The sequence below is a fragment of the Streptomyces sp. NPDC048001 genome (assembly GCF_043203115.1).
Taxonomy (GTDB): Bacteria; Actinomycetota; Actinomycetes; order Streptomycetales; family Streptomycetaceae; genus Streptomyces; species Streptomyces sanyensis.
In genome coordinates this window covers 1-115,343 of sequence record NZ_JBIDBN010000010.1, presented here as the reverse complement: position 1 = coordinate 115,343, position 115,343 = coordinate 1, and the positions used below count along the sequence as shown (strand labels likewise).

Below are 115,343 nucleotides of genomic sequence, written 5' to 3'. Positions count from 1 at the left end.
AGGAGATCGCGATCGCCGAGCGGACCTTCGCCCTGAAGCAGGCGGAGATCAAGGCGGAGACGGACGAGGCGGCGGCCCGGGCCGCCGCGGCCGGGCCGCTCGCCGAGGCGGACCGCCGCCAGGAGATCCTCAGCCAGCAGGAGAAGGTGGCGGTACGGCAGGCCGCCCTGACCGACCGCGAGCTCGACACCAAGATCCGCAAGCCCGCGGACGCCGCCCGCTACCAGGCGGAGCAGGAGGCGGAGGCGCGCAGGGTCGCGCAGGTCAAGGAGGCCGAGGCGGACGCCCAGCGTTCCCGGTTGACGGGTGAGGGCGAGAAGGACCACCGTGCCGCGCTCGCCGACGCCGTGCGCATCGAGGGCGAGGCGCACGCCGCCGCGATCGCCGCACGGGGATCGGCCGAGGCCGAGGCCATGCGCAAGAAGGCGGACGCCTTCGCCCAGTACGGCGACGCCGCCGTGCTGCAGATGCTGGTGGAGGTGCTTCCGCAGGTGGTCGCCAAGGCGGCGGAGCCGCTGACGGCCGTGGACAAGATGACGGTGATCTCCACCGACGGCGCGGGCAAGCTGCCGCGCGCCGTGGCCGACAACGTCGCCCAGGGCCTGGAGCTGCTGGGCTCCACCACCGGTGTGGACCTGGCGGAACTCCTTCAGGGCATCACCCGCAGGGCATCGGAGCACCCCTCCCCGGCGGGCGGGCCGACCGCAGCGGCGGGTGGTGCGCCGGAGGCGGACGGCGTGATCGAGGTCCGGGACGACACCTCCTCCTGACACGGGGCCGCCACCGCGAGCGGTGGCGCCGGGCGGGCCGTCCGGGGCGGTCCGCCCGGCGCGGCGGTGTGGAGGGGCGTGCGGGGGAGGGCGCCGCGGTGCCGGGGCAAGCGGTGGCGGGGGATGCGGTGCCGGGGCGTGTCAGTGGCATGGGCATGCTGAATGCCTGGGTCCCGGCCCGGGCGAGCGCCCCCCGCCCCGCGAGCATGCGTCCCGCGGCGGCCTCCCTCCGGCGCGGGGGTGACCGGGCCGCCGCTCCTGTGAAACGATCATGCGCGCCGTGGCCGGTGGCCCCGGCCGCGGCGCGACCCGGCACCCCGTCGACCCGAGCCGGTCCCGGTGCGCCCTCGCGAGTCCGGCACCACGCACCACCGGCACCACCACGCACCACGGACCACGCACCACGGGACGCGGGCCACCGGGCGCGAACCCGGTCCGCGTGCCCGCAGTACCCGCACGGTGGCGCCGGTGACGGCCCCGTCGCCGCCCACCGACCGGCCGTCGTGACACCGCCCCAGGGGGAGCAGGCATGATCAGATCCGCACGCCCGCAGCCGCACGCGGACGGAGTCCCGGTCGAGCACATGATCGTCTGCGGCGACGACGGCCTCGCGCACCGGCTCGCCGACGAACTGCGCGACGTGTACCAGGAGTCCGTCACCCTGGTCGTCCCCGAACCGCGCAGCGTCGGCGGGCTCGGACCGGACCCGTCCGGGACGCGCCGCTCGGCGCGGCTGCTGGGGCGCTTCGGGGCGGCCGTCACGCGGTCCGCATCCGATCCGCGGGTGGTCGTCGGCCCGGCCGCGCCCCCGGACGGCGACGCCGTCCCGGACACCATCGGCCGCGGGCTGGTGCCTCCCGTGCGCGAACTGACCGCCGCCGACCCCTCCGAGGCGGTGCTCCACGAGGCGGGCGTGGACGCCGCCGCCGCGCTCGCCCTCGTCTACGAGGACGACGAGACCAACATCCGTGCCGCGCTCGCCGCCCGGCGGCTCAATCCCGGTCTGCGGCTGGTGGTCCGGCTCTACAACCGCAAGCTCGGCCAGCATCTGGAGGAGCTGCTCGACCAGGCCGCCCTCGTCGCCCGCCCGGGCATGGACCCGGCCTCGCTCGACGCGTCCACGACCGTGCTTTCCGACGCGGACACGACCGCTCCCTCGCTCGCGGCCACCGCCGTCACGGGCACCGGCAAGGTGGTCCGGGCGGACGGTCTGCTGCTGCGCGCCGTGGAGCGTCCCCCGGCCGGGGACGGAGAGCCGCCCGCGGACCGGGGCATCGCCACGCTCGCCCTGCTCTCGTCCACCACCACCGACCCGGCGGGCGAGGAGGGCTCGGACCGCAGCGGCGGCCGGGCGCCCGACCTGCTCCCCGACGAGGAGACCGTGCGCGCCTCCCAGGGGCGCGGCACGGTGGTGCTGGAGACCGTCACGCGCCAGGACCCGGTGCGCCCGCCGCGGCGCAGGGCGGGCCGCTGGGCACCGCTGAGCGCCTTCTTCTCCGCCCGTCTGCGCTGGGCGCTGGCGGGGGTGCTGACCGCGGTGGTGGTGCTCACGCTGGTGGCCTGGGCGCTCGACGACGAGCCGCTGGTCCACGCCGTCTATCTGACGCTGCTGGACCTGATCGCGATCGGGGACCCGGCGCACGGCGAGGACGTCACCCGGCAGCTGCTCCAACTCCTCACCAGCCTGGTCGGGTTGGCGCTGCTACCGCTGCTGGTGGCGGGCGTCCTGGAGGCGCTGGGCACCTTCCGCGGCGCGAACGCCACCCTGCGTCCCCTGCGGGGGCTGTCCGGGCACGTAGTCCTGCTGGGACTGGGCAAGATCGGCACCAGGGTCCTCGCCAGTCTGCGGGAGCTGGGCATCCCGGTGGTGTGCATCGAGGAGGACCCGGAGGCGCGGGGCATCCCGCTGGCCCGCAGCCTGCGGGTCCCGGTGGTCATGGGCGACGTCACCCAGGAGGGGGTCCTGGAGACCGCCAAGGTGCACCGGGCGCGCGCCCTGCTCGCGCTCACCAGCGAGGACACCACCAACCTGGAGGCGGCCCTGTACGCCCGGTCCGTCAAGCCCGACCTGCGGGTCGCCCTGCGGCTCTACGACGACGACTTCGCCACGGCCGTCTACCGGACCCTGCGGGCCGCCCACCCGGAGGCGCTGACCCGCAGCAGGAGCGTGTCCCACCTCGCCGCGCCGGCGTTCGCCGGGGCGATGATGGGGCGCCAGATCCTGGGCGCGATCCCGGTGGAGCGACGGGTGCTGCTCTTCGCGGCGGTGCCCGTGGCGGGCAATCCGCAGTTCGAGGGCCGCACCGTCGGCGAGGCCTTCCGGCCCGGCGTCTGGCGCGTCCTGGCCCTGGACACGGCCGACCCGGGCGCCCGCCGCCCCGACCTGGCGACGGCGCGCCGCGCGGGCGACGGGCCCCGCCTGCTGTGGGACCTCCACCCGGGTCAGGTGCTGCGGCCCGAGGACCGCGTCGTCATCGCGGCCACCCGGCGCGGGGTGGCCGAGCTGCTGGGGCGCCGCACCCGCACCCGGACGCACCTCTGACCGAGCGGTGCCGTACCGCGGGAGCCCCTGGTCGCGGGCGGTCGCACCGTCCGGGGCCGGGCCCGCGCGGCCACCGGTCCGCGCTGGCCGGGGACCGCCTTGACCGGTGCCGGGGCCGCGCATAGCGTCGCCGAGTACCGAGTACCGAGCGAGTGCGGGGAGAGACGGCCGATGGCCCGTGCCGAGAGCGCCGAGCAGGTGGCCGCCCGGCTCACCGCCCCCGGCGCGCCCTTCGCCGTCGTACGGGCCGAGGACGGCACCCCCTGCTACGCCTCGGGGCCGCGGACCCTGCGGGAGTTCGCGGAGACCACCTGGGCCTACGCGGACCGGCCGTTCCTGATCTCGGAGAGCGGCACCCTCGGCTACGGGGACTTCTTCGCCGCGGCGAGCGCCCTCGCGCGCCGGTTCGCGGACGACTACGGGCTGGCCCCGGGCGACCGGGCCGCGATCGTGATGCGCAACCACCCGGAGTGGCAGGTCGCCTTCTGGGCCGCCCAGCTCGCCGGACTGGTCGCCGTGCCGCTCAACGCCTGGTGGACACCGACCGAGCTGGCGTACGCGCTGGACGACTGCACACCGCGCGTCCTGCTCGTCGACGGCGAGCGGCTGCCCGCGGTGGAGTCCTGGCGGAAGCGCAGCGGTGCCCGCTGCCTCGTCGTCCACGCCTCCGCCGACGCGCTGCCGGAGGGGGTGGAGCGCTACGAGGACCTCGGCGCGCCCGATCCGTCCGCGGCGCCCCCGGACGTGGACGTACCGCCCGAGGCGGACGCCACGATCTTCTACACCTCGGGGACCACGGGCCGTCCCAGGGGCGCGGTGGCGACCCACCTCGCCCAGGCGGGGGCCGCCGTGCACCCCCGCTTCCACGCGGCCGCCTCCGCCCTCGGCCGGGGCCTGCTCCCGGGGCAGGGCGCCGACCCGGTCGCGCTGATGACCTTCCCGTTCTTCCATGTGGCCGCCTTCACCACGGTCTACGCCATGATGGGCACCGGCGGTGCGGTGGTGCTGATGCGCAAGTGGGACGCCGAGGGCGCGCTCGAACTCATCGCCCGGCACCGGGTCACCCACTACTCGGGGGTGCCGACGACCGCCGTGCAGCTGCTGGAGGCCGCCGAGCGGACGGGCGCGGACCTCGCGACGGTCACCAACCTCGGCACCGGCGGCGCCCCGCCCCCGCCCGGCCTGGTCGCCCGGCTCACCGCGGCGTACGGCCGCCGGATCGAACCGCGCAACGGGTACGGGCTCACCGAGACCAGCGGAGGCGTGCTCGCCGCCTTCGGCGACGCCTACCGGGAGGACCCCGCCTGCGTGGGCCTGCCCGCCCCGGCGATCGACGTGCGCATCGCCGGGCCGGGAGGAGCGGCGGTGCCCGCGGGGCAGGCGGGCGAGCTGTGGCTGCGGGGGCAGGGGGTCGTCCGCGGGTACTGGCACGACGAGCGGGCGACCGCCGAGGCCTTCCGCGAGGGCTGGTTCATGACGGGGGACGTCGCGGTGCTCACCGAGGGGGGCGTGCGGATCGTCGACCGGGTCAAGGACGTGATCCTGCGCGGGGGCGAGAACGTGTACTGCGGGGAGGTCGAGCGGGAACTGCTCGGGCACCCGGACGTCGCCGAGTGCGCCGTGCTCGGTGTGCCGCACGCGCACCTGGGCGAGGAGGTCGCGGCCGTCGTCCGGCTGCGACCCGGCGCGACCGCCGGGCCCGCGGAGCTGAGGCGGCACGCGGCCCGCGCCCTCGCCGCCTACAAGGTGCCGGCCCGGGTGGTGCTGGCGGACGGGCCGCTGCCGCGCAACGCGACCGGCAAGGTCCTCAAGCGGAGGCTGCGCGGGGAGCTGCACCCGGAGGGGCCCCGGCCCGGTGCGCCCGGTGCGGATGCCGGGGAGGGCGGTCCCGGCGGGGCGGACGTCACGAGCGGGTGACCCGCACCCGGTAGGCGTCCCCGTCCTCCTCCGCGACGACGGAGATGGACAGGCCGTGCCTCCTGTCGCCGAAGCTCTGGCCCGGGCGGTAGGTGGCGTCGGACAACTCGGCGTGCACATTGGGGCTGCGGGTGCAGCCGCCGCTGCCGCGCGCGCTGTCCGCGACCGCGATGGGCCCCTGCCCGGTGTCGACGCCGGAGGCGACCCGGTAGATCAGCACGCCGGGACGGCACACGGCCTCGTCGTTGCCCGCGCGCGTGCGGACCTCGATCGCGTAGCCGGAGTCCTCGGTCAGCGGGACGATCGCGAGCTTGGGGCCGCCCGGTTCGGCGAGCGGGGTGAGCAGGTACTCGACGGTGCCCGGTGCGGAAGCGCAGCGGACCTGCTCGTTGTCCAGCCAGCCCAGCTTCCACTTGTGCCAGCCCAGGAAGTCGTTGTTGGCGCCCCAGTCCTCCGACATGATGTCCCAGTGGCCGACGGCGCCGCCGCCCTCCGCCGTGTAGAGGTCGGGAAGGCCGAAGACATGGCCGTTCTCGTGCGGCAGCACTCGGTAGCCGGTCTCCTCGTAGGAGCCCGAGCCGTCGTCCTGGCGGCTGTAGACGAACGAGGTGTTGGCCAGCGGCACCCCGTCCGCGTGCGGTGCCTCGTCGTTGCCGGAGAAGGTCACGGACAGCACGGTGTCCAGGGCCGACGGGCCCGCGTTGGGGGTGACGAGCACGTTGACGAGGTCGTAGGCGGCGAAGTCCACCACCGGGTCGGCGACCTCGACCAGGTCCTCGACGAGCTCCCGGTAGCCCGGCTCGTAGGGGGATCCGCGTTCTATCCCGTACGCGGTGAAGGGCTTCGGCATCCGCAGCCACTCGTCCACCGGGGCGTGCGGGCGGTAGTCCAGCCGTCCGTAGGAGCTGGTGGTGAACCACTCGGAGGTCTGGGGAAAGAACTCGGCGAGCCGGTCGAGCGCCGGGCCCTCGCCCTCGGCGTCGGGAAAGTCGATCATCAGGTTGAGCGCGCTGACCTCGCCGGTGGAAGGGGTGTAGCCGGGCGGGGTGGGCATCCCCTCCGACATCTGGACCCCGAGCACCGCCGGAAGACGGCAGGGACCGAGCCCCGGTGCGTCGGGGGCGGCCACCGGCCCCGAGGCGGGGGAGGGGGCGGGCAGGGTGGCGCTCGCCGTCGTGAGCGCCGCGAGCCCGAACGCGGCGGTCGCGGCGGCCGCGCCGAAGCGTCTGCTCCGCAGGGACCTGCGGCCGCTCCCCGCGCGTATCCGCTGGTGAGGCTGCTGCATGCGCGCACCTTCGGCTCCGCGGCAGCAGGCCGGCCCTCGCTGCGCTCTGCGGTCAGCCTGCGCTCGGCGGGGTGCGGGCCGCTCGCCGGAATGGGCTGTTCGAGGGGTCTTTCCGCAGGTGGGATTGGTCGGCCGCCGAGGCGGTGCGCCGGGTGACACAGGTCACACCGCGGGCGGGAAATATCCGGGGACCCATTCCCCGTTTGGCATGGTGCCCGCCGAAACGGGGAGGGCATCCCCGCTTCGTCGAGGGCGCCCCTCCCGGGCAGGCCGCGCCCGGCTCCCGGGCGGCGACCGAGGCAGTACCGCACCGAACCGCACACGATGGACCCGTGAACCGGCCGAGGGCCGCAGGACGGGGCGCCCGCGCCCCGACCGGGTCGGCAGCCCGACCGGAAGGACAGTGAGAACATGAGCGCCGCAGCCGCCGAGGCGTCCCGCAGCACCCGCACCCCGCGCCCGAGGGCTGACGCCCTGCGCAACCGCGAGCGGATCGTCTCGGCCGCCCGGGAGATGTTCGTCGAGCACGGGCCCCAGGTCCCGCTCGACGAGATCGCCCGGCGCGCCGGCGTCGGCAACGCCACGCTCTACCGCCACTTCCCCGAGCGGAGCGACCTCGTGCGCGAGGTCGTCGTCTCGGTGATGTCCCGCACCACCGAGCAGGCCGGATCCGCGGCCGCCTCGGAGGCGGACCCCTTCGCCGCCCTGCGGCGCTTCGTGCACGCCGCCGCCGACGAGCGCATCGGCGCCCTGTGCCCGATGCTCTCCGGCGCCTTCGACGCCGACCACCCGGATCTGCATGCCGGGCGCGGGGAGCTGGAGGCCGCCGTGCAGGGGCTGGTGGAGCGGGCGCAGCAGGCCGGCAGGATGCGGTCCGACGTCGCGGTCGGCGACCTGATGGTGGCGCTCTCGCAGCTCACCCGCCCGCTGCCCGGTACCGCCTGCCCGAACATGGACCGCTTCGTCCACCGCCATCTGCAGCTCTTCGTGGACGGGCTGGAGGCACCGGCCCGCTCCGAGCTCCCGGGGTCCGCCGCGACCCTCGGCGACCTGCGGAGCGAGCCGTGAGCGACCGCCCGGGCCGCCGCGGGCCGGACCGTACGGGACCCGGCCGCCGGCTTCCGGCCGTGCGCGCTCTCCCGACCGCCCCGCCCCGGCCCGGGGCGCCCCGCGCCGTGGCCTGACGCCCGCCGGACCACCCGGCACCCGCCCCGCCCGCTCCCGCTCCCGCTCCCGTTCCTGTTCCCCTTCCCGCTCCCGCTTTCGTCTCCCGTTTTTCTCCCGAGTGACCTTTCACGTTCCCTAGGTGGCCAGATCATGCCGAAAAGCCCTGATACATCCCTCCCCGACCCGAGCCGTTGGAGGGCTCTGGTGTTCATCGCCCTGGCCCAGCTGATGGTGGTGCTGGACGCGACGATCGTGAACATCGCCCTCCCCACCGCCCAGCAGGACCTGGGGATCTCCGACGGCAACCGGCAGTGGGTCATCACCGCCTACGCGCTGGCCTTCGGCGGGCTGCTGCTCTTCGGCGGCCGGATCGCCGACCTGTGGGGGCGCAAGCGCACCTTCGTGGTGGGCCTGCTCGGCTTCGCCGCGGCCTCCGCGCTCGGCGGCGCGGCGACGGGCCAGGCGATGATGCTCGGTGCCCGCGCCCTGCAGGGCGTGTTCGGCGCACTGCTGGCGCCCGCCGCGCTGTCGCTGCTGGCCGTCATGTTCACCGACGCCAAGGAGCGGGCCAAGGCCTTCGGCATCTACGGCGCCATCGCGGGCGGCGGCGGAGCCGTCGGCCTGATCCTCGGCGGCGTCCTCACCGAGTACCTCGACTGGCGCTGGACCTTCTTCGTGAACATCCCCTTCGCGATCGCCGCCGCCGCCGGTGCGTACTTCGTGATCCGTGAGCCCGCGGGCGCGCGGAACCGCTCCCCGCTCGACATCCCGGGCGTGGTCCTGTCCACGCTGGGTCTGGTCGCGCTGGTCTACGGCTTCACCCGCGCCGAGTCCGCGGGCTGGTCGGACGGTCTGACGGTGGGCATGTTCGTCGCCTCGGCCGTCCTGCTGCTGGCGTTCGTGGCCACCGAGGCGAAGGTCTCCTCGCCGCTGCTGCCGCTGCGCGTGCTGACCGAGCGCAACCGCGGTGGGGTCTACCTCTCGCTGGGCCTGGCGGTGATCGCCATGTTCGGGCTGTTCCTCTTCCTGACCTTCTACCTCCAGGTCGTGAAGGACTACTCGCCGGTCATGACCGGATTCGCCTTCCTGCCGATGATCGCGGGCATGATCACGGGCTCGACGCAGATCGGTGCCCGGCTGATGACCCGGGTCGCACCCCGCCTGCTGATGGCCCCCGGCTTCACCGTCGCCGCGCTCGGCATGCTGATGCTCACCCAGCTGGACGTGGACAGCTCCTACGCGGGGCTCATCCTCCCCGCGCAGCTGCTCCTCGGCCTGGGCATGGGTACCGCCTTCATGCCGGCGATGTCGTTGGCGACGCACGGGGTCGACCCGGCCGACGCCGGTGTGGCCTCGGCCATGGTCAACACCTCGCAGCAGGTGGGCGGAGCGATCGGCACGGCGCTGCTGAACACGATCGCCGCCTCCGCCACCACCTCCTACATCGCCTCGCACGCCGCCGCCGCGAGCGACGCCCGGCTGCTCCAGCTCCAGGGCATGGTCCACGGATTCTCGTCCGCCATCTGGTGGGCGGTCGGCATCCTGGTCCTCGCGGCTGCGATCGCCGGGACGCTCGTCAACACCGGTCGCCCCGGGGCGGGCCGGACCGTCGCCGGCGGCGGAGCCGGCGACGGCGCCGGGGACGAGGTGCCGGTTCCGGTCGTCGCGCACTGAGCGGGGCGGCCCGAACACCCTCACACCGCCGAGGGCCCGGTCCGGAGGGGCATGCGCTCCTTCGGGTCCGGGCCCTCGGCCGTCCTGCGGCCCTTCCTCGGCCAGCCTCCGCGCCCGCCCCGGCCCGCGTCCGGCCCCGCCCGCCTCCACGTCCGGCGGGGCGACCCGGTGCGGGGGAGGGGCGGCGGAGTCGCGCGGGGCGTCCGGCGTGCGGCGGCGGTGGAGTGGCCGACGGGGGTGAATCCCCGGCCGCGCAGTGGGCAGCCTCAGCAACCAGAGGGCGGCGGGAGCCGTCTTCAGGGGAGAGGGGCGCCCGCGGACGATGTGGTCCGGGGCTCGATGCGGCCCCCGTGACGGCGCCGGAGGTGTGACGGCGGTCTCACCCGGCGTGGCGGCCGGTGCGGTGCCGGGAGCCGCCGATCGGCGCCCGTGAGGGGCTGACCTGCACGTCCGCGGCCCGGTGCGATATCGGGCGCGCCCGATCGGGCGCACAGGGTACTGCATGATCGCGGAAATCCATGTACCGCATGGGAATTCTGTCCTGATTCCAGTCGTTGTTTCCATCGGATGCAGGGCACCCGGGAGGGTGTCGCGACCTACTCAGCAAGGGAGCTCGCATGGCAACCCGTGCCGTCGCCCGTCGGCAGTCCGAGTCCGCAGGGACCGACCGGGCAGGCAGCGCTCGCGCCGTGAGCGGGGAGATCGCCGACCGCGACCTGGTCGGCATGTACCTCGACGAGATCGCGCGCACGCCGCTGCTCGACGCAGCCAAGGAGGTCGAGCTGTCCCAGACCATCGAGGCGGGCGTCTACGCCCGCCAGATCCTCGACGGCGAGGCCGAGACCGCGAGTGAGGCGTCCAGGGAGGAGCTGGAGGCGCTCGCGGAGGCCGGTGAGCGGGCCAAGGACGTCTTCATCCGGTCCAATCTCCGCCTGGTGGTCGCCGTCGCCCGGCGCTACCCGCGCAGCGGGCTGCCGCTGCTCGACCTGATCCAGGAGGGGAACGCGGGCCTGGTGCGCGCCGTGGAGAAGTTCGACTACGCCAAGGGCTTCAAGTTCTCCACCTATGCCACGTGGTGGATCCGCCAGGCGATCACCCGGTCGATAGCGGACCAGTCCCGCACGATCCGCCTCCCCGTCCACCTGGTCGAGGAGCTGGGCCGCATCCGGCGCGTACAGCGCGAGTTCAACCGTGAGCACGGCAGGGAGCCGGAGGCGGCGGAGATGGCCGAGGAGCTGGGGTCCACCCCCGAGCGCGTCACCGACGTCCTCGACTGGGCCCGCGACCCGGTCAGCCTCAACATGTCCGTGGACGACGCGGGCGAGACCCAGTTCGGCGACCTGCTGGAGGACACCTCCGCCGTCTCGCCGGAGCAGTCGGTGCTCACCCTGCTGCGCAGCGAGGAACTCGACGACCTGATCGACAAGCTGGACCACCGCACGGCCTCCATCATCCGGATGCGGTACGGCATCGAGGACGGACGGGAGCGCACGCTCACCGAGGTCGGCAAGGAGCACGGCCTCACCCGCGAGAGGATCCGCCAGATCGAGAAGCACGCCCTGCTGGAACTGAAGAAGATGGCCCGGGACACAGGGTTCGACGCCGCGGCCTGACCTCGCGGCCGGGTGCCGTGCCCACGGCGCCGGGCGGTCCCCGGGGCACCGGCGCCCCGCCTCTCCCGGCCCGTGTCCCCCGAGCGGTCCCGCCTTCCGCGAGCGTCCCCGCCCCCCCCCGAGCGGCCCGTCCGGCGCGGGCAGCGGTCCGCGTCTCCTGCGCCGGCGGGGGGCGCGGTGCGCCGGAAGACGGCCCGGCAGCGGGCGGCGCGGACCGCCTCCCGGCGGACCCGGCGTCAGCCGCCCCCGGAAGCGGCCCGCGACAGGCGCGCGGACATCTCCCTCATGTGCGCGGTCAGCTCCGGTGGGCCGTGGACGGTGAACTCGCAGTCCACCAGGGCGAGCCGCAGGGCCAGCCACTCCACGGTGTCCGTCGAGCGGCAGCGCAGACGGCACCGGTCACCGCCGAGGGCCGTAAGGGGGCCCAGGTGCCCGGGGAGCCGGGACGCCACCCGGGACGCCGGGGCGTCGAAGACGACGTCCAGCTCCCGTTCCCGATGCCTGCGCGACATGGTGTGGTTCAGCAGTTCCACCGCATCGCCCACCGGAGCGTCCCGCGGGGTGAAGCGCGCCCCCGTGGCGAACGGTTCCGTCACCCGGTCCACCCGGAAGGTGCGCCACGCCTCCCGCTGGAGGTCGTAGGCGACCAGGTACCAGCGGTGTCCCGTGGACACCAGGCGATACGGCTCCACCTGCCGGCGCGTCTGCGCCCCGTCCCCCGCCCGGTAGGCGAAGCGCAGCCGCTCGCGATTCGTGACCGCGCCTGCCGTCACCGTCAGGGTGCTGGGGTCGATCCGCGGGCCGTCGCCTCGGGTGAGCGCCAGGGTCGCCTCCTGGAGCACGCTCACCCGGTGCCGCAGCCGGGAGGGCAGCACCTGCTCCAGCTTGGCCAGCGCGCGGACCGCCGCCTCCTCGATTCCCTCGATGGCGTGGCCCGCCCCGGCGCGCAGGCCCACGGCGATGGCCACCGCCTCCTCGTCGTCCAGGAGGAGGGGCGGCATCGCCGCGCCGGCGACCAGCCGGTAGCCGCCCTCGGCGCCCTTGCTCGCCTCCACCGGGTAGCCGAGCGCGCGCAGGCGGTCGATGTCCCGGCGGATGGTGCGCGGGCTGACCGCCAGCCGTTCGGCGAGCTCGCTGCCGGGCCACTCGCGGGGCGTCTGGAGCAGTGAGAGCAGGTGCAGGAGCCGAGCCGGTGTGTCCGCCATGCGCTCCAGGATGCGGCACAACTAGGACATGATCAGACCTACACGGCCAGGAGACTTCCGGCATGAGTTCACAGCAGCCCGCCGTCACGGGGACGGCATCGGACCGCCGGAGATGGATCGCGCTCGCCATCGTCATGACCGCCGCGTTCATGGACCTGGTCGACGCCACCATCGTCAACATCGCCATTCCGAGCATCGAGCGGGACCTGGGGGCCTCGTTCGGCGCGATCCAGTGGATCACCGCCGGATACGCCCTCGCCTTCGCCGCCGGCCTGATCACCGGTGGGCGCCTCGGTGACATCTACGGGCGCAAGCGGCTGTTCCTGATCGGCATCACCGTGTTCACCCTGTCGTCCGCACTCTGCGGGCTCGCCCCGGACTCCGGGACGCTGGTCGCCGCGCGGCTGATACAGGGCGTCTCGGCCGCACTGATGGTGCCGCAGGTGCTCGCCATCGTCCATGTCACCTTCCCGGCGCACGAACGCGGCAAGGTCTTCGGCCTGTTCGGTGCCGTCGTCGGTCTCGGGGCGGTCTCGGGACCGCTGCTGGGCGCCCTGCTGACGCAGTGGGACCTCTTCGGTCTCGGCTGGCGGCCGATCTTCCTGATCAACCTGCCCGTCGGTGTCGCGGGCATCGTTCTGGGACGCCGCTTCATCAGCGAGTCCCGGGCGCCGAAGGCCCTGCGGCTCGACCTCGTCGGCGTCGCCCTCGTGACGCTCGCGCTGCTGATGCTCATCTACCCCCTCACCCGGGGCCGGGAGCTGGACTGGCCGCTCTGGGGGCATCTCTGCATGGCGGGCAGCGTGCCGGTGTTCGCACTGTTCGCCGTCTACGAGCGGTACAAGGCCCGCAGGGACGGCTCCCCGCTGGTCGAGCTGTCGCTGTTCCGGGTGAAGAGCTTCGCCGCCGGTATCGCCGTGCAGCTGACCTTCGGCGTGGCCCTGGGCATCTACTTCCTGGTCTGGACGCTGTACATGCAGTACGGGCTGGGGTGGACACCGTTGCGGGCGGGACTGACCGGGGTGCCGTTCTCCCTCGCGGTGTCGGTGGCGGCGGGTGTCTCGGTCCAGATGCTGGTGCCGCGCTACGGACGGAAGGTGCTCCAGGCGGGAGCCCTGACGATGGCCGTGGGAGTGCTGCTCTACCTCTGGGAGGCCGACCGCTACGGCATGGCCGTCCAGTCCTGGCAGATGGCGCTGCCTCTGGTCGTGATGGGCACCGGCATGGGACTGATCGTCGCCCCGCTGACGGACGCGGTGCTCTCCGAAGTCCCCAGGGAGCATGCCGGGTCGGCGTCCGGTCTGGTCAACACGACCGCCCAGATGGGCAACGCGCTCGGACTCGGCCTGGTCTCGGTGGTCTTCTTCACAAGGGTCGACGAGCGGGCGGCGCCGTCGGGCTTGCGTGCCTCCTACCTGGAGGGCTTCCAGCACTCCCTGTGGTGGGTGGTCGCGGTGCTCGGTGTCATCTTCGTGGTGATGTTCGCGCTCCCGGCCCGGAACGGGCACCGCCCGGAGACAGAGGGCGCGAAGACGACCCCGGGAGCGGGTGCGGGCGCCGGGACGACGGGGGACGGGAGCCCGGCGCGCCCGGACGCGGCGGAGGACACCGCCGAACCGGAACCGACACTCGTCGGCTGACCGCTCCGGCCGCTGCCGACCGTCCCGCGGTGTGGCCCCCCCGCCCCGCCGGGCGGGCCCACCCCCCGGGGTGGCGTCCACCCCCGTGCGCAGGGGCCCCCGGCCGAGGCCGCCTCGGGGGCGGGCCCCCCCCCCCCCCCCCCGCCCCCGCCCCGCCCCGCCCCGCCCCCCCCCCCCCCCCCCCGGGGGGGGGGGCCCCCCCCCGCCCCGCGGGCCCCCCCCCACCGCCAGGGGTGGCGTCCTCCCCGGTGCGCAGGGGCCCACGGCCGAGTCGGCAGCACCGGGACGGTCACGCACGGGTCAGCGGACCCGTGCGCGCAGCTCCATCGCCTGCCGTGCCGCCCCCTCCCGCTCGTAGACCTCGCACATGTGGCGGCCGTCCGGCGTCGCCGTGTGCTCGATCTCCCAGAGGCTGGTCTCCGTGCCGTCCAGCAGCAGGAACGCATGCTCGTAGAGGGTGAACCCCGCGTCTTTGCCGCCCACGCGGTACTGGCGCCCGAAGACCTGGGTGATGTGGTGGGCGAAGGCGGACCGCAGGCGCCGAGCGGTCTGCTCACCGGGCCGGTCACGGTTCTCCGCGCGGCGCAGCACACGCCGGGCGTGATCCGCCGAATCATCGAGGACGTACACCGGAGGGAGAGGCTCCGGCGCTGGTGCCATCAGCGAGGCGAGGAGCTCCAACCCGGTGTCGAGGTCCGGGGAGAGACCGTCGTCGAAGGAGCCCGGCCTGTTCTCGGCGAAGCCCGGGAAGCCCGCCGGAAGCCGGGACGCGGCAAGGCGGGCCTCGGTCTCCTCCTCGTAGAGCTCGCGCTGCTCCGCCCCCTCCGCGCCGGGTGCGCCCGTGGTGTGCACGAGCTCCCAGAGGGTCAGCGGGCTGCCGTCGGCGAGGAGGTAGGTGTGGCGGTACAGCGAGCGGTGGAGCCGCGCCGTGTGGTGCGAGGAGTGCAGCGAACTGTCGTGGGCCAGGGCGGAATCGAGCCGCTCGACCGTCGCATCGGGCAGGTCGAAGGAGTTGAGCGCCCGGCCGAGGAGCCGTGCGATCTGTGTCCCGGTCGTCTCGTGCAGATCGATGGGATCGTTCAAGAGGGTCTCCAGGCCGTCGCCACACGTCACTTGCTGGTTGCTAAACGTAGCGCTTGGGTCGGACAGCGCGGTCAAGGTTCGGGTAAAACGACGGGCGGGTGGTGGTGAGTTCCCGGGCCTGGCCCGCCGAATGCCCCGGGCCCGCTGCCGCACGCCCCGCTCAGCCGCGACCGCCCCCCGTCCGCGGGTCGCGCCGCTCCGCCGTCCGGGGCAGCCGGCGGGCCCCGAGCGCCCGGCACGCCGGACGGGAGCGCGCCGGGCCGTGCGCCGCCCCCGACCGGGGCCGCGGAGGGCGGCCGGGCATCGTCAACCGTCGCGCAGCGACCCGTACAACTCGGTGTACGAGGGGAACCAGCCCCCCGGCCCGTCCACGGTCTCCGCGGCCCGCACCGCGCGGACGATCGCCTCCGTCACGGTGTCCGCCCCCGCGGCGAGGATGCCGTTCAGGGCCAGCGGGTCGGTGCGGTCCAGTGGTCTGTCACCCGTGGCCAGGGCGAACACGGTGTCGCCGTCGTGCAGCAGGTGCACGGGGCGCACCGCCCGGGCGATGCCGTCGTGCGAGGTGCCGGCGAGCTTGTGCGCCTGGGCCCGCGTCAGTTCGGCGTCGGTGGCGACGACGGCCAGGGTGGTGTTCAGGGGCGGGGGGCCTTGCCGCGCCTCCGCCTCGGCCAGCTTTTCCCGGGCCGCCGCGTGCACCGCCGCCGGGGGAATCACGGGACCGTCCAGGACGTAGTCGCCGTACAGCGCGCCCGTCCGCGGGTCGATGACCGAGCCCACCGCGTTGACCACCACCAGCGCGGCCACCGTGACGCCCGAGTCGAGGACCCGTGAGGCGGTGCCGACGCCTCCCTTGAGGGAGCCGGCCACCGCGCCCGTGCCCGCCCCGACCGCACCCTCCGCCACGGGAGCGCACTCGGCGCTGCGCGCAGCGGCCTCCACCGCCTCGCGGCCCGTGGCGGGCGTGGGCCTGGCGCGCCAGTCGCCCCCGCGGCCCAGGTCGAACACGCAGGCAGCCGGCACGACGGGGACGACCTGGGAGGGCTCCGGGCCGACCCGCACGCCGCGCCCGTGCTCCTCCAGCCAGGCCATCACCCCGGCTGCCGACTCCAGGCCGTAGGCACTGCCTCCCGTCAGGACGACCGCCTCCACGCGCTGCACCAGATTGCGCGGGTCCAGAGCATCCGTCTCCCGTGTGCCCGGTCCACCGCCGCGGATGTCCACGGCGGCGACCGCGCCGCCCTCGGGGGCGAGGACCACCGTGGTGCCGCTGAGAGCGCCACGACCGCCGACCCGGGCATGGCCGACCCTCAGCCCGCGCACCGCGGTCAGCCCTCGTGCCGCCTCCTCCCGCTCGCCGCTGTGCGGAGCGGAGACCGGACCCGTACCGTCGTCGACACCCATGACGCCCACGGTAGTTGACGGGCCTGCCACGCCCGGCTCGTCCGGACCCGCGTGCCGCCCGGCGGCTCGGGCGGGGTGGCAGTGGCGGGTGCGGACCCGCGGCCGGAGAGGCGGGGAAGGGCCCGTGGTCCGGTGGGCCCGCGGGGGAGGGCCGGGGAAGGGCCCGCGTTCCCGTGGTGGCGGGGTGTCGTGGCGGTGGGCCGGACGCCGCTGCCGCTCCGAGCCGCGCCCCGAGGGGTACGCCCGCTCCAAGGCGCCCGCCACGGCCGGTCCCGCCCGTACAACGCCAGGCGCCGACGGTGCCTCGCGCTGTAGGGGCATGATCGCGGGCGCGGAGCCGGGAGCAGGGCTGCGCGTCGGGCGGGCTCCGCCCACGGCTCCCGCGGTGTGGCCGATCCGACCGTGTACCGGCCGGTCCCGCGTGCCCGATCCGCCGTACCCTGGAGAGATGAGCACCGCCCCCGCCCCCGGATCGCGAGTTGCGAAGCAGCCGGGTCCCCAGAATCCCGCGCTTGTCTTCGACGATCCGCTCGACCAGCAGTCCGCGGACGATACGGACCGAGGGTGGGGTGAGCGGCCTCCTCCCGGGGGTGGCAGCGCCGCCGAGCTGGCGCGCTTCCTGGACGAGAAGCCACCGCACCACATCTGAGGCGTCCCCGCCCGGCCTCCGGGACCGGACAGGGGCCTCGCGCCCCGGGCGGGTGTCAGCCCCGGTTCTCGCCGGTGCCGGGCCCGGACGGCCCGTCGGCGCCGCCGGAGCGCTGCGCGACCAGCGCGTCCCTGATCTCCTTGAGCACCTCCAGCTCCGAGACCTCGATGACCTCCTGCGTACCTGCCTTCGCCTTGCGCTGCGCCTCGCGGCGGGCCAGGTACTTGGCCATCGGCAGGACCATCAGGAAGTAGACGACCGCTGCGGTGATCAGGAACTGGAGCGTGGCGCCGATGACCGAGCCCCAGGCGATCTCGATGCCGTCCACCTCGCCGTCGACGACCTCGCAGGTCCCCTTGATGCACGAGGTGTAGGAGTCGAGGTCCTGGGTGCCGAACGCTCCGACGAGCGGATTGATCACGCCCTTCACCACGGCGTTCACGATGTTGGTGAAGGCCGCACCGATCACGACGGCGACGGCGAGGTCGATCACGTTGCCGCGCATCAGGAAGGCCTTGAAGCCTGCGAGCAGACTCGGCTTGCTCTCGCTCACGAATGAGCCTCATTTCACAAGTGCGTTGGAGGGGGACCGGGGGGAAACCTACGGCAGCCCCGGCCCTCCCTGTCCAATCAGCCCATGCGATCGTGTGACCTGACGATACGTCAGTGCGAGGATTCCGCCTGCACGCTGTCAGCACACCGCCACCACCAGTGGTGCGGAGGCCCCGGCGCCTGCGAGGGCCTGCGCGACCTTCCTGGACACCGACAGGACCACCAGCGCGCCCTCGCCGGAGGAGCCCTCGCCCGCGAGTGCGGGCACCCGGTCCACCCGCACGCACGAGGCGACGACCTCGGCCCTCGCGTCCGGACCGCCGGAGGAGCCGGGGGCGGCGATCACATCGACGAGATCGCCGGGGCGCAGCAGCCGTACCGCCGCCGCGTCGGCGATCCTGACCGGTGCGGAGACGAGTTCCCCGCCGGGCTGCCGCCCCTCGGCGGGTGCCGCGGCCAGTGCCGCCGCGGCGGGGACGTCCCGGGCGAGCCGCCCACCCGGATCGTCCGCCCGCCCCACCGCGGAGGCCGCCAGCGCCGCGGCAGTGACGGCGAGGCCGGCCGCGGCGGCCCTGCGCTGCCTGCCCACCGCCCTGCGCAGCCGTCGTGCACCTGCCCGGACGCGTACGGGTGGGAACGGCGGTACGCCGCCGGGGCGGGGCACGGTCGTGGCGTGCGGTCCGCAGCCGGCAGGCGGGGCTGCCTCCGCCCGCTCCGCGGCCGCGGGCCGGCAGGGGGCACCGCCCGGACCCCGCCGGGCCGCAGCGGTGGCCCTCCTCGGGTCCGGGGGCCCGGACGGATCCGGCTCCTCTGCCGCCCGGCCCCCGGGGCGGGCGGCCAGCCCGGGCGGGGAGGGCGGCGGAGCCGGCACGGGCCGTGCACGGCCGGAGGCCGCGAGGGCTCCTGAGGTGCCGCCCGCGTCGCGGGGAACGGGGTCGGAGGCGTCGTGCGGAGGAACGGAGCTGTGCCGAGGGTGGACGGGGAACGCCATGGCGGACCGCCTTCGTGAACGCCGGACCGGGCCCGCTGCCCGTGTCCTGGTGCACCCACGATCGCGTCCTCCGCCCGGATCCGCCGGGGCCTGTGGACAGGCCTCGGACTGTGGACAACCCGGTCACCGCCACGGGTGACTACGGCAGGGCGAAGCCGGGGTCCATACCCGCCAGGGCGTCGCGGCAGAGGCAGTCGCGCTCCTCGTTCGCCGGGAGTTCGCCCACGGCGTCGAACAGCACGTCGCGCAGCCGGTCCACGTTCGAGGCGAACACCTTGAGGACCTCCTCGTGGGAGACCCCCTCGCCTGCCTCGGCACCCGCGTCCAGGTCCGTGACCAGGGTCAGGGACGTGTAGCAGAGCTCCAGTTCACGGGCGAGCATCGCCTCGGGGTGCCCGGTCATGCCGACCACCGACCAGCCCATCGCCGCGTGCCAGCGGGACTCCGCACGGGTGGAGAAGCGGGGGCCCTCCACCACGACGAGGGTTCCGCCGTCCACGGGTTCCCACAGCCGTCCCCGGGCCGCCGCCAGCGCGGCCTTGCGGCCCCTCGGGCAGTAGGGATCGGCGGGCGAGACGTGGACGACGTTCGGCAGTTCCCCCGACGGCAGGGGCAGTCCGTCGAAGTAGGTCTGCGCGCGCGACTTCGTGCGGTCGACGAACTGGTCGGGCACCAGCAGCGTGCCCGGCCCGTACTCCGGGCGCAGGCCGCCCACCGCACACGGCCCCAGCACCTGCCGCACTCCCACGGAGCGCAGTGCCCACAGGTTGGCGCGGTAGTTGATGCGGTGGGGCGGCAGATGGTGGCCGCGCCCGTGGCGCGGCAGGAACGCCACCTTCCGGCCGCCGATCTCGCCGAGGAAGAGGGAGTCGCTCGGAGGCCCGTAGGGGGTGTCGACCCGGACCTCGGTGACGTCGTCCAGGAAGGAGTAGAAGCCCGAGCCGCCGATCACCCCGATCTCCGCGCCGGGGGAGCGGTGGCCGGTGTCTGCGTTCGCGTTGGTCGCCATGGCACGAAACAGTATCCGGCGGTCCGGAAACGGCGGACCCCGCCGTGGCCGGGGCCGCGACGGGGGTGTGGAGAGTGCCGATGGCGCGGTGCGCCGCTGCCGGCCGCAGTACGCGGACTGCGGTGAAGCCCGCAGCTCGGCCCCGGCCCTCGGTGTGTCCGGCGCCTGGTGGGCGGTGCGGTCGGTCAGGCGGCGGAGCCGGCGGAACTCGCGCTCCCGGAGGCCGAGGAGGCGGAGGCGGCGGGAGCCGGTGTGGACGCCTTGGCCTCCGGCGTCTTGCTCTCGGCGGGCTTCGACGCCGCGGGAGAGCTGCTCGACGAGGCGCCACGGCTGTCGTTGCGGTAGAAGCCGGAGCCCTTGAAGACGATGCCGACCGCGGAGAACACCTTCTTGAGACGTCCGTCGCAGCTCGGGCACACGGTCAGGGCGTCGTCGGTGAACTTCTGCACCGCCTCGAGGCCCTCGCCGCATTCGGTGCACTGGTACTGGTAGGTCGGCACTGTCTTCCTCCTGGCACTCTCACTCGATGAGTGCTAACGACGGTCCATAGTGACGTATTCCGCGGAATCAGTCCACCGTCACCGCGGCTCGGTGACCGATGCCACGTGCCGCGACCCGTCCGCCGGCCGGGGGCGAGAGCCGGGAGCGCAGCGCCATCAGGGTCACCAGCGCGAGCGCGGTCCCGGCGAGCGGCACGACGAACCCGGCGCTCGATCCGTAGCCGTCGGCGAGCCGTCCGGCCGCCGTCACACCGGCGGCCTGGCCGAGGGCCACGGCCCCCGTCAGCCAGGTGAAGGCCTCGGTGCGCGCCGTCGCCGGGACCAGCGAGTCCACCAGGGTGTAGCCCGTGATCAGCGTCGGTGCGATGCACAGGCCGACCACCAGGCCGAGCGCCCCGAGCAGCGCCGCGGACTGGGCCGTCCACAGCAGCGAGGCGGCCGCCGTCAGCAGGGCGTAGCCGACGAGCAGGCGCCGCCGCGGCCCGACCTTCCACGCGATGGTGCCGATGGCGACGCCCGCCAGCATGTTCCCGGCGGCGAACAGGCCGTAGAGGAGGCCGTTCACACCCGGCTGCCCGATCTCCTCGCTGAAGGCGGTCAGGGACACCTGCATGCCGCCGAAGACGGAGCCGATGCCCAGGAACGCGACGGCGAGCACACGTACACCCGGCACCGACAGGGCGGAGGTCCGCCCGCGCCCCGTCCCGGCGGGGCGGCCGTGGGCGGGCTGGGTGCCGCGTCGGGCGGCGAACAGCAGACCGCCCACGAGGGTCAGGCCGGCCTCGGCGACGAGCCCGGCGGCCGGGTGGACGCCCGTGCACAGGGCGGTCGCCAGGACCGGCCCGACGACGAAGGTGAACTCGTCCGTCACGGACTCGAAGGCCGCGGCGGTCTGGAGCAGCGGGGAGCCCTGGAGGCGGGCGGCCCAGCGGGCACGCACCATCGGGCCCACCTGGGGAACCGACGCGCCGGTGGGGACGGCGGCCGCGAACAGGGCCCACAGGGGTGCGCCCGACAGGGCGAGCACCACCAGGGCGGATCCGGCGAGGGCGTGGACGATCACACCGGGCACGAGGACGGCCCGCTGGCCGAAGCGGTCCGCCAGCTTCCCGCTCTGGGGGGCGAACAGGGCCATCGAGACACCGGTGACCGCGGCGACGGCGCCGGCCTGGCCGTAGGAGCCGGTGGTGTCCTGGACCAGCAGCACGATGCCGATGGTCAGCATCGCGAAGGGCAGCCTGGCGGCGAACCCGGGGAGGAGGAACGTCCAGGCTCCGGGGGTGCGGAGGAGTTGCCCGTAGCCGGAGCGCTTGTCGGCGACCGTGGACGCCACGGCCCTAGCCTTTCTGCCGCCTGGTAGCGCTCACCGGGGTGCCGGGAGGTGCCGAGAGCTGTCCTCTTGCGCGGAACTGCGGTAGATACCGGGGCCCGCTGCGAGGGGACTCCGCGGCCGCCATACGGTCGCGCCAGCTCTGCGTCAGGCAGAGTTGGTCGATCAGTGTGCCTTCAGGGTACAGGGTTCTCGCCGTACCCACCTGGGAAACGGTGGAGATCAACCCTCCCGACCCTGTGATTTCCGCGGCATCGGCTCCCGGTTCGTGACTCTCGGTCGCCTCGTGCGGACCCCGGGTCGCGCGAGGCGGGCGACCCGGGCGGATGCGACCCCACAGGGCGGTACACCTAGCGCCCGGCGGTTCCCAGCCAGTAGGCGAGCTTCCCGCCCTGCGAGACCGCCCGCAGCCGCCGCTCGGCCTCGTCCCGCACCGGGTCGGTCGCCACGACCAGCAGTTCGTCGCCCTGCCGCAGCGCCGTCGTGGGGAGGGGGACGAAGCTCGCCCCGTCGCGTACGACGAGGGTGACCGCGGACCCCGGCGGCAGCCGCAGCTCCCCCACCTCGACGCCGTGCATCCTCGACTTCTCGGGGACCGACACCGAGAGCAGGTGCCCCCGCAGCCGCTCCAGCGGCGCCGACTCGACGCCGAGGTCCGCGGCCTCGGCCGGGTCGCCGAGGTGGAGGGCCCTCGCCAGCCAGGGCAGTGTCGGACCCTGGATCAGGGTGTAGACGACGACCAGCACGAAGACGATGTTGAAGATCCGGTGGCTGTCCGGGACGCCGGAGACCATGGGGATGGTGGCCAGGATGATGGGGACCGCGCCGCGGAGGCCGGCCCAGGACATCAGGGCCTGCTCCTGCCACGGCATCCGGAACGGCAGCAGGCTGACCAGCACGCTCAGCGGCCGCGCCACCACGGTGAGCACCAGGCCCACCACGACGGCCGGCCAGAAGTCGTCCACCAGCTCGTGCGGGGTGACGAGGAGCCCGAGCAGGACGAACATCCCGATCTGGGCGATCCAGCCGAGGCCCTCGGCGAAGCCGCGGTTGGCCGGGGCGTGGGGGAGCCGGGAGTTCCCCAGGACCACCGACGCCAGGTAGACCGCCAGGAAGCCACTGCCGTGGACCATGGCGCCGGCGGCGTAGGCGACCACGGCGATGGCCATCACGGCGATCGGGTACAGGCCGGAGGCGGGGAGTGCGACGCGGCGGAGCGCGTAGGCCCCCAGCCATCCGGTGGCGAGGCCGACCGCGGCACCGATCGCGAGTTCCAGGGCGATGTCCGCGAGGAGCAGGTACCAGGCGTCGACGGGGCCCGAGGTGGAGAACGCGACGACGAGGATGACGACGGGGGCGTCGTTGAAGCCCGACTCCGCCTCCAGGACGCCGGTCACCCGGGACGGCAGCGGCACCTTCCGCAGGACGGAGAAGACGGCCGCCGCGTCGGTCGAGGAGACCACCGCGCCGATGATCAGGGCCTGCTTCCACTCCAGGCCGACGAGGAGGTGGGCGGCTGTGGCCGTGACCGCCACGCTCACCGCGATGCCGACGGTCGCCAGGGCGGCCGCCGCGGGCAGTGCGGGCCTGATCTCCTTCCACTTCGTGCCCAGGCCGCCTTCGGCCAGGATCACCACCAGCGCGGCATAGCCGATCACCTGCGTCAGCTCGGCATCGTCGAACTGCAGGTCGAACAGGCCGTCCTGGCCCATGGCGACCCCGATCCCGAGGTACAGCAGCAGGCTGGGGAGCCCGCTTCGCGAGGAGATCCGCACCGCCACGACGGCGACGAGCAGGACGAGCGAGCAGACGAGCAGGAGCTCGTTGAGCTGGTGGACAGTCAGCGGCCGATCCTTCCCCTCGCGCCCGGTGCAGGGGGCGGTGGTACCGCCGGGCGCACTTCGTTACCTTACCTAATCTTTAACGCTTTCTTGACAGTAAGACGATCCGATCATCAGGGGACGAACGGTGCCGTGTGGATACCGCGTCCGGGCCGGTCGGGTGCTGCGCCTAGAGTTGCCTCAGCACTTCCAGGACCACCCTGCCCCTCGAAGGACAGCGATGCCCGCCAACACAACAGCCTCTTCCCCCAAGAAGAAGAAGGGGCGACGTGCCCGACTGCTCGTGCTCGTCCTGGTGCTGGCGCTCGTCGCGGGTGTCGGGTACGGCGCCTACTGGAGCGTCGGCACGGTCCGCGCCTCCTTCCCCCAGACCACCGGATCGCTGGAGGTCGAGGGCCTCGACGGCACGGTGGAGGTGAAGAGAGACGCCTACGGCATCCCGCAGATCTACGCCGACAGCGACGAGGACCTGTTCCGTGCCCAGGGGTTCGTCCAGGCCCAGGACCGCTTCTGGGAGATGGACGTCCGGCGCCATCTGACCGCGGGCCGGCTGTCCGAGATGTTCGGTTCGGCGCAGATCGAGACCGATGCCTTCCTGCGAACCCTGGGCTGGCGCGACGTCGCCCAGGAGGAGTACGACACCCGGCTCTCGCCCGAGACCAAGAAGTACCTCCAGGCCTACGCCGACGGCGTCAACGCCTATATCGAGGGCCGCTCCGCCGACGAGCTGTCCGTGGAGTACGCGGCGCTGTCCTTCGCCAACGACTACGCGCCGGAGCCGTGGACACCGGTGGACTCGGTCGCCTGGCTGAAGGCGATGGCCTGGGACCTGCGCGGCAACATGCAGGACGAGATCGACCGTTCGCTGCTGACGAGCCGCCTCGGCGCGGACCAGATCCGCGACCTGTACCCGGACTACCCGTACGACCGGAACAAGCCGATCGTCCAGGAGGGCGGGATCGACCCGGCAACCGGCGCCTACGACCCGGAGGCCGAGCCCTCGGCCGAGGGTGCGGGAAGCGGCGGCGGTTCGGGTGAGGGCGAGGGTGCGGGAGGCGGCGGCGGTTCGGGTGAGGCCGACGGCGCTCCGGGTACCGGCACCCCCGCGGGAGCGGCGGCGGGCTTCACCACCCAGCTCGGGGCCCTGGCGGACACCCTCGACGACATCCCGGCGCTCCTCGGCCCCAACGGCAGCGGCATCGGATCCAACTCCTGGGTCGTGAGCGGCAAGTACACGACCACCGGCAAGCCCCTGCTGGCCAACGACCCGCACCTCGCGCCGCAGCTTCCGTCGCTCTGGTACCAGATGGGCCTCCACTGCCGGGAGCTCTCCGCGGAGTGCACCTTCGACGTGGCCGGCTACAGCTTCTCCGGCATGCCCGGTGTCGTCATCGGCCACAACCAGGACATCGCCTGGGGCTTCACCAACCTCGGAGCGGACGTCACCGACCTCTACCTGGAGAAGCTCGACGGAGACAGCTACCTGGTGGGCGGCAAGGAGAAGGCGCTGACCGTCCGTGAGGAGGTCATCAAGGTCGCCGGAGGGGCGGACAAGACCATCACCGTCCGGTCCACCGAGCACGGCCCGCTCGTCTCCGACCGCAGCAAGGAGCTGGCCAGGGTGGGCGACCGTGCGCCCGTCTCCAACGCGGCCCCCGACCGGGGCTCCGGCTACGCGGTCGCCCTGCAGTGGACCGCGCTCCAGCCGGGCAAGAGCATGGACGCCGTCTTCACGCTGAACCGGGCCAAGGACTTCGCCGGCTTCCGCGCGGCAGCCAAGGACTTCGAGGTCCCGTCCCAGAACATGATCTACGCGGACACCAAGGGCCACATCGGCTACCAGGCGCCCGGGCGGATCCCGATCCGCGCCGAGGGCGACGGCCGCACCCCCGCTCCGGGCTGGGACCCGCGGTACAAGTGGGACGGCTACATCGACTTCGACGAACTCCCCTACGAGTACGACCCGGCCCGCGGCTACATCGTCACGGCCAACCAGTCCGTGATCGACGCCGAGGCGTACCCGTACCTCATCACCGAGGACTACGGCTACGGTGCCCGGAGCCAGCGCATCAACGATCTGATCGAGTCCAAGATCCGGGGCGGGGGCAAGATCTCCACCGAGGACATGCGCACCATGCAGATGGACAACAGCAGCGAGATAGCCAAGCTGCTGACTCCCTACCTGCTCAAGATCGACGTGTCCGACACCTACGTCCGAGAGGCGCAGAAGCTGCTGGAGGGCTGGGACTACACCCAGGAACCCGACTCGGCGGCTGCGGCCTACTTCAACGGCGTGTGGCGCAACGTCCTCAAGCTGGCCTTCGGCAACAAGCTCCCCAAGGAGCTGCGGATCGAGGGCGAGTGCCTGAGCGTGCTGCCCGCGGACAGCAGCGCACCGGACGACGACCTCGTCGAGCGGGTGCGCGAATGCGGCCAGCGGGACGCCGACTCCGCACAGCCCGACGGGGGCGACCGGTGGTACGAGGTGGTCCGCCGACTGCTCAAGGACGAGGACAACGCCTGGTGGCGCAGCCCCGGTACGCGGACGGACGAGCCGACCGACACCCGGGACGAACTGCTCGCCCGTGCGATGGAGGACGCGCGCTGGGAGCTCACGGCCGAAATGGGCAAGGACGCCTCGACCTGGAGCTGGGGCCGCCTCCACCAGCTGACCCTGCGCAACCAGACCCTCGGCACCCAGGGCCCCGGATTCCTCCAGTCCATGCTGAACCGCGGCCCGTGGAACCTCGGCGGCGGCGAGGCTGCCGTCAACGCCACGGGCTGGAACGCGGCGGGCGGCTACGACGTGGTCTGGGTGCCGTCCATGCGGATGGTGCTCAACGTCGGCGACTGGGACAAGTCCCGGTGGATCAACCTCACCGGGGCCTCGGGTCACGCCTACCACAGCCACTACACCGACCAGACCGACAAGTGGGCCAAGGGTGAGCTGCTGGACTGGGCCTACACCGGGGAAGCGGTGGACACCGCCGCGGTCGACATCCTCACCCTGCGTCCGCCGGGCGGCGCGGCCGGGTGAAGCGCCGCACGCCGGCAGGGGTGACCACCGCATGGACGGGGCGGTCGTGGGGTTCCACCGGGACCTGCTCGACCACCTCGTCCGTGTAGAGGAGCACGACGAGTGCCGGGTCCGCCCCGGCCGCGGAGAGCCGGGCCAGCACCCGGTCGTAGGAGCCGCCCCCGCGTCCCAGCCGCATGCCCCGGCCGTCCACCGCCAGCCCCGGGAGCAGTACCGTCCCGGCCTCCAGCACGGCGTCCGGACCGAGCCGGGTGCCCTCGGGCTCCAGCAGCCCCCGCCCGGCGGAGGCCAGGTGCTCCGCTCCCCGGTAGCGCCCCCAGTCCAGGTCGTTGTCCGGCAGCAGCACCGGCAGCAGCACCCGCGTACCCCGTGCGCGGAGCACGTCGAGCAGTGCCCGGGTGCCGGGCTCGCTGCCCACCGAGACATAGGCGGCCACGGTGTCCGCCTCCGCCACCTCCGGCAGGAGCAGGGCCTGCCGGGCGAGGACGGCCGCGGCGCTCCGGGCCTCCTCCGGCGGCAGCAGGCGCCGGGCGGCGAGCAGTTCGCGGCGCAGAGCGCCCTTCTCGGACATGTCGTTCCTCATTCGCCGACGGTGAACCTCTCGTATGCACTGTTATAAGGAGGAAGTTAACCGGAGCATCATCTTCCCCCCATACTCAGTCGCTAAGGTGCTCCGCATGACTCAGTCGCACCCCAGGATCAGCAAGGCTGTCATCCCCGCCGCCGGTCTCGGCACCCGGTTCCTTCCGGCCACCAAGGCCACCCCGAAGGAGATGCTGCCTGTGGTCGACAAGCCCGCCATCCAATACGTGGTGGAGGAGGCCGTCTCCGCGGGGCTCTCCGACGTCCTGATGATCACCGGGCGCAACAAGCGCCCCCTGGAGGACCACTTCGACCGCAACTACGAGCTGGAGGAGGCCCTGTCGCGCAAGGGCGACGCCGGCCGGCTCGCCCGGGTCCAGGAGTCCAGTGACCTGGCCACCATGCACTACGTCCGCCAGGGCGACCCGCGCGGCCTCGGGCACGCCGTGCTGTGCGCCGCCCCGCACGTCGGCGACCAGCCCTTCGCCGTCCTCCTCGGTGACGACCTGATCGACCCCCGTGACCCGCTGCTGGCCCGTATGGTCGAGGTCCAGCAGCGGGAGGGCGGCAGCGTGATCGCCCTGATGGAGGTCGACCCGGCGCAGATCCACCAGTACGGCTGCGCCGCGGTGAAGCCCACCGGGGACAGCGACGTCGTCCAGGTGACCGACCTCGTGGAGAAGCCCGAGGCCGGGGAGGCGCCCAGCAATCTGGCCATCATCGGCCGCTACGTCCTCGACCCGGCGATCTTCGGGATACTGAGGGAGACCGAGCCCGGGCGCGGAGGCGAGATCCAGCTGACCGACGCCATCCAGAAGCTCGCCGACGCCCACCTCGCGGGCGGCTCCCCGGTGGGGCCGGTCCACGGCGTGGTCTTCAAGGGCCGCCGGTACGACACCGGCGACCGGGGCGACTACCTGCGTGCCATTGTCAGACTCGCGTGCGAGCGTGAGGATCTTGGCCCGGAGTTCCGCGCCTGGCTCCGCCGATTCGTGACCGAGGAGATGTAGACACCGTGAGCAGCACGATCTGGTCGGTCGACGACCACCTGGAGGACATCCTCGCCTCTGTCCGGCCGCTGGACCCGATCGAGCTGCAGCTTCCCGATGCCCAGGGCTGCGTCCTGGTCGACGACGTCACCGTCCCCGTCGCCCTGCCGCCCTTCGACAACAGCTCCATGGACGGCTACGCCGTCCGCGTCGCCGACCTCGCGGAGGCGGGCGAGGACACCCCGGTGGTCCTGGCCGTGATCGGCGACATCGCGGCCGGGAGCGAGAGCCTGCCGACGGTCGGGCCGGGCCAGGCCGCCCGGATCATGACCGGGGCGCCGCTTCCGCCCGGGGCGCAGGCGGTCGTCCCCGTCGAGTGGACCGACGGAGGCACCGGCGGCGGGGCCGCGGCGTCGATGCTCCCCGCCGGGCAGGCCCCCGAGGGGGCAGCGGGCGAGGTCCGGGTGTACCGGCCGGTCGAGGAGCACGCCCATGTGCGCGCCCGCGGCAGCGACGTGCAGGCGGGCGACCTCGCGCTCGCGGCCGGTACCGTCCTCGGCCCGCCCCAGATCGGGCTGCTCGCGGCGATCGGCCGGGGCACCGTCCGGGTGCGCCCCCGCCCCCGGGTCGTCGTCCTCTCCACCGGCAGCGAACTGGCCCAGCCCGGTGAGGAGCTGACCACCGGACGGATCTACGACTCCAACAGCTTCGCGCTCGCCGCCGCCGCCCGGGACGCGGGTGCCATCGCCTACCGGGTGGGGGCGGTCACCGACGATCCGGAGCTGCTCCGCGCCGCCATCGAGGACCAACTGCTCCGCGCCGACCTCCTGGTCACCACGGGAGGCGTCAGTGTGGGCGCCTACGACGTGGTGAAGGAGGCGCTCGCCCCCGCCGGGGACGACGAGGACGTGCCCGGCGGCGGTGTCGACTTCCGCAGGCTCGCCATGCAGCCGGGCAAGCCCCAGGGCTTCGGCTCCATCGGTCCGGAGCGCACGCCGCTGCTCGCCCTGCCGGGCAACCCGGTCTCCAGCTATGTCTCGTTCGAGTTGTTCGTCCGGCCCGCGATCCGCACGCTGATGGGGCTGGACGACGTGCACCGCCCGACGGTCCGCGCGCTGCTGGACGCGGAGGCGCCGCTCGGCTCGCCGGACGGCAAGCGCCAGTTCCTGCGCGGTCGCTACGACGCCGAGGCGGGGCGCGTCGCCCCGGTCGGCGGTGCCGGATCCCACCTCGTGGCCGCGCTCGCGCACGCCGACTGCCTGATCGTGGTCCCCGAGAAGACGACGTCCCTGGAGCCCGGAGCCGCGGTCGACGTGGTCCTCCTGGGGTGAGGGGCCCCCGGTGGCGGTAGCGTGTCTGCCCACACACGGCCCGTACGGGTCCCTACCGGGAGCACACAGCGCACATGAGTACGCAGAGCAGGCTGACGCACATCGACGAGGCGGGGGCGGCCCGCATGGTCGACGTCTCCCAGAAGGACGTCACGGCCCGCACCGCGCGAGCCACCGGCCGCGTCCTGGTGTCACCGCGGGTCGTGGAGTTGCTGCGCGGTGAGGGCGTGCCGAAGGGCGACGCCCTGGCCACGGCGCGCATCGCCGGGATCATGGGCGCCAAGCGGACGCCCGACCTGGTCCCGCTCTGCCACCCGCTCGCCGTTTCGGGAGTGGAGCTGGACCTCTCCGTCGCCGACGACGCCGTCGAGATCGCGGCCACGGTGAAGACCACCGACCGCACCGGGGTCGAGATGGAGGCCCTGACCGCGGTGTCGGTGGCCGCTCTCACCGTCGTCGACATGGTCAAGGCCGTCGACAAGGCCGCCGTCATCACGGACGTCCGCGTGGAGGAGAAGACCGGCGGCAAGTCCGGCGACTGGCGTCGAGGGCAGGCGGGTTCATGACCGCCGAGGACCAGGCCGGCCCCGCGGCCCCCTACCGCGCCCTCGTCGTCACGGCGTCCAACCGCGCCGCGGCCGGTGTCTACGCGGACCGCGGCGGACCGGTGATCGCCGAGGCGCTGACGGCCCTCGGCTTCACGGTCGACGGCCCCCGGGTGGTGCCCGACGGCGCGCCCGTCGAGGAGGCCTTGCGCGAGGGAGTCCGGGCCGCGTACGACGTGGTCGTGACCACCGGCGGTACCGGGATCTCACCCACCGACCGCACCCCCGAGGCCACCCGCGCGCTCCTGGACCGCGAGGTGCCGGGCATCGCCGAGGCCATCCGCGCCCACGGCCGGGGCAAGGTCCCCACGGCGGCCCTCTCCCGCGGCGTCGCGGGGGTGGCGGGCCGCACCCTCGTCGTCAACCTCCCGGGGTCCACCGGAGGGGTCCGCGACGGACTCGCCGTGCTGGAACCGCTGCTGCGGCACGCGGTCGACCAACTCCGCGGCGGTGACCACCCGGGCCCCGCAGCCTCCCCAGAGCCGTCCCCCGCGTCATGAACGCGACCTGGCCGGTGGTGCTGGCGGACGGCGATGTCGTCCTGCGGCCCATCAAGCTCCGCGACCAGCGGGTCTGGCGCGAGGTGAACCGGCGCAACCGGGACTGGCTCAGACCCTGGGAGGCCACGATCCCGCCGCCGGGGCCGGGCGGGCCGGTCGCCCAGCGGCCCACCTACCGTCAGATGGTGCGCCACCTTCGCTCCGAGGCGCATGCCGGGCGGATGCTGCCCTTCGTGATCGAGTACCAGGGACGGCTGGTCGGGCAGCTGACCGTCGCCGGGATCACCTGGGGCTCGATGTGCTCGGGCCATGTCGGCTACTGGGTCGACCGCCAGGTGGCGGGCCGCGGTGTGATGCCGACCGCCGTGGCGCTCGCCGTCGACCACTGCTTCCGCGCCGTGGGACTGCACCGGATCGAGGTCTGCATTCGCCCGGAGAACGGTCCGAGCCGCCGGGTGGTGGAGAAACTCCGCTTCCGCGAGGAGGGGCTGCGCCCGCGCTATCTCCATATCGACGGGGCCTGGCGGGACCACCTCGTGTACGCGCTCACGGCGGACGAGGTGCCCGAGGGGCTGCTGCGGCGGTGGCACCGCTCCCGCCCGGCGGCCGGTTCCCCGACCGACCGGGGAGGCCCGATCGCGGGTTCCCCACCGGGGCCGGGTCAGGCGCCGGGGACGGGCTCCGCACCGGGAACGGGACCCGGAACGGCACAGGAAATAAAATAAATGTTCGATATTGGCCTCGGGGTATCCGCGGGCGATCCCGGTAATCACAAAAAAAGTCCGTGATATCAGCCAGATCGTGCGACACACCGGCCCAATTGGCGGATGCCGCCGGGCGTATCCCTCTACGGTGTGAGGCGTGAGCAGCAGCGGCCTCATCTACGCAGTCATCGTCGGGGCCTGGGCCGCCTACTTGGTGCCGATGTGGCTCCGCAGGCAGGACGAGTTGAACGAGGCTCGTCCGACGGAACGCTTCTCCACGGCCATCCGGCTGCTCTCGGGCCGGGCGGGAATGGAGCGGCGGTACGCCAAGGACCAGCGGGGCCGCACGGCCGAGCAGCCCGAGTACGACGTGGACCCGGATGCGGCCACGGACCGGTTGAGTTCCGTGGACGTCCGGGCCTTCGCCGCGCCCCGAACCGAAGCTCCCGCGCCCGGGCACGCGCCGGAACGCGTGCCCGCACCCGCCCCCCGGGCGCGGCAGCCGCGGATGCAGCGCCAGGGAGGCAGAACGGGCGCGGAGCGGGCCGCCGCCGAGCGGGCCCGCCGGGGCAGGGTGCTCGCCCGCCGCAGACGGACCACCTCCGTCCTCTTCGTGGCGTTCACCGCGGGGGCGATCGTCGCCGCCGTCGGCGGGATCGGCTTCCTGTGGGCCCCCGCGGTCCCCGCGGCCCTGCTGACCACGTACATCGCCCACCTGCGCAAGCAGGAGCGCCGGAGGTTCGCCTACGTCATGGACCGGCGGCAGGCCGAGGCCGCCGCCCGGCAGCTGCGCGAGGGCGGGCGCCGCCGACCCCAGCCCCAGCCCGGGCCGGCGGACGTCGACGAGGAGCCCGCCGAGCCGGCCGAACCGCAGCCCTCGTCCGCCGTCTCGCCGCAGGAGGCCGGGCGCCGGGCGCTCGTCGAGCAGACCGACCATGCGGAGTGGGTCGACCAGCAGCGGCGGCAGCGCGGCCCCTCGGCCGCCGGTGACAGCTGGGACCCCGTCCCCGTGCCCCTTCCCACCTACGTCACGGCCCCCGTCGCCCCCCGCGCGGCCGGCGGGGTGGACGTGAACGACCCGGAGACCTGGAGTGCGGCCCGCTCCTCGGCGGCGGAGCCCACGCCTCCGCGGGAGGAGGCGACCGCGGAGCGGCGGCCGCCCCAGCAGCGGCGCTCCCGGGACCGGGGCCGCACCCCGCTCTTCGACCAGTACGCGGACGAGGACCGGCCCCGCGCGGCCAACGAGTGACTCCGGCCGGACCCGCCCCACCGTGCCCCGGCGCCTGAGAGGCGCCGGGGCACGGTGGCGCCGGGCGCCGCATCCCGGCACGGGCCCGGCACGGGGGCGGCACGGGGGCGTTCGCCGCCGTGGAGTCCGCGGAACGGATTTCGGAGCACCCGGATCGGGATGCTAGAGTTTCACTCGTTGCAAGGGCCTGTGGCGCAGTCCGGTAGCGCACCTCGTTCGCATCGAGGGGGCCAGGGGTTCAAATCCCCTCAGGTCCACGCACAGCTGTTCTTGAGTTCACTCGGGAACGGTGACGAGATCCCGTCCGATCGCAAGATCGGGCGGGATCTCGTCGTTTCGGAGTCCGTTCACATGGTTGTCCCGGCAGCTGCGCCGCCCCAGGGTCCCCCGAGCAGGCACCGGCGGTGCGTGCGGCGGACGGTGATCGGCACCGGGCGGGCGCTGAACCAGTGCGGCAGCTCCTGCGGGAGCCCCGCGGACGGCGGTCGCCCGGGTCACGGCCGGCTCGACGCCGCGGGTTCGTCCGTGTGCGCGCCGGGTGCGGCTCCGAGTGGGCCGGTCCGCTCTCCCGGTGCGCGCCCTTCGGCGCTTCGGACGGCTTCCGGACCCCGGTGCTCACGCAGCCCGGTGCCTTCGCTCGGGAGTCCGGGCCCGGGGCCCCGCGGCGTCGGAGTCCGGAGGGAGGACGCCCCCGGGCGAGCCGCCCCGCCCGGAAGTGCGCCCACCGCCCCTCAGGAGACCGCCCCGCCCGGAAGTGCGCCCCACCGCCCCTCAGGAGACAGGCCGTCAGGAGACGGCCCGTCAGGAGGCCCCCGCGGTGGTGCGCGGCATCAGGCGTGCGGCGAGTGCGCCGAGGGCGGCCGCCGCGACCGCGCTGCCGATGGCCATCCAGCGCAGCGCGTCCTCGATCGAGGTCCCGAGGCCCACGTCCTCGGCCCTGACCTCGATCAACGTCGCCCCGGCGGCCACGAACATGCCCGCGACGCCGATCACGATGGCGAGGGTGACCCCGGAGGCCTGACCGGCACGTTCGGCCGGGACGACCGTCTGGGTGCCGATGCTCGCCATGGCCCAGCCGATGCCGTAGCCGAGCCCCACCAGGGCGAGGCCGGGCAGATAGCCGCCGAGGGCGTCGGTGAGCGACACGAGGACGAGCCCCACGGCGCCGAGGACCGTCGTGGCGGCGATGGTCCGCGGGATGTCGAAGCGCTCGCCCAGCCATCCGGAGACCGGGCCCGCGAAGCCCGCGGTGACCGAGGAGGCCAGGAAGATGACACCGGACACCAGCGGCGAGTGCCCCTCGACCTCCTGGAGGTAGACCGTGACGCCGTACATCGCGACCACGAAGGCGATGTTGGCCACCGTCGCCATCAGGGTCACGATCACGTACGGCGTGTTGCGGAAGAGGTCCAGGGCCACCAGCGGCCATCGGGCCCTCCGCTCCCGGAACACGAACAGCCCGAGCATCAGCAGTCCCGCCGCCGCGACGGCGACGGTGGCGCCCGCGGGCCAGGCGTCCGCCCGGTCGACCGCGAGCGTCAGCCCGGCGATGCCGAGCACCACGGTGGCCAGACCGGGCAGGTCGATGGTCCGCGGCACGGTCGTGTCCCGGGACTCCCGGACGCCCGCCCGCACGACCAGGATCGCCACCAGGACGGTCGGCACGTTGATCAGCAGGACCCACCGCCAGCCGATCAGCTCCGTCAGCCCGCCGCCGACCAGCGGCCCGAGGGCGAGGGCGAGGGCGCCGATCCCGTAGGCGTTGCCGATCGCGCGCATCGTCCGCTCGCGCGGGTAGGCGTCGGTCACCACGGCGACGGCCAGGGGGAAGAGGATGCCGGCCCCGATGCCCTGGAGGATGCGCAGCACGACGACCACGGAGGCGGACGAGGAGAGTCCGGCGCCCAGCGAGCAGAGTCCGAAGACGGCCAGTCCGATGATCAGCACCCGTCGGCGGCCGAAGATGTCGCCGAGGCGTCCGCCGGGGATGAGGAACGCGGCGAGGGCGAGCATGTAGCCGCTGATCACCCACTGGAGATCGGTGGTGCTCGTCCCGAGTTCGGAGGCCATCCGGGGCAGTGCGAGGTTGAGCGCGAGGAAGTCCAGCTGCACCACGAAGATGCACATCGCGGCCGCGGTGAGCGTCAGCCCCAGGCGCGGACGCCCGGGGGCGCCGGTTCCGGAGGCGTCGGTCCGCCCGTGGTCGCGCCCGCGGTCTCCGTGGGGCATGGCGGTCTCCCTGTCTCGCCGGGCGGACCGCCGGCGGGGGCCGTGCCGGGTGCGTACGGACGGCACCGGTCGCCACCGGAAGGGCGTCGGCTCCCCGCGGTCCTCGGTGTGGTGTGCGCTCCGCCGGTCCGGAGCGGCGCGCATGTCCACCATGCACCACGGTGAGGCTTGTGCGGCGTACATCCGGTGGGGCCGCGGCGCGTTCCCCCGGTGCCTCCCCGCCCGCGCGGGTGCACCGGCCCCGGCCGTGCCCGCGGGAGAGGGTCCGGCGCCGGGCCGCGGCCGAGGGGCCGTCAGGCAGGCGGCGGCGGGGCAGCCCCGGGCGACGGCAGGGGGTGCTCCCCCGCCGCCCGCCCCGAGCCGGGCAGCTGCCCGGTGGCGCCGGTGGTGTCGGCGGGAGCCGGTGCGGGAGGGGCGGCGGCACGGCGGCCCCAGGCCGTCCCGGCGAGCACCAGCAGCGCACCCAGCAGTCCCGTCCACCCGGGCCGGTCCCCGGCGAGGGCGATCCCCGCCACGGCCGCCCAGAGCGGCTCGGTGCCGAGCAGCAGGCTCACCCGGGAAGGGGAGCTCCGCCGCACCGCCCACATCTGGACGAAGAAGGCGAACAGCGTGCAGAACACGGAGAGATGGAGCAGCCACAGCCACTGCCCGGCCCCGAGGCCGGCGGCGGCCTCCCAGGGGGTGCTCCCGGTCCCGGGGGCTGCGCAGAGCACGGCGAAGACGGCCACGGCCGTGCCCAGTTGGACGGTGGTCAGCGACAGCGCGTCGGCGCCCTGCACCGAGCGCATCCGGGACATGGCCAGGACGTGCACCGTACGGGCGGCCGCGGCCGCCAGCATCAGCAGGTCCCCGAGGGACGGTGCGGTGAAGCCCGCGCCCTGGGTGAGCAGCACGATCCCCGCGACCGACAGGGCCGCGGCGCAGAGGAACGGACGGGGCAGGGGCACGCCCGTGAGACGGCTCTCGGCGATCGGCGTGATGATCATCGTGAGGCTGATGACGAGCCCGGCGTTGGTCGCCGAGGTGTGCACGACGCCGTAGGTCTCCAGGAGGAAGATCCCCGCCAGGATGAGGCCGAGTACCCCCGCGCCGCGCAGGTGGCGGGCGTCGAGGGCCCGCAGCCTGCGCCGGCCCGCGAGGACCAGGACGGGCAGCACCAGGGAGAACCGGAGCACCAGGACGGCCAGTACGGTCTGCGCCGTGGTGACGCCCTTGGCGGCGAGGTAGCTGGAGCCCCAGGCGACGGCGACCACGAGGACGGGCAGGTCGGTCGACCAGGTGCGGTGGGGCGCGGCGGGGCGCATCGGGCTCCTCGGCGGGCGGGGGCCGCCCGGGGCGGGCCCGAGGGCCCGGGCGGCGACGCCCGGGCGGGGCGGGGGACGGGGCGCGGGGCCGGGTCAGGAGGGGGAGAGGAGCTTGGCCATGCAGCGGCTGCTGTCGTACTCCCGGTAGTGGCCGAACTTCTTCTCGCACGCCAGGTAGCCGCTGGAGGCGTAGAGGGCCAGTGCCTCGGGCTGCATGTCGCCGGTCTCCAGCACCATCCGGACGCGCCCGGCGTCGCGTGCGTCGGCTTCGAGGGCGGCCAGGATGCGGCGGGCCAGGCCCAGGCCGCGCGCCTCGGGCACCACGTACATGCGCTTCAGCTCGGCGTCGCCGTCCGTGTAGCCCAGCGGGTTGGCGTCCTGCGACCGCCAGCCGCCGGTCGCGACCGGGCGGTCGCCGTCGTAGGCGATCAGGTACAGGCCGCTCGGCGGGGCGAACATCGAGGGTTCGAGCGGGGTGACGTCGCCTTCCCCGTCCCCGTAGCGCTCGACGTACTCGAGCTGCACCTGGTCGTTGAGCTTCACCGCGTCGGGGTGGTCGAAGGCAATGGCTCGAAGCTGCATGGTGAAAAGCGTACGGGCATGCGAAAGGGGGTCCGACCCGCGGTGCCCTGCCCCGGGCCCCTGCCCCGCTGCTCCCCGCCGCCGGGCCGGTCGGGCTCGGTAGGGTGCAGCAATGCTCACTGTTTCCTCCGTCAACGTGAACGGCCTGCGCGCCGCCGCCCGGAAGGGCTTCGTGCCGTGGCTCGCGGGGACCTCCGCGGACGTGGTCTGCCTCCAGGAGGTGCGCGCCGAGGAGGACCAGCTGCCCGCCGGGGTGCGCAGCCCCGAGGGCTGGTTCACGCTTTTCGCCCCGGCCGCGGCCAAGGGGCGCGCCGGTGTGGCGATCCTCACGCGACGGGAGCCGGACCGGGTCCGCGTCGGTTTCGGGTCCGCCGAGTTCGACGGCTCCGGCCGCTATGCGGAGGCCGACCTGCCGGGGGTGACGGTCGCCAGCCTGTACCTGCCGTCGGGGGAGGCGGGCACCGGGAAGCAGGACGAGAAGATGCGCTTCCTGGCCGAGTTCCTGCCCTACCTCGAGGAGCTGAGGGAACGGGCGGCCGCCGACGGGCGCGAGGTGGTCGTCTGCGGCGACTGGAACATCGCGCACCGCGAGGCCGACCTGAAGAACTGGCGGGCCAACCGGAAGAACGCGGGCTTCCTGCCGGAGGAGCGCGAGTGGCTCTCCCGGGTCTACGAGGAGGCCGGCTACGTCGACGTGGTGCGCGCCCTCCACCCGGGGCAGGAGGGCCCCTACTCCTGGTGGTCCTACCGGGGCCGGGCCTTCGACAACGACTCGGGCTGGCGCATCGACCTCCAGGTGGCCACACCGGGGCTCGCGGACCGTGCGGTGAAGGCGTGGGTGGAGCGGGCCGCCACGCACGAGGAGCGCTGGAGCGACCATGCGCCGGTGACCGCGGTCTACGGCGTCTGAGGGGCGGCCCGGCCCGTGGGGCCGGGCCGGCCGGCCCCCGCCGGTGCGCCCTACGGCCCCGGCCGCTCGCCGTGCAGCCTGCGGTCCATCGCCATCGACAACTCGGCGTCCACCACGCTCTTGGCCAGGGGGCGCAGCCGCTCGGGGTCGGCCGGGCCGGCGCCTCCGCGGGCGCCCAGGAGGTCGAGGAAGAGCGCGGCGAGGGCGTCGGCGTGCTCCCGCACCCGGCGTCCGGCCTCCAGGACGTCGGCGAGCGGGATGCCCTCGCGGACGAGGGCGGCGGAGACGTCGAGCAGCCGACGGCTGATGTGGACGATCTCGTCCCCGTCCACCGCGAGGTAGCCGAGCCTGAGCGCGTTCGCCAGGTTCTCCGGGGTGACCTGCCCCTCGAAATAGTCGGCCAGCGCCTCGGGGGTGAGGCGGACCGGGGTCTCCTCGGTCGGTTCGACCAGGCCGAGGGCCTCGCCCACGTCCCGTCCGCTCTCGAAGGCGGTGGCGAGGTCGGCGATGCCGTTGAGCGTGTGCCCCCGCTCCAGCAGGGCGGTGATCGTGCGCAGCCGGGCGAGGTGGTGCTCGTCGTACCAGGCGATGCGCCCCTCGCGGCGAGGGGGGTCGATGAGCCCGCGTTCACGGTAGAAGCGCAGGGTGCGCACCGTGATCCCGGCCTCCTTGGCCAATTCCTCCATGCGGTACTCGCGCGCTCCGGTCACACGGGAAGCCTAAGGGCAGCCCCGTGAACCGTACCGTCGGTAACTTGTCGGGCCGGACCCCTACCGCTCGGTATGCCGCTGCTCTACCCTCCCAACCATGCCAGTGAACACTGGCAGCGTTCCTCCGGGAGCGGAGACACGGACGTCCGGCGGTTTCGGCAGGAGGCGGCGGTATGACGGAGCAGCAGCACGAGCAGGTACGCGTGGCGGTGATCGGATCCGGATTCGGCGGCCTGGGGGCCGCGGTCCGGCTGCGCCGCGAGGGGGTCACGGACTTCGTCGTGCTGGAGCGGGCCGGGTCGGTCGGCGGCACCTGGCGGGACAACAGCTACCCGGGGTGCGCCTGCGACGTCCCCTCCCACCTCTACTCGTTCTCCTTCGCCCCCAACCCGGACTGGCCCAGGACCTTCTCCGGGCAGGAGCACATCCGGGCCTATCTGGAGCACGTCACCGACACCTTCGGGCTCCGGCCCCATCTGCGCCTCGGCCACGAGGTGCTGAAGGCCGCCTGGGACGCCGCACAGGGCCGCTGGGAGATCGAGACCTCGCGCGGCCGCTTCACCGCGGACGTGGTGGTCTCCGCGACCGGTCCGCTCTCCGACCCCAGGACCCCGGACATCCCCGGCCTCGACGGCTTCGAGGGCAAGGTCTTCCACTCCGCCCGCTGGGACCACGACTACGACCTGGCCGGCAAGCGGGTCGCCGTGGTCGGCACGGGTGCCTCCGCGATCCAGATCGTGCCCGCCATCCAGCCCGAGGTCGGGCGCCTGACGCTGTTCCAGCGGACGCCCCCGTGGGTCATGCCGCGGGTGGACCGCAGGATCTCCGCCGCCGAGCGCTGGCTCCACCGGCAGCTCCCGTTCACCGGAGCCGCCCGCCGGGGGCTGCTGTGGGGCATCCGCGAACTCCAGGTGCAGGCCTTCACCAAGCGGCCCGAGGAGCTGGGCCTGGTCGAGCGCCTGGCCAAGGCCAACATGGCCAAGGCGATCAAGGATCCCGCCCTGCGCGCCCGGCTCACCCCCTCCTACCGCATCGGGTGCAAGCGGATCCTGCTCTCCAGCACCTACTACCCGGCGCTCGCACAGCCCAACGTGGACGTGGTCGCCTCCGGGCTGAAGGAGGTCCGCGGCTCGACCGTCGTCGCCGCGGACGGCACCGAGGCCGAGGTCGACGCGATCATCTTCGGCACCGGCTTCCACGTCACCGACATGCCGATCGCCGAGCGTGTCGTCGGTGCCGAGGGGATCACCCTGGCCGAGGCGTGGAAGGACGGGATGGAGGCACTGCGCGGCGCCACCGCCGCGGGCTTCCCCAACTGGATGACGATCATCGGCCCCAACACGGGCCTCGGGAACTCCTCCATGATCCTCATGATCGAGTCGCAGCTGAACTACATGGCCGACTACCTGCGGCAGCTCGACGTGCTCGGCGAGGGCAGCGTGCTCTGCGCCCGCCCGTCCGCGGTCCACGGCTGGAACCGCAGGGTGCAGGAGCGGATGAGGCGCACGGTGTGGAACACCGGCGGCTGCACCAGCTGGTACCTGGACTCCGCCGGGCGCAACACCACCATCTGGCCGGGCACCACCACCGAGTTCCGCAACGCCACCCGCCGCGTGGACCTGGCGGAGTACGAGGTCCTGCGGGTCCGCAGGGACCCCCTTCCGGCCGGGGCCCTCCCGGGCGCGGCCGGTGCCGCGAAGGACTCCGGCCGCGGTGCGGAGGCCGCCGCATGAGCCGCCCGACCCGGGGCACCGAGGCCCCGCCGCTGGCGGACCGGGAGCTCACCGCCGTCTCCGCCGACGGCTCACGCATCCATGTGGAGATCCACGGGCCCCAGGGCGCGCCGGCCGTCGTGCTCGCCCACGGGTGGACCTGCTCCACCCGCTTCTGGGACGCCCAGATCCGCGCCCTCGCAGGCGACCACCGCGTCATCGCCTACGACCAGCGCGGCCACGGCCGCAGCCCCCTCGGCCCGGCCGGGACCGACCGCCTCGCCGACGACCTGGAGGCGGTGCTCTCGACCGCGCTGCTCCCGGGGGAGCGGGCCGTCCTGGCGGGCCACTCCATGGGCGGGATGACGATCATGGCCGCGGCCGCCCGGCCGGCCTTCCGGGCCCGTGCCGCCGCCGTGCTGCTGTGCAGCACCGGCAGCGCCCGGCTCACCGACGAGGCACGCGTCGTCCCGCTCCGCCCGGGCCGGCTGCGCGGCAGGCTCACCCGCGCGGTCCTCGGCGCCCGGGCGCCGTTGGGTCCGGTCACCCCCGTGTCCCGACGGATCCTCAAGTACGCCACGATGGGGCCCGCGTCCTCGCCCGAACGCGTCGACGCCTGCGCCCGGATCGTCCACGCCTGCCCCCGGGACGCCCGGGTCGCCTGGTCCGAGGTGCTGGCCGGGCTGGACCTCGACCACGGTGTGCGGGCGCTCGACGTGCCGGCCGTCGTGGTCGCCGGCACCGTCGACCGGCTCACCCCCCTGGTGCACGCCAAGCGGCTCGCCCTCGACCTGCCGCGGTGCGTGGAGCTGGTGGAACTCGCGGGCATGGGCCATATGACGCCCGTCGAGGCGCCCGAGGCGGTCACCGCGAAGATCCGCGAACTCGTCGGCACCCACGGCAGTACGAAGGCCGGCACCGACGGCAGCGCGAAGACCGGCACCGACGGCAGCGCGAAGGCCGGTACCCACGGCGGCGCGAAGATCGGCACCCAGGGCAGCAGTGCGAAGGAGGAGACCGCATGAGCAGGCGGAGTCTCGAAGGGCAGGTAGCCGTCGTCACCGGCGCCGCACGCGGCGTCGGCGAGCTGCTGGCGCGCAAGCTGTCGGCCCGCGGCGCCAGGGTGGCCCTCGTCGGCCTCGAACCGGACGAACTCAAGAGGGTCGCGGGGCTGCTGCACACCGACTGCGACCACTGGCACGCCGACGTGACCGACCACGAGGCCATGGCCCGGGTGGCGCAGGAGGTGAAGGAGCGCTTCGGCAAGGTCGACATCGTGGTCGCCAACGCCGGTGTGGCGGCGGGCGGTCCGTTCCTGGACTCCGACCCGGTGGCCTGGCGCCGGGTGATCGAGGTGAACCTCGTCGGCAGCGCGGTGACCGGGCGGGCCTTCCTGCCCGTGCTCGTCGAGAGCCGCGGCTACTTCCTGCAGATCGCCTCGCTGGCCGCCCTCACCCCGGCTCCGATGATGTCCGCCTACTGCGCCTCCAAGTCGGGTGTGGAGGCCTTCGCGCACAGCCTGCGGGCCGAGGTCGGCTACCGGGGCGTGCGGGTCGGCGTCGGCTACCTGTCCTGGACGGACACCGACATGGTCCGCGGCGCCGACCAGGACGAGGTGATGGCCGAGCTGCGCTCGCGGCTGCCCTGGCCCTCGAACCGGACCTACCCCCTCGGCCCGGCCGTGGACCGGATCGTGGCCGGCATCGAGTGGCGCTCCGCCCATGTGTACGCCCAGTGGTGGCTGCGGGGCATGCAGTCGGTGCGCGGCTACCTCCCGGGACTGATCGCCACCGTGGGGCAGCGCGAGATGCGCCGCTTCGCCCCCCGGCTGGAGGGCGTCACCAGGGGGCTGGTGGGCGCCGGGGGAGCGGCCGACGAGAAGGGCCGCGCCCCGCGCCGCTGAGGGCGGCGGGGCCCGGCCGCCCGGCATCGCGCCGGGTGCCCGGCCCCGCCGGCCGGGCGCCTCACCCCCGGGGCGGCAGCGGTGGCCGGCGCAGGTCCGGTACGGAGGAGTAGTCCGGGGGCTCCGCGGCCGGGGAGGACTCCAGCAGGTCCAGGGCTAGGCGGATGGCGTCGTCCATGTCCGTGTGCCGGCCCTCCGCCCAGTCCAGCGGGGTGCGCAGGGCGTGCACGTCGGGCTCCACGCCGTGGTTCTCGACCGACCAGCCGTAGGCGTCGAACCAGGCGGCGTTCATCGGCACGGTGATGACCGTGCCGTCGATCAGCCGGTGGCGGCCCGTCATCCCCACGACCCCGCCCCAGGTCCGGGTGCCCACCACGGGGCCGAGTCCCAGCAGCCGGAACGCCGCGGTGATCATGTCGCCGTCGGAGGAGGTGGCCTCGTCCGCGATGGCCACCACGGGACCGCGCGGGGCGTCGGAGGCGTAGCTGACGGGCTGCGCGTCACGGGTGAGGTCCCAGCCGAGGATCCTGCGGGTGAGCTTCTCGACCACCAGCTCGCTGATGTGGCCGCCCGCGTTGCCGCGCACGTCCACGATGAGGGCCGGGCGGGACATCTCCAGGCGCAGGTCGCGGTTGAACTGGGCCCAGCCCGAGCCGCCCATGTCCGGGATGTGCAGATAGCCGCAGGCGCCGCCGCTCAACTGCCGCACCACCTCGCGCCGCTTGGCCACCCAGTCCTGGTAGCGCAGCGGGCGCTCGTCCACCAGGGGCACCACCGCCACCCGCCGGGTGCGCCCCCCGGTGCGCCGCTCCGCGGGCGCCGAGGCCGCCGCGAGGGCTTCCGCCGCGGTCTCCACCGGGATCTCCTCGTCCTCCTCGGCCGGCAGGAAGGCCAGTTCGACCGTGGTGCCCCCGGCCGCCGAGAGCATCGGGTACGGCCCGGCCACCGGGTCGACCGGCCGGCCGTCCACATGGGTGAGGACCGCGCCCTCCCGGATGCCGGTACCCGCCAGCGGGGAGCGCGCCTTGGAGTCGGAGGAGTCGCCCGGCAGGATCCGCCTGACCACCCACCGCCCGTCCCGGCACACGAGGTTGGCGCCCAGCAGGCCCATGGCGCGCTGGTAGTGGGGCGGCCCCTCGTTGCGCCGCGCGGGGGTCACATAGGCGTGGGAGGTGCCCAGCTCGCCCAGCACCTCGCGGAGCAGGTCGGCGAACTCGTCCGGCGAGGCGACCCTTTCCACCAGCGGCCGGTACTGCTCCAGCACGCCGTCCCAGTCGATCCCGCACATGCCCGGCTCCCAGAACAGCGCGCGGATGAGCCGCCCCGCCTCCCGGTACGCCTGGCGCCACTCCGCCGCCGGCTCGACCTCGTGCAGGATGCGGCGCATGTCGAGGTAGACCGTGGAGTCGCCGTCGCCCGCCTCCGTGGCGGGCACCGCGCGCAGTTCCCCCTCGTCGACGACGACGAGCCGGGTGCCGTCGCCGCTGACCGAGAACCAGTCCAGATGGTCGACGAGTTCGCTCCGCCGCGCCTTGGAGAGGTCGAAGTGCTCCAGGGTGGGGCGGCCCGAGGTGTCGGCCGGGTTCGCGAAGGTCTCGCCCAGTGCGCCGGAGATGGGCCAGCGCAGCCAGACCAGGCCGCCGCCGCTCACCGGACGGAGGGCCGAGTACTTGGAGGCGGCCACGGGGAAGGGGACGACGCGGCTCTCCAGGCCCTCCGTCTCCACCATCACCGTGCCGTCGCCGGTGCCCTGGAGCGGGTCGAGCCCGCCCGCGGCCGGACGCCCCTCGGGGGTGAGGGCGAAGGGGGAGGGGGTGGCGGAGGAGAGCGGCACCAGGTAGGGGCGGCAGCCCAGCGGGAAGGACAGGTCGCCGGTGTGCACGTCGTAGACGGGGTCGAAGCCGCGCCAGGACAGGAAGGCGAGGAAGCGGCCGTCGCTGGTGAAGACCGGGTTCTCGTCCTCGAAGCGGCCGTTGGTGACGTCCACGACCGCCCGGTCGGCGATGCGGGCCATCCTGATCTGGCGCAGTGAGCGGCCGATGCCCGGGTGGGACCAGGTGAGCCAGCTGCCGTCGGGGGAGAAGGCCAGGTCGCGGACGGGGCCGTTGAGGGAGCGGGTCAGCTCGGTGACCTCCCCCGCGCCGTCCTCCGCGCCCTCCTCGGCCGTGTCGACCAGCAGCAGCCGCCCGTCGTGCGAGGCGACGGCGATCCGCTCGCCCTCGGGGTCCGGGACGGCCTCCAGGACGCGGCCGAGCGCCCCCTGGGCCAGTCGGCGCGGCGGACGGTCCCCGCTGGCCCGGGGGAGGTAGGCGATCTCGACGGCGTCCTCGCCCCCGGCGTCGGTGATGTAGGCGACCTGTCCGCCGCTGCCGAGCAGCTGCGGGTGGCGCACCCGCACCCCGGGGGTGTCGGCGATGGTGCGGGCGGGACCGTCGCGGTGGGTGAGCCAGTAGAGGCTGCCGCGTACGCCGACGGCGCTGGCCCGGCCGGTCTCGTCCACGGAGAGCGCGTCCACGTGCCCGGCGGCCGGTACCTGGTAGGTGCGGCGGCCGGTGCGCGGCCCGCCGAGGCGGATCTCCAGCCGGCGCGGCACCGAGTCCGGGGTGAGGGCGTCGACCGCCCACAGGTCGCCCGCGCACTGGTAGACGATCCGGCGGCCGTCGCTGGAGGCGTGCCGGGCGTAGAAGGCGTCGTGGTCGGTGTGGCGGCGCAGGTCCGTGCCGTCGGGACGGCACGAGTAGAGGTTGCCGACGCCCTCGTGGTCGGAGAGGAAGGCGATCCGGCCGCCGCTCTCCGGTGCCCAGGTGGCGGCGCCGGGACCGCGGACGAACATCGGGCAGTCGAGGTGTCCCTCCAGGTCGGGCAGCAGGCGCCCGCCGTGCAGCCACAGCCGCCCGGTGGCCCCGCCGCGGTAGCGCTTCCAGGCGGCGGGCTCGTGGGGCGGCTTGCCGGTCAGCAGCAGGGTGCGCCGGTCGACGCCCTCGTCGTCCGGCGCCGGGGCCCGGACCGCGTCGGCCATGGCGATGTCGGAGACCGGGCCCCAGGGCAGGCGCCTGCCCGGGGAGCCGTCCACCGGGAGGCTGTAGGCCCAGGAGAAGTACGAGAAGGGCTGGTTGTGGGAGGAGACGGCGAGGATCTGCCCGTCGGGGGTCCAGCCGCAGACACGGGTGTCGGTCGAGCCCCAGTAGCTGAGCCGCCGGGCCGGACCGCCGTCGACGGGCACCAGGTGGACCTCCGGGTCCAGGCTGCGCCAGCTGGTGAACGCGATCCGGGTCCCGTCGGGGGAGAAGCGGGGGTGCCCCACCCGGGTGCGGTCCACCGTGAGCCGCCAGGCCCGGCCGGGCCGCCGCCCCTCCTCCGCCAGCGGGGCGACCCACAGGTCGTCCTCGGTGGCGAAGCAGATCACGTCGTCGTGCAGGTGCGGGAAGCGCAGGTACGCGGCGTGCTCACTCACCCCACCCATGGTTTCCGCGGCGCCGGGGTGCGGCAACTCGTGCCGGCGCCGGCCGACGGGGGCCCGGCGGCGGGCCGTTGCGTGACCCAGCCCACAAGCGAAACGACTTCGTTTCGCTCCGCCCCTGCGGTACGGTCGTCGTGTACGAAACGGTTTCGTTCCCTTCGATCGCCGAGGAGGCGGGTCATGACGCGCAGCCGGCTCACCCCCGAGCGCGAGGCGGAGATCTACGAGGCCGTGCTCGACCTGCTCCGCGAGGTCGGCTACGACGCCCTCACCATGGACGCCGTGGCCACCCGCACGCGCTCCAGCAAGGCCACCCTCTACCGCCAGTGGGGGAGCAAGGCCGAACTCGTGGTGAAGGCGGTACGGCACGACAAGCCGGTCCAGGCCGGTGAGATCGACACCGGCACGCTGTACGGCGACTTCCACGCGATGCTCGACCGCTCGGACGACTGCCGGATGGAGAAGGACTGCGCCCTGATGCGGGGGCTCGCCCAGGCGATCCACACCAACCCCGACCTCCACCAGGCGCTGCGCGAGCACCTCGTCGCCCCGGAGATCACCGGGCTGGACGTGGTGCTCCGCAGGGCCGTGGACCGGGGGGAGATCCGCCCGGACAACCCCGCGCTGGGCTATGTGATGCACATGATGATCGGCGCCTTCGTCGCCAGGGAGCTGATCGAGGACCGGATCCCCGACCGGGCCTTCCTGACCGACTACCTCGACGCCGTGGTCCTGCCCGCCCTCTCAGCCTGACCCGGGGCCTGCTCCCCGGGCCACCCCGTCCCCCGCTCCGGCGCCCACCGGAGCACCCCCGCCGGGGCAGTGCTCCGGCGCACGGAGTCCCCGCTCCGGAACGCGCGGGTCCCCACCCGCGCATGCCCCTCCCCGGGTCCCGCACGCCCCGCTCACCCGCAGCTCCTGACGCGCCGCTCTCGTCGTCGGGCCGACTCCCCCTGTCCTGTTCGCCTCACACATGGGAGTAGCCCTCGTGGCCTCGTTCCTGTACAAGATCGGACGGTCGGCGTTCCGGCGCCGCCGCCTCGTCGCCCTGCTGTGGGTGGCCCTGCTGGCCCTCGCCGGATTCGGCGCGGCGACCGCACCGGCCGCCACCTCCTCGTCCTTCTCGATCCCCGGCACGGAAGCCCAGCGCGCCTTCGACCTGCTGGAGGAGCGCTTCCCCGGCAGCAACGCCGACGGCGCCACCGCACGGGTCGTCTTCAAGGCCCCCGAGGGCCGCTCGGTGAACGACCCCGAGTTCAAGGCCGAGGTCACCGAGGCGGTCGCCGACCTGACCTCGGGCTCCGACCAGGTCGCCTCCGTCTCCGACCCCTACGCCTCCCAGGCCGTCTCGCAGGACGGCTCGACCGCGTACATCTCCGTCTCCTACAAGACGAACCCCTTCGAGCTGACCGAGTCGACGCGCTCCGCCCTGGAGCAGACCGGCGAGGCCGCGCGCGAGGGCGGGATGACCGTCGAGATCGGCGGCGACGCGCTCCAGACCATCCCGCACACCGGCGCGGGCGAGATCGTCGGCGTGGTGATCGCGGCGATCGTGCTGGTCATCACCTTCGGCTCGCTGGTCGCCGCGGGTCTCCCGCTGCTCACCGCCCTCATCGGCGTGGGCATCGGCATCTCGGGCATCACCGCCCTGGCCAGCACGCTCGACCTGGGCACCACCACCTCGACGCTGGCCATGATGATCGGCCTGGCGGTCGGCATCGACTACGCGCTGTTCATCGTCTCCCGCTACCGCGTCGAGCGCGCCGAGGGGCGTGACGCGGAGGAGGCCGCCGGACGGGCCGTCGGCACGGCCGGGTCCGCCGTGGTCTTCGCCGGCCTCACCGTGATCATCGCCCTGGTGGGCCTCGCCGTCGTCAACATCCCGATGCTCTCCAAGATGGGCTTCGCCGCCGCCGGCACCGTGGCCATCGCGGTGCTCGTCGCGCTCACGCTGATCCCCGCGCTGCTCGGCTTCGCCGGGGACCGGGTGCTGGGCCGCGCGGTGCGCAAGGCCCTCGCCGCGAAGGACGCGAAGGACGCGAAGGACGCGGAAGGCGCGAAGGACGGAGCGCCGGAGACGGGCGGGGCCGCCGCGGGCGGGGAGACCGCCAAGCCCAACGCGGGCACCCGCTGGGCGCGCTTCGTGCTCCGCCGCCCGGTCGTGGTGCTGCTCGCCGGTGTCATCGGCCTCGGCGCCGTCGCCGTCCCGGCCGCCTCGCTCCAGGTGGGCCTGCCCGACGACGGCTCGCAGCCCGTCAGCACCACCCAGCGCAAGGCGTACGACCTGCTCTCCGAGGGCTTCGGCCCGGGCTTCAACGGCCCGCTGGTGGTCGTGGTCGACGGCGACGCGGCCGCGGCCGAGAGCGCCGCCGAGACCATCCGGGGGATCGAGGGCGCGGCGGCGGTCACGCCGCCGACCCCGAACAAGGCGGGCGACGCCGCGATGATCACGGTCATCCCCGAGGACCGGCCCTCCTCCAAGGCCACCGAGGACCTGGTCCACGACATCCGCGAGCAGTCCGGCGACGACGTGTACGTCACCGGCGCGACCGCGATGAACATCGACTTCTCCCAGCGGATGAACGACGCCCTGCTGCCCTACCTCGGGCTGGTCGTGGGCCTCGCCTTCCTGCTGCTGATGGTGGTGTTCCGCTCGATCCTGGTGCCGCTGAAGGCCGCGCTCGGCTTCCTGCTCTCGGTGGTGGCGGCGCTCGGCGCGGTCGTGGCCGTCTTCCAGTGGGGCTGGCTCGGCTCGCTCTTCGGCGTGGAGCAGACCGGCCCGATCATGTCGATGATGCCGATCTTCATGATCGGCGTGGTCTTCGGGCTGGCCATGGACTACGAGGTCTTCCTCGTCACCCGGATGCGGGAGGCGTACGTCCACGGGCAGCGGCCGGGCGAGGCGATCGTCACCGGCTTCCGCCACGGCGCCCGGGTGGTGACCGCGGCGGCGGTCATCATGATCGCGGTCTTCGCCGGCTTCATCGGCTCCAGCGAGCAGATGATCAAGATGATCGGCTTCGGCCTGGCGATCGCCGTCGTCTTCGACGCCTTCGTCGTCCGGATGGCGATCGTGCCCGCGGTGCTGGCGCTGCTCGGTGCCAAGGCCTGGTGGCTGCCCCGCTGGCTGGACCGGGCGCTGCCCGACGTGGACGTCGAGGGCGACCGGCTGCGCGGTTCCGCGTCCGCGTCCGACGGCTCCGGCGAGGGCGACGCGGACCGCGAGCTGGCCCGGGTCTGAGACCCGAGAGGCTCCGGGGGCGTCCGGCGGCCGGTGTGCCGGGAAGGGCACCGGCCGCCGGGGCCGGTGCGGGTGCGCCGGGTGAGCGAGCCCCCGGACGGCGGCGGCACCGTGGGGACGGGGGCCGCCGCACACACCGAGGCCGCTGCCGCCGGGAACTCCCGGCGGCAGCGGCCTCCGTGCGCCCGCGGTCGGCCTCCGTGCGTCCGGCAGCCGCCCGCGGGCGCACGGTGGGTCCGCCGAAGCCCCCCGGTGGTCCCGAGCTGCCCGGGCGCCTCAGGCGGTGGGGGCCGCGGCGGCCTGTGCGTAGGTGTGGCGCAGGAAGCGCCGCAGCGTCTTCGCCTCGAACTGGACGACCGCGACTCCGTCCGCGGTGTGGAACTCCACGACCGCCTGGACCCGCCCGCACGGCCAGACCTCGATGTCACCGCGCCGGACCGGGGTGGTCAGCCCGCTCTCCAGCACCTCGCGGGGGAAGGTCCACTCCTTCCCGCTGGGGAAGGCGAAACTGACGGACTGGGGGTCCTCGGCGGGGTCGTAGCTGAGGGACACCCGGACGGGGCGGTACTGGGGAGCGTCGGTGACGATGCGGCCTCGGGCGTGTTCCTTGACGGTGGGGGACATCGGCCTTGCTCCTCACACTCGTCCGCTTTGTCATCTAATGTCCCATATTTTGCGGTAGCGGCTCGACCGCTTTCGGGGACCTGTGTGCATGTGTGATCCCTGCGCTCTTGCAAGTCGTTCGCAGCGGGCTCATCCTTGGACGGTTCTTCTCCTGTCCTGAGCGGGGTTCCCCATGCATGTGCCTGACGGATTCATCGACGCACCCGTTTCCGTTGCCGCCGGTGTCGTCGCCGCGGGCGCCGTCGCCGCCGGGCTCCGCGGGGCCCGCCGGGAACTGGGGGCCGCGAGGGTCGGCTCCCTCGGCGGGGACGACCGCACCGCGCCGCTCGCCGGACTGGTCGCCGCCTTCGTCTTCGCCGCGCAGATGCTGAACTTCCCCGTCGCCGCGGGAACCAGCGGCCATCTGCTCGGCGGCGCGCTCGCCGCCATCCTGGTCGGGCCCTGGACCGGTGTGCTCTGCATCTCCGTCGTGCTGCTGATGCAGGGCATCCTCTTCGCCGACGGAGGGCTCAGCGCCCTCGGCGTCAACATCCTGCTGATGGGCGTCGTCACCGTGGTCGTGGCCTGGGCGGTCTTCCGCGGGCTGACCGCCGTCCTGCCGCGCGGCCGCCGCGCGGTCACCGCCGCCTCCTTCGTCGCCGCCCTGGTCTCCGTCCCGGCCTCGGCCGCCGCCTTCACCCTCCTCTACGCCCTCGGCGGCGTCACGGAGGTGCCGCTCGGCTCGGTGCTCACCGCCATGGTGGGCGTCCATGTGCTCATCGGCATCGGCGAGGCCGCGATCACCGCGCTCACGGTGGGCGCCGTCCTCGCGGTCCGCCCCGACCTGGTGTACGGGGCGCGGGGCCTGACCGCCCCCCTGAAGCTGAGGGTCGGCGGCGAACTGGTCGACGCCCCCGCCCCCGCCCCCGCCTCCGAGCCGGCACCCGCCCGCTCACCCCGGGGCGTGTGGATCGCCGGGCTCGCCGCCTCGCTGGTCCTGGCCGGCTTCCTCTCCTTCTACGCCTCCGGCGACCCCGACGGCCTGGAGCGCGTCGCCTCCGACAAGGGCTTCGACGCCTCCGCCGAGGAGCACGCGGGCGCCGGCTCCCCGCTCGCCGACTACGGGGTCGAAGGCGTCGGGAACGACCGGCTCTCCGGCGGTCTGGCCGGAGTGATCGGCGTCGGCGCCACCGTCGCCGTCGGCACCGGAGCCTTCTACGCCGTGCGCCGCCGCCGTGCCCCGCAGGAGCACGGCGAGGCGCCCCGGAACTCCGCCTGAGATGGGGGCCGGGCACTCCCATCGGCTCTACCGGGCGGGCGACTCGCCCGTCCACGCCCTGCCCGCGCACTGCAAGCTGGTCGCCGCGCTCGGCTTCGTCCTCGTCGTGGTCTCCACGCCACGTGAGGCGGTCTGGGCCTTCGGCGCCTACGCGGCCCTGCTCGCCGCCGTGGCGGCCGTGGCCCGGATCCCGGCCGGCTTCCTGCTCAAGCGGCTCCTGGTCGAGGTGCCGTTCGTCGCCTTCGCCCTGCTGATGCCCTTCGTGGTGCCCGGCGAGCGCACCGAGGTGCTGGGCGTCGCACTGAGCGTCCCCGGGCTGTGGGGCGCCTGGAACATCCTGGCCAAGGGCACACTCGGCGTCGCCGCGTCCGTGCTGCTGGCCTCCACCACCGAACTGCGCGCGGTGCTGCTCGGCCTCCAGCGGCTGCGGCTGCCCTCGCTGCTCGTCCAGATCGCCTCGTTCATGATCCGCTACGCGGACGTGGTCACCGGGGAGATGCGCCGGATGTCGGTGGCCCGGCGCTCCCGGGGGTTCGAGGCCCGGGGCGTGCGCCACTGGAAGGTCCTCGCCGCCTCGGCCGGGGCGCTGTTCATCCGCTCCTACGAACGCGGCGAGCGGGTGCACCTGGCGATGCTCAGCCGCGGCTACACCGGCACCCTGCCGGTCCTCGACGACACCCGGCCCACCCCCGCCCAGTGGGCCTTCGCCGCCGCACTGCCCGTGGCCGCGCTCGCGGTCTGCCTGCTGGGATGGACGCTATGACCCACACGCCCCCCTCACTGGAGGTACGCGGCCTCGCGTACGCCTACCCCGACGGCCACCAGGCCCTGTTCGGCGTCGACCTGACCGTGGGGCGCGGCGAGCGGGTGGCGCTGCTCGGCCCCAACGGCGCCGGCAAGACCACCCTGGTGCTCCACCTCAACGGCATCCTGACGGGCGGGGTGGGGACGGTGTCGGTCGCCGGGCTGCCCGTCGGCCGCCGGGACCTCGCGGAGATCCGGCGCCGGGTGGGGATCGTCTTCCAGGACCCCGACGACCAGCTCTTCATGCCGACCGTCCGGGAGGACGTCGCCTTCGGCCCGGCGACGGCGGGGCTGCGCGGGGCCGCCCTGGAGGAGCGCGTGGCGGCCGCGCTGGAACGCGTGGGGATGGCGGACTTCGCCGACCGGCCCCCGCACCACCTGTCCTTCGGCCAGCGCCGCCGGGTCGCGGTGGCGACCGTGCTGGCCATGGAGCCGGAGATCCTGGTGCTCGACGAGCCCTCCTCCAACCTCGACCCGGCCTCCCGGCGCGAACTGGCGGACATCCTGCGCTCGCTGGACGTCACGGTGCTGATGGTCACCCACGACCTGCCGTACGCGCTGGAGCTCTGCCCGCGGGCGGTGGTGCTCAGCGAGGGGGTGATCGCGGCGGACGGCCGGACGCAGGAACTGCTGTGCGACGAGGACCTCATGCGCGCCCACCGCCTGGAGCTTCCCTTCGGCTTCGACCCGGCGTCCGTGACAATGGGGACGTGACGAACGACCACGACCGCGCCCCGGAGGCCTCGCTCCTCCTCGACGAGCAGCTGTGCTTCGCGCTGTACGCCGCGCAGCGCGCGGTGACGGCCGCCTACCGGCCGCTCCTCGCCGACCTGGGCCTCACCTACCCCCAGTACCTGGCCATGCTGGTGCTGTGGGAGCGCGGCGAGGTGCCCGTCAAGGAGCTGGCCGCCGCGCTGCGCCTGGACTACGGCACGGTCTCGCCCCTGCTCAAGCGGCTGGAGTCGGCGGGGCTGGTGCGCCGCGAGCGCTCCGCGGCCGACGAGCGCTCGGTGCACCTGGTGCTGACCGAGGAGGGCGCCGCGCTGCGCGGGCGGGCCGAGCGGGTGCCCGCGGAGCTGGCCCGCAGCACCGGCCTGGACGGTGCCGAGATCACCCGTCTGCGCAGGGAGCTGCACCGCCTGGCCCGGGCCACGGACGCCGAGCGGTAGCCGGAAGGGCCGGTCGGGCGTCCTGCTTCCCGCGTCCCGCTCCCCCCGCCCGGAGAGGCTTCCCCCGCGCCGGGGCGGCACCCCGCATCCGATACGTTGTGCACGATGCAGTTTCGGCGGTGGACGCGACAGAACCGGGGGACGCACCGTGAGCGAACAGGCCGACCCCCTCGACACCCGGCCCACCCGGATCGTGTACGTGGCCGAGGCCACCGCCCACGGCGGTCGCGAGGGCTATGTCACCAGCCACGACGGCCGGATAGACCTCCGGGTCGCCGCTCCGCCCGCCCTCGGCGGCGACGGCCTGGGCACCAACCCGGAGCAGCTGTTCGCCGCGGGGTACAGCGCCTGCTTCCACAACGCCCTGGTCATCGTCGGGCGGCGCGCCGGACTCGACCTGAGCGGGTCCACCGTCGCCGCCAAGGTGGGCATCGGCCCCAACAACGCCCGCGGCTACGGGCTCGCCGTGGCCCTGAGCGTCTCCCTGCCCCTGGTCGACCAGGACCTCGCCGCCCGGCTCGTCTCGGCCGCGCACCAGGTCTGCCCCTACTCCAACGCCACCCGCGACAACATCGACGTGTCGATCCTGCTGAGCTGAGCCCCGCCGCCCCGCCGCCCCGCCGCCCCGCCGCCCCGCCGCCCCGCGGCCCCGCCGCCCCGCCGCCCCGCGGCCGGGGGCACCGCCGGGGCGTTGCACCATGGGGGGATGCACGCGAGCGAAGGAGCACAGGTGGGGGACGTCCGGGGCACGGTGGCCGAGGGCTACGAGGCGGTCGCCGACGCCTTCGCCCGCAACGCCGAGCAGCGCGGCGAGCGCGGCGCGGCCGTCGCCGTCTACCGGCACGGCCGCAAGGTCGTCGACCTGTGGACCGGCACCCGGGACGTCGACGGCACCGAGCCCTGGGCCGTCGACACCGCGCAGGTCGTGCGCTCGGCCACCAAGGGCGTGGCGGCCGCCGTCGTCCTGCTGCTCCACCAGCGCGGCCAGATCGACCTGGACGCCCCGGTCGGCACCTACTGGCCCGAGTTCAAGGCCGCGGGCAAGGAGCGGGTGCTCGTCCGCCATGTGCTCTCCCACCGGGCCGGCCTGCCGGTGCTCGACCGGCCGCTCACCCCGGAGCAGGCACTCGACGGCGCCTCCGGGCCCGCGGCGCTCGCCGCGCAGGCCCCCCTCTGGGAGCCGGGCGCCGAGCACGGCTACCACGCCCACACCTACAGCTGGCTGCTCGGCGAACTCGTCCGCCGGGTGACCGGGCGCCCCATCGGCCGCTGGGTGGCCGAGGAGATCGCCCGCCCGCTGGACCTGGACTTCTGGATGGGCCTGCCCGAGGAGGAGGCCCATCGCGTCGGCCGCGTCGGTCCCGTGCCCGAGCCCGGACCGGCCCAGGGCGGGGGGCCGAGGCTGCGCCCCAAGCGCTCCGTCGCCGCCGCCTACGAGGACCCCGGCTCGCTCACCCGCCGCGCCTTCTCCGCCGTCGCCCCGCCGCCCGACGAGAACGCCCCCGCCTACCGCGCGGCCGGCCTGCCCGGCTCGGGCGGCATCTGCACCGCCCGGGCCCTGGCCCGCTTCTACGCCGCCACCATCGGCGAGGTCGACGGCGGACGCCGCCTCTTCGCCCCCGCCACCCTGACCCTCGCCCGGACCGAGGAGTCGGCGGGCCCGGACCGGGTGCTCGTCGTGCCCACCCGCTTCGGGCTGGGCTTCATGCTCCACGGGCCCGCCGCCCCGCTCCTCGGCCCCGGTTCCTTCGGCCACCCGGGGCGCGGCGGCTCGCTCGGCTTCGCCGACCCCGAGTCGGGCACGGCCTTCGGCTATGTCACCAACGGGCTGCGCAGGGGAGTCACCGCCGATCCCCGTGCGCAGGCCCTGATCCGCGCGATACGGTCCACGCTGTAGGGGGTCCGGCGGAGGGGGAGTGCCGTGAGGCGGTTCGACGGGTACGGGGTCCTGGTCACCGGCGGGGCGCGGGGCATCGGCGCCGCGATCACCCGCCGCCTCGCCTCCGAGGGCGCCAGGGTGCTCGTCGCCGACATCGACGCCGAGGCCGCCGAGGAGACCGCGGCAGAGGTCGACGGTGCCGAGGCCTGCCGGGTGGACGTGGCCGACCGCGCCGACGCCGAGGCGGCCGTCGCCCGTGCCGCCGAGCGCTTCGGGCGGCTCGACGTGCTCGTCAACAACGCCTTCTCCGCGATCGACCACGCGGGCCCCTTCGAGGAACTCCCCGACCAGGCATGGGCCCGCGACCTGGACATCTGCCTCGGCGGCGCGATGCGGTGCGCCCGCGCCGCGCTGCCGGCCCTGGCCGCCGCCGGGGGCCGGGGCGCGATCGTCAACATCGGCTCCGTCAACGCCGAGCAGTCCTTCGGCGGCCACGCCTACAGCGCGGCCAAGGCCGGACTCGCCTCGCTGACCCGCACCCTGGCCGCCGAGGCGGCCCCCCGCGGCGTCCGGGTCAACCAGGTCAACCCCGGAACGGTGCGCACCCGTGCCTGGGAGGGCCGACCGGAGGTCCTTCGTGCGCTGGGGGAGGTCTACCCCCTCGGGAGGGTCGGCGAGCCGGAGGACATCGCGGCCGCCGCGGCCTTCCTCGCCTCCGGTGACGCCGCCTGGATCACCGGGACCACGCTGCGGGTCGACGGCGGCCTGCTGGCCGTCAACACGCAGTTCCTCCGGCTGACGGGCCAGGACGGGGGGCCCGCGGGCCCCCCGGGGGACAAGGACCCCTCGGAGGCGCGGCCCGCGCCGATGTGAGGCCGACCGGCGCGGCCGGACCGGTCGCTCCGCGGACCGGGCTTCCCGGCCACCTCCGCCGTTTGCCATGATCTTGTCATGGATCGCGACACCTCGCCCGTGTACCAGGCCCGCTACGGCTTCGATCTCCGGACCTCGACGGTCGTGGCGCTCTCCGCCGCCTTCACCGCGGCCCTGCTGCTCCCGGGCATGCCCCTGCTCGCCCAGGTGCTGGGGCTGCCCCTGTTCGGCGGAGGCGGGCTGTTCATGGCGTACACGGCGCTCAGCCGCAGGGTCGCGTTCCGGGTCGACGCGACGGGCGTGCTCCTCGGCGGGAGCCCCGCCCGGTACCGGGCCACCACCGCCCACGTGCCCTGGGAGGACATCACGGGCTTCGTGCTGTGGCGCCAGGCGGCGGGGTCCGCCTCCGTGCCCTACGTCGGCGTCACCCGGCGTCAGGGCGCCCCCTCGCTGCCCGGGGACGGCCCGAAGGCCCATGCCGCCCTGCGCTTCCTGGTACCGGTGCCGCCCGGCACCGCGGTCTCCTCCCGGGCGGTGACCGGGTGGCGCTTCGACAAGGAGCGACTGGAGACCGCCGTCGCCCATTTCGCCCCCGGCACCCCGGTGCAGGACGCCCACTGAGGGCACCGCGCCACCGGGGGGCGCCCGGGAGGCACGCCACCCGGGCGCCCCCCGCCCCCTCAGCGGGCGCCCAGCACCGCCGCCACCACGGGACCGGCCGCGTCGCCACCATGGCCGCCCGCGGACACCACGGCCGCCGCCGCCAGGTCGTCCGCGAAGGCCGTGAACCAGGAGTTGGACTGCCCCTGCCCGTCGACCTCGGCCGAACCGGTCTTCGCCCCCTTGTCGCCGCCGACCGCGGCCATCGCCTCGGCGCCCGTGCCGCCCGGCGCCGCGCCCGCCCGCATCAGCCCGCGCAGGGTCTCGGCCATGCCGCCGGGCATCCGCTGGGCGACGGCCAGCGGGCGGTCGTCGAGGGACGCGGGCACGATCACCGGCTGGCGGAAGCCGCCGTCCTTCACGGTGGCCGCGATCGAGGCCATGTTGAGGGCGTTCATCTGGACCCGGCCCTGGCCGATGTAGGACGCGGCGGTCTCGGAGCCGGTGGAGGCGGGCACCGAGCCGTCGCGGGTCACCACCCCGCTCTGCCAGTCCTTCCCGATGCCGAAGTACCGCGCGGCCGTCTCGCCGAGCGCGCTGCCGGCCGCGTCGCCCAGCGGCTTCACGGGCTTGATGAAGGTCGTGTTGCAGGAGCGGGCGAAGGCCGTGCGCAGGGTGGCGTCGGGCACCTCGAACTTGTCGAGGTTCTGGAAGGTGCGCTCCCACACGACCGTGGGCGGGCACTCCACGGGGGAGTCGGCGCCGTTCACCAGCCCCCGGTCCAGCATCATCGCGGCCGTCACGATCTTCATCGTGGAGCCGGGGGCCTGACCGCCCTGGAGCGCCGTGTTGAATCCGGCGGCAGGGCTGTTGGCCACCGCCCGGACGTACCCGGTGCTCGGCTCGACGGCGACCACGGACGCCTTCCCGTAGCGGCTGACCGCCTGCTCCGCCGCGGCCTGCACACCGGCGTCCAGATAGGTCGGCACCGTGCCGGGCTCACCCTCCGCCAGGGTCAGCAGGGTCCTGTCCGGCACGCTGCCGTCGTCGGAGGAGAGCACCAGCTCCACGCCCGCCGTGCCGCCCGCCTCGGCGCCGTACCTCTCGCGCAGCTCGTCCAGGATCCCGGCGAGCGAGGGGAACTTCTCGGCGGTCAGCTCCACCCCGTCCCTGTCGACCGCCCTGATCGGCGGCGCGGTGGACTCGGAGGTGCTGAGCGAGGTGCCCTCGGTCAGTTCGGGGTGCACCACCGAGGGGTCCCAGTCGACCACGGCCCGGCCCGTGCTCAGCCCGCGGACCACGGTGAGACGGGAGGCGTACTCCCAGGTCTTCGAGGTGCCCTCGTACTCCACGGTCGCCGACACGGTGAACGGGACGGTGGCTCCCGTCGCCGGTCCCGGGGTGATCTCCGCCCGGGTCACACGGGCCGACACGGAGTACCCGGCGAGCACCGCCTCGGCGGCCACCGGGTCGTTGGTCAGCTGTGCGGCCGCCGAGCCCTCCCCGGACGCCCAGGCGGTCAGGAAGCGGTCGGCGGTCTCCGCCGTTTCGGCCGCGTCCGGCGGTCCGGTCCTCCCGGGGGCGGACCGGGTGGAGAGCTGGCCGTCCCCGCCGTCCGCGATGCCGCTGACGAGGTTCCACCCCGCGTACCCCACACCCCCGGCCACGACGGCGAACACCCCGCCGACGACGGCGACCTTCGTCCCACTGCGCATCCCCCTGCAACCCCTCCCCGAGGCGTGCGCACCCCTGGGTCTGAACATGTTCAAGGGGTGCGTCGGTTGCAGCCTACGGGACGGGTGGGCCGCGAGCGGCGGCCGTTATCCGACCGGGACGCGACCGCAGGGATCCGGCCGACGCCCTTCGGCCGGGCGGGGCGTCCGCCGCACGTCCTCAGATCCACATGTCCAGCCACATCCGGTTGCGCCACTCCTCCATCGGGAGCGGTGCGCCGGTGTAGATCGGATGGAAGTAGACGAAGTTCCACACGATCAGCAGCACCAGCACCCCCGAGCCGATCGCGCCCACCGCCCGCCGCCGCTCGTCGCAGCCCGCCGGGCCGAGCATCGCGCCGATCATCATCGCCACCGCCAGGCACAGGAAGGGGACGAACACCACCGCGTAGAAGTGGAAGATCGTGCGCTCCTGGTAGTGCAGCCAGGGCGCCCAGCCGGCCAGGAAGGCGCACAGGATCGCCCCCGCCCGCCAGTCGCGGCGGAACAGCCAGCGGTAGCCGACGTACAGCAGGGCGAAGCAGGCCGCCCACCACAGCAGGGGGGTGCCGAGGGCCAGGACCTCGCTCGCGCACTTGTCCACCGTGCCCTGCGGGCAGCCGCCGGTACCCGGGGCGACGTCCTGGTAGTAGTAGGAGACCGGGCGCCCGACGACCAGCCAGCTCCACGGGTTCGACTCGTAGGTGTGCCCGTCGGTGAGGCCGACGTGGAAGGTGTAGACCTGCGACTCGTAGTGCCACAGGCTGCGCCACCAGTCCGGGAACAGCCAGCCCCAGGAGCTGTCCCGTCCGGGACCGGAGCTCGCCCACTGCCGGTGGTAGCCCCCGGAGGTGGCGATCCAGCCCGCCCACGACGCCACGTACGTCGCGAGCGCCACCGGCACCGTGGAGGCGAACGCCGGGACCAGGTCGCGGCGGAGCACGGCCGCGTACGGGCGGACCGCCCCCGCGGTGCGCCGCGTCCCGACGTCCCACAGCACGCTCATCACACCGAAGGCCGCCAGGATGAACAGGCCGTTCCACTTGGTCCCGGCGGCCAGGCCCAGCATCACCCCCGCGGTCAGCCGCCAGGGCCGCCACCCCAGGCGCAGGGTCTCGGCGACGGTGCGGTCGGGCCGCAGCACCCCCTCGCCGTCCACCGGGAGAGCCCCCGCCATGCGGCGGCGGCTCGCGTCGCGGTCCAGCAGCAGCGCACCGAAGGCGGCCAGCACGAAGAACATCAGCACCAGGTCGAGCAGCGCGGTACGGCTCATCACGAAGTGCAGCCCGTCGACCGTCAGCAGCAGCCCCGCCAGGCAGCCGAGGAAGGTCGACCGGAACAGCCGCCTGCCGATCCGGCACAGCATCAGCACGGACAGCGTGCCGAGGACGGCCACCATGAACCGCCAGCCGAACGGAGTGAAGTCGAAGAGCTTCTCGCCGAGGCCGATGACCCACTTGCCGACCGGCGGATGCACCACGTAACCCGGGTCGGCCGGCGGCAGCACCGCCGATCCGTCCCGCAGGATGCGCTGGTCCACGTCCTTGGGCCAGCTGCCCTCGTACCCCTGGTTGACCAGCGCCCAGGCGTCCTTGGCGTAGTAGGTCTCGTCGAATATCACCGCGTGCGGCTTGCCGAGGTTCCAGAACCGCAGCAGGCCCGCGATCAGGGCCACCAGCAGCGGGCCGCCCCAGGCGGCGATCCGCGCCAGCACGGCACCGTCGCCGGGCCGCACCCCCAGCGCCCGCCAGAACCCGGCCGACGGGCGGACGAAGGGCGGCACGAGGCGGTCGCGCAGGCCGGTCACGGGGCGGGGCACATAGCCGAACCGGCGCAGCCGGTCGAGCCGCCCGGGCTGCGGCCCGGCCTCCTGGCCCTCGATGGTGTGGGGCGCGGTACTGGTCACCGCGCCATCGTAGGGAACGAGGCCGTGCCCGTGGCGGCTGCCGTCCTGGGAGGATGGAGCCGTGACTTCCAAGCCCGGCACCCTCGTCCTCGCAGGCACCCCCATCGGCGACGTCGCCGACGCACCGCCCCGGCTCGCCGCCGAGTTGGCGGACGCCGACATCGTCGCCGCGGAGGACACCCGGCGGCTGCGCCGCCTCACCCAGGCGCTCGGTGTGCAGACCTCCGGGCGCGTCGTGTCCTACTTCGAGGGCAACGAGGCCGCCCGGACGCCCGAGCTGGTCGAGGCGCTCGCCGGAGGGGCCCGGGTGCTGCTGGTGACCGACGCGGGCATGCCCTCCGTCTCCGACCCCGGCTACCGGCTGGTCGCCGCCGCCGTCGCACGGGACCTCCGGGTCACGGCCGTGCCCGGTCCCTCCGCCGTCCTGACCGCCCTGGCACTGTCGGGTCTGCCGGTGGACCGCTTCTGCTTCGAGGGCTTCCCGCCCCGCAAGGCCGGGGAGCGGCTGGGCCGGCTGCGCGAGGTCGCCGGGGAGCGGCGCACCCTCGTCTACTTCGAGGCCCCGCACCGCCTCCACGACACTCTGGCGGCGATGGCCGAGGTCTTCGGCGCGGACCGGCGGGCCGCCGTCTGCCGGGAGCTCACCAAGACCTACGAGGAGGTCCGGCGCGGCGGCCTCGGGGAGCTGGCCGCGTGGGCCGCAGAGGGCGTCCGGGGCGAGATCACCGTCGTCGTCGAGGGAGCGCCCGCCGCGGACCCCGGCGATCTCGGCCCCGAGGAGCTGGTGCGCAGGGTGCGGGTGAGGGAGGAGGCGGGGGAGCGGCGCAAGGAGGCGATCGCGGCGGTGGCCGCCGAGGCCGGGCTGCCCAAGCGGGAGGTGTTCGATGCCGTCGTGGCGGCAAAGAATGCGGCACGACCCGCACCGTGAGACGGTAAAGGACTATCGTAAAAGGCAAAGCGCAGACCGTGCCCCGGCCGCCAGTGCATGGGAATCCCCAAATGCGCGCCATTTTGTCGGAAGGCGCCTGTGCGCTCCCGCCGGAAAGGGCGTCCACTGGACACAGTGGAGAGGAGCTGGCATGAGCGAGATCACGGACACCACCCCTACGGTGCACGAGGCCTATTCCTTCGCCTGCATGCGCTGCGGATACGGCTGGGAGCAGTCCTACGAGATAGAGCACCACGTCGACACCAAGGGCCGGGCGTTCGTCGTCTACCGGGCGGACGGCGAGCGGGTGCCGTCCCCGCTGTCCAGTCCCACCTGCCTCAACTGCGGGGGGCACGTCGTCCGCATCATGCGGGCCGGGAGCGTCTCGACCGTCCAGGAGTTCATGGAGCACGGCCACGACACCGAGCCCCACGACACCGAGCCCCACGAGGACCGGCCCGCGGCGGCCGCCTCCGTGCCGGCGCCCGCCGCCGAGGAGCCGCGGCCCTCGCCCGAGGCGGCCCCCACCGGGCGGCACCGGCGCCTCTCCGACCTGCTGCACCCCTTCCACCACCGCAGATGAGCGGGGCCGCCGGGTCCGGTCGTCCGCCGGGCACGGCCCCGCACCGCGGACGGGCCGCGGCCCGCCGCCCGCACCCTCCGGCGGAACGCGCCGGTGCGGGGGCCGGGCGGCGGGCCTCGTAGGATCGCGCCCATGAGTTCGAAGTCCGCACCGCCGCCGCTGCCCGAACCGCTCGGGGTGGCGGTCGCCGATTCGCACACCCACCTGGACCTCCAGGACGGCACCGTCGAGGAGGCCCTCGCCCGGGCCGCCGCGGTGGGCGTCACGACCGTGGTGCAGGTGGGCTGCGACGTCAAGGGCTCCCGCTGGGCCGCCGAGACCGCCGCCGCCCACCCGCAGGTGCACGCCGCCGTCGCCCTGCACCCGAACGAGGCCCCCCGCCTGGTGCTCGGCGACCCGGGCACCGAACCGTCCGGCCCGGGCCGGGTACGCCCCGGGCGCGAGGCGGGGGGCGACGCGGCCCTGGACGACGCGCTCGCCGAGATCGACCGCCTGGCCGCCCTCGACGAGGTGCGGGCCGTGGGCGAGACGGGGCTCGACTACTTCCGCACCGGCCCCGGGGGGATCGCGGCCCAGGAGCGCTCCTTCCGTGCGCATATCGAGATCGCCAAACGCCGAGGAAAGGCGCTGGTGATCCACGACCGGGAGGCGCATTCCGACGTGCTGCGCATTCTGGCGGAGGAGGGCGCACCGGAGCGCACCGTGTTCCACTGCTTCTCGGGCGACGCGGACATGGCGCGCGCCTGCGCGGCGGAGGGCTATTTCCTCTCCTTCGCGGGCAACGTCACCTTCAAGAACGCCCAGCCGCTGCGCGACGCGCTCGCCGCCGCCCCCGCGGAGCTGGTGCTCGTGGAGACCGACGCGCCCTTCCTCACCCCCGTGCCGTACCGGGGCCGTCCCAACGCCCCCTATCTGATCCCGGTCACCCTGCGGGCGATGGCCGCGGTCAAGGGGCTCGACGAGGACGCCATGGCGGCGGCGGTCGCCGCCAACACCGCACGCGCCTTCGACTACTGACCCGCCGGACGGCCCCGCCCCGCGGCGCCGTCGGCCCGGCGGGGCCGCCCGCCCGCCGTCCGCCGGGCCCCCGGGAGGAAGCCCCCGCCGGTGACCGATCGGGCTCCCGGAGCGTTGTGCCCGGCGTGCAGGGCAGACATCCCCCGGCGTACCCCGCCGCACCGGCCGCCGCCCCCGCGGCCGCGCCGACCCTCGTCACCGGCGCCGCGCGGCGGTCGCGGCCGCCCGGCGCCGCCGTGCCCCCGCCGCCCGGCGCGCCGGGCCGCCCGCCCGCCCCGCCGCCCCGGGCGCAGACCGCCCCCGCCGATCCCGGGCACACCGTCCTCGACGTCCGGGTCGCGGCCGCCTACGCCCCCACCGTCGCCCACCTGGACCTCTCCGGTGCCCTCGGGACCGCCACCGGGCCCCGCGGGGAGGGCGCGCCCCCGCCGCCCCGCCGCCGCGCCCGCCGCAAGGGTGCCCGGCGGCGCGGAGGGCGGCGCGTCCGGCGCGGTGCCCGGCGCCGGGCACCGGCCCCCGGCACCGGGGCGCTGCGGCGCCTCCTGCCCCGGGCCCTGGTCCTGGCGGTCCTGGCCGGCGGCACCACCGCCTTCCTCGCCGCCGACAAGGAGGTGCGGCTCGCCGCCGACGGCGACTCCCGCACCCTGCACACCTTCGCCGGGGACGTCGGGGCCCTCCTCGACGAGGAGGGCCTCCTCCTCGGCCCGCACGACACGGTCTCCCCGCCCCCGGCCGCCGCCCTCGACAGCGGCGACCGCGTCGAGGTCCGCCGCGGCCGGCCCGTGGTCCTCACCCTCGACGGCCGCCGCCGCACCGTCTGGACCACCGCCGCCACGGTGGACGAGGCGCTGCGCACCCTGGGCGTGCCCGTGGACGGGCACCGCAGGCCGGCCGCCCGCACGCCCATCCCCCCGACCGGTCTCACCCTCGACGTCCGCACCGGGCGCACCGCACCCCTCCCGGCCGGCCACCGGGAGGCGGGCCCCCGCGCGCCCCGTGCAGCGGGGGGCGGCTCCGCCGCCGTACCGCGGCCGTAGGCTGTATCGGTGAGCACCACTGACCCCGACGCCCTGCTCGGCCCCGCCGACATCCGAGAACTGGCCGCCGCGCTGGGCGTACGCCCGACCAAGCAGCGCGGGCAGAACTTCGTCATCGACGCCAACACCGTCCGCCGGATCGTGCGCACCGCGGAGGTCCGGCCGGACGACGTCGTCGTCGAGGTGGGCCCCGGACTCGGCTCGCTGACGCTGGCCCTGCTGGAGACCGCCGACCAGGTCGTCGCCGTCGAGATCGACGACGTGCTGGCCGGGGCCCTGCCCGCCACGGTCGCGGCCCGGCTGCCCGGGCGGGCCGAGCGCTTCCGCCTCGTCCACTCGGACGCCATGCGGGTGCAGGAGCTGCCCGGGCCGCCGCCCACCGCGCTGGTCGCCAACCTGCCGTACAACGTGGCCGTACCGGTGCTGCTGCACATGCTGGAGCGCTTCCCGAGCATCGAGCGCACCCTCGTCATGGTCCAGGCCGAGGTGGCCGACCGGCTCGCCGCCCGGCCGGGCAGCAAGGTCTACGGGGTGCCGTCCGTGAAGGCCAACTGGTACGCGGAGGTCAGGCGGGCCGGGGCCATCGGCCGCAACGTCTTCTGGCCGGCCCCCAACGTCGACTCCGGCCTGGTGTCCCTGGTGCGCCGCGGCGCACCGCTCGCCACCACCGCCTCCCGGACCGAGGTGTTCGCCGTCGTCGACGCGGCCTTCGCGCAGCGCCGCAAGACCCTGCGCGCCGCCCTGGCGGGCTGGGCCGGGTCGGCGGCGGCGGCGGAGGCCGCCCTGGTGGCGGCAGGCGTCTCCCCGCAGGCACGCGGGGAGTCGCTGACGGTGGAGGAGTTCGCACGGATCGCGGAGGCGAAGCAGTGAGTGTCAGCAGGGGCGTCACGGTACGGGTGCCGGCCAAGGTCAACGTCCGCCTCGCGGTCGGCGGAGCCCGGCCGGACGGCTACCACGACCTGGCCAACGTCTTCCTCGCCGTCGGCCTGTACGACGAGGTCACCGTGGCCGAGGCCGCGGCACCCGCCGTCACCTGCGAGGGCCCGGGGGCCGACCAGGTGCCGCTGGACCGCACCAACCTCGCCGTCCGCGCCGCCGAACTCCTCGCCGCACGGCACGGCATCACCCCGAACGTGCACCTCCACATCCGCAAGGACATCCCCGTCGCCGGCGGGATGGCGGGCGGCTCCGCGGACGGCGCGGGCGCCCTGCTCGCCTGCGACGCCCTGTGGGGGTGCGGCTCCTCTCGGGAGGAACTGCTCTCGCTCTGTGCCGAGTTGGGCTCCGACGTGCCGTTCAGCCTGGTCGGCGGGGCGGCACTCGGCACCGGCCGGGGCGAACTGCTCACCCCCCTGGAGGTGGGCGGCGCCTTCCACTGGGTGTTCGCCATGGCCGACGGCGGCCTGTCGACTCCCGCCGTCTACGCCGAGTTCGACCGGCTGAACCGCGGTACCGAGGTCCCGCCCCCGGCCGCCCCGCCCGCGCTGCTGGAGGCACTGCGCACCGGCGACACCGCGGGCCTGGCGGACGCCCTCGGCAACGACCTCCAGCCGGCCGCCCTCTCGCTGCGCCCCTCCCTCGCGGCCACCCTGGCCGCGGGCACGGAGGCGGGAGCGCTCGCCGGGCTGGTCTCCGGCTCGGGCCCCACCACGGCCTTCCTGGTGAAGGACGCCGAGGCCGCCGAGTCGGTGGCCGCCGCGCTGCGCGCCTCGGGCACCTGCCGCGAGGCGCGTCCGGCCCTCGCGCCGGCGCCCGGGGCGACGGTCGTCGCCGGCGGCTGAGCCCGCCGCCGCGGCACCCGCGGCCGGACGCGGCGGCGCCGGGTACTCAGACGGGAGTTGAGTATCCGGACGGTGTCCGCCGCCCCGGCCGGACGGCAGCGTGGCCCCATGACCACGACCACCGTCCGCGAGCTCGCCCGGAACACCCCCGGAACCCGCGACCGCTACGCCGACCTGCTGCGGGTCGCCTCGCTCGCGACCGTCGTCTGCGGGCACTGGCTGATGGCCGCCGTCACCGCCGACGGCCGGGTCGGCAACCTGCTCGCCTCCCTCCCCGGGCTCCAGGTCCTGACCTGGGTGCTCCAGGTGATGCCGGTCTTCTTCTTCGTCGGCGGCTTCGCCCACGCGCTCACCTTCCGGTCCCTGCGCCGCCGCCTGCCGGCGGGGAGCGTCTACGCGGCCTTCCTGCACGGCCGGTCGCGGCGGCTGCTGGTGCCCACCGCGGTGTTCGTGCTCGTCTGGACGGCCGCGGCCCTGGCCGCCGCCCTCCTCGGCGGGGACCGCGGACCGGTGGGCGCGGCGCTGCGACTGGTCGCGCAGCCGCTGTGGTTCATCGGCGTCTACCTCGCCGTGGTCGCCCTCACCCCACCGCTGCTGAGGCTCCACGAGCGGGCCGGAGCCCGGGTGCCCCTCGCCCTCGTCGCGGCGGTGGCCGCCGTCGACCTGCTGCGCTTCGCCCTCGGCGTGCCGTACGTGGGGTTCCTCAACTTCGCCCTCGTCTGGCTCGCCGTCCACCAGCTCGGCTTCCTACGCGCGGACGGCATGATCCGCCGCCCCGGCCTGCTCGCCGCCGCCGGACTCGCGGGCGCCGCCGCGCTGGTGGCCCTCGGCCCCTATCCCCTCTCCATGGTGGGCATGCCCGGCGAGGAGGTCTCCAACATGGCCCCGCCGACCCTCGCCCTGCTCTGCCACGCCCTCTGGCTGGTCGGGGCCGTGGAGCTGCTGCGCGGGCCGGGCACCCGACTCGCGGGCAGGGCGCGCGTGTGGCGGGCGGTCGTCGCCGCCAACGGGGTCGCGATGACGGCGTTCCTGTGGCACCTGACCGCGATGCTCGGCGTCTACGCGGCGCTGCTCGCCGTCGGCGCGCCGCTGCCCGCACCCGCCACGGGGGCCTGGTGGGCGCAGGTCCCGCCGCGGCTGGCGGCCGCCGCGGTGCTCACCGCCCTGCTGGTGGCGGTCTTCCGCCGCTTCGAGGTGCCGGGCGCTCCGGGAGCCTCGCCCCGGCCCGGTTCGGGGCCCCTCGCCGCGGTCGGCGCCGCACTCTGCCTCTCCGGGGTGCTGGGCCTGTCCCTGGTGGGCTTCGGCGGCATCCTGGACGGCCGGACCGCCGTGCTCGTCGCGGTGCCGGTCTCCGCCCCCGCCGCGCTCGCCATGGTGCTGGGCGGCTGGCTGCTCGTCGCCCGGGCCGCCCGCCCCTCCCCGTCGGCCGGGCCGGACCCCCGGCGGCACTGAGGGGGGCGGTCCCGTGCGCGGGGGCTGTCCGCCGCCCTCGGCGGACCTGCGCGCGGGCTCGACCTGCGGTGCCCGCACGGCGGAGCACCGCCCCCGTACCGGGTGTGCTCCGGGGGCGCGCCAACGCCGCGGGGTGCCGTGGCCTCGCCGTGCGCCCGCCGGGGACCACGGCACAGCCCTTAGGCTGGGACGTCGTTCGTTCCCCCGGGCAGGAGAGTCATGGCCGTCAACCTGGTCAACGTCGAGGCAGTCAGCAAGGTCTACGGCACCCGTGCCCTGCTGGACTCCGTCTCGCTGGGCGTCTCCGAGGGCGACCGCATCGGCGTCGTCGGACGCAACGGCGACGGCAAGACCACCCTCATCCGGATGCTGGCCAAACTGGAGGAACCCGACAGCGGGCGGGTCACCCAGAGCGGCGGGCTGCGCCTCGGCGTGCTGACGCAGCACGACTCGCTCGACCCCGAGGCCACCATCCGGCACGAGGTCATCGGGGACCTGGCCGACCACGAGTGGGCGGGGAACGCCAAGATCCGCGACGTCCTCACCGGCCTCTTCGACGGCCTGGACCTCTCCGGCTTCCCGCAGGGGCTCGACACCGTCATCGGCCCGCTGTCCGGCGGCGAGCGCCGCCGGATCGCACTCGCCAAGCTGCTCATCGCCGAGCAGGACCTGATCGTCCTCGACGAGCCCACCAACCACCTCGACGTCGAGGGCATCGCCTGGCTCGCCCGCCACCTCCGGGAGCGCCGCTCCGCCCTCGTCTGCGTCACCCACGACCGCTGGTTCCTCGACCAGGTCTGCAGCCGGATGTGGGACGTCCAGCGCGGGGCCGTCCACGAGTACGAGGGCGGCTACAGCGACTACGTCTTCGCCCGGGCCGAGCGGGAGCGGATCGCCGCGACCGAGGAGGCCAAGCGGCAGAACCTGATGCGCAAGGAACTCGCCTGGCTGCGCCGGGGAGCGCCCGCGCGGACCTCGAAGCCGCGCTACCGCATCGAGGCGGCCAACGAGCTGATCGCCGACGTGCCCCCGCCCCGCGACACCTCCGAGCTGATGAAGTTCGCCTCCGCCCGGCTCGGCAGGACCGTCCTGGAGCTGGAGGACGTGACCGTCCAGGCCGGTCCCAAGGTCCTGCTCCGGCACGTGACCTGGCAGCTCGGGCCCGGCGACCGCATCGGCCTGGTCGGCGTCAACGGGGCCGGCAAGACCTCGCTGCTGCGCGCCCTCGCGGACGCCGTCCGCAGCGGGGGCGAGGTGCAGCCGGCCGCGGGCCGCGTGGTGGTCGGCAAGACCGTCCGGCTCGCCTACCTCTCCCAGGACGTCACGGAGCTGCCCGGGAGCCTGCGGGTGCTGGAGGCCGTGCAGCAGATCCGCGACCGGGTGGACCTGGGCAAGGGGCGGGAGATGACCGCGGGTCAGCTCTGCGAGCAGTTCGGCTTCGCCAAGGACAAGCAGTGGACCCCGGTCGCCGACCTCTCCGGAGGCGAGCGGCGCAGGCTCCAGCTGCTGCGCCTGCTGATGGACGAGCCGAACGTGCTCTTCCTCGACGAGCCCACCAACGACCTGGACATCGAGACCCTGACCCAGCTGGAGGACCTCCTCGACGGCTGGCCGGGGTCGATGGTGGTCATCTCGCACGACCGGTTCTTCGTCGAGCGGACCACGGACCGCACCTTCGCCCTGCTCGGCGACGGCGCGCTGCGGATGCTGCCGCGTGGCATCGACGAGTACCTGGAGCGCCGGGCGAGCCTGGTGGCGGCCGCCGCCCCGGTGCCCGCGGCGGCACCCGCGCCGACGGCGGGCAGGGAGCGCTCCGCCGCGGACGCGCGCGCCGCCAGGAAGGAGCTCCAGCGCATCGAGCGCCGGCTCGACAGGATCTCCGACAAGGAGACGACCCTCCACGCGCAGATCGCCGACAACGCCACCGATTTCGAGAAGGTGGCGAGGCTGGACGCGGAGCTGCGTGAACTCGGGAGCGAGCGCGAGGAGTTGGAGATGCAGTGGCTGGAGCTGGCGGAGGACGCCGACTGACCGGGCCTCCGGTGCCCCGCACCCCCCGGGCCGCGGGGCACCGGAGGCGGCGGCCCCGGCGGTCAACTCCCGCATCCGGGAGCCGGTTCCGTGGCCGGATCTGGTTCGTGGAGGAGCCGTGGAAAGCGCATAACAACAGCGTCACGGGCCGGTCCTCCCTTGGGAACAGGGGAGAAGCGGCCCGTTTTCGCGTTCGTCGCGGGTGATACAAAGAAGCGCGCCCGACCATGGTCGGCCGAAAAGAAACAAGCGACGGACACGTCCGATCAGCTCCTTCCGGACCTGGGCGCCCCCACCGCGCCCCGGACGCCGGTGCACACGGGGGTGGGGGACCTTTCGGCAGCGCCCGGGCAGGAGCCCGAGAGGGGCGCCGGGAGCAGCAGACCGGAGGAGAACTACGCCATGACACAGCCGCCGCAGCCGGGCTTCGGAGCCCCCGAGGACCCGCAGGGCGCCTCCCCCCGGCCCGCGCAGCCGCCCCAGGGCGGCCCGCCCACCGGCCCGCCGCCCGGCTACGGCTACGGCTACCCGCAGGCGGGGCAGCCGGGCCAGGTCCCCGGCTACGGCCACCCCCAGGGCCCGCCGCCCGGCTACGGCTACCCCCAGGCGGGGCAGCCCGGCCCGTACCAGCAGCAGCCCGGCCCCTACAACCAGCCGGGCCCCTACGGCCATCCGGGGCAGCCCCAGTACCCCGGCGCCCCGACCCCGCCCCCCGGCAAGGGCCCCGGTTCCCCCCTCAGGGGCAGGACCGGTGCCGTCGTCGCCGCCTCGGTCGCCGGCCTCCTCCTCGTCGGCGGCGGGACCTACCTGGCACTGAGCGACGGCGGGAAGAAGGACGCACCCGTCGCCGCCGAGTCCGGCGCAGCGACGCCGGCCCCCTCCGCGGCCCCGGGCGGCGGGGACGAGGTCGACAAGGGCGACGGCAAGGGCCCCGGCGGGGGCCGCGAACAGGCGGAGGACCTCAACGCCGGGCGCAAGGACGGCGAGTCCAGGGTCCTGTTCCTCACCAGGAACGACGTCGACCTGCCCCGCGGCGGCGCCCGGGTCTTCGGCCCGTGGACCGTGGGCGACACCGTGGTCAAGGCCATGTACCGGGAGATCGCCGGGTACTCGGTGAAGGACGGCAGCAAGAAGTGGAGCGTCCCGGTCGCCACCACGGTGTGCTCGGCGCCCGACGCCCCCTCCGCCGACGGCAGGATCGTCTTCGGCATCGAGGACGGCCTGACCGAGAAGGCCAAGTGCAACGACCTCCAGATGGTCGACCTCAGGACCGGCAAGGCGGGCTGGAAGAAGTCCGTCCCGAAGCCGAGCGGCGCCTTCGCAGCCCTGGCCGACTACACGCTCGCCATCTCCGGCGGCACGCTGGCGGTCGCGGGCGGCAGCAACTCCTACGGCTTCTCGCTCGCCGACGGCAGGCAGCTGTTCGGGAAGCCCGCCGGCGACTGCAAGCCCTTCGCCTTCGCGGGCGGCCCGAAGCTGATCGCCGCCGCCAGCTGCCCGACGAGCGACTACAAGAACCCCAAGCAGCAGCTCCAGGAGATCGACCCGGCCACCGGCAAGCCGCGCTGGACCTACGACACCCCCGAGGGATGGGAGATCGACAAGGTCTTCTCGGTGACCCCGCTGGTGGTGTCGATCAGGCAGAACGAGCCCAAGAAGTGGTCCATCCTGTCCCTCACCGACAACGGCAGGCCGAGGGCGACGATCCAGGGCGGGGACGACTCGTACGCCCCCCGCTGCAACGGCGGAGCCTTCGTCGTCTTCGGCCAGAACCTCCAGGGCTGCACCGGTGTGGCCGCGGACTCCCGCAACTTCTACATGGCGACGGACACCGGATTCGGCAAGGCCAACGAGCTCGTGGCCTTCGGCCTGGACACCGGCAAGCCGGTCTGGCGCACCGAGGCCCCCGCCGAGCGGGAGATGACCCCGCTGCGGATGGAGGGCGGCAGGGTCCTCGTCTACATGGGCGCCCGCCACGACACGGGCGGCACCCTCGCCACCATCGCCCCGACCGGCGGCGCCCCGAGGACGGTGCTGCAGAACCCCGCCTCGACCGCGCGGATCGAGAGCTCCTTCCACTCGCCGAGGACGGCGTACGCCGACGGCCGCTTCTTCCTCGCGAGCGGGCGGGTGAGTGCCAGCAACGACGAGGAGGAGCTGGAGACGAAGACGCTGATGGGCTTCGGCTCCTGACGCCGCCGCTTCCTCCGCTCCCCGCCCTTCCCTCCCGTACGACGAGGTAGACGCAGATGACCCAGCCCCCGCCGCCCCAGCAGCCCCCCGCGGAACCCCCGTCAGGGAACCCCGGGGGCGAGACCCCGGCCCCACCGCCGCAGGGTCCGCCCGCCGCCGATCCCCTGGCCGAGCGCCCGGCCGGCCAGGCCCCCGACGCACCTGCCTCCCAGGGCTTCGGGGCGCCCCAGGAGCCGCCCGCCGGAGGCTTCGGCGCCCCCGTCCCGCCGTCGGCCGGGGCCCCGCAGGACGCGGGCGCCTACGGCTACCCGCAGACCCCGCCCCCCGCCCAGCCCTTCGGGGCTCCGGGGGCCGCGCCCACCCACCCCTACGGCCATCCGCAGCAGGGCGCCCCCGGCCGGCCGTCCTACGGCTATCCGCCGCAGGGTGCCCCGGGGCAGCCGCCGTACGGCCACCCCACCCGGCCGACGGCTCCTCAGCCGGGCCCCGGCGGGCGCCGCGGGATCAGCGCCTCGATGAAGATCGTCATCGCGGCCTGCGTCGCGATCGTGCTGATCGTCGGCGGCGGCATCGTCTACGCCTCGGTGAGCGGCGGCGAGGGCAGGGAGGAGGCCGGCGGCAGCGCCGGGGGCTCCTCCGGCGGCCAAGGGGGCGAGGGCGACTCCGGCAAGGCCCCGGACGGGTCCGGCCAGGAGAAGCCCGGTGCCCGCACCGCCTCGAAGGTCGCCTACCAGCTGCCCGAGCCCGCCCGCGAGGACCTGATGGCCGTCCCCGGCTCCTGGGTGACCGACAAGGCGTTCGTGAAGCCGGGCGCCAACTCGCTCGTCGGCTACGACGTGGCCGAGGGCAGCGTCCTGTGGACCACACCGCTGCCCGGCCAGGTCTGCGGGGCCTCCCGCCACACCACCGACGAGGGCCTGACCGCGATCCTCTTCGAGGCCAGGAAGCGCACCGCCCCCAAGTTCTTCGAGCGCTGCACGGAAGTCGCTGTCGTCGACCTGGGCACCGGCGCCCTGAAATGGAGCACCTCCGTCAGCGGCGGCACCACGGGGGACGACAAGACGCAGTTCGAGCAGGTGACGCTGAGCGGCGGCACGGTCGCCGCCGGAGGGCTCTACGGCGGCGCCGCCTTCGACCTCGGCACCGGAAAGGTCAAGTGGAAGCCGACCGTCGACGCGCAGAACTGCCGTGACATCGGATACGGCGGTGGCGAGGCCCTGGTCGCCGTGCGCACCTGCGGCGAGTACGGCAGCCGCACGGCGACCGTGCAGCCGGTGGACCCGGACAGCGGCGCCCCGCTGTCGAGCTTCGCGATGCCCGGCGGCGTCGAGGACGCCCGGATCGTCTCCACCGACCCGCTCGTGGTCGCGGCCGACGTGGGCGACACCGGCTCCTACGGCATCTCGGACTTCTTCTCGATCGACGCCGCGACGGGCAAGCTGCGGGCCAAGATCGCCGCTCCCGGCGACAACTACCTGGCCCGCTGCCCGGCCAGCGACGGTGTGGAGGGCTGCCAGTTCGTGCTGGTGGGGAACGGCAAGCTCTACCTCCCGACCGCCGAGCACGAGGGGAGCGCCGACAGCACGGGCCGCACCAACGAGATCATCGCCTTCGACCTGGCCACCGGGAAGGGCGCACCGGAGCGCGCGGACGCGGGGGAGGGCTACTACGCGCTGCCGCTCCGCATGGACGGCGGCAACCTGATCGTCTACAAGCGACCCCCCTACGACAAGGGCGGGCAGGTCGTCAGCATCGACGGGGCCACGTTCACCCAGACGCTGCTGCTGGAGAACCCCTCGGACCGCTCGGTGAGGGACGTCGAGACGCGTTTCACGGAGGGCGGGTCCGAGTACCGCTACCACGCGGGCCGGTTCTTCCTCTCGCAGGACCTGCTGAGCGAGCCCCGTGAGAAGGACTCGCAGTTCGGCAAGGAGTATCTGGCGGTCGCCTTCTCGGCCGTCGACTGATCCACCGCCCGTTCGCGGACCGCGGACGCGGCGAGGGACGCACCCGGGGCCCGGCCCGCCGTTCCACGGCGGTCCGGGCCCGCGGTGTCCCGGGCCCGCGGTGTCCCGGGGCCCCGGGCGGCGGGCCGGCGGGCGCCCCGGGCGGGCCGGTGCGCCGGGAACAGGTCGCGTCGGGCACCGGATCCACGGTGATCTGCGGTGATCGGCGGGCGCCCGGCGGTGCGAACGTGTAGCTTGCCGGGGGTCAGGAGGGCCGGGGGGTCCGCTCCGACGGGGAGGGTTGCTCGATGGGCGTGCGGCTCATCGTGGTCGACGACCACAGACTGCTCGCCGAGGCTCTCGCCTCGGCGCTGAAACTGCGTGGGCACCGGGTGCTCGCCGCGGCCGCTCCGGCGGCGGGGGCGGCGGAACTGGTGGTGGCCCGCGCTCCGGAGGTGTGCCTGCTGGGCACCCAGGCGCCGGCGGCGCCGGGGGCGTTCGACCCGGTGGTGCGGATCAAGCGCGAACGGCCCCAGGTTGCGGTGGTCGTCCTGGGGCCGGTGCCCAGTCCCCGGGGTATCGCGGCGGCCTTCGCCGCCGGGGCCTCCGGGTACGTGCGCCACGACGAGCGGATCGAGGGCGTCGAGCGCGCCCTGATGAAGGCGCGCGCCGGTGAGGCGGCGGTGGCCCCGCAGCTCCTGCACGGCGCCTTCGCCGAGCTGCTGAACCCGGCCGCCCAGCCGGACGACGAGGGCCAGCGCCTGCTCGCCCTGCTCACCCCGCGCGAGGTCGAGGTGCTGGTGCGGGTGGCGGAGGGCGAGGACACGCGCCTGATCGCGGCGGGGATGGGCATCGCCCCGAGCACCGCCCGGACCCACGTCCAGCGGGTGCTGATGAAGCTGGGGGTCGGCTCCAGGCTGGAGGCGGCCGCGCTCGCGGCCCGCACGGGCCTGCTGGACCGCGCGGCGCGCGCGGCGTCCGCCCCCGAGTAGGCGTCCGCCCCCCGGGTAGCAGGGCGCGCTCCGCGGCCCCGCCCGGCCCGGCCCGTGCACCTGCGGTGCTGCGCCCGCCCGGCCCGGCCCGCGTACCTGCGGTGCTGCCGGAGCCGCCCGGGCCCGTCCGGTACGGGGACGGCCGCCGCCCCGCGAGGCACCGCGCGCCGATCCCGCCGGGGACGACGGGACGGCCCGGAGGCGCCCGTGTGCGCCCGCGTGCCCCAGCGCACCGGACGGCCAGGGGGCGCGCGGACTCCGCGGCGTGCCCCACCGGGTTCCCATGCGCCTCCGTGCGCCCCGCCGAGGTCCCCGCCGCCCCGGCGGGCGCCCCGCGCCCCACGCATCCCGGCCGCGCGGCCCCGGGACGGCCCGCGCCCCCCGGCCCGGGGCCACCGCCGAGGAGCGCGTGCGCGACGTGAGCTCTTCACCGGCCGACGCACTACCGGCAAGCTGAAGTTCCTCGCGGGTTCCGAGTCCGGCATGAACGTGTTCACCAACGACGTGCCGCCGGAGCCGGCGGCCGTGCGACTGCGAGAGGTAGCGAGCTAAGTGAGCAAGAAGTACCTGGTCACGGGTGGGGCGGGCTATGTGGGCAGTGTGGTCGCCCGGCATCTGCTGGAGGCCGGACACCGCGTGACCGTGCTGGACGACCTCTCCACCGGGTTCCGGGAGGCGGTGCCGGAGGGCGCGGAGTTCACCGAGGGCCGCGTCCAGGACGCCGCCCGGTGGCTGGACCCCTCCTATGACGGCGTCCTGCACTTCGCGGCCTTCTCGCAGGTCGGCGAGTCGGTGGCGCACCCGGAGCGCTACTGGTCCAACAACGTCGGCGGCAGCATGGCCCTGCTGGACGCCATGCGCGCCGCGGAGGTGCGCACCCTGGTGTTCTCCTCCACCGCCGCCACCTACGGGGAACCGGAGACCACCCCCATCACGGAGTCCGCCCCGACCGCCCCCACCAGCCCCTACGGAGCCTCCAAGCTGGCGGTCGACCACATGATCTCCGGGGAGGCCGCCGCCCACGGCCTGGCCGCCGTCTCGCTGCGCTACTTCAACGTGGCCGGCGCCTACGGGGAGTGCGGGGAGCGGCACGCCCCCGAGTCCCATCTCATCCCCCTGGTCCTCCAGGTGGCCCTCGGGCGCCGCGCGCACATCTCCGTCTACGGCGAGGACTACCCCACGCCCGACGGCACCTGCGTGCGCGACTACATCCACGTCGCCGACCTCGCCGAGGCGCACCTCCTCGCCCTGGAGGCGGCCGCGCCGGGCGAGCACCTGGTCTGCAACCTCGGCAACGGCAGCGGCTTCTCGGTGCGCGAGGTGATCGAGACCGTCCGCGAGGTCACCGGCCACCCGGTCCCCGAGCTGGCGGCCGAGCGCCGCCCGGGCGATCCCGCGGTGCTGGTCGCCTCCGCTCAGGCCGCCCGCAAGCGCCTGGGCTGGCGGCCCTCCCGGACGGACCTCGCCGGGATCGTCTCCGACGCCTGGGACTTCGCCCGCGCGAGGGCCGGGGCCTGAGCCCGTGCGGGGCCCTGTCCGAGCCCCCGGGGGGCCCGGGCCGGGTACCGGCGCGGGGCCGCCGACGAGGGCCGCCGGGGGCGGAAGGCGTCGACTTGCGTCGCATTCCGAACACCCGCCACACCGGGAACACCGCGCGCGATCAGTTCTGCAAAAGGGCTTCCGCCGCAGCGCACCGTCCGTACTCTGATGCACACGCCGGTGGGGGCCGGTGTTGTTCAGGGGGCGAGACCGTCGGATACGGCGCCCCGGGCGGGGTATCACTCAGGGCACGGCGGCGGCCGGGTCCTGTGCCACTTCCTTCCCGGGCGCCGTACCCGCGCAGCTCCGTCCTCCCCGGCACTGGGGGTGCTTGTGGTTCGTATCCGGGTTCTGGTCGTGGACGACCACCGAATCTTCGCCGAGTCGCTCGCCGCGGCTCTCGCCGCCGAGCCCGACGTCGAGGTCGCCGCGGCCGGCAGCGGCCCTGCCGCGCTGCGCTGCCTGGAGCGCGCGGCGGCGGAGGGGCGGCGCTTCGACGTCATGCTGGTCGACGCCGACCTGGGCATACCGGCCGTGCCCGCGCCGCGTGCGGTCGGCCGCTCGGACGAGGGGGCCGTGGACGGCATCTCGCTGGTGGCGGGAGTGCGCTCGCACCGGGTCCCGGTGCGTACGGTGGTCCTCGCCGGGAAGGACGACCCCGCGCGCGCGGCGCTCGCCCTCCAGGCCGGTGCCTCCGGGTGGATCGCCAAGGACTGCTCGCTCCAGCGGCTGCTGGCGGTGATCCGCGGGGTGCTGCGCGAGGAGACCCATCTGTCGCCGACCCTGCTGACCGGGGTGCTGCGTGAACTCACCGCGGCGCGCCGGCACCGCACCGAGAGCGAGCGGCTGGTCGAGTCGCTGACTCCGCGCGAGCGGGAGGTGCTGCGGTGCATGGTCGCGGGCCTGGGGCGCAAAGCCGTCGCCGAGCGCCTCTTCCTGTCCCCGCACACCGTCCGCACGCATATGCAGAACGTGCTGGGCAAGCTCGGCGTGCACTCCACGCTGGCCGCGGTCGCCCTGGCGCGGCGGGCGGGTGTGGGGCCGGCCGACCTCTCAGGGGAGGTTGTCGAACGGGGCGGTCAGCTGGCGTAGCAGCCCCGCCAGCTCGGCGCGCTCGGTGCGCGACAGCTGGGAGAGGATCGCCCGTTCCTGGGCGAGCAGCCCCGCCAGGGCCTGGTCCGCCCGGTCGCGGCCCTCGGGCGTCAGACGGACCAGGACGCCGCGCCGGTCGCTGGGGTCGGGCAGCCGCTCGACCAGGTTCTTCTTGGCCAGCCGGTCGATGCGGTTGGTCATCGTGCCGGAGGTGACCAGGGTCTGGGTGAGCAGCTGCCCGGGGGAGAGCTGGTAGGGGGCCCCGGCGCGCCTCAGCGAGGTCAGCACGTCGAACTCCCACGGCTCCAGCTGGTGCTCGGCGAAGGCGATCCGCCGGGCGCGGTCGAGGTGGCGCGCCAAGCGGGAGACGCGGCTGAGCACCTCGAGCGGTTCCACGTCGAGGTCGGGGCGCTCGCGGCGCCAAGCTGCGACCAGTCGATCGACCTCGTCCTCCATGGCGATCAGTGTAAAGGGTCTGTCGACATGAAGTCTCTTGACGTCAAGATATATTTCCGGTGAGTATGGGGCAGGGTCGGGCCGGAACGCCGTCAGCTCGGCGCCATTCTTTCCTGCAAGGGGGAACGATCCATGCATTCCGTACCCACCTGGGACCCGGAGCAGTACCTGCGACACGCCGGACACCGCAGCCGTCCCTTCCTCGACATGCTGGGGCGGATACCCCATCTGCCCTCGGGCGGGCGGCCCCCGCGGATCGCCGACATCGGATGCGGCCCCGGCAATGTGACCGCCCTGCTGGCCGACCGCTGGCCGGACGCGCACATCACCGGATTCGACGTCTCGCGGGAGATGCTCGCCCAGGCCCGAAAGGACCACGAGGGCGCCACCGCGGGCGGGGGGATGATCGACTTCCGGCAGGCGGACGCCGCGCACTGGACCCCGGAGGAGCCCTACGACCTGATCGTCTCCAACGCGGCCCTGCAGTGGGTACCGGGCCACCCCGAGTCCTTCGCCGCCTGGATCGAGGGCCTCACCCCCGGCGGAACCCTCGCCTTCCAGGTCCCCGGCAACTTCACCTCGCCCAGCCACGCCCTCCTCGGCGAACTCTGCGACTCCCCCCGCTGGCGCGACCGCCTCGGCACCCACGGCCGCCGCTACATCCACATCCTGGAACCCGGGGACTACCTGGTGCGCCTCGCCGACCTCGGCTGCGACGCCGACGCCTGGGAGACGACCTACTACCAGTTGCTCGGCGGCGAGGACCCGGTCCTGGACTGGGTCAAGGGCACGGCCCTGCGCCCGGTGCTCACCGAGCTCGCCGACGACCCCGCCGCCGCGGAGCGGTTCCTCGGCGAGTACCGGGACCTGCTGCGCGCCGCCTACCCCCCGGGCCCGCACGGCACGGTCTTCCCGTTCCGGCGCATCTTCGCCGTCGCCCGGAAGGTCTCCTGATGCTCGCCGCCGTCGACCACGTCCAGCTCGCCGCGCCCCCCGGCTCGGAGGGCGCCCTGCGCGCCTTCTACGCGGGGGTCCTCGGCATGGCGGAGACGCCCAAGCCGCCCGTGCTCGCCGCTCGCGGCGGGTGCTGGTTCGCCCTCGGGCCCGTACGGCTCCACCTCGGCGTCGAGGAGGACTTCCGGCCCGCCCGCAAGGCCCACCCCGGACTGCGCGTCACCGGGATCGAGGCCTTCGCCCGGCGGCTGGAGGCCCGCGGGGCGGCGGTCGTGTGGGACGACCACCTGCCGGGCCACCGGCGCTTCTACTCCGAGGACCCCGTGGGCAACCGCCTGGAGTTCCTGGAGCCCGACGCCTGAGGGTGCGCGTGTCCGCCCGCCGGGACCGGGCTCCGCGGCACACACGGGCGCCCCGCCGCGGATCCGGATCCGCGGCGGGGCGCCCGCCCGTGCACCGTCCGGCTCAGTTCTTCCGGTGGCCTATCAGCCGGGGCTTCTGCTCCAGACCGTCCAGCCCGTGCCACGCCAGGTTCACCAGATGTGCCGCGACCTCGGCCTTCTTCGGCCGGCGGGCGTCCAGCCACCACTGCCCCGTGAGCGCCACCATGCCCACCAGCGCCTGGGCGTACAGCGGCGCCAGCTTCGGGTCGAAGCCGCGGTTCTTGAACTCCATGCCGAGGATGTCCTCGACCTGTGTGGCGATGTCGCTGATCAGAGAGGCGAAGGTGCCCGTCGACTGGGCCACGGGGGAGTCGCGCACCAGGATGCGGAACCCGTCCGTGAACGTCTCGATGTAGTCGAGCAGCGCGAACGCCGCCTGCTCCAGCAGCTCCCGCGGATGCCCCGCCGTCAGCGCACCGGTGACCATGTCCAGCAACTGGCGCATCTCGCGGTCCACCACGACCGCGTACAGGCCCTCCTTGCCGCCGAAGTGCTCGTAGACCACCGGCTTGGAGACCCCGGCCTTGGCCGCGATCTCCTCCACCGAGGTGCCCTCGAAGCCCCTCTCCGCGAACAGGGTCCGGCCGATGTCCAGCAACTGCTCCCGGCGCTCGGCACCCGTCATCCGCACCCGGCGGGCCCGCCTGGCCGAAGGCCTGGTCTTCTCCGTGCTGCTGCTACCGCCGTCAATCGCCACGTCGTCCATCATGCCGCGTCGGCCGCGCCGCTCCCGCCGGGGGAGGACGTCCGGCGGGCGTCCAGACGGGACTGCTGGGGCCAGCGCACGTCGTACGCCCAGCCCGCCCGCTCGAACCAGCGGATCAGCCGGGCACTGGAGTCGACCTGGCCGCGCAGCACGCCGTGCCGGGCGCTGGTGGGGTCGGCGTGGTGCAGGTTGTGCCAGGACTCGCCGCACGACAGCACCGCCAGCCACCACACGTTCCCCGAGCGGTCCCGGGACTTGAACGGGCGCTTGCCGACCGCGTGGCAGATCGAGTTGATCGACCAGGTCACGTGGTGCAGCAGCGCGACCCGCACCAGCGAACCCCAGAAGAACGCGGTGAACGCGCCCCACCAGGACATCGTGACCAGACCGCCGACCAGCGGCGGGATCGCCAGCGAGACCACCGTCCACAGCACGAACTGCCGGGAGATCCGGCGGAGCACCGGGTCCCTGACCAGGTCGGGCGCGTACTTGTGCTGCGGGGTCTGCTCCTCGTCGAACATCCATCCGATGTGCGCCCACCACAGGCCCTTCATCAGGGCGGGCAGGGTCTCGCCGAAGCGCCAGGGGGAGTGCGGGTCGCCCTCGGCGTCCGAGAACTTGTGGTGCTTGCGGTGGTCGGCCACCCAGCGCACCAGCGGCCCCTCGACGGCCAGCGACCCCATGACCGCCAGCGCGATCCGCAGCGGGCGCTTGGCCTTGAAGGAGCCGTGCGTGAAGTACCGGTGGAAGCCGATGGTGATGCCGTGGCAGCCGATGTAGTACATCGCCACCAGCAGGCCGAGGTCGAGCCAGCTCACACCCCAGCCCCAGGCCAGCGGCACCGCCGCGAGCAGGGCGAGGAACGGCACCGTGATGAACAGCAGCAGGGCGATCTGCTCGATCGACCGCTTGCTGTCCCCGCCGAGCGTGGCGGAGGTCGCGGAGGAGTCGGTTCCGGCGGAGTCCGTCGCGGTGTCCCGCGGAGGGGCGCCGTCGGCGGACGCCGCGCCCGCGGTGCGCGCCGCCGCGGCGTCGTCCAGCAGGTCGGGGCCAGTGGTCATGAGGATTCCCTGGGGGTGGGGGAAGGGGGACGTGAGGCAGGGCCTCCGGGCCGCGGACCGGTCGGGGTCCCGGGGGCCGGGGGCTCTGGGCCGTCCGGTGGATCGCGGCCATGGCTCTGATCCGCCGGGACGGCCCCGAGGCTACGGAACCGTAACCTACGGCGACGTAAGTATGGCAGTGCTCAGCATCACGGCAAGAGACCTGTGGACAACGTCGGGAAAATGGACACCTATCCTTGGGGACGTCGGACAGCGCGGTCCGCAAGCCTCCAGAACACCTCCAGACGTGCTCAAACACTGCAAGGAGCCGCACCTGTGAGCAGTGCCGACAAGACCCCTACCGCCTCGGCCGAGCTGCGCGCCGACATCCGCCGACTGGGCGACCTCCTCGGCGAGACCCTCGTACGGCAGGAGGGGCCCGAGCTCCTCGACCTCGTCGAGCGGGTCCGCGCGCTGACGCGCGAGGACGGGCGGGCCGCGGCCGAGCTGCTCGGCGACACCGATCTCGACACCGCCGCCAAGCTCGTCCGTGCCTTCTCCACCTACTTCCACCTCGCCAACGTCACCGAGCAGGTGCACCGCGGCCACGAGATGCGCGAGCGCCGCGCAGCCGAGGGCGGCCTGCTGGCCCGCACCGCCGACCGGCTGAAGGACGCCGATCCCGAGCACCTGCGCGAGACGGTGCGCAACCTCAACGTGCGCCCGGTCTTCACCGCCCATCCCACCGAGGCCGCCCGGCGCTCGGTGCTGAACAAGCTCCGCCGGATCGCCGAACTCCTGGAGAACCCGGGCATCGCCGCCGACCGGCGCCGCCACGACCTCCGCCTCGCCGAGCACATCGACCTCATCTGGCAGACCGACGAGCTGCGCGTGGTACGCCCGGAGCCCGCCGACGAGGCCCGCAACGCCATCTACTACCTCGACGAGCTGCACGCCGGGGCCGTCGGCGACGTCCTGGAGGACCTCGCCGCGGAGCTGGAGCGGGTCGGCGTCGAGCTGCCGCCCGGCACCCGGCCGCTGACCTTCGGCACCTGGATCGGCGGCGACCGCGACGGAAACCCCAACGTCACCCCGTCCGTGACCTGGGACGTGCTGATCCTCCAGCACGAGCACGGCATCACCGACGCCATCGAGGTGATCGACTACCTGCGCGGACTGCTGTCGAACTCCATCCGCTACGCGGGCGCCACCGAGGAACTGCTCTCCTCCCTCCAGGAGGACCTGGAGCGCCTGCCGGAGATCAGCCCCCGCTACAAGCGCCTCAACGCGGAGGAGCCCTACCGCCTCAAGGCCACCTGCATCCGGCAGAAGCTCCTCAACACCCGCGAGCGGCTGGCCAAGGGCACCCCGCACGAGGAGGGCCGCGACTACCTCGGCACCGCCGAGCTGCTCCGCGACCTGACCGTCGTCCAGACCTCGCTGCGCGAGCACCGCGGGGGCCTGTTCGCCGACGGGCGCATGGACCGTGTGATCCGCACGCTGTCGGCCTTCGGCCTCCAGCTCGCCACGATGGACGTCCGCGAGCACGCCGACGCCCACCACCACGCTCTCGGCCAGCTGTTCGACCGGCTCGGTGAGGAGTCCTGGCGCTACGCCGACATGCCGCGCGACTACCGGCAGAAGCTGCTCGCCAAGGAGCTGCGCTCCCGCCGTCCGCTGGCCCCCACCCCGGCGCCGCTCGACGCCGCGGGCGAGAAGACGCTCGGCGTCTTCCACACCGTCAAGCAGGCCTTCGAGCGCTTCGGCCCCGAGGTCATCGAGTCGTACATCATCTCGATGTGCCAGGGCGCCGACGACGTCTTCGCCGCCGCGGTGCTCGCCCGCGAGGCCGGGCTGGTCGACCTCCACGCCGGCTGGGCCAAGATCGGCATCGTGCCGCTGCTGGAGACCACCGACGAACTCAAGGCCGCCGACGTCATCCTGGAGGGCATGCTCGCCGACCCGTCCTACCGGCGGCTGGTCTCGCTGCGGGGCGACGTCCAGGAGGTCATGCTCGGCTACTCCGACTCCTCCAAGTTCGGCGGCATCACCACCAGCCAGTGGGAGATCCACCGGGCCCAGCGGCGGCTGCGCGACGTCGCGCACCGCCACGGGGTGCGGCTGCGCCTGTTCCACGGCCGCGGCGGCACCGTCGGCCGCGGCGGCGGCCCCTCGCACGACGCCATCCTGGCGCAGCCCTGGGGCACCCTGGAGGGCGAGATCAAGGTCACCGAGCAGGGCGAGGTCATCTCCGACAAGTACCTGATCCCCTCGCTGGCCCGGGAGAACCTGGAGCTGACGGTCGCCGCCACGCTCCAGGCGTCCGCCCTGCACACGGCGCCCCGCCAGTCCGACGAGGCGCTGTCCCGCTGGGACGCGGCCATGGACACCGTCTCGGACGCCGCGCACGACGCCTACCGCCGCCTGGTCGAGGACCCCGACCTGCCCGCGTACTTCTTCGCCTCCACGCCCGTGGACCAGCTGGCCGAACTCCACCTGGGCTCCCGGCCCTCGCGGCGCCCCGACTCCGGGGCGGGCCTCGACGGGCTGCGCGCCATCCCGTGGGTCTTCGGCTGGACCCAGTCGCGGCAGATCGTGCCCGGGTGGTTCGGGGTGGGCTCCGGCCTCAGGGCGCTGCGCGAGGCGGGCCTGGACACCGTGCTGGCCGAGATGTACGGGAGCTGGCACTTCTTCCGCAACTTCGTCTCCAACGTGGAGATGACGCTGGCCAAGACCGATCTGCGGATCGCCCGCCACTACGTGGACACGCTGGTGCCCGGGAACCTGCGGCACGTGTTCGAGACGATCGAGGCCGAGCACGCCCTGACCGTCGCCGAGATCCTCCGTGTCACGGGCAACGAGGAACTGCTGGGCTCCCAGCCCGCGCTGGCGCAGACCTTCTCCATCCGGGACGCCTACCTGGACCCGATCTCCTACCTCCAGGTCGCGCTGCTCAAGCGCCAGCGCGACGCGGCGGAGCGGGACGAGGAGCCGGACCCGCTGCTGGCGCGCGCGCTGCTGCTGACCGTCAACGGCGTCGCCGCCGGCCTGCGCAACACGGGCTGAGCGCCCTCTCCCGGCGCACCGCCGCCCCGGTCCGGGTCAGGGCCGGGGCGGCGCTGCGTCCGGCCGCGCGGCGCGGCCAGGGCGCCCACGGGGGCGCCGCTGCCGGCCTCCGCCGGGGCGCGTCACCCGGGGCGGGGGCGGCCCGGCGTCCTCGGGAACGGGGATGCCGGTCGCGCCGCGGGGGCCCTCGTCCACCGCAGGAGCCCCGTCTCCGCCGGTCGTCCTTCCGGCCGCCAGGCCGAGACGGCCCCGCGTCGTGCTCCGCAGGGGTCAGAGCGCGAGGAAGGACGCCAGCAGCAGCAGGCCGCCCGCGGCCGCCGCGGCCCAGGCCGTACGGGTGAGCCGCAGCCCGGCGCCGATCACCGGGGAGGCCAGCAGCAGGGCGCCCCCGAGCGGCATCCAGGCCAGCAGGCCGCCCGCGGGTCCCGTGCGCAGCGCTTCGGTGGTGCCGGGGCGCAGCACCACGGAGAGGGCCTCGCCCTTGCGCACGGCGACCGACTGCTCGATGGTCACACCCTCGCGGCCCGGGGCCGGCTCCCGGGGCGTGTACGGGCCCGTGCACACCTCCTCCGCGCACCGCTCGACCGACAGGGTGCCGTGCTCGCGGCCCTTGGAGAGCAGGATGTGCTGGGCGTCGCCCCAGGACGTCCAGAAGCCCGCGGCGAGCAGGAGCACGGCGACGAGGCCCGTCGCCGCGGTGCGGGTGTGGTCGAGTATCCGGCCGGAGGAGTTCCGCTTCATGGGGCGCGATCCTTGGCCATGGGGGTGCGCCGGGTCAACCTCCTCCCGTCCGGGGCGAGGAAGGCCCCGGCGGTGGCCGCTCAGGAGTTGTACGTCCCCTGGGCGCGCTCCAGCCCGTCGAGCACGAGGCACTCCACCGCGTCGGCGGCCCGGTCCACGAAGTAGTCGAGCTCCTTGCGCTCCGCGGACGAGAAGTCCTTCAGGACGAAGTCCGCCACCTGCATCCGGCCGGGCGGACGCCCGATGCCGAAGCGCACCCGGTGGTAGTCCGGACCCATGGCCTTGGTCATCGACTTCAGCCCGTTGTGCCCGTTGTCCCCGCCGCCCAGCTTCAGCCGCAGCGTCCCGTAGTCGATGTCGAGTTCGTCGTGGACCGCCAGCACCCGGCCGGTGGGCACCTTGTAGAAGTCGCGCAGGGCCGTCACCGGTCCGCCCGAGAGGTTCATGTACGACATCGGCTTCACCAGCACCACCCGGCGGCTCGCCGGCCCCGCGGGCCCGATGCGCCCCTCCAGCACCTGGGCCTGCGCCTTCTGGGCCCGCTTGAACGAGCCGCCGATCCGCTCGGCCAGCAGATCGGCCACCATGAAGCCGACGTTGTGGCGGTTGCCCGCGTAGCCGGGTCCCGGGTTGCCGAGCCCCACGACCAGCCAGGGGGCGTTCTCCTCCGACATCTGCGCCGTGTCTCCTCGTCACCGGACCGAACAGGAAAGGGAAGCGGGGTGGCGGGCCGCAGCCCGCCACCCCGCGCAAAGCCTCAGGGAGAGCTTACGACTCAGGCCTCGGCGGCCTCGTCGCCCTCGCCCTCGGCGGCCGGCTCCTCGGCCTGCGCGGCCAGGACCTGCAGGACGACGGCGTCCTCCTCGACGGCCAGGGAGACGCCCTTGGGCAGGGTGATGTCCTTGGCGAGGACGGAGGCGCCGGCCTCCAGGCCCTCGACGGACACCGAGACGGACTCGGGGATGTGGGTGGCCTCGGCCTCGACCGGCAGCGCGTTGAGCACGTGCTCCAGCAGGTAGCCGCCGGGGGCCAGGTCGCCCTCGGTCTGGACCGGGATCTCGACCGTGACCTTCTCGCCGCGCTTGACGAGCAGCAGGTCGACGTGCTCCAGGAAGCCCTTCAGCGGGTCGCGCTGCACGGCCTTCGGGATGGCCAGCTCGTTCTTGCCCTCGATGTCCAGGGCGATCAGGACGTTCGGGGTGCGGAGCGCCATCAGCAGCTCGTGGCCCGGCAGGGTGATGTGGACCGGGTCGCTGCCGTGGCCGTACAGGACGCCGGGGACCTTGTCCTCGCGGCGGATACGGCGGGCGGCGCCCTTGCCGAACTCCTTGCGGACGGAGGCGGCGAGCTTCACCTCGGACATGTGCACTCCTCGTGTAACAGGATGGGTGACAGGTGGCGGTCACCCGGCCACGACTGGCCTGCTACGAAGAGCGCGTCGATAACGGACCGCCGCACCGTGGGGTGCGGCCTCCCTCGCCGAGCAACCCGGTCATTCTAGCCACCGCCCACGGCTCCCCCAAATGGATCACCGGGGGACCCCGCGGGGCGGCATGCGGAGGGGCCGCCCGCGACGAGCGCGGGGCGGCCCCTGCATCCCCGGGGCGGCTGCCCGGGGGCGGCGGCTAGCGGTCCTCCTCGAAGAGGCTGGTGACCGAGCCGTCCTCGAAGACCTCGCGCACCGCGCGGGCGATCGTCGGCGCCATGGAGAGCACCTTGATCTTGTCGAGCTCCAGCTCGCCCGGCGTCGGCAGGGTGTTGGTGAGCACGAACTCGCTGACCTTCGAGTTCTTCAGACGGTCCGCCGCCGGCCCCGAGAGGATGCCGTGGGTCGCCGTCACGATGACGTCCTCGGCGCCGTTGGCGAACAGCGCGTCCGCCGCGGCGCAGATGGTGCCCGCCGTGTCGATCATGTCGTCCACCAGGACGCAGACCCGGCCCTCGACCTCGCCGACGACCTCGTGGACCGTGACCTGGTTGGCCACGTCCTTGTCGCGGCGCTTGTGGACGATCGCCAGCGGCGCGTCCAGCCGGTCGCACCAGCGGTCCGCCACCCGCACGCGGCCGGCGTCGGGGGAGACGATGGTCAGCTTGGTGCGGTCGACCTTGGCGCCCACGTAGTCCGCGAGCACGGGCAGCGCCGACAGGTGGTCGACCGGCCCGTCGAAGAAGCCCTGGATCTGGTCCGTGTGGAGGTCCACGGTGAGGATCCGGTCGGCGCCCGAGGTCCTCAGCAGGTCGGCGATCAGACGGGCCGAGATGGGCTCGCGGCCGCGGTGCTTCTTGTCCTGGCGGGCGTAGCCGTAGGACGGGATGATCACGGTGATGCTCCGGGCCGAGGCCCGCTTGAGAGCATCGATCATGATCAGCTGCTCCATGATCCACTTGTTGATGGGGGCCGTGTGGCTCTGCATCAGGAAGCAGTCGGCACCGCGCGCCGACTCCTGGAAGCGGACGTAGATCTCGCCGTTGGCGAAATCGAAAGCCTTCGTCGGGACGAGGCCCACACCCAACTGGTGTGCAACCTCCTCGGCCAGCTCGGGGTGGGCGCGGCCGGAGAAGAGCATCATCTTCTTCTCGCCGGTCGTCTTGATCCCGGTCACAGCACTGTCTCCTCAGACGTGTTCTCTGGCCGCGGGAGTCCAGGGGGTCCCTGGAAGGCCCGACGCGAGCCAGCCGAATTTGTGTGCACGTATCACGGTACGCCGAGTTCGGCGCACTCGTTTCCGGTCAGTTCTCCTCGGAGGCTTCCCCGGCTGCCGCCGCGGCGGCCTGTGCGGCGGCGCTCCCCGGTCGCTTGCGCGCCACCCAGCCGTCGATATTCCGCTGCTGGCCGCGGGCGACGGCCAGTGCGCCGGCGGGCACGTCCTTCGTGATCACCGAGCCGGCGGCGGTGTAGGCGCCGTCCCCGACCGTGACAGGAGCCACAAACATGTTGTCCGAGCCCGTCTTGCAGTGCGAGCCGATCGTCGTGTGGTGCTTCGCTTCGCCGTCGTAGTTCACGAAGACGCTCGCCGCGCCGATGTTCGAGTACTCGCCGATCGTCGCGTCGCCCACATACGACAGGTGGGGCACCTTGGTGCCCTCGCCGATCACCGCGTTCTTGGTCTCGACATAGGTGCCGATCTTGCTCTTCACACCGAGCCGGGTGCCCGGCCGCAGGTAGGCGAACGGCCCCACGGAGGCCCCCTCGCCGATCTCGGCGGACTCCGCGACGGTGTTGTCCACCCGGGCCCCGGCCCCGACCGCGGTGTCCCGCAGGCGGGTGTTCGGGCCGACCTCCGCGCCCTCGCCGACGTGGGTGGCGCCGAGCAGCTGGGTGCCCGGGTGGACCACGGCGTCCTGGTCGAAGGTCACCGTGGCGTCGACGAGCACCGAGCCCGGGTCGACGACGGTCACCCCGGCGAGCATGGCGCGCTCCAGCAGCCGCTCGTTGAGCAGGCGGCGGGCCTCGGCGAGCTGCACCCGGTTGTTGATCCCGAGGATCTCCCGGTGGTCGCCCGCGACCGAGGCGCCCACCCGGTGCCCCGCCTCGCGCAGGATGGAGAGGACGTCCGTCAGGTACTCCTCGCCCTGGCTGTTGTCCGTGCGCACCTTGCCCAGGGCCTCGGCCAGCAGCGCCCCGTCGAAGGCGAAGACGCCGGAGTTGATCTCCCGGACCGCCCGCTGCTCCTCGGTGGCGTCCTTGTGCTCCACGATCGCGGTGACCGCGCCGCTGGCCGGGTCCCGCACGATCCGGCCGTAGCCCGTCGCGTCGGGCACCTGGGCGGAGAGCACCGTGACCGCGTTGCCGTCCGCGGCGTGGGTCCCGGCGAGCGCCGCCAGCGTGCCGCCGGTCAGCAGCGGGGTGTCGCCGCAGACCACGATCACCGTGCCGTCCGGCTCCCCGTCCAGCTCCTCCAGGCCCATCCGGACCGCGTGCCCGGTGCCGTTCTGCTCGGCCTGGAAGGCCGTGCGGGTCCCGGCGTAGTGGGCGCCGAGATGGGCCTCCACCTGCTCGCGGGCATGGCCGACGACCACGACGAGCTGCTCGGGCTGCAGCTCGCGGGCGGCCGAGACGACATGGCCGACGAGCGACCGCCCGGCGATTTCGTGCAGGACCTTGGGGGTCTTCGACTTCATGCGGGTGCCCTCACCCGCTGCGAGAACGACGACGGCTGCCGGGCGGTTGGCGCTCACGGATCTGCCCTTCGGCTTCGGGTGGATGTCAACCGCAGGATACCGGTGGGTTTCGAACGGCAGACGCGCGCGGGCCCCGACCGGTGAGGTCGGGGCCCGCGCGCGTCGGTGAGGAAGAGCTCCGCCGCCAGGACTCGAACCCGGACATAAGGCACCAAAAGCCCCAGTGCTGCCAATTACACCACGGCGGAACGCGGCGTCCGGCGGGCGTCCTCCGAGGAGGCGGCCCGCGGGCATCCCCTACTATGCCGCACCGCCGCCCCCCGGCGCGACGGGCCGCGGCGCGGTGGTCCGGAGCCCGAACACCCCCGCCCCCGCGGGCTCCAGGGGAGGTGCCCCCTCCCGCCCCGGTCCCGGCACCCGCGCACCCCGGCCGCCCGCGGGCGGCCGCCCCTCCGCCCCGGCGCGACGGCACGGGAGGCCCCGCCCGGCCCGCCGCCGCACACCCCGTGGAACGACCGGCGCCCGCCCTTAGTCTGGGGGGCATGACCGCAACGGGGGCAGACCAGGACGCCGCGGGTTCGACCGCCCGCGCGTTGCTGTGGTGGGGACGGCGGCGCAGCGCCGTGCTGGACGTGGGACTGGCGGCGGTGTCGGCCGCGGAGTGCGCCGTGCAGGGCGTCGGCTTCGCGTACCAGGCCGCGCTGCCGGTACCGGTGGGGGTGGTGTTCGGGTTCCTGGTCGGGTCCGTGCTCGTGGTGCGGCGGCGCTGGCCCATCGCCGTGGTGCTGGTCTCGGTGGCCACCACACCCGCCGAGATGGGCTTCCTGATGGCGGTCGTGGGCCTCTACACCCTCGCTGCCTCGGAGGTGCCGCGCCGGATCGTGGCGACCCTCGCGGGGATGTCGCTCGCCGCCACCTTCATCGTGACCTTCGTGCGCGTCCGCCAGGACGTGCTGGGGGCCGGGGGCCACGCCTGGTACGAGCCGCTGACCGCGGGCTTCATGTCGCTGGGCCTCACCGCGCCCCCAGTGCTGTTCGGCCTCTACATCGGCGCGCGGCGCCGGCTCATGGAGAGCCTGCGGGAGCGGGCGGACAGCCTGGAGCAGGAGCTCTCGCTGCTCGCCGACCGCGCCGAGCAGCGCGCGCAGTGGGCCCGGCAGGAGGAGCGCACCCGGATCGCCCGGGAGATGCACGACGTGGTGGCCCACCGCGTGTCGCTGATGGTGGTGCACGCGGCCGCGCTCCAGGCCGTGGCCCTGAAGGACCCGCAGAAGGCCGTCAGGAACGCCGCCCTGGTGGGGGACATGGGCCGGCAGGCGCTCACCGAGCTGCGCGAGATGCTCGGCGTGCTGCGCAGCGGCGACCCGGAGGCCGCCGCCACCGCGGCGCCCCCGCAGCGGCCCGCCGCCGAGGGGGTGCCGCTCGCGGCGGTCGGCGCCGCCGCTGCCGCCGCCGCTGCCGCCGCCGCGGGGGCGGGCCCGAGCCTCGCGGACATCGAGGCCCTGGTGGGGCAGTCGCGGATGACGGGGATGGTGGTGGAGTTCGCCGTCCACGGCGACGCCCGCGGCTACGCCCCCGAGGTGGAGCAGACGGCCTACCGGGTGGTCCAGGAGGCGCTGACCAACGTCCACAAGCACGCGGCGGGCGCCGAGGTGCGGGTGCGGCTCGCCCACCGCGAGGCCGAGGTGGCGATGCAGGTGGAGAACGGCATACCCGGCACGGCGGTGGCGGCGCCCGGTCTGCCCAGCGGAGGCAACGGGCTGCTCGGGATGCGCGAGCGGGTGACCGCCCTGGGCGGGGTCTTCGTCTCCGGGCCGACGGACGCCGGGGGCTTCCGCGTCTCCGCGGTGCTGCCCGACCGCGGCCGCGCGGCCTGAGCCCGGCACCGGGCGGCCTGAGCCCGGCTGCCTGACGGGCACGCCGGCGCCCGCGCGGGTCCGGGTCCGGACCGGCGGCCCGGCGGAGCTGGCGGCCTGCACGGCCGGTCCCCGCGTACGCGGAGTCCGGCGGCCCCACCCGTTCGGCCCCCGCGCGGGTGCGGGAACGCTGCGGCACCGGGGCGCACCGGGCCTGCGGCCGCCACCGGGCAGCGTCAGCCCCCGGCGGTGAGACGCGCGGGCTGCGTCCCCGTGACCAGCGTGGACAGTGCCTCGTCGATGCCCGGACCGAGGTACCAGTCGCCGGTGTGGTCGATGCTGTAGACCCGGCCCTCGGCGTCCATGGCCAGCACGGCCTGGTGGTCGCCCTCCCGTCCCAGCGGCGACACCTCCGTCTCCAGCGCCCGTCCGAGGTCCCCCAGGGTGCGGGCCAGATGGAGCCCGGCCAGCGGGTCGAAGACCACCGGCGCCGGGGCGTGCTGGCGGCCCGGACCCGGTGCGACCAGCCTCAGCCCGCCGAACTCCGCCCATGCCTCCACCACGGCGGGGAACACGCTGTGCCGGTGGCCGGCCGGCGAGGTGTGGGCACGCAGGCTGTCCGCCCAGTGCTCCGCCTGCTGTATGTCCCAGCGGCCGGGTTGCCAACCGGCCTCGCGCAGGGCCGCGTCCACGGCCACGGGGAAACGGGTGGTGCTCAGGTGATCGGGCATGGGTGGGTCGCGTCAGCCGTTCTCGGGTGCGGTCGGGTCCACGGCACGTACGCCGAAGTGGTCCAGCAGGGCGGTGCAGGAGCGGCACGGCGGCGCGTAGGTGCCGTGCAGCGGATCGCCGTCCTCGCGGATGCGCCGGGCGGTGAGCCGGGCGTGCTTGAGGGAGCGCCGTGCCTCGCTCTGCGTCAGGGGCTTGCGCTGGGCGCGCTTCGAGCGCCGCCCCTCGGCGGCGGCGAGGTGCCGGGAGAGCAGGATCGCCTCCGGGCACCGCCCGGTGAAGCGCTCGCGCTGGCCGCTGGTGAGGGTGTCGAAGAAGTCCTGCACCAGCGGATGGAGGGGCGGGGGGCGCTCGCTCCTGCCCGCGGTGCCGGTGAGCGTCTCCCCGCGGACGGAGAGTGCGGCGGCCACGGCGGGCAGGATGCCGTCCCTGCGCTGGCGCAGCACGGGCGGTCGTGGCGCCTCGTCACTGCTCCAGCTGAGGCGCGGGTCGCCCGTCGTGCCGGGCGCCGAGCCTGGTTGCGCTGCGTGCATGGTCCTGTGGATCCCCTCCGTGCACTCCCCCGAGTCATGCAAAGGGCCAGCCTGCCAAAGAGGGCGGGTCATGGGGAAGCTGGGTCGCCGAAACGCGTCGCCGGGGGGCGTGTCGTGTCACCCGGAAGTGACTGTTCGTTACGGAGGCGACGGGCCGCGGGCCCCTCTTGCCGTACCGCATAGGCTGTGCTGCACCAGCCAGACGCCACAGGGGGCAGAACGCCATGACGACAGGTCGGCAGGGCCTGGGGGCAGCCATGAGCCCCGGGGCCGGCGCCGGTGCCGCGCCACCGAACGCGGCCTACGCCGGGCAGGTCGTGCACTTCCCGGACCCGGTGCGCGCGGCGCGCCACCCCCAGGGGGTGCGGGTCGACGCGCACGGATACCCGGACTTCTCGCCGTACGCGCGCGCGGCCGCCGAGATCGCCGAACCGCCCGAGGGCTTCGGCGTGGACGAACTGCGCCTGACCGACTACGTGTCGGCGAACGCCGCCCTGCACGCCGAGGGGCACCCGCTGTGGGAGGGGCTGCCCGCCGTGGCCACCCCGCACGGCTGGACCTGGCACCATGTGGCGGGCACCCGGCGCCTGGAACTGGTGCCGGTCGAGGTGAAGGCGCTGCTGCGCCACCACGGTGGCCTGGCCACGGCCCGGGTCGACCAGGCCAAGCGCGGTACGCGCCCCCTCCAGGAGACCCGCCCCGCCCACTTCGCCGTCCCGCGCGGCGCCGTGTCGGTGACCGAGCACCAGCTCCTGGGCGTGGAGGAGGACCTGGGCTACCGGCTGCCGGGCGCCTACCGCACCTTCCTCAAGGCGGCGGGCGGTTGCGCCCCGGTGGGGGCGGCCCTCGACGCGGAGCTCGGGCTCCTGGTCGACCAGCCGTTCCTCACCGTCCGGGACGAGGCGGCCGTCAACGACCTGGTCTACGCGAACAAGTGCCTGCGCGACCATCTCACCAAGGACTACCTGGGCGTCGCCTTCGTGCAGGGCGGAATCCTCGCGGTCAGGGTGAAGGGCGCGGGCACCGGTTCGGTGTGGTTCTGCGCCCACGACGACGCCCGCGACCGGGACGGCATGGGCGTCCAGGAACGCACGGAGCGGCTGCTGCTGCCGTGCGGCGAGGACTTCGACGACTTCCTCCAGCGCCTCGCGGGCAGCCCGCCGGAGCTGGAGACCGTGGCGAATCTGATGGTGGACGGCGGCTTCGCACAGGCCGTGCCGGTCCGCGAGCCGGGCGAGGGGTGATCGGCCGATGGTGACGTTCGCGCAGGCGCAGGAGCGCGCCGAGGAGTGGGTCAACGGCGACGTGCCCGCCTACCAGCACCGCGAGGTGCGGGTGCGGGAGTTCGAACTGGGCTTCGTCGTCTGGGCGGAGGACCGCGAGGGAGTCGCACGCTCGGACGGCGGCCGCCAGCGGCTGGTGATCGCCCGGGACGGCGGCGAGGCCACCCTGTGGCCCGGACTCCCCGTCGGCGAGGTGATCCGCCGCTACGAGGAGGAGTACGGGTCCCGGGCCGCCGCGGCCCCGCCCGAGGCCGGGGCCCCGGAGCGGATCGACCTGAACCAGACCTCCTTCCTGCTGACCCCGCCGGAGTGGCTCCAGGAGGCCGCGGACCGGCTGGGGATCCCGGACCACCGCTCCTCGGGTGCGGACGCCCGCGGGACGGCCGGCGGCCGTGCTCCCTCGGGCGCCGTCCCCTCGGACGCGGGGCCCTCGGACGCCGTGCCCGCCGCCGCGGTCCCCGCCCCTCGCGCGGAGCCCCCTGGCGAGGACCCCTCGGACGCCGCCCCCGCCCCGGCGGACACCGCGGGCACCGGGGACACCGGCGGTGGTGCGCCCGCGACCCCGTGGCCCGCCGCCCCGGGCGGTGCGCAGGACCACGAGCCGACCGCGCAGGACGGCGTGCCCGCCGCCCCGGGCGCCACCGGCTGGACGGACACCAGCGGCACGAACGGCGGCGACGCCTCCGTGCCGCTGCCCGCGACGGTCTTCGCCCCGCCGCTCGGCGGTGACGACACACCTCCGCCCGTACCCGCCGACGCCCCCACCGCGCTGATGCCCGGCGGCAGCGCCCTGCCGCCCACGGCGGTGGCCCCCGCCCTGGACGCCTCCCCCGGTGCCACGCCTCCGCCCCCCGGCGCGGCGGACATCGCGGACGCGGCCACCGGCAAGGCCGCCGTACCGCCGCGCGGAGCTCGCCCGGCAGGGGCCGGCAGCACCCCGCCGCCGGGAACCCCCACCCCGCCCCCGGGCGGCTACCAGCCGACCGCACTGGTGCCCCAGGCGGGTCCGGGTGTCCCGCCGCCTCCGGGTCCTCCCGGTCCGCCGCCTGCTCCGGGGGCGGTTCCGCCGCCCGGCGCGGGGGCTGGGCCGGTTCCGCCGTCGGGCGGGGGCGGTACCCCGCCGCCCCCGGGCGGTGCGCACCATGCGGCGACGATGTTGTCCGATCCGGGTCGGCCGGGCCCGGGCGCCCCGCCGCCCCCCGCTCCTCCCGGCCCCCTGCCGGGCGCCCCCCAGGGCTACGGCTACCCCCAGCCGCCCACGGGCGCGCCGATGGTCGGCCCCGGGTACCAGGCGGTGCTGCGCTACCGCGCCCCCGACGGCTCCGAGGCGCAGCTGATCCGCCGCTCGGCCCCCGGCACCCCGCACCCCGAGTGGCAGATGCTGCACGAGCTGCGGGCGATGAACGTGCCCCCGCAGGCGGTGCTGGAGCTCCACACCGAGCTGGAGTCCTGCGAACTCCCGGGTGCCTACTGCGCACGGATGATCCGTGAGACCTGGCCCCAGGCCCGGATCACCTCGATCGCCCCGTACGGTGCGGACCACGCCTCGCGCCGGCAGGGCGTGCGGCAACTCCTCGCCCACCAGGGCGAACTGCACCAGGTGGCGGACGGCCCGGCCCGGCCCGCACCGGTGCGGGCACCGCTGCCCCAGGTGCAGCCGGCACCGCCGGTCCCGCCGGAGGGCGCCGCGCAGGAGCTGGCCGCCGCCTTCGGGCCCGCCCTGCTGCGGTTCGACCAGCGCGCCGTCTCGCGCCAGGGGGTCCCGGAGATCGTGGCGGCCACCCTGGTGTGGGCCGGACTGCCCGCCGACTTCAACCCCTTCTTCTGGGCGCAGCCCGCGCACCCCGTGGTGCCGACGCTGGCGGAGCTGGCCGCCCAGCGGCAGCTGCAGCCCGCGTCGGACGCCGCGTCCTACCTGGTCCTGGGCAGCGACTTCGGGCGGGCGATCTGCGTCCAGTACGGCACCGCCCACATCGTCGCCGTGCCGGTGGAGGCCGGTCCCGGCGGGCAGCCCGTGGCACCGCAGTTCGTCAACACCGGACTGCCGGAGTTCGTGCGGTGCATGGCGCTGCTCGGGCGGATGTGGCGGCTGCGCTACGGCCTGAACCCGGAGCAGGCGGGCCGGTGGACCGTCGACTTCCAGGCGCAGCTGGCGGCCCTGGACCCGGCCGCGCTCTCCTCGCCGGAGAGCTGGTGGTCGGTGCTGCTGGAGCAGATGTGGGACGGTCTGCTGTGAGCCGTCCGCACGGCTGAGGCCCACGGCGGGGCGCCCCGCCGCGCGACACGAGGGGGCGCCCCCGGTCCGGTGACCGGGGGCGCCCCCCTTGCGTGCCCGCGCCCGCTCAGACGGGGGCGCGCTCCGGCGCGGGCACGCCCGCCAGGATGGTCGCCTCGACCTCCTCGTACCGCAGCCGCTCCGCGTCGGGGCCCCGGCGGCGCTCGGAGAGCAGGGTGCCGAGCCAGCCCGCGAGGAAGCCGAGCGGCACCGACACCAGACCGGTCGTGGTGTACGGGAACCAGTGGAAGTCCACGTCGGGGAAGACCGCCTGGGGCGAACCCGAGACCAGACTGGTGCCCGTCATCAGCAGCAGCGCCGAGCCGGTGCCCACCACGAGGGTGCCGAGCAGCCCGGCGCGGGAGAAGCGGCGCCAGAACAGGCTGTACACCAGCGCCGGTGCCACGGCGGAGGCGCCGATGCAGAAGGAGAGCATCAGCAGTGCCTGGAGGTTGAGGTGCCGGGCCACGGCCGCGACCGCCAGTGCGGCCAGGCCCACGCCGGCCGCCGCCGCCCGTGCCACGGCCATCTCGGTGGTGTGGCTCAGCCGCCGGCGGCGCACCCCGTGGGCGACGAGGTCGTGCGCGAGGGTGTTGGCGCAGGCCAGGGTGATGCCCGCGACGGAGGCGAGGAGCGTCAGGAAGACGGCCGTGGCGACCGCGGTGAACAGCAGCGTCTGGGCCGGGTTCGGCTCGCTGCCGAGGACGGCCTGGGTGACCAGCAGATAGGCCGTCTTGCCCTGCGGGTCGCCCTGCAGGAGCCCCTGGTGGCCGACGAGGGCCGCGGCGCCGAACCCGATCACCGCGATCAGCAGGCAGAGGACGACGACGGTGGACACCGCCCACGACATGGACCGCCGCACCGCGCGGGCGCTGCGCGCGGTGAACATGCGCATGGTGATGTGCGGCAGGACCGCCGCGCCGAGCACCACGGTCAGCTGTGCGCTGATCATGTCGAGGTCGTCCCCGCCGAACTGGAGCCCGGCGGTCAGGTAGGCGTCCCCGGCGCCGCTGCCCGCCGCCGCGGCGTCCAGCAGCGTGGGCAGGCTGAAGTCGTGCCGCTCCAGCACCAGTACGGCCACCGCCGTCGAGGCGCCCAGCAGTACCACCGTCTTGACGATCTGGATGAACGCGGTGCCCTTCATGCCCCCGATCGCCGCGTAGGCGATCATCAGCAGGCCGAGGAAGACGATCGCCCCGGTCTTGAAGCCGTCGGTGTCGAAGCCCAGCACCACGGCGAGCAGGTCGCCCGCCCCGGCGAGCTGGAAGACCACCAGCGGCACCAGGGCCAGGAGGGTGACCGCCGCCGTGGTGATGCGCACGGCGGGCCCGGGGGTGCGCCGGGTGAGGACGTCGCCCATGGTGAACCGGCCCGCGTTGCGCAGCGGTTCGGCCAGCAGGAACATCATCAGCACCAGGGAGAGCACCGTGCTCAGGGTGAGCGAGAGCCCGTCGTAGCCGAGCAGGGCGATGATGCCGATGGTGCCGAGCACGGTCCCCGCGGAGATGTAGTCCCCGGCGATGGCCAGGCCGCTCTGCACGGGGGACAGGGAGCGGTAGCCGGTGTAGAACTCGCCGAGGTCGTCGCGGTCGGGGCCGGTCATCACGCACAGCAGCAGGGTCACGGTGATGACCGTGATGAAGGCGATGAGCGACAGGGTCTGCGCCTCGGAGCTGAATCCGGTCAGGCCGTTCATGCGAAGGCACCCCCCGGGGCGCGCCGGGCGGCGGTCCGCTCCTCGTCGGCGGCCGCCTCGGCGGCCCGCTCCCGTATCCCCGCGGCCAGGGGGTCGACGCGGCGGCGCGCGATGGCCTCGTAGAGGGCGATGGCCCCGAGAGCGACGGGGAGCTGGACGAGTCCGAGCAGGACGCCGGTGGTGAGCCCGCCGCTGACGGAGCCCGTCATCAGCCCCGGCGCGTAGGCGGAGAGCAGCAGGTACAGGACGAAGTAGCCCAGCGCCGTGAGGGTGGCGACGCGCCGCAGCAGCCGGTAGGCCGAGCCCAGCCGGCGCACCGCTCCCCGCTCGTCGGCGGCCCCGGGGGCGTGCGGGGTGCCGTGCGGGGTGCCGTGCGCGCCCGCCCAGGGGTCCCCGGCCGGGTCGGCCCAGGCGCCGGCCGCGGGCTCCGTCCAGGGGCCGTACCCGGCCGGGTGGGCGGGGTGCGGGGAGTCGAACTGGGGGCCGGCGCTCCCGGGGCGGGCGCGGTGGGTCCCGGATGCGTGCCGGGGCGGCGGTTCGGGGAAGGGCGGGTGGTACGACATCGGCATGCTCCTTGCCGCCCGAGGGGGACGGGGCGGGTGGCGCGGGTGGTCCGGGTACGTTACTCACCGGTAGAGGGCGCCGTAAGGGGTTACCGACCGTACGGTATGGCAGTTCGGTGACGATTCTGTGCGCGGCCCCCGCCGGCCCCGGAGCGGGCCCTCGCCCGCTCCGGGGCCGACGGGTGTCAGGAGGCGCAGGCGGTGCGCTCCTCCGGCGTCATCGCGCGGGAGCGGGCGATGATCAGGTCGTTCCTGCCGGTGGGCGCGCTGAAGGTGCTGTTGTTGATGACGACGTGCCGGTACAGCTTCTTGGTGCCGCTCCGGATCTTGGTGCCCGCCTCGAAGTCGAGCCGCAGGTCCCCGGTGGCCGTCCCCATCTCCGCGGCCCTGCCGAACCAGGCGACGTTGCAGGCCGGGACCGGCAGGCTGTTCGTCTGCGAGACGGTGCTCGACCGCGTCCAGGTCTTGGTGTACTTGGCGGTCACGGCGGCTTCCGCCACGCCCCAGACGGCGGACTTCACCGAGGAGCCGACCTCGAAGCTGTCCGAGCTGGTGACGGTGTCCGACCAGGCCAGCGTGTGGGTGACCGTCGTGGACGCGTAGTTGAGGACACGGTCGCCCACCTGGTGTTCCGGCCCGGGCGCGGTCTGGTACGAGGACGGGGTGTAGCTGATCCTGCAGTCGTTGTTGTAGTGGGGCCACGACGACAACTGGTGCACGTCGTAGCAGATCTGCAGGGCCTTGGCCGCCAGTGGGTCAGTGGCGTCCAGTACCAGGGTGCGGTTCTGGGCCGCCGCGGCCGGCGACGCGGCCAGCCCCAGCACCCCCACCGCGATCCCCGCCAGGACCGGTGCTCGTCGGATCGATGGCATGCGTGTGTGCTTCCCTTCCGGTTCGTACAGCTGAAGAGGGGCCGGGCGCCGCAGCCACCCACCGGTGGCGGCGGCGCTCCGGGGAGAACGGAGGTCCCGTACCTTCCGCGCTCACGGACGACGCTTCAGAACCCGGCCGGCCCGGTGCCGTGGAGCCGGTGGCACCGGGCCGGCCGGCCGGGTCACCGAACAGGCGCCAGAAGCTCGTCCTTGGCACGCTCGATCGCACTGCACACGCTCGCCTCCATGCTGAAGACCCTGTCCCACCGATGGACGAGGTGCTGCGTGAGGAGAACCTTCTCCGTCTCCGTCAGGTCGGAGCGGTCCCTGAGCTCGAGCAGTACGGCGGAGAGGCTGAAGGGAGCGGTGGTGTGGCAGCCGCCGGTACCCCCGTTGCCGGCTTCCACGGGGTCGGTGGTGGCCACGGCCTCGCAGGGCACGCTCTGCCCGACTGATCCACCCGGCGTGATCCGCGCCCAGGGGGTGGCCTCGTCCCAGCGGAAGACGCCGTCCGCCGCCGACCGCATGCATACCGTGCCACCGGTCGGTGTCGCCGTCGTCGCGGCTGCCGGCTGCGCGGTGAGCAGCGGTGCCACGGCCGCACCCGGCAACGCGAGCAGGAGCGCGGTCAGCCGCACACGCCGGCGTCGCCCCGGCGGCATGGCGGATCTTCTCCGAGCTGCGGCCGCGGGCAGACCCGTCGCGTTCCCTGCCGCTGCGGAAGTGCCCCGAACCCGATACATGCACATGTTCCTCTCGCCGGACCGACGTCGCACGGGCGGCAGGCCGGACCCCCGCAGGCGTGCGGGGAAGGCCCCTGCCGCCCACCGAGCGCCCATCCTCCACCGCCGCCGAGAGGCGGTGTGAGTGGGAGAAGTGGCAGACTCCGCAAGAATCCTCCCGTGCCCCGCAGGGCTCGGTCCGCACCGCGTGGCGGCCCTCGGAGGACGGGAGCACCAACCCCTTCGAACCGGGCCGCGCCACCGAACTCCCCGGCCCGCCCCGGCCCGAACCCGGCCGGAACCGGTACGACTTCACCCTCCGCGCGCCGGGCGGCCGCACCCAGCCGGCACCACCCCCGCCGCCCCCGCCCGGCGGTGGGGTGTACACGCGGCCCCGGGCCCTGCCCCTTCCGCCGTACCCGCGCCTCCGCCCCAGGGCGGACACCCCTAAGGGCCGCCCCTTACTCCGGACCGGGGAGCGTTCGTCCCGGCGGACGACGTGGCCGGAACACCTCTTTCCTTACCGTGTCCTTACGCCCTCAGGGGGGAGCCCGGCGCACGGGGGTGGGGAAAACCCCCGCCTCACGACTGCGCCGCGCACCAGCGCTTTTCCCTCCCCGGGCCGGAAGACTCGAAGCACCCCGGCAGGCGGCCCGCCCGCCCCGGGACCACCGCACCCCAGAGCTAGGAGACCGACCGTGACCACGGCTGTGACCACCCCCGCACGCGGGGAGACCGGAGGGCCGGCCGCCGTCGCCGCCCGGGGGCGGCAGGTCGTCAAGGCCTACGGCGACGGCGAGACGCGCGTCGTCGCGCTCGACCACGTCGACGTGGACATCCACCGCGGGCAGTTCACCGCGATCATGGGTCCCTCCGGCTCGGGCAAGTCGACGCTGATGCACTGCCTCGCGGGTCTCGACACCGTGACTTCGGGCCAGATCTTCATCGACGACACCGAGATCACCGGCCTCAAGGACAAGAAGCTCACCCGCCTGCGCCGGGACCGGATCGGCTTCATCTTCCAGGCCTTCAACCTGCTGCCGACGCTCAACGCCCTGGAGAACATCACCCTCCCCATGGACATCGCCGGCCGTCGGCCCGACGCGGCCTGGCTGAACCGCGTGGTCGAGACCGTCGGCCTGGCGGAGCGGCTCAAGCACCGGCCGAACCAGCTCTCCGGCGGGCAGCAGCAGCGTGTGGCCGTCGCCCGGGCCCTGGCCGCCCGTCCCGAGATCATCTTCGGCGACGAGCCCACCGGCAACCTGGACTCCCGCGCCGGGGCCGAGGTCCTGGGCTTCCTGCGCCGCTCGGTCGACGAACTCGGCCAGACCATCGTCATGGTCACCCACGACCCCGTCGCCGCCTCCTACGCGGACCGGGTGCTCTACCTCGCGGACGGGCGCATCGTCGACGAGATGCTCCGGCCGACGGCCGAGGCCGTCCTCGACCGGATGAAGGACTTCGACGCCCGGGGGCGCACCTCATGACCGTCCTCAAGACCTCGCTGCGCAACTTCCTCGCCCACAAGGGCCGGATGGCGCTCTCCGCGGTGGCGGTCCTGCTGTCCGTGGCCTTCGTCTCGGGCACCCTGGTGTTCACCGACACGATGAACACCACCTTCGACAAGCTCTTCGCGGTCGCCTCCGCCGACGTCACCGTGAGTCCGGAGGGCCCCGACGACGACGGCAGGCCCGCCAGCGGCGTCCCCAGGACGCTGCCCGCCTCGGTGGTCGACGAGGTGCGCGCCGTCCCGGGCGTGGAGTCCGCCCAGGGCGCCGTCGCCACGCTCAGCGTCACCGTGGTGAACGCGGACAACGAGAACGTCGGGTCCACCAGCGGTGCCCCCACCATCGCCGCCAACTGGACCGACAACGACCTCAAGTCGATGAAGATCACCTCCGGGCAGGCGCCGCGCGGGCCCACCGAGGTGATGGTCGACGGCGACACCGCCGACAAGCACGGGCTGAAGCTCGGCGACGAGCTGCGGACCATCGCCGTCACCGGCGACTTCACCGCGCGGATCTCCGGCATCGCCTCGTTCCAGGTCACCAACCCCGGGGCCGCGATCGTCTACTTCGACACCGCCACCGCGCAGCGCACCCTCCTCGGCGAGGAGGGCGTCTTCACCGAGATCCTGGTCACCGGCGAGGACTCCGTGACGGACGAGCGCCTCAAGCGGGACCTCGACGCCGCGCTCGACGCCCCCTACACGCTCCGCACCGCCGAGGAGGCGGCCGACGCGGGCCGCGAGCAGGTCGGCTCCTTCCTCGACGTGATGAAGTACGCCATGCTCGGCTTCGCCGGGATCGCCCTGCTCGTCGGCGTGTTCCTCATCGTCAACACCTTCTCCATGCTCGTCGCCCAGCGCACCCGCGAGATCGGGCTGATGCGGGCGATCGGCGCCGACCGGCGCCAGGTGAACCGGTCCGTGCTCACCGAGGCGCTGCTGCTCGGCCTCGTCGGCTCCCTCGCGGGCGTCGCCGCCGGTGTGGGGCTGGCCGTCGGCCTCATGAAGCTGATGTCGGCCGTGGGCATGAACCTCTCGCTCGACGACCTGACGGTGAAGTGGACCACCCCCGTGGTCGGGCTCGCGCTCGGCGTGGTCGTCACCGTGGTCGCCGCCTACCTGCCCGCCCGCCGGGCAGGCAAGATCTCCCCCATGGCGGCCCTCCGCGACGCGGGGACGCCCTCCGACGGCCGCGCCGGGCGCGTCCGCGGCGCGGTCGGCCTCGCCCTGTCGCTGGCCGGCGGTGCCGCGCTCCTTGCCGCGACCCGGGCGGACAAGGCGTCCGAGGGGTCGGTCCTGCTGGGCCTCGGCATCCTGCTGACGCTGGTCGGCTTCGTGGTCGTCGGCCCGCTGCTCGCCGGCGGCGTCGTACGGGTCCTCTCGGCGCTCGTCCTGCGGATGTTCGGCCCCGTGGGGCGGATGGCCGAGCGCAACGCGCTGCGCAACCCCCGCCGCACCGGTGCCACCGGCGCCGCGCTGATGATCGGGCTCGCGCTGGTCGCCTGCCTGTCGGTGGTCGGCTCCTCGATGGTCGCCTCCGCCACGGACGAGCTCGACCGCTCGGTCGGCGCCGACTTCATCGTCCAGTCCGCCGCCCAGGACGGGGCTCCCATCGTGCCGAAGGCCGGGGAGGCGCTGGCGCGGACCGAGGGCCTGGCCCATGTCACCGGCTACCGCCCACTGCCGGCGACGATCACCGCCCCCGACGGCTCCGCGGAGCCCGCGGACCTCGTGGCCGCCGACGCCACCTACGCCGAGGACGTGCGCCGCGAGACGCTGGAGGGGGAGCTCGCCGCCGCCTACGGGCCGGACGCCCTGTCGGTGGGCTCCGACTACGCCGAGCAGCACGGCGTGTCCGTCGGCGACACCGTCGAGCTGGAGTTCCGCGGGGGTGCCGTCGCACGGCTCACGGTGGCCGCCGTCACCTCCGACGACACCAACATCGACCGGGGGGTCAAGTACCTCTCGCTCGCCACCGCCGAGAAGTACCTCCCCGCCGAGCTGATGCCGCAGAACATGATCATGTTCGCGACGGCGCAGGAGGGCCAGGAGGAGGCGGCCTACACCGCCCTGAAGTCCGCGCTCGCCGAGTACCCGCAGTACACGGTGAAGAACCAGGCCGACTACAAGGAGGACCTCAAGGACCAGATCGGCCAGCTGCTGAACATCGTCTACGGCCTGCTGGCGCTGGCGATCATCGTCGCGGTCCTCGGTGTGGTGAACACCCTCGCCCTGTCCGTGGTGGAGCGGACCCGTGAGATCGGCCTGATGCGGGCCATCGGGCTGTCCCGCAGGCAGCTGCGGCGCATGATCCGCCTGGAGTCCGTCGTCATCGCCCTGTTCGGCGCCCTGCTCGGCCTCGGGCTCGGCATGGGCTGGGGCACCGCCGCCCAGCAGCTCCTGGCGCTGGAGGGCCTGGAGGTCCTGCAGATCCCGTGGCCGACGATCGGCGCGGTGTTCGTGGGCTCCGCCTTCGTCGGCCTGTTCGCGGCACTGGTACCGGCCTTCCGCGCGGGGCGGATGAACGTCCTGAACGCGATCGCCACCGAGTAGGGGCACTTCCGCAGGACGCGGCCGCCGCCGGGGAGCGCCCCGGCGGCGGCCGCGGGCGTTCCCCGGGCCGCCCGCCGGGCCTGTGCGGAGCGTGGCCGTCCGGTGGCCGAACGCGCTCCCCGCCCGCGGATCGCCCGCGCGGGCGCCCCCCGCGCGTCGTAGGCTGGAGCCCCCGGCCCGCCCCGCGTCCCCGACGCGGGGGCCCACGACGCGCCGGGCGGTTTGCGTTGCCCACCCCCCTCGATTCCTGGACGGAAGCCCTTCATGAGCCTGCACGGTCTCCTCGATGCCGTCGTAGCCGACCCGGCGCTCGCCGAAGCGGTCGAAGCGGCCACGGACGGCCACCGGACGCATGTCGACCTGGTCGGTCCGCCCGCGGCGCGGCCCCTGTCGGTGGCCGCGCTCGCCCGTGGCGCGGGGCGCCCGGTGCTGGCCGTCACGGCCACCGGCCGCGAGGCCGAGGACCTCGCCGCCGCGCTGCGCTCCCTGCTGCCCGGCGAGGGCGTCGTGGAGTTCCCCTCCTGGGAGACCCTTCCCCACGAGCGGCTCTCGCCCCGCTCCGACACGGTGGGTCGCCGTCTCGCGGTGCTGCGCCGCCTCGCCCACCCCTCCGCGGACGACCCGGCCGCGGGGCCGGTCAACGTGGTCGTCGCCCCCGTGCGCTCGGTGCTCCAGCCGCAGGTCAAGGGGCTGGGCGACCTGGAGCCGGTGGCGCTGCGCACGGGGATGCGGGCGGATCTGGACGAGGTGGTCGCCTCGCTCGCGGCCGCCGCCTACTCCCGCGTCGAACTGGTCGAGAAGCGCGGGGAGTTCGCCGTCCGAGGCGGCATCCTGGACGTCTTCCCGCCCACCGAGGAGCACCCCCTGCGGGTGGAGTTCTGGGGTGACGACATCGAGGAGATCCGCTACTTCAAGGTCGCGGACCAGCGCTCCCTGGAGGTCGCCGAGCACGGTCTGTGGGCGCCCCCGTGCCGGGAGTTGCTGCTCACCGACGAGGTGCGCCGCCGCGCCGCGGAGCTCGCCGAGGCCCATCCCGAACTGGGCGAGCTGCTGGGGAAGATCGCCGAGGGCATCGCCGTCGAGGGCATGGAGTCCCTGGCGCCCGTCCTCGTCGACGAGATGGAACTCCTGCTCGACGTGCTGCCGAAGGGCGCCATGGCGGTGGTCTGCGACCCGGAGCGGGTGCGTACCCGGGCCGCCGACCTCGTCGCCACCAGCCAGGAGTTCCTCCAGGCGTCCTGGGCGGCCACCGCGGGCGGCGGAGAGGCCCCGATCGACGTGGGCGCGGCCTCCCTGCGGGGTATCGCCGACGTGCGGGACCGGGCCCGGGAACTCGGCATGATGTGGTGGTCCGTCTCGCCGTTCGCGGCCGATGCCGAGGACGCGGACGAGGACACCCTCCGCCTGGGCCTGCAGGCGCCCGAGGCGTACCGGGGCGACACGGCCCGCGCACTCGCCGACACCAAGGGCTGGCTCGCCGACGGCTGGCGCACGGTCTACGTCACCGAGGCGCACGGCCCGGCCTCCCGGACGGTGGAGGTCCTCGGCGGCGAGGGCGTCGCCGCCCGCCTGGACGCGGACCTGACCGACCTCTCGCCCTCCGTGGTGCACGTGGTCCGCGGCTCCGCCGACCACGGCTTCGTGGCCCCCTCGCTGGGGCTCGCGGTGCTGACCGAGACGGACCTGTCGGGACAGAAGGCGGCGGGCAAGGACGGGCAGCGGATGCCCACCCGCCGCCGCAAGACCATCGACCCGCTGACCCTGGAGACCGGGGACCACATCGTCCACGAGCAGCACGGCGTCGGCCGGTACATCGAGATGGTGCAGCGCACCGTGCAGGGCGCCACCCGCGAGTACCTCCTCGTCGAGTACGCGCCCGCCAAGCGGGGCCAGCCCGGCGACCGGCTCTACATCCCGACCGACCAGCTGGAGCAGGTGACCAAGTACGTCGGTGGCGAGGCCCCCACACTGCACCGCCTCGGCGGCGCGGACTGGACCAAGACCAAGGCGCGGGCGAAGAAGGCGGTCAAGGAGATCGCCGCCGACCTGATCAGGCTCTACTCGGCCCGGATGGCCGCCCCCGGACACGCCTTCGCCCCCGACACACCCTGGCAGCGGGAGCTGGAGGACGCCTTCCCCTACGCCGAGACGCCCGACCAGCTCTCGACCATCGCCGAGGTCAAGGAGGACATGGAGAAGACCGTCCCCATGGACCGCCTGATCTGCGGCGACGTGGGCTACGGCAAGACGGAGATCGCGGTCCGCGCCGCCTTCAAGGCGGTCCAGGACGGCAAGCAGGTCGCCGTCCTGGTGCCCACCACCCTGCTCGTGCAGCAGCACTACGGCACCTTCAGCGAGCGCTACGCGCAGTTCCCCGTCGCCACCCGGGCGCTGTCGCGGTTCCAGAGCGACACCGAGGCCAAGGCCACCCTGGAGGGGCTGCGGGACGGCTCCGTCGACATCGTCATCGGCACCCACCGGCTGTTCTCCTCGGAGACGAAGTTCAAGGACCTCGGACTCGTCATCGTCGACGAGGAGCAGCGCTTCGGCGTGGAGCACAAGGAGCAGCTGAAGAAGCTGCGGGCCAACGTCGACGTGCTCACCATGTCGGCGACCCCGATCCCGCGCACCCTGGAGATGGCGGTCACCGGCATCCGGGAGATGTCCACGATCACGACCCCGCCGGAGGAGCGGCACCCCGTGCTGACCTTCGTCGGCCCCTACGAGGAGAAGCAGATCGGTGCCGCGATCCGGCGCGAACTGCTGCGCGAGGGGCAGGTCTTCTACATCCACAACCGGGTGGAGTCCATCGACCGGGCCGCGGCGCGGCTGCGCGAGATCGTGCCCGAGGCGCGGATCGCCACCGCGCACGGCCAGATGTCGGAGCAGGCGCTGGAGCAGGTGGTGGTCGACTTCTGGGAGAAGAAGTTCGACGTGCTGGTCTCGACGACGATCGTCGAGTCGGGCATCGACATCTCCAACGCCAACACCCTCATCGTCGAGCGGGGCGACAACTTCGGCCTCTCCCAGCTGCACCAGCTGCGGGGGCGGGTCGGCCGGGGGCGGGAGCGCGGATACGCGTACTTCCTCTACCCGCCGGAGAAGCCGCTGACCGAGACCGCCCACGAGCGCCTCGCCACCATCGCCCAGCACACCGAGATGGGCGCGGGCATGTACGTCGCCATGAAGGACCTGGAGATCCGCGGGGCGGGCAACCTCCTCGGCGGCGAGCAGTCCGGCCACATCGCGGGCGTCGGCTTCGACCTGTACGTGCGGATGGTGGGCGAGGCGGTCGCGGACTACCGCGCCTCCCTGGAGGGCGGCACGGAGGAGGAGCCGCCGCTGGAGGTCAAGATCGAGCTCCCGGTGGACGCCCACGTCCCCCACGACTACGCCCCCGGCGAGCGGCTGCGGCTCCAGGCGTACCGTGCCATCGCCTCCGCCGCCTCCCAGGAGGACATCGCGGCGGTGCGCGAGGAGCTGACCGACCGCTACGGCAAGCTCCCCGAGCCCGTGGAGAACCTGCTGCTGGTGGCCGGGCTGCGGATGCTGGCGCGGGCCTGCGGGGTCGGCGACATCGTGCTCCAGGGGCCGAACATCCGCTTCGCACCGGTCGAGCTGCGCGAGTCGCAGGAGCTGCGGCTGAAGCGGCTGCACCCTCGGGCGGTGGTCAAACCGGCCGTCCACCAGGTCCTGGTTCCGCGGCCCACCACCGGGAAGATCGGCGGCAAGCCCGTGGTCGGTCGCGAACTGCTCGCGTGGACCGGCGAGTTCCTCACCACCGTCCTCGGTTCCTGACCCGTCCGCCCGTCCCGCCCGCCCCGGTGGCCGCCCGGGGCGGCGGCGTTCCGGCGAACGGCCCCGTACCGTAGGGGGCGTGAGGGGAACACGGAGCATCAGGGGCGGGGCGGCGGCGCTGCTCGCGGTGGCACTGCTGGCAGGCTGCGAGGACATCGGGCGCGGCGGGGCCGGACCGGAGGCGGACACCGGCGCGCCCGCCGCGCGGGGCGCCGGCCCGCTCGACAACCCGGACGGCACCCGTGCCGGCCTGGCGGCCCTGCCGGAGGGGCGGCTGGCGGAGGCGCGCAGCCTGATCGAGGGCCTGGCCGTCAAGGGGCGCGGCCCGAAGACCGGCTACGACCGGGACGAGTTCGGCTATGCCTGGATGGACACGGCCGACGGGGTGCCGCTGGCGAGGAACGGGTGCGACACCCGCAACGACCTGCTGCGGCTGCACGGGCGGAACGTCCGCTTCCGTGACGGCTCCGACTGCGTGGTCGTCTCGATGGACCTGCACGACCCCTACACCGGCAAGGACATCGCCTGGCGCAAGGCGAAGGCCGCCGAGGTGCAGATAGACCACGTGGTGCCGCTGTCGTACAGCTGGCAGCTGGGCGCGGCGCGCTGGCCGGAGGACAAGCGCCGCCGGCTGGCCAACGACCCGCTCAACCTGCTGCCGGTGGACGGCCGGGAGAACTCCGCCAAGGGCGACTCCGGCCCGGCGTCCTGGCTGCCGCCGAACAAGGCGATCCGCTGCTCGTACGCGGTGCGGTTCGCGCAGGTCGCCGACGCGTACGAGCTGCCGGTGACCGGCGCCGACAAGCAGGCCATGCTCCGGTGGTGCGGGGGCTGAGGCCCGGGCGAAATCCGGTGGGAGGGGCGGGCCCGGCGCGGTTAGCCTGCGCCCATGGACCTGATGATCACCACCTTGGCGGAACGCCCCGAACTGCGGCCCCTGCTGTGGGAGATGCCCGACACCTGGGAGTCGTTCATCGGCGAGGACCCCGTCGGCTGGGCGAACATCGGCCGGATCATGGCGGAGCTGCCGGAGTACGTGCTCGTGGCGACCGACGGCCCCGAGGGGCCGATCGTGGCCAAGGCGTTCAGCGTGCCCTTCGTCCTCGACATGGACGGGCGCCGGGAGCTGCCCGACCGGGGCTGGGACCAGGTGGTGCTGTGGGCCTTCTCCGACCTGCGCCACGGACGCCGCCCGGACACGGTCAGCGCCGTGGAGATCACCGTGTCCTCGGACCACCTGGGCCGGGGCATATCGGGCCGGATGCTCCACGCCCTGCGGGAGCTCGTGCGCGGGCGGGGCTTCGCCCAGCTCGTCGCCCCCGTGCGGCCGAGTGCCAAGAGCGCGGAACCAGAGGCCGTGATGGCCGAGTACGCGTTCCGGAAGCGGGACGGGGACGGCCTGCCGTACGACCCCTGGCTGCGGGTGCACGCCCGTGCGGGCGGTGTGCTGGAGAAGGTGGCCCCGGCCTCCATGACGGTGTCGGGCTCGACGGAGGAGTGGCGCCGGTGGACCGGCCTGGCCTTCGACGTCTCGGGGCCGCTGCACGTGCCCGGCGCCCTGGTGCCGGTGCACGTCGAGGCGGAGCGGGGCTACGCGGTGTACGTGGAGCCCAACGTGTGGGTGCGCCACCGGCTGTGACGCATCCTCGGACGGCGGTGCGGGCCGCTCCCCCGTCGCGGCCCGCTCCCTCCCCCTGCCGGTGCGGGGCCCGTGCGGGCCCCGCGTCGGATCAGAGGGTCAGCTCCCACTGGGAGGAGTCGTAGAAGATGCCGGGGGAGACCTCGACGGTGAGGGTCTTGGCGTCGGCCGGGGCGTCGAAGCCGTACACCACGGTGGCCTTCTTGCCGGGCGCGATGGTGCCCTCGAAGCCGCCGCCCACCGTGTCGTCGAAGATCTGCTCGGCCTCCACGCCCCCCTCGCCGGCGCGGGCGTCGGCGGTGGTGAGGGTGGAGTCGAACTTCTCCGTACCGGCGTTCTCGATCACGACGGTGACCTGGTAGGCCTTGTTGCCCGAGGTGTGGCCGATCGCGAACTCGCTCGGGGAGTACGCCTTGGGCGCGGAGACGGTGACCGTCACGTCGTCGTCGTAGACGACGGAGTCGCCCGCCGCGAGCGTCTCGCCCTTGGCCTTGTCCTCGGTGCCGCCGGTGGCGTCGGCGGGCTTCTCGGCGGCGGCGCCGGCCTCCTTCGGAGCGCTGGCGTCCACGGCCTTGTTGATCTCGTCGACCGCCTCGTCCACGGCCATCACGGTGACGATGCCCATGAACACGCTGGCCACCAGGGTGAGGGCCGCGAGCACGGTGCCCGCGACGGCCACGCCCTTGTTGGTGGCCTCGCCGCGCTTGGCCCGGCCGAGGCCGACCAGACCGAAGATCAGGGCGAGCAGGCCGAGAATGCCGCCGAGCCAGAACAGCAGCGGGACGAAGGCGATGAGCAGGCCGATGATGCCGAGCACGAGGGCGGTCGTGCCGAGGCCGTTGCGGGCCTGAGCGGGCGCGGGGCCCGGGTTGTAGGGCTGCGGCGCTCCGTACGGAGGCTGCTGGGTCGGCTGGGACATGCGTGGATCCCCCCCAAGGGATGTGTGTAGGACCCCCAAGAGGATCCGCTGTGTTCGAGTCAATGAGAGCAGAGCCTGTGAACCGGGTCAACAGGGTTATCTTATTGTTGCCTTATGTCGCTGTGAAACCGTCTGTCCCATGAGGCGCGGTTAGGATCGTCGTCACAGCAGCGTGATCAGGTGTCCTGCGACGCGCCGCCGACACGCCGCTCACGAGCCCGAGCGCCTGACGAGGGGAAGCCGGATGCCGGAGAACGCAGCCGAGGTCACCGCGGCGGGCATCGCACGGCTCGCCGGTGTGGGGCGCGCCGCCGTGAGCAACTGGCGCCGCCGCCACCCCGATTTCCCCAAGCCCGTGGGCGGCACCGAGGCCAGCCCCTCCTTCGCGCTCGCCGAGATCGAGCAGTGGCTGCGCGACCAGGGCAAACTCGCGGAGGTCCCGCTGCGCGAGAGGGTCTGGCAGCAGCTCGCCGGGGACCCCGCCGGAGCCGTCACGGCCCTGGTCCGAACGGCCTGCGTGCTCCTCGCCGTGCACGAGCGGCCCACCGACTGGCCCGCGCTCGCCGCGGCCCCCGAAGAGCGCTTCGGCACAGGGCTGGCCGTCGTGCTGGACACGGTCCTCGAACGGCGCTTCGGCACCTCCCGCGCCGTTCCCACGCCGTCCCCGCAGCAGTTGGACGACTCCGCGCCGCTGCTGCGCGCGGCCGCCGAACTCGCCGCCGCGACCGGCGCACGCCAGACCTTCGAGTTCCTGCTGGGCCGCCACCTCGATGCCAACCCCCGGCAGTACACGCTCACCCCGGCCCCCGCCGCCGAGCTCATGGCCGACCTGGCGGGCGATGCCGGAACCGTGCTCGACCCCGCCTGCGGGACCGGCGCCCTGCTGCGGGCCGCCCGCCGCCCGACCGCCCTGTGCGCCCAGGACGCCGACCCCGACCTGGCGGCGCTCACCGCCCTCCGGCTCGCCCTGCACGGCGGCGCCCCGGTCCGCGCCGCCGGGGGCGACGCCCTGCGCTCCGACGGCCACGAAGGGCTGGCCGCCGACACCGTGCTGTGCCACCCGCCGTTCAACGAACGCAACTGGGGCCACGAGGAACTGGCCTACGACCCCCGCTGGGAGTACGGCTTCCCGGCCCGCACGGAGTCCGAGCTGGCCTGGGTCCAGCACGCGTTGGCCCGGCTCAGGCCCGGCGGGACCGCCGTGCTGCTGATGCCCCCGGCCGTCGCCTCCCGGCGCTCGGGCCGGCGCGTCCGCGCGGGGCTGCTGCGGCGCGGCGCGCTGCGCGCGGTCGTCGCCCTGCCCGCGGGCGCCGCACCCCCGTACGGCATCCCGCTCCACCTGTGGGTGCTGCGCAGGCCCGCCCCCGGCGGCCCGCCCGCCTCCGAACTGCTGCTCGTGGACACCGCGGCCCTCGCGTCGCCCGAGGACGGCGGACGCGGCGACGGCGCGCGGGAGCGGCTCGACTGGACGGCCGTGCGCACCGCCGTCCTCGACGCCTGGCGGGCCTTCGACCGCGGCGGCACCCCGCCGGAGGCCCCCGGGGTGAGCCGCGCCGTGCCCGTCCTCGAACTCCTCGACGACGAGGTGGACCTGACCCCCGCACGCAGCCTGCCGCCCCCCGCCGCGGCGGGCACCGCCGAGCTGTCACGGGTCGCCGGGGACCTCTCCCGCGCCCTCTCCCGCGCCACCGCGCTGACCCCGGCCCCCGCGGAGGCCGCGGTCACCGCCGCGAGCCGGCCGTCGGCCACGGTCGGCGAACTCGCCCGCGCCGGGGCCCTCCAGCTGCGCTCCGGCGGCGCCGGGGGCTCCCCGGCCGACGGCCGGCCGCCCGTCCTCACCGAGCAGGACCTGATCGCCGGACGCCCGCCCTCCGGCACGCTCCCCGACGCCTCCGGGGAGGAACCGGTGCTGATCGCGCCCGGGGACGTGCTGGTGCCCGTGCTCGGCGGCGGAGCGTTCGTCCGGGTCGCGGACCCCTCCCTCGCGGGTGCCGTGCTCGGCCGCCACCTGTACCTGCTGCGCCCCGACCCGGCCACCCTCGACCCCTGGTTCCTCGCGGGCTTCCTGCGCGGCAGCGCCAACCGGCGGCAGGCCAGCAGCCATGCCTCCACCGCCTCCCGGCTCGACGTCCGCCGACTCCAGCTGCCCCGGCTGCCCCTCGCCGAGCAGCGGCGCTACGGCGAGCGCTTCCGCGCCCTGAGCGAGTTCGAGGACGCCCTGCGGCTCGCCGGGCGCCTCGGTGACCGGCTGGTGCAGGGGCTCCACGACGGACTGACGGACGGCCGGGTCCTGCCCTGACGCGTCGGGACGGACCGCGCGGGCACAACGGTTGGGTACAACCCGGAACACGTCACGGGCGTCGGTGTATACGCTTCACCCCGCCCCCAGGTCGTGCCTGGCACATGGCGCTGTCCGCCCGTAGGGCGGGATGCGTGCCGGGCGTCGCGCGCCAAGCGGGATGTGTCGGACACGACCTGGGGCGCCCCGCCCGTCCGCCTCGTCCTCAGGCACCCAGGAGCAGGAATGCACGGCCACGGCCCTGTGCCGCACTCCCCGCGTCCCTCGACGGCGCTGCTCGTCGTCGTACGCGTCGTCCTCGTCGCGCTCTCGGTCTTCAGCCTCGGGCTGTTCGCCTGGGCCGCGATGCTGCGCATCGCCGTCCTGCGCCGCCGGCGGCCCGACTGGTTGCTGTTCTGGGGCGCGCTGCTGCTCGCCGTCGCCGCGTTCGTGGTGCTCGGGGCCTTCGGCGCCGACACGGGGGACCAGGGCGAGCCGGAGACGGGCCCGCTGGACGCCGTCTGCGCGGTGGTGCTCCTCGGCCTCGCCTTCGGCGTGCCCGTGCACTACCTGATCGCCGAGATCAGCCACTACCAGGAGCCGCGGGCCCCCGGCGGCTGGCCGGCCGCGCCGGGACAGGCGGCGTCCCCCTACGGCACGCCCCCGCCCACCGCGGGCCCCTACCCGCGCCCCGGCCCCCGTCCGCCGTCGCAGCCCGGCCCGTACGCCGGACCGGACCGGGCGGCGCCCCCCTACCGCCCGCCGTCCGGCCCCGCACCCGGCACCGGATACGGCTACCCGCCCGCCCCCGCGGCCCCGCCCGCCCCGCCCGCGGCCCCGCCCGGGCCGGGCGTCCCCGGGGCCCCCGCCGCCCCGGGCGCGGGCACACCCCGCATCGACCAGGTACGCGCCGAACTCGACGAGCTGAGCGACCTGCTGCGCGGACCCGACCACGGGGACCGCCCCGGCGAGGGGAGCACACCGGGGAACGGCGGCGGCCGGTGAACGGGCGGATGATCGCCGACCGCTACGAGCTCTCCGCCCTGATCGGCCAGGGCGGCATGGGCCAGGTCTGGACCGCCTACGACGGGCGGCTGGACCGCCGCGTCGCCGTGAAGCTGCTCCGCCCCGACCACATGGCCGCCGCCACCGCCGCCGAGGAGATGCGCCGCCGGTTCGTCCGCGAGTGCCGGGTCACCGCCCAGGTCTGCCATCCGGGGCTGGTCACGGTCCACGACGCGGGCAGCGACGGGGACGACCTCTATCTGGTGATGCAGTACGTCGAGGGCGCCGACCTGGCCGACCACCTGGCCGAGCACGACCCCTACCCCTGGGAGTGGGCCGTCTCCGTCGCCGCCCAGCTCTGCTCCGTGCTCGGCGCGGTCCACGCGGTGCCGATCGTCCACCGCGACCTCAAGCCGCGCAATGTGATGGTCAAGCCGGACGGCACCGTCACCGTGCTCGACCTCGGGGTCGCCTCCGTCATCGACTCCGACACCACCCGCCTCACCCACACCGGGTCACCGGTCGGCAGCCCCGGCTACATGGCCCCCGAGCAGGCGCTGGGCGGCGCCGTCGGGCCCTACACCGACCTGTACGCCCTCGGGGTGCTGCTCCACGAACTCCTCAGCGGGGACGTCCCCTTCAGCGGCTCCACCGCCCTCGGGGTGCTCCACCGCCACCTCCACGAGGCCCCCGTGCCGGTGCGGCGGCTGCGCCCGGACGTCCCCGAGCCCCTCGAAGCCCTCGTCCTGAGACTGCTCGCCAAGGACCCCCAGCACCGCCCGTCCGGAGCCCAGGAGGTGTACGCGGCGCTGGCCCCGCTGCTGCCCGCCAGGGGGGCGACCCGCGGCCCGCTCGATCCGACCCGCCCCTTCCTGCGCCCGCACGCGCCCTGGCCCGACGGCACCGCGGCGCCGTCGGGCACGGCCCCGGCCCCGGCCGGCCCCCCGCCGGGGGTGGACGTCGCCGCGGCCGTGGACGAGGTCAAACGGCTCCTCGGCGAGGGCGGCATCACCCGGGCCGTGGACATCCTCGGCGGCATCCTCCCGGCCGCCGCTGCGCAGCACGGGGAGCACTCGCAGGTGGTGCGGATCCTGCGCAAGCAGTACGCGGCGACCCTGATGGACGACGGCCAGTACCGGCGCGCGCTGCCGGAGCTGCGCCGGCTCGCCCAGGAGCGGGCCGCCGAGGCGGGCTGGACCGACACCCAGGCGCTCCAGTTCCGCCACGACGCCGCCCAGTGCCTGGAGCACCTCGGCGACCCCTCGGCGGCGCTCGCCGAGTACCGCGCGGTGCTGCCGTCCTACGAGGCCGCCGACCGGGACCGGGCGCTCCAGGTCCGCCAGCGGATCGGCCATCTGCTGCTGGCCGTGGGCGACCACACCGCGGCGGGCCACCAGTTCCGCTCCCTGCTGTACGACGCGGAGCGCGCGTACGGGCCGTACCACCCGTTCCCGGTGGAGCTGCGGCGCGCGCTGGAGCGCCAGCAGCAGCTGCGCGGCTGAGCGCCCCGCCCCGGACCGGCTCCCTCAGCGGGCGCGCAGGAAGGCCGAGGTGGACGCGCGGCCCAGCAGCGCGAACCGCGAGTCCCCGGAGGCCAGATGCGCGTCCAGGGCCGCCCGGACACCGGGCCAGGCCGGGTCGCCGTAGTCGTCGAGGACCACGATCCCGCCCGGGGCGGCGATCCGCTCCACCCAGGCGAGGTCCGCCGCGACGCCCTCCTCGGAGTGGTCGCCGTCCACCACGATCACCCCGTAGGCCCGGTCGGAGACCTCCGCCCGGATCTGCGGATCGCCGGAGAAGCCCTGCCTGATCCGGGCGTCGAGCGCCGAACGCCCGCCCGCCAGGGCCAGGTTGGCCCGCAGCACGTCCTCCCGCACGGGTGTGCCCGTGGGGTCGGCCGGCTGGGAGGTCCCGGGCTGGAGCTGCGAGCCCGCCAGCGGGTCCACGATGGTCAGGTCCGGTTCGATGCCCGCCCGGTGCACCATCCGCACCAGCGCGGAGGCGAACAGCCCGTAGAGCGTGCCGATCTCCAGGATGCTCCCGTTCGGAGGGGAGAGCAGCGGCACCGCGGCGAGCTTGCCGCAGATGTTGGGTGTGGACCCCGCCAACCGCCCGATGCCCAGCGCCTCCAGGGCCACCAGCGTCCGGTAGGCGACGACCACTCCCCGGCGGGCGTGCTCGCTGCCGGTGACGGCCCGGACCTCCTCGACCAGGCGGTCGATCTCCCCGGGCGGGGGCATGCGGTGCGGTCCGCGGCCCGTGCCGTCGAGCAGCAGCCCGACCGCGTGCGTCTGCCGGCGCATCTCGTCCACCTCGCGGCGGAGCGAGGCCAGTTCGGGTTCCAGGCCGCGTCTCACCCGCCCTTCGAGCACGGTGAGCGCGGGGGCCAGCACCCGCTTCGTCAGACGGTTGCGGAGAAGAAGCATGACCGGGAAGGTAGCGGGGCGCGCCGCCGCGGCCAACCACCCTCCGGTGCGCGGGGGATGAAGTCTCGGTGTCCTGCGGATGGCGGATGCGCGTCCGGTGCGCGGGCGGCCCCCTGACGTGCGGCGAGGGGGCGGACCGCCGGCCGCCGGAGCAGATCCCCCGTCACCGCTCCACGTCCGCCCCGCGCCCGTTAGGATGATCACCATGCAGCTGTTCCTGACGCCTCCGCCGCCCGCCGTCTAAGGCGGGCAGCCCATACAGAGCCGTCCCGGGGCTACCGGGGCGGCGATCTGAGTTGCCCTCGAAAAGCATCGTGATGCCCTTCAATCGAGGAGACCTCAGTTGCAGTCCTCTTCTGCCCTGCCCGTTCGGCGGGGTGTTCTCTATGTCGCGATCGCGGCCACAGCATGGGGTACCGGCGGTGCCGTGGCCGCCGAGCTGTACGACGTCGGCGGGATCGGCCCCGTCTCCGTGTCCTTCTGGCGGTTCCTCGCCGGACTGGGGCTGCTCCTGCTGGCCCACCTGGTCCGGCGGTCCCGGCGGCCGCGGACGGCGCAGTCGCTGCGCGCCACCTTCGCGGCGAACCCCCGTCGAGCACTGGTCACGGGCTTCGGCCTTGCCGTCTACCAGACGGCCTACTTCGCCTCCGTCCAGCAGGCCGGGCTGACCGTGGCCACGGTGGTGACCCTGGGCTCGGGCCCGGTGCTGGTCGCCGTCGGCGCGCGGTTCACGCTCGGCGAGCGCACCGGCGCCGCCGGAACCGCCGCCGTCGGCAGCGGCGTCGTGGGCCTGGTGCTGCTGATGGGGGGCGCGGACGGGAGCACCGGCCCGGCTCCCGTCCTGGGCATCGGCTACGCGCTGCTCTCCGCCGCCGGTTACGCGGGCGTGACCCTGCTGGGCCGCTCCTCGGGCCGGAAGAACGCCGGTGGCGCCTTCGAGTCCACCGTGACGGGGTTCGCGGTGGGCACGGTCTGCCTGCTGCCGATGGCGCTCGTGGAGGGCCTGCTCCCGGACATGGAGCACGCGGCGTGGACCCTCGGCCTGATCCTCTACCTGGGGGCGGCGCCGACGGCACTGGCGTACACGCTGTTCTTCATCGGCCTCGGGGCGGTGCGGGCGACGACGGCCTCCGTGGTCGCCCTGGTGGAGCCGCTCACCGCGGCGGCCATCGGGGTCCTGGTCTTCGGTGAGCGGCTCAACCCGGTCGTCCTCGCCGGCACGGCCCTGCTGATGTTCGCCGTCCTCTTCCTCGCCGTCGACGAGGGGGGCGGCCGAGCGGGTTCCCGTGGTCCGGCCGACCCGGATCCGGAGCCCGGTCGGCGTGCGGCGGAGCCGACCCTGCGGGTCAAGGACTGACTCGGCCACTCTGCGGTGTCTCCGCGGGCCGTGGGGGGGGGGGTGAAGCCCCCCCCCCCCCCCCCCCCCCCCCCAAAAACACAACGGTGGAGACCCCCCCACGCGGGAGCCGATTGGGGGGGGGTGGTTGTTTAGTGGGGGTGGGGGTTATATTTTTAGGGTGGGGAGGTG

Annotated in this window: 92 protein-coding genes, 2 tRNA genes and 1 pseudogene (1 of these 95 running past the window's edge); 59 read left to right on the top strand and 36 right to left on the bottom strand. The window is 74.4% G+C overall.

The window, feature by feature from the left end:
- From ACGF15_RS19875 to ACGF15_RS19865, 3 genes are all read left to right on the top strand, one after another.
- Positions 1-770, top strand: partial view of an SPFH domain-containing protein gene (locus tag ACGF15_RS19875; protein ID WP_362611571.1) — the 3' portion only. 697 nt of this gene lie to the left of the window's left edge; only the last 770 of its 1,467 coding nucleotides appear in the window; its start codon lies off the left edge, out of view; it ends in the stop codon at positions 768-770.
- 529 nt (positions 771-1,299) lie between these two features.
- Positions 1,300-3,312, top strand: a complete 2,013-nt coding sequence (locus ACGF15_RS19870; RefSeq protein ID WP_345615990.1) for an NAD-binding protein — start codon at positions 1,300-1,302, stop codon at positions 3,310-3,312.
- A 171-nt stretch (positions 3,313-3,483) separates the two neighbouring features.
- On the top strand, positions 3,484-5,229 hold the full coding sequence (locus ACGF15_RS19865) for a class I adenylate-forming enzyme family protein (protein ID WP_392800540.1): 1,746 nt from the start codon (positions 3,484-3,486) through the stop codon (positions 5,227-5,229).
- Here ACGF15_RS19865 and ACGF15_RS19860 read toward each other — a convergent pair.
- Positions 5,216-6,514: a M6 family metalloprotease domain-containing protein gene (locus tag ACGF15_RS19860; protein WP_392800537.1), complete on the bottom strand. Its 1,299-nt coding sequence runs from the start codon at positions 6,512-6,514 to the stop codon at positions 5,216-5,218. The genes ACGF15_RS19865 and ACGF15_RS19860 overlap by 14 nt on opposite strands.
- A gap of 411 nt (positions 6,515-6,925) precedes the next feature.
- Between ACGF15_RS19860 and ACGF15_RS19855 the strand changes: the two genes are divergently transcribed.
- From ACGF15_RS19855 to ACGF15_RS19845, 3 genes are all read left to right on the top strand, one after another.
- Complete coding sequence (locus ACGF15_RS19855) at positions 6,926-7,582, top strand: TetR/AcrR family transcriptional regulator (RefSeq protein WP_345615987.1); 657 nt, start codon at positions 6,926-6,928, stop codon at positions 7,580-7,582.
- A 249-nt stretch (positions 7,583-7,831) separates the two neighbouring features.
- Complete coding sequence (locus tag ACGF15_RS19850; protein WP_392800534.1) at positions 7,832-9,355, top strand: MFS transporter; 1,524 nt, start codon at positions 7,832-7,834, stop codon at positions 9,353-9,355.
- Positions 9,356-9,972: 617 nt separating this feature from the next.
- The gene (locus ACGF15_RS19845; protein ID WP_345615985.1) at positions 9,973-10,968 is read left to right on the top strand and encodes a sigma-70 family RNA polymerase sigma factor; all 996 of its coding nucleotides are present in this window, start codon (positions 9,973-9,975) and stop codon (positions 10,966-10,968) included.
- 236 nt (positions 10,969-11,204) lie between these two features.
- On the opposite strand, the gene ACGF15_RS19840 is transcribed toward ACGF15_RS19845, so the two are convergent.
- Entirely contained in the window at positions 11,205-12,173 is a 969-nt protein-coding gene (locus ACGF15_RS19840) for a helix-turn-helix transcriptional regulator (RefSeq protein ID WP_392800531.1), read from the bottom strand.
- Positions 12,174-12,235: 62 nt separating this feature from the next.
- On the opposite strand from ACGF15_RS19840, the gene ACGF15_RS19835 reads away from it, so the two are divergent.
- Positions 12,236-13,813 carry an MFS transporter gene (locus tag ACGF15_RS19835; protein WP_392800528.1) on the top strand — a complete coding sequence of 526 codons (1,578 nt, stop codon included), beginning with the start codon at positions 12,236-12,238 and terminating at the stop codon, positions 13,811-13,813.
- 300 nt (positions 13,814-14,113) lie between these two features.
- Here the strand turns inward: ACGF15_RS19835 and ACGF15_RS19830 are convergent, their stop codons facing one another.
- Positions 14,114-14,896, bottom strand: a complete 783-nt coding sequence (locus ACGF15_RS19830) for a DUF6227 family protein (RefSeq protein ID WP_345615982.1) — start codon at positions 14,894-14,896, stop codon at positions 14,114-14,116.
- A gap of 306 nt (positions 14,897-15,202) precedes the next feature.
- Positions 15,203-16,297 carry a P1 family peptidase gene (locus ACGF15_RS19825; protein ID WP_392800525.1) on the bottom strand — a complete coding sequence of 365 codons (1,095 nt, stop codon included), beginning with the start codon at positions 16,295-16,297 and terminating at the stop codon, positions 15,203-15,205.
- A gap of 448 nt (positions 16,298-16,745) precedes the next feature.
- Here ACGF15_RS19825 and ACGF15_RS19820 point away from each other — a divergent pair, with 448 nt between their 5' ends.
- The gene (locus ACGF15_RS19820; protein WP_392800522.1) at positions 16,746-16,946 is read left to right on the top strand and encodes a hypothetical protein; all 201 of its coding nucleotides are present in this window, start codon (positions 16,746-16,748) and stop codon (positions 16,944-16,946) included.
- A gap of 55 nt (positions 16,947-17,001) precedes the next feature.
- Here the strand turns inward: ACGF15_RS19820 and mscL are convergent, their stop codons facing one another.
- From mscL to ACGF15_RS19790, 6 genes are all read right to left on the bottom strand, one after another.
- Positions 17,002-17,499 (bottom strand): large conductance mechanosensitive channel protein MscL, encoded by a 498-nt coding sequence (gene mscL / locus ACGF15_RS19815; protein WP_345615979.1) that lies wholly within the window; start codon positions 17,497-17,499, stop codon positions 17,002-17,004.
- Between the two features lie 138 nt (positions 17,500-17,637).
- Positions 17,638-18,087, bottom strand: coding sequence for a hypothetical protein (locus tag ACGF15_RS19810; RefSeq protein WP_362615363.1), 450 nt, complete (start codon positions 18,085-18,087; stop codon positions 17,638-17,640).
- Positions 18,088-18,628: 541 nt separating this feature from the next.
- Positions 18,629-19,498: an S-methyl-5'-thioadenosine phosphorylase gene (locus ACGF15_RS19805; protein ID WP_392800518.1), complete on the bottom strand. Its 870-nt coding sequence runs from the start codon at positions 19,496-19,498 to the stop codon at positions 18,629-18,631.
- A 185-nt stretch (positions 19,499-19,683) separates the two neighbouring features.
- Positions 19,684-19,998, bottom strand: coding sequence for an FmdB family zinc ribbon protein (locus ACGF15_RS19800; protein ID WP_392800515.1), 315 nt, complete (start codon positions 19,996-19,998; stop codon positions 19,684-19,686).
- A 67-nt stretch (positions 19,999-20,065) separates the two neighbouring features.
- On the bottom strand, positions 20,066-21,331 hold the full coding sequence (locus ACGF15_RS19795) for an MFS transporter (RefSeq protein ID WP_345615975.1): 1,266 nt from the start codon (positions 21,329-21,331) through the stop codon (positions 20,066-20,068).
- A gap of 347 nt (positions 21,332-21,678) precedes the next feature.
- Positions 21,679-23,172 (bottom strand): potassium/proton antiporter, encoded by a 1,494-nt coding sequence (locus ACGF15_RS19790; protein ID WP_345616011.1) that lies wholly within the window; start codon positions 23,170-23,172, stop codon positions 21,679-21,681.
- Positions 23,173-23,389: 217 nt separating this feature from the next.
- Here ACGF15_RS19790 and ACGF15_RS19785 point away from each other — a divergent pair, with 217 nt between their 5' ends.
- Positions 23,390-26,206: a penicillin acylase family protein gene (locus tag ACGF15_RS19785; protein ID WP_392800512.1), complete on the top strand. Its 2,817-nt coding sequence runs from the start codon at positions 23,390-23,392 to the stop codon at positions 26,204-26,206.
- On the opposite strand, the gene ACGF15_RS19780 is transcribed toward ACGF15_RS19785, so the two are convergent.
- Positions 26,172-26,789, bottom strand: coding sequence for a 5-formyltetrahydrofolate cyclo-ligase (locus ACGF15_RS19780; protein ID WP_392800509.1), 618 nt, complete (start codon positions 26,787-26,789; stop codon positions 26,172-26,174). The two genes, ACGF15_RS19785 and ACGF15_RS19780, sit on opposite strands and share 35 nt — an antisense overlap.
- Before the next feature lie 94 nt (positions 26,790-26,883).
- Here ACGF15_RS19780 and galU point away from each other — a divergent pair, with 94 nt between their 5' ends.
- The 7 genes from galU (at position 26,884) to ACGF15_RS19745 (ending at position 32,423) form a co-directional block, all read left to right on the top strand.
- Positions 26,884-27,798 carry a UTP--glucose-1-phosphate uridylyltransferase GalU gene (galU, locus tag ACGF15_RS19775; RefSeq protein ID WP_345615972.1) on the top strand — a complete coding sequence of 305 codons (915 nt, stop codon included), beginning with the start codon at positions 26,884-26,886 and terminating at the stop codon, positions 27,796-27,798.
- 5 nt (positions 27,799-27,803) lie between these two features.
- Entirely contained in the window at positions 27,804-29,108 is a 1,305-nt protein-coding gene (gene glp / locus ACGF15_RS19770) for a gephyrin-like molybdotransferase Glp (protein ID WP_345615971.1), read from the top strand.
- Positions 29,109-29,182: 74 nt separating this feature from the next.
- Entirely contained in the window at positions 29,183-29,674 is a 492-nt protein-coding gene (moaC, locus tag ACGF15_RS19765; RefSeq protein WP_362610523.1) for a cyclic pyranopterin monophosphate synthase MoaC, read from the top strand.
- Positions 29,671-30,213: a MogA/MoaB family molybdenum cofactor biosynthesis protein gene (locus ACGF15_RS19760; protein ID WP_345615967.1), complete on the top strand. Its 543-nt coding sequence runs from the start codon at positions 29,671-29,673 to the stop codon at positions 30,211-30,213. The genes moaC and ACGF15_RS19760 overlap by 4 nt, the downstream gene beginning before the upstream one ends.
- A gap of 14 nt (positions 30,214-30,227) precedes the next feature.
- The gene (locus tag ACGF15_RS19755) at positions 30,228-30,938 is read left to right on the top strand and encodes a GNAT family N-acetyltransferase (protein WP_392800884.1); all 711 of its coding nucleotides are present in this window, start codon (positions 30,228-30,230) and stop codon (positions 30,936-30,938) included.
- A 136-nt stretch (positions 30,939-31,074) separates the two neighbouring features.
- Positions 31,075-32,166 (top strand): gephyrin-like molybdotransferase receptor GlpR, encoded by a 1,092-nt coding sequence (gene glpR, locus ACGF15_RS19750; protein ID WP_345615966.1) that lies wholly within the window; start codon positions 31,075-31,077, stop codon positions 32,164-32,166.
- Between the two features lie 183 nt (positions 32,167-32,349).
- Positions 32,350-32,423: transfer RNA gene (locus tag ACGF15_RS19745), tRNA-Ala, on the top strand.
- A 544-nt stretch (positions 32,424-32,967) separates the two neighbouring features.
- Here the strand turns inward: ACGF15_RS19745 and ACGF15_RS19740 are convergent.
- The 3 genes from ACGF15_RS19740 to ACGF15_RS19730 all read right to left on the bottom strand — a co-directional run bounded on the left by ACGF15_RS19740 (position 32,968) and on the right by ACGF15_RS19730 (position 36,281).
- Positions 32,968-34,395 (bottom strand): MFS transporter, encoded by a 1,428-nt coding sequence (locus ACGF15_RS19740; protein ID WP_392800502.1) that lies wholly within the window; start codon positions 34,393-34,395, stop codon positions 32,968-32,970.
- Positions 34,396-34,688: 293 nt separating this feature from the next.
- Positions 34,689-35,699: a DMT family transporter gene (locus ACGF15_RS19735; protein WP_392800499.1), complete on the bottom strand. Its 1,011-nt coding sequence runs from the start codon at positions 35,697-35,699 to the stop codon at positions 34,689-34,691.
- A 93-nt stretch (positions 35,700-35,792) separates the two neighbouring features.
- Entirely contained in the window at positions 35,793-36,281 is a 489-nt protein-coding gene (locus tag ACGF15_RS19730; RefSeq protein ID WP_345615963.1) for a GNAT family N-acetyltransferase, read from the bottom strand.
- Between the two features lie 112 nt (positions 36,282-36,393).
- Here ACGF15_RS19730 and ACGF15_RS19725 point away from each other — a divergent pair, with 112 nt between their 5' ends.
- On the top strand, positions 36,394-37,191 hold the full coding sequence (locus tag ACGF15_RS19725) for an exodeoxyribonuclease III (RefSeq protein WP_362610513.1): 798 nt from the start codon (positions 36,394-36,396) through the stop codon (positions 37,189-37,191).
- A gap of 50 nt (positions 37,192-37,241) precedes the next feature.
- Here ACGF15_RS19725 and ACGF15_RS19720 read toward each other — a convergent pair whose 3' ends face one another.
- Positions 37,242-37,877, bottom strand: a complete 636-nt coding sequence (locus tag ACGF15_RS19720; RefSeq protein ID WP_392800881.1) for a MerR family transcriptional regulator — start codon at positions 37,875-37,877, stop codon at positions 37,242-37,244.
- A gap of 197 nt (positions 37,878-38,074) precedes the next feature.
- Here ACGF15_RS19720 and ACGF15_RS19715 point away from each other — a divergent pair, with 197 nt between their 5' ends.
- Genes ACGF15_RS19715 through ACGF15_RS19705 form a run of 3 tightly spaced genes read left to right on the top strand, consistent with a single transcriptional unit; the run spans position 38,075 to position 41,516 of the window.
- Complete coding sequence (locus tag ACGF15_RS19715) at positions 38,075-39,634, top strand: NAD(P)/FAD-dependent oxidoreductase (RefSeq protein WP_345615961.1); 1,560 nt, start codon at positions 38,075-38,077, stop codon at positions 39,632-39,634.
- A complete protein-coding gene (locus tag ACGF15_RS19710; RefSeq protein ID WP_392800494.1) occupies positions 39,631-40,638 on the top strand; it encodes an alpha/beta fold hydrolase in 1,008 nt (335 codons plus the stop codon). The genes ACGF15_RS19715 and ACGF15_RS19710 overlap by 4 nt, the downstream gene beginning before the upstream one ends.
- The gene (locus ACGF15_RS19705) at positions 40,635-41,516 is read left to right on the top strand and encodes an SDR family oxidoreductase (protein WP_392800491.1); all 882 of its coding nucleotides are present in this window, start codon (positions 40,635-40,637) and stop codon (positions 41,514-41,516) included. Before ACGF15_RS19710 ends, ACGF15_RS19705 begins: the two co-directional genes overlap by 4 nt.
- Positions 41,517-41,577: 61 nt before the next feature.
- Here the strand turns inward: ACGF15_RS19705 and ACGF15_RS19700 are convergent, their stop codons facing one another.
- On the bottom strand, positions 41,578-44,979 hold the full coding sequence (locus ACGF15_RS19700) for a S41 family peptidase (protein ID WP_392800488.1): 3,402 nt from the start codon (positions 44,977-44,979) through the stop codon (positions 41,578-41,580).
- Positions 44,980-45,156: 177 nt separating this feature from the next.
- On the opposite strand from ACGF15_RS19700, the gene ACGF15_RS19695 reads away from it, so the two are divergent.
- Positions 45,157-45,729: a TetR/AcrR family transcriptional regulator gene (locus ACGF15_RS19695; RefSeq protein WP_345615958.1), complete on the top strand. Its 573-nt coding sequence runs from the start codon at positions 45,157-45,159 to the stop codon at positions 45,727-45,729.
- 235 nt (positions 45,730-45,964) lie between these two features.
- Entirely contained in the window at positions 45,965-48,217 is a 2,253-nt protein-coding gene (locus ACGF15_RS19690) for an MMPL family transporter (RefSeq protein ID WP_392800878.1), read from the top strand.
- 276 nt (positions 48,218-48,493) lie between these two features.
- Here ACGF15_RS19690 and ACGF15_RS19685 read toward each other — a convergent pair whose 3' ends face one another.
- Positions 48,494-48,841 (bottom strand): SsgA family sporulation/cell division regulator, encoded by a 348-nt coding sequence (locus ACGF15_RS19685; protein ID WP_345615957.1) that lies wholly within the window; start codon positions 48,839-48,841, stop codon positions 48,494-48,496.
- A 172-nt stretch (positions 48,842-49,013) separates the two neighbouring features.
- Between ACGF15_RS19685 and ACGF15_RS19680 the strand changes: the two genes are divergently transcribed.
- The 8 genes from ACGF15_RS19680 to ACGF15_RS19645 all read left to right on the top strand — a co-directional run bounded on the left by ACGF15_RS19680 (position 49,014) and on the right by ACGF15_RS19645 (position 55,445).
- Positions 49,014-50,099 carry an energy-coupling factor ABC transporter permease gene (locus ACGF15_RS19680; RefSeq protein WP_392800484.1) on the top strand — a complete coding sequence of 362 codons (1,086 nt, stop codon included), beginning with the start codon at positions 49,014-49,016 and terminating at the stop codon, positions 50,097-50,099.
- Between the two features lies 1 nt (position 50,100).
- Positions 50,101-50,862: a cobalt ECF transporter T component CbiQ gene (gene cbiQ, locus ACGF15_RS19675; protein WP_360645184.1), complete on the top strand. Its 762-nt coding sequence runs from the start codon at positions 50,101-50,103 to the stop codon at positions 50,860-50,862.
- Positions 50,859-51,617, top strand: coding sequence for an energy-coupling factor ABC transporter ATP-binding protein (locus ACGF15_RS19670; RefSeq protein WP_256525904.1), 759 nt, complete (start codon positions 50,859-50,861; stop codon positions 51,615-51,617). The genes cbiQ and ACGF15_RS19670 overlap by 4 nt, the downstream gene beginning before the upstream one ends.
- Complete coding sequence (locus ACGF15_RS19665) at positions 51,614-52,072, top strand: MarR family transcriptional regulator (RefSeq protein WP_345615954.1); 459 nt, start codon at positions 51,614-51,616, stop codon at positions 52,070-52,072. The genes ACGF15_RS19670 and ACGF15_RS19665 overlap by 4 nt, the downstream gene beginning before the upstream one ends.
- A gap of 148 nt (positions 52,073-52,220) precedes the next feature.
- Entirely contained in the window at positions 52,221-52,670 is a 450-nt protein-coding gene (locus tag ACGF15_RS19660; RefSeq protein ID WP_345615953.1) for an organic hydroperoxide resistance protein, read from the top strand.
- A gap of 108 nt (positions 52,671-52,778) precedes the next feature.
- Positions 52,779-53,969, top strand: coding sequence for a serine hydrolase domain-containing protein (locus ACGF15_RS19655; protein ID WP_362610222.1), 1,191 nt, complete (start codon positions 52,779-52,781; stop codon positions 53,967-53,969).
- A 24-nt stretch (positions 53,970-53,993) separates the two neighbouring features.
- Positions 53,994-54,824: an SDR family NAD(P)-dependent oxidoreductase gene (locus ACGF15_RS19650; RefSeq protein ID WP_392800477.1), complete on the top strand. Its 831-nt coding sequence runs from the start codon at positions 53,994-53,996 to the stop codon at positions 54,822-54,824.
- 78 nt (positions 54,825-54,902) lie between these two features.
- Positions 54,903-55,445, top strand: coding sequence for a hypothetical protein (locus ACGF15_RS19645; protein WP_362610218.1), 543 nt, complete (start codon positions 54,903-54,905; stop codon positions 55,443-55,445).
- A 59-nt stretch (positions 55,446-55,504) separates the two neighbouring features.
- Here the strand turns inward: ACGF15_RS19645 and ACGF15_RS19640 are convergent, their stop codons facing one another.
- Together ACGF15_RS19640 and ACGF15_RS19635 are read right to left on the bottom strand one after the other, a co-directional pair.
- Positions 55,505-57,139 (bottom strand): penicillin-binding transpeptidase domain-containing protein, encoded by a 1,635-nt coding sequence (locus ACGF15_RS19640; protein ID WP_392800474.1) that lies wholly within the window; start codon positions 57,137-57,139, stop codon positions 55,505-55,507.
- Positions 57,140-57,317: 178 nt separating this feature from the next.
- Positions 57,318-59,042 carry a phospholipid carrier-dependent glycosyltransferase gene (locus ACGF15_RS19635; RefSeq protein ID WP_345615948.1) on the bottom strand — a complete coding sequence of 575 codons (1,725 nt, stop codon included), beginning with the start codon at positions 59,040-59,042 and terminating at the stop codon, positions 57,318-57,320.
- A 61-nt stretch (positions 59,043-59,103) separates the two neighbouring features.
- Here ACGF15_RS19635 and rsmI point away from each other — a divergent pair, with 61 nt between their 5' ends.
- The 14 genes and pseudogenes from rsmI to ACGF15_RS19565 all read left to right on the top strand — a co-directional run bounded on the left by rsmI (position 59,104) and on the right by ACGF15_RS19565 (position 75,633).
- On the top strand, positions 59,104-59,970 hold the full coding sequence (gene rsmI, locus ACGF15_RS19630; protein ID WP_392800470.1) for a 16S rRNA (cytidine(1402)-2'-O)-methyltransferase: 867 nt from the start codon (positions 59,104-59,106) through the stop codon (positions 59,968-59,970).
- A gap of 151 nt (positions 59,971-60,121) precedes the next feature.
- The gene (locus ACGF15_RS19625) at positions 60,122-60,553 is read left to right on the top strand and encodes a hypothetical protein (RefSeq protein ID WP_392800467.1); all 432 of its coding nucleotides are present in this window, start codon (positions 60,122-60,124) and stop codon (positions 60,551-60,553) included.
- Between the two features lie 132 nt (positions 60,554-60,685).
- Positions 60,686-61,570: a TatD family hydrolase gene (locus ACGF15_RS19620; protein ID WP_345615944.1), complete on the top strand. Its 885-nt coding sequence runs from the start codon at positions 60,686-60,688 to the stop codon at positions 61,568-61,570.
- 125 nt (positions 61,571-61,695) lie between these two features.
- Positions 61,696-62,607, top strand: coding sequence for a ubiquitin-like domain-containing protein (locus tag ACGF15_RS19615; protein WP_392800463.1), 912 nt, complete (start codon positions 61,696-61,698; stop codon positions 62,605-62,607).
- Positions 62,608-62,616: 9 nt separating this feature from the next.
- The gene (rsmA, locus tag ACGF15_RS19610) at positions 62,617-63,477 is read left to right on the top strand and encodes a 16S rRNA (adenine(1518)-N(6)/adenine(1519)-N(6))-dimethyltransferase RsmA (RefSeq protein ID WP_345615080.1); all 861 of its coding nucleotides are present in this window, start codon (positions 62,617-62,619) and stop codon (positions 63,475-63,477) included.
- On the top strand, positions 63,474-64,388 hold the full coding sequence (locus ACGF15_RS19605) for a 4-(cytidine 5'-diphospho)-2-C-methyl-D-erythritol kinase (protein ID WP_345615081.1): 915 nt from the start codon (positions 63,474-63,476) through the stop codon (positions 64,386-64,388). The genes rsmA and ACGF15_RS19605 overlap by 4 nt, the downstream gene beginning before the upstream one ends.
- A gap of 108 nt (positions 64,389-64,496) precedes the next feature.
- On the top strand, positions 64,497-65,840 hold the full coding sequence (locus ACGF15_RS19600; RefSeq protein ID WP_392800460.1) for an acyltransferase: 1,344 nt from the start codon (positions 64,497-64,499) through the stop codon (positions 65,838-65,840).
- A gap of 219 nt (positions 65,841-66,059) precedes the next feature.
- Complete coding sequence (locus ACGF15_RS19595; protein WP_345615083.1) at positions 66,060-67,871, top strand: ABC-F family ATP-binding cassette domain-containing protein; 1,812 nt, start codon at positions 66,060-66,062, stop codon at positions 67,869-67,871.
- 402 nt (positions 67,872-68,273) lie between these two features.
- Positions 68,274-70,064, top strand: a complete 1,791-nt coding sequence (locus ACGF15_RS19590; RefSeq protein ID WP_392800458.1) for a PQQ-binding-like beta-propeller repeat protein — start codon at positions 68,274-68,276, stop codon at positions 70,062-70,064.
- 56 nt (positions 70,065-70,120) lie between these two features.
- On the top strand, positions 70,121-72,031 hold the full coding sequence (locus tag ACGF15_RS19585; protein ID WP_392800456.1) for a PQQ-binding-like beta-propeller repeat protein: 1,911 nt from the start codon (positions 70,121-70,123) through the stop codon (positions 72,029-72,031).
- A 287-nt stretch (positions 72,032-72,318) separates the two neighbouring features.
- Positions 72,319-73,002 (top strand): LuxR C-terminal-related transcriptional regulator, encoded by a 684-nt coding sequence (locus ACGF15_RS19580; RefSeq protein ID WP_345615086.1) that lies wholly within the window; start codon positions 72,319-72,321, stop codon positions 73,000-73,002.
- A 420-nt stretch (positions 73,003-73,422) separates the two neighbouring features.
- A pseudogene (locus tag ACGF15_RS19575) lies at positions 73,423-73,554 on the top strand (galactose-1-phosphate uridylyltransferase); the annotation flags it as partial.
- Entirely contained in the window at positions 73,555-74,520 is a 966-nt protein-coding gene (gene galE / locus ACGF15_RS19570) for a UDP-glucose 4-epimerase GalE (protein ID WP_392800453.1), read from the top strand.
- Between the two features lie 354 nt (positions 74,521-74,874).
- A complete protein-coding gene (locus ACGF15_RS19565; RefSeq protein ID WP_345615087.1) occupies positions 74,875-75,633 on the top strand; it encodes a response regulator transcription factor in 759 nt (252 codons plus the stop codon).
- Here ACGF15_RS19565 and ACGF15_RS19560 read toward each other — a convergent pair.
- Positions 75,595-76,089, bottom strand: coding sequence for a MarR family transcriptional regulator (locus ACGF15_RS19560; protein WP_345615088.1), 495 nt, complete (start codon positions 76,087-76,089; stop codon positions 75,595-75,597). The two genes, ACGF15_RS19565 and ACGF15_RS19560, sit on opposite strands and share 39 nt — an antisense overlap.
- 132 nt (positions 76,090-76,221) lie before the next feature.
- On the opposite strand from ACGF15_RS19560, the gene ACGF15_RS19555 reads away from it, so the two are divergent.
- Both ACGF15_RS19555 and ACGF15_RS19550 read left to right on the top strand, forming a co-directional pair.
- Entirely contained in the window at positions 76,222-77,043 is an 822-nt protein-coding gene (locus tag ACGF15_RS19555) for a trans-aconitate 2-methyltransferase (protein ID WP_345615089.1), read from the top strand.
- Positions 77,043-77,405, top strand: coding sequence for a VOC family protein (locus ACGF15_RS19550; protein WP_392800450.1), 363 nt, complete (start codon positions 77,043-77,045; stop codon positions 77,403-77,405). The genes ACGF15_RS19555 and ACGF15_RS19550 overlap by 1 nt, the downstream gene beginning before the upstream one ends.
- Before the next feature lie 103 nt (positions 77,406-77,508).
- On the opposite strand, the gene ACGF15_RS19545 is transcribed toward ACGF15_RS19550, so the two are convergent.
- On the bottom strand, positions 77,509-78,192 hold the full coding sequence (locus tag ACGF15_RS19545) for a TetR/AcrR family transcriptional regulator (protein WP_345615211.1): 684 nt from the start codon (positions 78,190-78,192) through the stop codon (positions 77,509-77,511).
- Positions 78,192-79,253 (bottom strand): fatty acid desaturase, encoded by a 1,062-nt coding sequence (locus tag ACGF15_RS19540; RefSeq protein ID WP_345615091.1) that lies wholly within the window; start codon positions 79,251-79,253, stop codon positions 78,192-78,194. Before ACGF15_RS19540 ends, ACGF15_RS19545 begins: the two co-directional genes overlap by 1 nt.
- Positions 79,254-79,568: 315 nt before the next feature.
- Here ACGF15_RS19540 and ppc point away from each other — a divergent pair, with 315 nt between their 5' ends.
- Positions 79,569-82,298 carry a phosphoenolpyruvate carboxylase gene (ppc, locus tag ACGF15_RS19535; protein WP_362615045.1) on the top strand — a complete coding sequence of 910 codons (2,730 nt, stop codon included), beginning with the start codon at positions 79,569-79,571 and terminating at the stop codon, positions 82,296-82,298.
- A gap of 270 nt (positions 82,299-82,568) precedes the next feature.
- On the opposite strand, the gene ACGF15_RS19530 is transcribed toward ppc, so the two are convergent.
- The 6 genes from ACGF15_RS19530 to ACGF15_RS19505 form a co-directional block, all read right to left on the bottom strand.
- A complete protein-coding gene (locus tag ACGF15_RS19530; RefSeq protein WP_345615093.1) occupies positions 82,569-83,039 on the bottom strand; it encodes a hypothetical protein in 471 nt (156 codons plus the stop codon).
- Between the two features lie 80 nt (positions 83,040-83,119).
- Positions 83,120-83,713, bottom strand: a complete 594-nt coding sequence (gene pth / locus ACGF15_RS19525; protein WP_345615094.1) for an aminoacyl-tRNA hydrolase — start codon at positions 83,711-83,713, stop codon at positions 83,120-83,122.
- A 101-nt stretch (positions 83,714-83,814) separates the two neighbouring features.
- Positions 83,815-84,402 carry a 50S ribosomal protein L25/general stress protein Ctc gene (locus ACGF15_RS19520; protein WP_345615095.1) on the bottom strand — a complete coding sequence of 196 codons (588 nt, stop codon included), beginning with the start codon at positions 84,400-84,402 and terminating at the stop codon, positions 83,815-83,817.
- Between the two features lie 262 nt (positions 84,403-84,664).
- Positions 84,665-85,642 carry a ribose-phosphate diphosphokinase gene (locus ACGF15_RS19515; protein WP_256525875.1) on the bottom strand — a complete coding sequence of 326 codons (978 nt, stop codon included), beginning with the start codon at positions 85,640-85,642 and terminating at the stop codon, positions 84,665-84,667.
- A 127-nt stretch (positions 85,643-85,769) separates the two neighbouring features.
- Complete coding sequence (gene glmU, locus ACGF15_RS19510) at positions 85,770-87,218, bottom strand: bifunctional UDP-N-acetylglucosamine diphosphorylase/glucosamine-1-phosphate N-acetyltransferase GlmU (protein ID WP_362615038.1); 1,449 nt, start codon at positions 87,216-87,218, stop codon at positions 85,770-85,772.
- Between the two features lie 119 nt (positions 87,219-87,337).
- A tRNA-Gln gene (locus tag ACGF15_RS19505) sits at positions 87,338-87,409 on the bottom strand.
- A gap of 294 nt (positions 87,410-87,703) precedes the next feature.
- Between ACGF15_RS19505 and ACGF15_RS19500 the strand changes: the two genes are divergently transcribed.
- Positions 87,704-89,038, top strand: a complete 1,335-nt coding sequence (locus tag ACGF15_RS19500; RefSeq protein WP_392800446.1) for a sensor histidine kinase — start codon at positions 87,704-87,706, stop codon at positions 89,036-89,038.
- A gap of 215 nt (positions 89,039-89,253) precedes the next feature.
- Here the strand turns inward: ACGF15_RS19500 and ACGF15_RS19495 are convergent, their stop codons facing one another.
- Complete coding sequence (locus tag ACGF15_RS19495) at positions 89,254-89,748, bottom strand: SUKH-3 domain-containing protein (RefSeq protein ID WP_345615098.1); 495 nt, start codon at positions 89,746-89,748, stop codon at positions 89,254-89,256.
- Positions 89,749-89,760: 12 nt separating this feature from the next.
- On the bottom strand, positions 89,761-90,279 hold the full coding sequence (locus tag ACGF15_RS19490) for a YwqJ-related putative deaminase (RefSeq protein ID WP_256525871.1): 519 nt from the start codon (positions 90,277-90,279) through the stop codon (positions 89,761-89,763).
- A 224-nt stretch (positions 90,280-90,503) separates the two neighbouring features.
- Between ACGF15_RS19490 and ACGF15_RS19485 the strand changes: the two genes are divergently transcribed.
- Positions 90,504-91,523 (top strand): SMI1/KNR4 family protein, encoded by a 1,020-nt coding sequence (locus ACGF15_RS19485; RefSeq protein ID WP_345615099.1) that lies wholly within the window; start codon positions 90,504-90,506, stop codon positions 91,521-91,523.
- Positions 91,524-91,530: 7 nt separating this feature from the next.
- On the top strand, positions 91,531-93,798 hold the full coding sequence (locus ACGF15_RS19480) for an SUKH-4 family immunity protein (RefSeq protein WP_392800443.1): 2,268 nt from the start codon (positions 91,531-91,533) through the stop codon (positions 93,796-93,798).
- 106 nt (positions 93,799-93,904) lie between these two features.
- On the opposite strand, the gene ACGF15_RS19475 is transcribed toward ACGF15_RS19480, so the two are convergent.
- From ACGF15_RS19475 to ACGF15_RS19460, 4 genes are all read right to left on the bottom strand, one after another.
- Positions 93,905-95,533, bottom strand: coding sequence for a cation acetate symporter (locus ACGF15_RS19475; RefSeq protein WP_345615101.1), 1,629 nt, complete (start codon positions 95,531-95,533; stop codon positions 93,905-93,907).
- The gene (locus ACGF15_RS19470; protein ID WP_392800440.1) at positions 95,530-96,096 is read right to left on the bottom strand and encodes a DUF485 domain-containing protein; all 567 of its coding nucleotides are present in this window, start codon (positions 96,094-96,096) and stop codon (positions 95,530-95,532) included. The genes ACGF15_RS19475 and ACGF15_RS19470 overlap by 4 nt, the downstream gene beginning before the upstream one ends.
- 185 nt (positions 96,097-96,281) lie before the next feature.
- A complete protein-coding gene (locus ACGF15_RS19465; protein ID WP_392800438.1) occupies positions 96,282-96,968 on the bottom strand; it encodes a hypothetical protein in 687 nt (228 codons plus the stop codon).
- A 182-nt stretch (positions 96,969-97,150) separates the two neighbouring features.
- A complete protein-coding gene (locus ACGF15_RS19460; RefSeq protein WP_392800436.1) occupies positions 97,151-97,630 on the bottom strand; it encodes a hypothetical protein in 480 nt (159 codons plus the stop codon).
- A gap of 758 nt (positions 97,631-98,388) precedes the next feature.
- On the opposite strand from ACGF15_RS19460, the gene ACGF15_RS19455 reads away from it, so the two are divergent.
- The 5 genes from ACGF15_RS19455 to ACGF15_RS19435 all read left to right on the top strand — a co-directional run bounded on the left by ACGF15_RS19455 (position 98,389) and on the right by ACGF15_RS19435 (position 107,187).
- Entirely contained in the window at positions 98,389-99,177 is a 789-nt protein-coding gene (locus ACGF15_RS19455) for an ABC transporter ATP-binding protein (RefSeq protein WP_345615109.1), read from the top strand.
- On the top strand, positions 99,174-101,750 hold the full coding sequence (locus ACGF15_RS19450) for an FtsX-like permease family protein (RefSeq protein WP_362613735.1): 2,577 nt from the start codon (positions 99,174-99,176) through the stop codon (positions 101,748-101,750). The genes ACGF15_RS19455 and ACGF15_RS19450 overlap by 4 nt, the downstream gene beginning before the upstream one ends.
- A 264-nt stretch (positions 101,751-102,014) precedes the next feature.
- A complete protein-coding gene (mfd, locus tag ACGF15_RS19445; protein ID WP_392800433.1) occupies positions 102,015-105,548 on the top strand; it encodes a transcription-repair coupling factor in 3,534 nt (1,177 codons plus the stop codon).
- 79 nt (positions 105,549-105,627) lie between these two features.
- Entirely contained in the window at positions 105,628-106,383 is a 756-nt protein-coding gene (locus ACGF15_RS19440; protein ID WP_345615112.1) for an HNH endonuclease family protein, read from the top strand.
- Positions 106,384-106,437: 54 nt separating this feature from the next.
- Positions 106,438-107,187 (top strand): N-acetyltransferase, encoded by a 750-nt coding sequence (locus tag ACGF15_RS19435; RefSeq protein WP_362614688.1) that lies wholly within the window; start codon positions 106,438-106,440, stop codon positions 107,185-107,187.
- A gap of 91 nt (positions 107,188-107,278) precedes the next feature.
- On the opposite strand, the gene ACGF15_RS19430 is transcribed toward ACGF15_RS19435, so the two are convergent.
- A complete protein-coding gene (locus ACGF15_RS19430) occupies positions 107,279-108,106 on the bottom strand; it encodes a DUF4190 domain-containing protein (protein ID WP_345615114.1) in 828 nt (275 codons plus the stop codon).
- A gap of 244 nt (positions 108,107-108,350) precedes the next feature.
- Here ACGF15_RS19430 and ACGF15_RS19425 point away from each other — a divergent pair, with 244 nt between their 5' ends.
- The 3 genes from ACGF15_RS19425 (at position 108,351) to ACGF15_RS19415 (ending at position 112,891) form a co-directional block, all read left to right on the top strand.
- Positions 108,351-110,405, top strand: a complete 2,055-nt coding sequence (locus ACGF15_RS19425; RefSeq protein WP_392800428.1) for an N-6 DNA methylase — start codon at positions 108,351-108,353, stop codon at positions 110,403-110,405.
- A 225-nt stretch (positions 110,406-110,630) separates the two neighbouring features.
- Positions 110,631-111,389, top strand: coding sequence for a hypothetical protein (locus ACGF15_RS19420; protein ID WP_392800425.1), 759 nt, complete (start codon positions 110,631-110,633; stop codon positions 111,387-111,389).
- Positions 111,386-112,891, top strand: a complete 1,506-nt coding sequence (locus ACGF15_RS19415) for a serine/threonine-protein kinase (RefSeq protein WP_345615117.1) — start codon at positions 111,386-111,388, stop codon at positions 112,889-112,891. The genes ACGF15_RS19420 and ACGF15_RS19415 overlap by 4 nt, the downstream gene beginning before the upstream one ends.
- Positions 112,892-112,915: 24 nt before the next feature.
- Here ACGF15_RS19415 and ACGF15_RS19410 read toward each other — a convergent pair whose 3' ends face one another.
- Complete coding sequence (locus ACGF15_RS19410; RefSeq protein ID WP_345615118.1) at positions 112,916-113,815, bottom strand: class I SAM-dependent methyltransferase; 900 nt, start codon at positions 113,813-113,815, stop codon at positions 112,916-112,918.
- 343 nt (positions 113,816-114,158) lie between these two features.
- Here ACGF15_RS19410 and ACGF15_RS19405 point away from each other — a divergent pair, with 343 nt between their 5' ends.
- Entirely contained in the window at positions 114,159-115,172 is a 1,014-nt protein-coding gene (locus tag ACGF15_RS19405; protein WP_345615119.1) for an EamA family transporter, read from the top strand.
- The last annotated feature ends 171 nt before the right edge of the window (positions 115,173-115,343 follow it).

Bases quoted from the DNA above. Each gene is read 5' to 3' on its own strand.
- ACGF15_RS19870 (WP_345615990.1), top strand. From the start codon at position 1,300: ATGATCAGATCCGCACGCCCGCAGCCGCACGCGGACGGAGTCCCGGTC.
- ACGF15_RS19865 (WP_392800540.1), top strand. From the start codon at position 3,484: ATGGCCCGTGCCGAGAGCGCCGAGCAGGTGGCCGCCCGGCTCACCGCC.
- ACGF15_RS19860 (WP_392800537.1), bottom strand. From the start codon at position 6,514: ATGCAGCAGCCTCACCAGCGGATACGCGCGGGGAGCGGCCGCAGGTCC.
- ACGF15_RS19855 (WP_345615987.1), top strand. From the start codon at position 6,926: ATGAGCGCCGCAGCCGCCGAGGCGTCCCGCAGCACCCGCACCCCGCGC.
- ACGF15_RS19850 (WP_392800534.1), top strand. From the start codon at position 7,832: ATGCCGAAAAGCCCTGATACATCCCTCCCCGACCCGAGCCGTTGGAGG.
- ACGF15_RS19845 (WP_345615985.1), top strand. From the start codon at position 9,973: ATGGCAACCCGTGCCGTCGCCCGTCGGCAGTCCGAGTCCGCAGGGACC.
- ACGF15_RS19840 (WP_392800531.1), bottom strand. From the start codon at position 12,173: ATGGCGGACACACCGGCTCGGCTCCTGCACCTGCTCTCACTGCTCCAG.
- ACGF15_RS19835 (WP_392800528.1), top strand. From the start codon at position 12,236: ATGAGTTCACAGCAGCCCGCCGTCACGGGGACGGCATCGGACCGCCGG.
- ACGF15_RS19825 (WP_392800525.1), bottom strand. From the start codon at position 16,297: ATGGGTGTCGACGACGGTACGGGTCCGGTCTCCGCTCCGCACAGCGGC.
- ACGF15_RS19820 (WP_392800522.1), top strand. From the start codon at position 16,746: ATGAGCACCGCCCCCGCCCCCGGATCGCGAGTTGCGAAGCAGCCGGGT.
- ACGF15_RS19805 (WP_392800518.1), bottom strand. From the start codon at position 19,498: ATGGCGACCAACGCGAACGCAGACACCGGCCACCGCTCCCCCGGCGCG.
- ACGF15_RS19785 (WP_392800512.1), top strand. From the start codon at position 23,390: ATGCCCGCCAACACAACAGCCTCTTCCCCCAAGAAGAAGAAGGGGCGA.
- ACGF15_RS19780 (WP_392800509.1), bottom strand. From the start codon at position 26,789: ATGAGGAACGACATGTCCGAGAAGGGCGCTCTGCGCCGCGAACTGCTC.
- galU (WP_345615972.1), top strand. From the start codon at position 26,884: ATGACTCAGTCGCACCCCAGGATCAGCAAGGCTGTCATCCCCGCCGCC.
- moaC (WP_362610523.1), top strand. From the start codon at position 29,183: ATGAGTACGCAGAGCAGGCTGACGCACATCGACGAGGCGGGGGCGGCC.
- ACGF15_RS19760 (WP_345615967.1), top strand. From the start codon at position 29,671: ATGACCGCCGAGGACCAGGCCGGCCCCGCGGCCCCCTACCGCGCCCTC.
- ACGF15_RS19740 (WP_392800502.1), bottom strand. From the start codon at position 34,395: ATGCCCCACGGAGACCGCGGGCGCGACCACGGGCGGACCGACGCCTCC.
- ACGF15_RS19735 (WP_392800499.1), bottom strand. From the start codon at position 35,699: ATGCGCCCCGCCGCGCCCCACCGCACCTGGTCGACCGACCTGCCCGTC.
- ACGF15_RS19730 (WP_345615963.1), bottom strand. From the start codon at position 36,281: ATGCAGCTTCGAGCCATTGCCTTCGACCACCCCGACGCGGTGAAGCTC.
- ACGF15_RS19725 (WP_362610513.1), top strand. From the start codon at position 36,394: ATGCTCACTGTTTCCTCCGTCAACGTGAACGGCCTGCGCGCCGCCGCC.
- ACGF15_RS19720 (WP_392800881.1), bottom strand. From the start codon at position 37,877: ATGGAGGAATTGGCCAAGGAGGCCGGGATCACGGTGCGCACCCTGCGC.
- ACGF15_RS19715 (WP_345615961.1), top strand. From the start codon at position 38,075: ATGACGGAGCAGCAGCACGAGCAGGTACGCGTGGCGGTGATCGGATCC.
- ACGF15_RS19710 (WP_392800494.1), top strand. From the start codon at position 39,631: ATGAGCCGCCCGACCCGGGGCACCGAGGCCCCGCCGCTGGCGGACCGG.
- ACGF15_RS19705 (WP_392800491.1), top strand. From the start codon at position 40,635: ATGAGCAGGCGGAGTCTCGAAGGGCAGGTAGCCGTCGTCACCGGCGCC.
- ACGF15_RS19700 (WP_392800488.1), bottom strand. From the start codon at position 44,979: ATGGGTGGGGTGAGTGAGCACGCCGCGTACCTGCGCTTCCCGCACCTG.
- ACGF15_RS19695 (WP_345615958.1), top strand. From the start codon at position 45,157: ATGACGCGCAGCCGGCTCACCCCCGAGCGCGAGGCGGAGATCTACGAG.
- ACGF15_RS19685 (WP_345615957.1), bottom strand. From the start codon at position 48,841: ATGTCCCCCACCGTCAAGGAACACGCCCGAGGCCGCATCGTCACCGAC.
- ACGF15_RS19680 (WP_392800484.1), top strand. From the start codon at position 49,014: ATGCATGTGCCTGACGGATTCATCGACGCACCCGTTTCCGTTGCCGCC.
- cbiQ (WP_360645184.1), top strand. From the start codon at position 50,101: ATGGGGGCCGGGCACTCCCATCGGCTCTACCGGGCGGGCGACTCGCCC.
- ACGF15_RS19670 (WP_256525904.1), top strand. From the start codon at position 50,859: ATGACCCACACGCCCCCCTCACTGGAGGTACGCGGCCTCGCGTACGCC.
- ACGF15_RS19655 (WP_362610222.1), top strand. From the start codon at position 52,779: ATGCACGCGAGCGAAGGAGCACAGGTGGGGGACGTCCGGGGCACGGTG.
- ACGF15_RS19645 (WP_362610218.1), top strand. From the start codon at position 54,903: ATGGATCGCGACACCTCGCCCGTGTACCAGGCCCGCTACGGCTTCGAT.
- ACGF15_RS19640 (WP_392800474.1), bottom strand. From the start codon at position 57,139: ATGCGCAGTGGGACGAAGGTCGCCGTCGTCGGCGGGGTGTTCGCCGTC.
- ACGF15_RS19625 (WP_392800467.1), top strand. From the start codon at position 60,122: ATGAGCGAGATCACGGACACCACCCCTACGGTGCACGAGGCCTATTCC.
- ACGF15_RS19620 (WP_345615944.1), top strand. From the start codon at position 60,686: ATGAGTTCGAAGTCCGCACCGCCGCCGCTGCCCGAACCGCTCGGGGTG.
- ACGF15_RS19600 (WP_392800460.1), top strand. From the start codon at position 64,497: ATGACCACGACCACCGTCCGCGAGCTCGCCCGGAACACCCCCGGAACC.
- ACGF15_RS19595 (WP_345615083.1), top strand. From the start codon at position 66,060: ATGGCCGTCAACCTGGTCAACGTCGAGGCAGTCAGCAAGGTCTACGGC.
- ACGF15_RS19590 (WP_392800458.1), top strand. From the start codon at position 68,274: ATGACACAGCCGCCGCAGCCGGGCTTCGGAGCCCCCGAGGACCCGCAG.
- ACGF15_RS19585 (WP_392800456.1), top strand. From the start codon at position 70,121: ATGACCCAGCCCCCGCCGCCCCAGCAGCCCCCCGCGGAACCCCCGTCA.
- ACGF15_RS19580 (WP_345615086.1), top strand. From the start codon at position 72,319: ATGGGCGTGCGGCTCATCGTGGTCGACGACCACAGACTGCTCGCCGAG.
- ACGF15_RS19560 (WP_345615088.1), bottom strand. From the start codon at position 76,089: ATGGAGGACGAGGTCGATCGACTGGTCGCAGCTTGGCGCCGCGAGCGC.
- ACGF15_RS19555 (WP_345615089.1), top strand. From the start codon at position 76,222: ATGCATTCCGTACCCACCTGGGACCCGGAGCAGTACCTGCGACACGCC.
- ACGF15_RS19550 (WP_392800450.1), top strand. From the start codon at position 77,043: ATGCTCGCCGCCGTCGACCACGTCCAGCTCGCCGCGCCCCCCGGCTCG.
- ACGF15_RS19545 (WP_345615211.1), bottom strand. From the start codon at position 78,192: ATGGACGACGTGGCGATTGACGGCGGTAGCAGCAGCACGGAGAAGACC.
- ACGF15_RS19540 (WP_345615091.1), bottom strand. From the start codon at position 79,253: ATGACCACTGGCCCCGACCTGCTGGACGACGCCGCGGCGGCGCGCACC.
- ACGF15_RS19530 (WP_345615093.1), bottom strand. From the start codon at position 83,039: ATGAAGCGGAACTCCTCCGGCCGGATACTCGACCACACCCGCACCGCG.
- pth (WP_345615094.1), bottom strand. From the start codon at position 83,713: ATGTCGGAGGAGAACGCCCCCTGGCTGGTCGTGGGGCTCGGCAACCCG.
- ACGF15_RS19520 (WP_345615095.1), bottom strand. From the start codon at position 84,402: ATGTCCGAGGTGAAGCTCGCCGCCTCCGTCCGCAAGGAGTTCGGCAAG.
- ACGF15_RS19500 (WP_392800446.1), top strand. From the start codon at position 87,704: ATGACCGCAACGGGGGCAGACCAGGACGCCGCGGGTTCGACCGCCCGC.
- ACGF15_RS19495 (WP_345615098.1), bottom strand. From the start codon at position 89,748: ATGCCCGATCACCTGAGCACCACCCGTTTCCCCGTGGCCGTGGACGCG.
- ACGF15_RS19490 (WP_256525871.1), bottom strand. From the start codon at position 90,279: ATGCACGCAGCGCAACCAGGCTCGGCGCCCGGCACGACGGGCGACCCG.
- ACGF15_RS19485 (WP_345615099.1), top strand. From the start codon at position 90,504: ATGACGACAGGTCGGCAGGGCCTGGGGGCAGCCATGAGCCCCGGGGCC.
- ACGF15_RS19480 (WP_392800443.1), top strand. From the start codon at position 91,531: ATGGTGACGTTCGCGCAGGCGCAGGAGCGCGCCGAGGAGTGGGTCAAC.
- ACGF15_RS19475 (WP_345615101.1), bottom strand. From the start codon at position 95,533: ATGAACGGCCTGACCGGATTCAGCTCCGAGGCGCAGACCCTGTCGCTC.
- ACGF15_RS19470 (WP_392800440.1), bottom strand. From the start codon at position 96,096: ATGTCGTACCACCCGCCCTTCCCCGAACCGCCGCCCCGGCACGCATCC.
- ACGF15_RS19465 (WP_392800438.1), bottom strand. From the start codon at position 96,968: ATGCCATCGATCCGACGAGCACCGGTCCTGGCGGGGATCGCGGTGGGG.
- ACGF15_RS19460 (WP_392800436.1), bottom strand. From the start codon at position 97,630: ATGCCGCCGGGGCGACGCCGGCGTGTGCGGCTGACCGCGCTCCTGCTC.
- ACGF15_RS19450 (WP_362613735.1), top strand. From the start codon at position 99,174: ATGACCGTCCTCAAGACCTCGCTGCGCAACTTCCTCGCCCACAAGGGC.
- mfd (WP_392800433.1), top strand. From the start codon at position 102,015: ATGAGCCTGCACGGTCTCCTCGATGCCGTCGTAGCCGACCCGGCGCTC.
- ACGF15_RS19435 (WP_362614688.1), top strand. From the start codon at position 106,438: ATGGACCTGATGATCACCACCTTGGCGGAACGCCCCGAACTGCGGCCC.
- ACGF15_RS19430 (WP_345615114.1), bottom strand. From the start codon at position 108,106: ATGTCCCAGCCGACCCAGCAGCCTCCGTACGGAGCGCCGCAGCCCTAC.
- ACGF15_RS19425 (WP_392800428.1), top strand. From the start codon at position 108,351: ATGCCGGAGAACGCAGCCGAGGTCACCGCGGCGGGCATCGCACGGCTC.
- ACGF15_RS19420 (WP_392800425.1), top strand. From the start codon at position 110,631: ATGCACGGCCACGGCCCTGTGCCGCACTCCCCGCGTCCCTCGACGGCG.
- ACGF15_RS19410 (WP_345615118.1), bottom strand. From the start codon at position 113,815: ATGCTTCTTCTCCGCAACCGTCTGACGAAGCGGGTGCTGGCCCCCGCG.